General features: G+C 62.2%; 99 protein-coding genes, 1 tRNA gene and 1 pseudogene (2 of these 101 running past the window's edge). 52 read left to right on the top strand and 49 right to left on the bottom strand.

Annotated elements, in window-relative coordinates; translation table 11 throughout:
- From CS1GBM3_RS10670 to CS1GBM3_RS10630, 9 genes are all read right to left on the bottom strand, one after another.
- Positions 1-58 carry the start of a DUF4186 domain-containing protein gene (locus CS1GBM3_RS10670; RefSeq protein WP_072395249.1) on the bottom strand. Its footprint begins 329 nt before the window's first position, so only the first 58 of its 387 coding nucleotides appear in the window; its start codon is at positions 56-58; the stop codon falls past the left edge of the window.
- Positions 59-140: 82 nt separating this feature from the next.
- Positions 141-1517, bottom strand: a complete 1377-nt coding sequence (locus CS1GBM3_RS10665; RefSeq protein ID WP_072395248.1) for a sensor histidine kinase — start codon at positions 1515-1517, stop codon at positions 141-143.
- Complete coding sequence (locus CS1GBM3_RS10660; RefSeq protein WP_072395247.1) at positions 1504-2181, bottom strand: winged helix-turn-helix domain-containing protein; 678 nt, start codon at positions 2179-2181, stop codon at positions 1504-1506. Before CS1GBM3_RS10660 ends, CS1GBM3_RS10665 begins: the two co-directional genes overlap by 14 nt.
- 311 nt (positions 2182-2492) lie before the next feature.
- Positions 2493-3035, bottom strand: coding sequence for a hypothetical protein (locus CS1GBM3_RS10655; protein ID WP_072395244.1), 543 nt, complete (start codon positions 3033-3035; stop codon positions 2493-2495).
- A gap of 64 nt (positions 3036-3099) precedes the next feature.
- Positions 3100-3369, bottom strand: coding sequence for a glycine zipper domain-containing protein (locus CS1GBM3_RS10650; protein ID WP_072395242.1), 270 nt, complete (start codon positions 3367-3369; stop codon positions 3100-3102).
- Positions 3370-3472: 103 nt separating this feature from the next.
- Positions 3473-4597, bottom strand: coding sequence for an AI-2E family transporter (locus CS1GBM3_RS10645; RefSeq protein ID WP_072395240.1), 1125 nt, complete (start codon positions 4595-4597; stop codon positions 3473-3475).
- A gap of 35 nt (positions 4598-4632) precedes the next feature.
- Positions 4633-6231 (bottom strand): GTPase family protein, encoded by a 1599-nt coding sequence (locus CS1GBM3_RS10640; protein ID WP_083567428.1) that lies wholly within the window; start codon positions 6229-6231, stop codon positions 4633-4635.
- Positions 6228-7493 (bottom strand): YcjF family protein, encoded by a 1266-nt coding sequence (locus tag CS1GBM3_RS10635; protein ID WP_072395239.1) that lies wholly within the window; start codon positions 7491-7493, stop codon positions 6228-6230. The genes CS1GBM3_RS10640 and CS1GBM3_RS10635 overlap by 4 nt, the downstream gene beginning before the upstream one ends.
- A gap of 134 nt (positions 7494-7627) precedes the next feature.
- Positions 7628-8020: a c-type cytochrome gene (locus CS1GBM3_RS10630; RefSeq protein WP_072397419.1), complete on the bottom strand. Its 393-nt coding sequence runs from the start codon at positions 8018-8020 to the stop codon at positions 7628-7630.
- A gap of 203 nt (positions 8021-8223) precedes the next feature.
- Between CS1GBM3_RS10630 and CS1GBM3_RS10625 the strand changes: the two genes are divergently transcribed.
- Positions 8224-10065 (top strand): CHASE3 domain-containing protein, encoded by a 1842-nt coding sequence (locus CS1GBM3_RS10625; RefSeq protein WP_083567427.1) that lies wholly within the window; start codon positions 8224-8226, stop codon positions 10063-10065.
- Positions 10066-10077: 12 nt separating this feature from the next.
- On the opposite strand, the gene CS1GBM3_RS10620 is transcribed toward CS1GBM3_RS10625, so the two are convergent.
- A complete protein-coding gene (locus CS1GBM3_RS10620; protein ID WP_072395235.1) occupies positions 10078-10284 on the bottom strand; it encodes a hypothetical protein in 207 nt (68 codons plus the stop codon).
- Positions 10285-10353: 69 nt separating this feature from the next.
- A complete protein-coding gene (locus tag CS1GBM3_RS10615; protein WP_072395233.1) occupies positions 10354-11349 on the bottom strand; it encodes an SDR family oxidoreductase in 996 nt (331 codons plus the stop codon).
- A 135-nt stretch (positions 11350-11484) separates the two neighbouring features.
- Between CS1GBM3_RS10615 and CS1GBM3_RS10610 the strand changes: the two genes are divergently transcribed.
- Positions 11485-11832 (top strand): hypothetical protein, encoded by a 348-nt coding sequence (locus tag CS1GBM3_RS10610; protein ID WP_072395231.1) that lies wholly within the window; start codon positions 11485-11487, stop codon positions 11830-11832.
- A gap of 80 nt (positions 11833-11912) precedes the next feature.
- Here CS1GBM3_RS10610 and CS1GBM3_RS10605 read toward each other — a convergent pair whose 3' ends face one another.
- From CS1GBM3_RS10605 to CS1GBM3_RS10595, 3 genes are all read right to left on the bottom strand, one after another.
- Entirely contained in the window at positions 11913-12137 is a 225-nt protein-coding gene (locus CS1GBM3_RS10605) for a DUF2171 domain-containing protein (protein WP_072397418.1), read from the bottom strand.
- A 322-nt stretch (positions 12138-12459) separates the two neighbouring features.
- Positions 12460-14988, bottom strand: a complete 2529-nt coding sequence (gene secD / locus CS1GBM3_RS10600) for a protein translocase subunit SecD (protein ID WP_072397417.1) — start codon at positions 14986-14988, stop codon at positions 12460-12462.
- 98 nt (positions 14989-15086) lie between these two features.
- The gene (locus CS1GBM3_RS10595; protein WP_139247879.1) at positions 15087-15458 is read right to left on the bottom strand and encodes a hypothetical protein; all 372 of its coding nucleotides are present in this window, start codon (positions 15456-15458) and stop codon (positions 15087-15089) included.
- A 247-nt stretch (positions 15459-15705) separates the two neighbouring features.
- Between CS1GBM3_RS10595 and CS1GBM3_RS10590 the strand changes: the two genes are divergently transcribed.
- On the top strand, positions 15706-17016 hold the full coding sequence (locus tag CS1GBM3_RS10590) for an MFS transporter (protein WP_072395227.1): 1311 nt from the start codon (positions 15706-15708) through the stop codon (positions 17014-17016).
- A gap of 159 nt (positions 17017-17175) precedes the next feature.
- The gene (locus CS1GBM3_RS10585) at positions 17176-17655 is read left to right on the top strand and encodes a hypothetical protein (RefSeq protein WP_072395224.1); all 480 of its coding nucleotides are present in this window, start codon (positions 17176-17178) and stop codon (positions 17653-17655) included.
- Between the two features lie 17 nt (positions 17656-17672).
- Here CS1GBM3_RS10585 and CS1GBM3_RS10580 read toward each other — a convergent pair whose 3' ends face one another.
- Together CS1GBM3_RS10580 and CS1GBM3_RS10575 are read right to left on the bottom strand one after the other, a co-directional pair.
- Entirely contained in the window at positions 17673-20813 is a 3141-nt protein-coding gene (locus CS1GBM3_RS10580) for an efflux RND transporter permease subunit (RefSeq protein ID WP_072395222.1), read from the bottom strand.
- A 50-nt stretch (positions 20814-20863) separates the two neighbouring features.
- Entirely contained in the window at positions 20864-21931 is a 1068-nt protein-coding gene (locus tag CS1GBM3_RS10575; RefSeq protein ID WP_072395220.1) for an efflux RND transporter periplasmic adaptor subunit, read from the bottom strand.
- A 311-nt stretch (positions 21932-22242) separates the two neighbouring features.
- Here CS1GBM3_RS10575 and CS1GBM3_RS10570 point away from each other — a divergent pair, with 311 nt between their 5' ends.
- Genes CS1GBM3_RS10570 through CS1GBM3_RS10555 form a run of 4 tightly spaced genes read left to right on the top strand, consistent with a single transcriptional unit; the run spans position 22243 to position 26227 of the window.
- Positions 22243-23229, top strand: coding sequence for a metal ABC transporter solute-binding protein, Zn/Mn family (locus CS1GBM3_RS10570; protein WP_244534627.1), 987 nt, complete (start codon positions 22243-22245; stop codon positions 23227-23229).
- A 30-nt stretch (positions 23230-23259) separates the two neighbouring features.
- Positions 23260-24072 carry a metal ABC transporter ATP-binding protein gene (locus CS1GBM3_RS10565; RefSeq protein WP_280173303.1) on the top strand — a complete coding sequence of 271 codons (813 nt, stop codon included), beginning with the start codon at positions 23260-23262 and terminating at the stop codon, positions 24070-24072.
- Between the two features lie 32 nt (positions 24073-24104).
- Positions 24105-25313, top strand: a complete 1209-nt coding sequence (locus CS1GBM3_RS10560; protein WP_072395214.1) for a metal ABC transporter permease — start codon at positions 24105-24107, stop codon at positions 25311-25313.
- Complete coding sequence (locus CS1GBM3_RS10555) at positions 25310-26227, top strand: metal ABC transporter permease (protein WP_072395212.1); 918 nt, start codon at positions 25310-25312, stop codon at positions 26225-26227. The genes CS1GBM3_RS10560 and CS1GBM3_RS10555 overlap by 4 nt, the downstream gene beginning before the upstream one ends.
- 73 nt (positions 26228-26300) lie before the next feature.
- On the opposite strand, the gene CS1GBM3_RS10550 is transcribed toward CS1GBM3_RS10555, so the two are convergent.
- The 4 genes from CS1GBM3_RS10550 to CS1GBM3_RS10535 form a co-directional block, all read right to left on the bottom strand.
- Positions 26301-27335, bottom strand: coding sequence for an isopenicillin N synthase family dioxygenase (locus tag CS1GBM3_RS10550; protein WP_072395210.1), 1035 nt, complete (start codon positions 27333-27335; stop codon positions 26301-26303).
- Between the two features lie 38 nt (positions 27336-27373).
- Complete coding sequence (locus CS1GBM3_RS10545; protein WP_072395208.1) at positions 27374-28444, bottom strand: putative urea ABC transporter substrate-binding protein; 1071 nt, start codon at positions 28442-28444, stop codon at positions 27374-27376.
- The gene (locus CS1GBM3_RS10540; RefSeq protein ID WP_072395206.1) at positions 28441-29289 is read right to left on the bottom strand and encodes a hypothetical protein; all 849 of its coding nucleotides are present in this window, start codon (positions 29287-29289) and stop codon (positions 28441-28443) included. The genes CS1GBM3_RS10545 and CS1GBM3_RS10540 overlap by 4 nt, the downstream gene beginning before the upstream one ends.
- Positions 29290-29386: 97 nt before the next feature.
- Complete coding sequence (locus CS1GBM3_RS10535; protein ID WP_072395204.1) at positions 29387-30331, bottom strand: LysR family transcriptional regulator; 945 nt, start codon at positions 30329-30331, stop codon at positions 29387-29389.
- 338 nt (positions 30332-30669) lie between these two features.
- Here CS1GBM3_RS10535 and CS1GBM3_RS10530 point away from each other — a divergent pair, with 338 nt between their 5' ends.
- Together CS1GBM3_RS10530 and CS1GBM3_RS10525 are read left to right on the top strand one after the other, a co-directional pair.
- Positions 30670-31719 carry a tlde1 domain-containing protein gene (locus tag CS1GBM3_RS10530; RefSeq protein WP_244534626.1) on the top strand — a complete coding sequence of 350 codons (1050 nt, stop codon included), beginning with the start codon at positions 30670-30672 and terminating at the stop codon, positions 31717-31719.
- A gap of 84 nt (positions 31720-31803) precedes the next feature.
- Positions 31804-32373, top strand: a complete 570-nt coding sequence (locus CS1GBM3_RS10525) for a TetR/AcrR family transcriptional regulator (RefSeq protein ID WP_072395202.1) — start codon at positions 31804-31806, stop codon at positions 32371-32373.
- A gap of 327 nt (positions 32374-32700) precedes the next feature.
- On the opposite strand, the gene CS1GBM3_RS10520 is transcribed toward CS1GBM3_RS10525, so the two are convergent.
- The gene (locus tag CS1GBM3_RS10520) at positions 32701-33372 is read right to left on the bottom strand and encodes a cysteine hydrolase family protein (protein WP_072395201.1); all 672 of its coding nucleotides are present in this window, start codon (positions 33370-33372) and stop codon (positions 32701-32703) included.
- A 260-nt stretch (positions 33373-33632) separates the two neighbouring features.
- Between CS1GBM3_RS10520 and CS1GBM3_RS10515 the strand changes: the two genes are divergently transcribed.
- Genes CS1GBM3_RS10515 through CS1GBM3_RS10500 form a run of 4 tightly spaced genes read left to right on the top strand, consistent with a single transcriptional unit; the run spans position 33633 to position 39012 of the window.
- The gene (locus CS1GBM3_RS10515) at positions 33633-35684 is read left to right on the top strand and encodes a hydantoinase/oxoprolinase family protein (RefSeq protein WP_072395200.1); all 2052 of its coding nucleotides are present in this window, start codon (positions 33633-33635) and stop codon (positions 35682-35684) included.
- Between the two features lie 11 nt (positions 35685-35695).
- On the top strand, positions 35696-37588 hold the full coding sequence (locus CS1GBM3_RS10510) for a hydantoinase B/oxoprolinase family protein (RefSeq protein WP_072395199.1): 1893 nt from the start codon (positions 35696-35698) through the stop codon (positions 37586-37588).
- Between the two features lie 25 nt (positions 37589-37613).
- Complete coding sequence (locus CS1GBM3_RS10505; protein ID WP_072395198.1) at positions 37614-38192, top strand: SRPBCC family protein; 579 nt, start codon at positions 37614-37616, stop codon at positions 38190-38192.
- A gap of 52 nt (positions 38193-38244) precedes the next feature.
- The gene (locus CS1GBM3_RS10500) at positions 38245-39012 is read left to right on the top strand and encodes a creatininase family protein (RefSeq protein WP_072395197.1); all 768 of its coding nucleotides are present in this window, start codon (positions 38245-38247) and stop codon (positions 39010-39012) included.
- A gap of 63 nt (positions 39013-39075) precedes the next feature.
- On the opposite strand, the gene CS1GBM3_RS10495 is transcribed toward CS1GBM3_RS10500, so the two are convergent.
- Positions 39076-39924, bottom strand: coding sequence for an IclR family transcriptional regulator (locus CS1GBM3_RS10495; RefSeq protein WP_171946476.1), 849 nt, complete (start codon positions 39922-39924; stop codon positions 39076-39078).
- 170 nt (positions 39925-40094) lie between these two features.
- On the opposite strand from CS1GBM3_RS10495, the gene CS1GBM3_RS10490 reads away from it, so the two are divergent.
- The 10 genes from CS1GBM3_RS10490 (at position 40095) to CS1GBM3_RS19800 (ending at position 51502) form a co-directional block, all read left to right on the top strand.
- Complete coding sequence (locus tag CS1GBM3_RS10490) at positions 40095-41447, top strand: amidase (RefSeq protein ID WP_244534625.1); 1353 nt, start codon at positions 40095-40097, stop codon at positions 41445-41447.
- A 36-nt stretch (positions 41448-41483) separates the two neighbouring features.
- Entirely contained in the window at positions 41484-42362 is an 879-nt protein-coding gene (locus tag CS1GBM3_RS10485) for an EamA family transporter (RefSeq protein ID WP_171946475.1), read from the top strand.
- Positions 42363-42656: 294 nt separating this feature from the next.
- Positions 42657-43514, top strand: coding sequence for an FAD binding domain-containing protein (locus tag CS1GBM3_RS10480; protein WP_072395192.1), 858 nt, complete (start codon positions 42657-42659; stop codon positions 43512-43514).
- Between the two features lie 8 nt (positions 43515-43522).
- Entirely contained in the window at positions 43523-44053 is a 531-nt protein-coding gene (locus CS1GBM3_RS10475; RefSeq protein ID WP_072395191.1) for a (2Fe-2S)-binding protein, read from the top strand.
- Between the two features lie 12 nt (positions 44054-44065).
- A complete protein-coding gene (gene cutA, locus CS1GBM3_RS10470; RefSeq protein WP_072395190.1) occupies positions 44066-46453 on the top strand; it encodes an aerobic carbon-monoxide dehydrogenase large subunit in 2388 nt (795 codons plus the stop codon).
- A gap of 112 nt (positions 46454-46565) precedes the next feature.
- Positions 46566-47654 carry a BMP family ABC transporter substrate-binding protein gene (locus CS1GBM3_RS10465; protein WP_072395189.1) on the top strand — a complete coding sequence of 363 codons (1089 nt, stop codon included), beginning with the start codon at positions 46566-46568 and terminating at the stop codon, positions 47652-47654.
- 17 nt (positions 47655-47671) lie between these two features.
- A complete protein-coding gene (locus CS1GBM3_RS10460) occupies positions 47672-49174 on the top strand; it encodes an ABC transporter ATP-binding protein (RefSeq protein ID WP_072395188.1) in 1503 nt (500 codons plus the stop codon).
- Entirely contained in the window at positions 49167-50246 is a 1080-nt protein-coding gene (locus CS1GBM3_RS10455) for an ABC transporter permease (protein WP_072395187.1), read from the top strand. The genes CS1GBM3_RS10460 and CS1GBM3_RS10455 overlap by 8 nt, the downstream gene beginning before the upstream one ends.
- A gap of 9 nt (positions 50247-50255) precedes the next feature.
- Positions 50256-51188, top strand: a complete 933-nt coding sequence (locus tag CS1GBM3_RS10450) for an ABC transporter permease (protein WP_072395186.1) — start codon at positions 50256-50258, stop codon at positions 51186-51188.
- A 152-nt stretch (positions 51189-51340) separates the two neighbouring features.
- A complete protein-coding gene (locus CS1GBM3_RS19800) occupies positions 51341-51502 on the top strand; it encodes a hypothetical protein (RefSeq protein ID WP_171946474.1) in 162 nt (53 codons plus the stop codon).
- A gap of 41 nt (positions 51503-51543) precedes the next feature.
- Here CS1GBM3_RS19800 and CS1GBM3_RS10440 read toward each other — a convergent pair whose 3' ends face one another.
- The 5 genes from CS1GBM3_RS10440 to uraD form a co-directional block, all read right to left on the bottom strand.
- Positions 51544-54231 (bottom strand): molybdopterin-dependent oxidoreductase, encoded by a 2688-nt coding sequence (locus CS1GBM3_RS10440; protein WP_072395184.1) that lies wholly within the window; start codon positions 54229-54231, stop codon positions 51544-51546.
- Entirely contained in the window at positions 54228-55052 is an 825-nt protein-coding gene (locus CS1GBM3_RS10435; protein ID WP_072395183.1) for an FAD binding domain-containing protein, read from the bottom strand. Before CS1GBM3_RS10435 ends, CS1GBM3_RS10440 begins: the two co-directional genes overlap by 4 nt.
- Before the next feature lie 496 nt (positions 55053-55548).
- Positions 55549-56061: an ureidoglycolate lyase gene (locus CS1GBM3_RS10430; protein ID WP_072395182.1), complete on the bottom strand. Its 513-nt coding sequence runs from the start codon at positions 56059-56061 to the stop codon at positions 55549-55551.
- Between the two features lie 10 nt (positions 56062-56071).
- Positions 56072-57073 (bottom strand): allantoicase, encoded by a 1002-nt coding sequence (gene alc, locus CS1GBM3_RS10425; protein ID WP_072395181.1) that lies wholly within the window; start codon positions 57071-57073, stop codon positions 56072-56074.
- Complete coding sequence (uraD, locus tag CS1GBM3_RS10420) at positions 57070-57597, bottom strand: 2-oxo-4-hydroxy-4-carboxy-5-ureidoimidazoline decarboxylase (RefSeq protein ID WP_072395179.1); 528 nt, start codon at positions 57595-57597, stop codon at positions 57070-57072. Before uraD ends, alc begins: the two co-directional genes overlap by 4 nt.
- 312 nt (positions 57598-57909) lie before the next feature.
- On the opposite strand from uraD, the gene uraH reads away from it, so the two are divergent.
- From uraH to puuE, 8 genes are all read left to right on the top strand, one after another.
- The gene (gene uraH, locus CS1GBM3_RS10415) at positions 57910-58263 is read left to right on the top strand and encodes a hydroxyisourate hydrolase (RefSeq protein WP_072395177.1); all 354 of its coding nucleotides are present in this window, start codon (positions 57910-57912) and stop codon (positions 58261-58263) included.
- An 89-nt stretch (positions 58264-58352) separates the two neighbouring features.
- Positions 58353-59897, top strand: a complete 1545-nt coding sequence (locus CS1GBM3_RS10410; protein ID WP_072395175.1) for an ABC transporter ATP-binding protein — start codon at positions 58353-58355, stop codon at positions 59895-59897.
- Positions 59890-60999, top strand: coding sequence for an ABC transporter permease (locus tag CS1GBM3_RS10405; RefSeq protein WP_072395173.1), 1110 nt, complete (start codon positions 59890-59892; stop codon positions 60997-60999). Before CS1GBM3_RS10410 ends, CS1GBM3_RS10405 begins: the two co-directional genes overlap by 8 nt.
- A 12-nt stretch (positions 61000-61011) precedes the next feature.
- Complete coding sequence (locus CS1GBM3_RS10400) at positions 61012-61932, top strand: ABC transporter permease (RefSeq protein WP_072395171.1); 921 nt, start codon at positions 61012-61014, stop codon at positions 61930-61932.
- A gap of 78 nt (positions 61933-62010) precedes the next feature.
- On the top strand, positions 62011-63066 hold the full coding sequence (locus CS1GBM3_RS10395; RefSeq protein WP_210186233.1) for a BMP family ABC transporter substrate-binding protein: 1056 nt from the start codon (positions 62011-62013) through the stop codon (positions 63064-63066).
- Between the two features lie 83 nt (positions 63067-63149).
- Positions 63150-64475, top strand: a complete 1326-nt coding sequence (gene guaD, locus CS1GBM3_RS10390) for a guanine deaminase (protein ID WP_072395167.1) — start codon at positions 63150-63152, stop codon at positions 64473-64475.
- 36 nt (positions 64476-64511) lie between these two features.
- Positions 64512-65708 carry a urate hydroxylase PuuD gene (locus CS1GBM3_RS10385; RefSeq protein ID WP_072395165.1) on the top strand — a complete coding sequence of 399 codons (1197 nt, stop codon included), beginning with the start codon at positions 64512-64514 and terminating at the stop codon, positions 65706-65708.
- Between the two features lie 42 nt (positions 65709-65750).
- Positions 65751-66665: an allantoinase PuuE gene (gene puuE / locus CS1GBM3_RS10380; protein WP_139247877.1), complete on the top strand. Its 915-nt coding sequence runs from the start codon at positions 65751-65753 to the stop codon at positions 66663-66665.
- Here puuE and CS1GBM3_RS10375 read toward each other — a convergent pair.
- The 7 genes and pseudogenes from CS1GBM3_RS10375 to CS1GBM3_RS10345 all read right to left on the bottom strand — a co-directional run bounded on the left by CS1GBM3_RS10375 (position 66662) and on the right by CS1GBM3_RS10345 (position 73882).
- A complete protein-coding gene (locus CS1GBM3_RS10375) occupies positions 66662-67384 on the bottom strand; it encodes a TetR/AcrR family transcriptional regulator (RefSeq protein WP_072395163.1) in 723 nt (240 codons plus the stop codon). The genes puuE and CS1GBM3_RS10375 overlap by 4 nt on opposite strands.
- Positions 67385-67568: 184 nt before the next feature.
- The gene (locus tag CS1GBM3_RS10370) at positions 67569-68345 is read right to left on the bottom strand and encodes a hypothetical protein (RefSeq protein WP_210186212.1); all 777 of its coding nucleotides are present in this window, start codon (positions 68343-68345) and stop codon (positions 67569-67571) included.
- Between the two features lie 257 nt (positions 68346-68602).
- Positions 68603-69961, bottom strand: coding sequence for an 8-oxoguanine deaminase (locus tag CS1GBM3_RS10365; protein WP_072395161.1), 1359 nt, complete (start codon positions 69959-69961; stop codon positions 68603-68605).
- Positions 69962-69993: 32 nt separating this feature from the next.
- Entirely contained in the window at positions 69994-70635 is a 642-nt protein-coding gene (locus tag CS1GBM3_RS10360; RefSeq protein ID WP_072395159.1) for a glutathione S-transferase family protein, read from the bottom strand.
- Between the two features lie 11 nt (positions 70636-70646).
- The gene (locus CS1GBM3_RS10355) at positions 70647-72419 is read right to left on the bottom strand and encodes a Rieske 2Fe-2S domain-containing protein (protein ID WP_072395157.1); all 1773 of its coding nucleotides are present in this window, start codon (positions 72417-72419) and stop codon (positions 70647-70649) included.
- A gap of 22 nt (positions 72420-72441) precedes the next feature.
- Positions 72442-73302: an aromatic ring-hydroxylating oxygenase subunit alpha gene (locus tag CS1GBM3_RS10350; RefSeq protein ID WP_072395155.1), complete on the bottom strand. Its 861-nt coding sequence runs from the start codon at positions 73300-73302 to the stop codon at positions 72442-72444.
- Positions 73303-73332: 30 nt separating this feature from the next.
- Positions 73333-73882: pseudogene (locus tag CS1GBM3_RS10345) on the bottom strand (aromatic ring-hydroxylating dioxygenase subunit alpha).
- Between the two features lie 573 nt (positions 73883-74455).
- On the opposite strand from CS1GBM3_RS10345, the gene CS1GBM3_RS10340 reads away from it, so the two are divergent.
- Positions 74456-75568, top strand: coding sequence for a BMP family ABC transporter substrate-binding protein (locus CS1GBM3_RS10340; protein ID WP_072397413.1), 1113 nt, complete (start codon positions 74456-74458; stop codon positions 75566-75568).
- Positions 75569-75616: 48 nt separating this feature from the next.
- Here CS1GBM3_RS10340 and CS1GBM3_RS10335 read toward each other — a convergent pair whose 3' ends face one another.
- Positions 75617-77971: an acetamidase/formamidase family protein gene (locus CS1GBM3_RS10335; RefSeq protein ID WP_072395153.1), complete on the bottom strand. Its 2355-nt coding sequence runs from the start codon at positions 77969-77971 to the stop codon at positions 75617-75619.
- Between the two features lie 236 nt (positions 77972-78207).
- Here CS1GBM3_RS10335 and CS1GBM3_RS10330 point away from each other — a divergent pair, with 236 nt between their 5' ends.
- The gene (locus CS1GBM3_RS10330) at positions 78208-79653 is read left to right on the top strand and encodes an acetamidase/formamidase family protein (RefSeq protein WP_072395151.1); all 1446 of its coding nucleotides are present in this window, start codon (positions 78208-78210) and stop codon (positions 79651-79653) included.
- Between the two features lie 510 nt (positions 79654-80163).
- Here CS1GBM3_RS10330 and CS1GBM3_RS10320 read toward each other — a convergent pair.
- Entirely contained in the window at positions 80164-80649 is a 486-nt protein-coding gene (locus tag CS1GBM3_RS10320) for a DUF1772 domain-containing protein (RefSeq protein ID WP_072397404.1), read from the bottom strand.
- 230 nt (positions 80650-80879) lie between these two features.
- Positions 80880-81344 carry a cupin domain-containing protein gene (locus CS1GBM3_RS10315; protein WP_072395147.1) on the bottom strand — a complete coding sequence of 155 codons (465 nt, stop codon included), beginning with the start codon at positions 81342-81344 and terminating at the stop codon, positions 80880-80882.
- 510 nt (positions 81345-81854) lie between these two features.
- Here CS1GBM3_RS10315 and CS1GBM3_RS10305 point away from each other — a divergent pair.
- Positions 81855-83225, top strand: a complete 1371-nt coding sequence (locus tag CS1GBM3_RS10305) for a sensor histidine kinase (RefSeq protein ID WP_072395145.1) — start codon at positions 81855-81857, stop codon at positions 83223-83225.
- A 5-nt stretch (positions 83226-83230) separates the two neighbouring features.
- Positions 83231-83890: a response regulator gene (locus CS1GBM3_RS10300; protein WP_072395143.1), complete on the top strand. Its 660-nt coding sequence runs from the start codon at positions 83231-83233 to the stop codon at positions 83888-83890.
- A gap of 139 nt (positions 83891-84029) precedes the next feature.
- Here the strand turns inward: CS1GBM3_RS10300 and CS1GBM3_RS10295 are convergent, their stop codons facing one another.
- Positions 84030-84872: an OmpW/AlkL family protein gene (locus tag CS1GBM3_RS10295; protein ID WP_139247876.1), complete on the bottom strand. Its 843-nt coding sequence runs from the start codon at positions 84870-84872 to the stop codon at positions 84030-84032.
- 144 nt (positions 84873-85016) lie between these two features.
- Here CS1GBM3_RS10295 and CS1GBM3_RS10290 point away from each other — a divergent pair, with 144 nt between their 5' ends.
- The 4 genes from CS1GBM3_RS10290 to CS1GBM3_RS10275 all read left to right on the top strand — a co-directional run bounded on the left by CS1GBM3_RS10290 (position 85017) and on the right by CS1GBM3_RS10275 (position 91318).
- Positions 85017-85718, top strand: a complete 702-nt coding sequence (locus CS1GBM3_RS10290) for a response regulator (RefSeq protein ID WP_083567419.1) — start codon at positions 85017-85019, stop codon at positions 85716-85718.
- Between the two features lie 336 nt (positions 85719-86054).
- Positions 86055-87455 (top strand): class I SAM-dependent methyltransferase, encoded by a 1401-nt coding sequence (locus CS1GBM3_RS10285; protein ID WP_072395140.1) that lies wholly within the window; start codon positions 86055-86057, stop codon positions 87453-87455.
- Entirely contained in the window at positions 87406-90087 is a 2682-nt protein-coding gene (locus CS1GBM3_RS10280; RefSeq protein ID WP_244534624.1) for an ATP-binding protein, read from the top strand. Before CS1GBM3_RS10285 ends, CS1GBM3_RS10280 begins: the two co-directional genes overlap by 50 nt.
- Positions 90071-91318 (top strand): response regulator, encoded by a 1248-nt coding sequence (locus CS1GBM3_RS10275; RefSeq protein ID WP_072395138.1) that lies wholly within the window; start codon positions 90071-90073, stop codon positions 91316-91318. Before CS1GBM3_RS10280 ends, CS1GBM3_RS10275 begins: the two co-directional genes overlap by 17 nt.
- A gap of 473 nt (positions 91319-91791) precedes the next feature.
- Here the strand turns inward: CS1GBM3_RS10275 and CS1GBM3_RS10270 are convergent, their stop codons facing one another.
- The 3 genes from CS1GBM3_RS10270 to CS1GBM3_RS10260 all read right to left on the bottom strand — a co-directional run bounded on the left by CS1GBM3_RS10270 (position 91792) and on the right by CS1GBM3_RS10260 (position 95344).
- Positions 91792-92967 (bottom strand): helix-turn-helix transcriptional regulator, encoded by a 1176-nt coding sequence (locus tag CS1GBM3_RS10270; protein ID WP_072395137.1) that lies wholly within the window; start codon positions 92965-92967, stop codon positions 91792-91794.
- A gap of 820 nt (positions 92968-93787) precedes the next feature.
- Entirely contained in the window at positions 93788-94165 is a 378-nt protein-coding gene (locus CS1GBM3_RS10265) for a nuclear transport factor 2 family protein (RefSeq protein WP_072395136.1), read from the bottom strand.
- A 270-nt stretch (positions 94166-94435) separates the two neighbouring features.
- The gene (locus CS1GBM3_RS10260; RefSeq protein WP_072395135.1) at positions 94436-95344 is read right to left on the bottom strand and encodes a LysR family transcriptional regulator; all 909 of its coding nucleotides are present in this window, start codon (positions 95342-95344) and stop codon (positions 94436-94438) included.
- Between the two features lie 228 nt (positions 95345-95572).
- On the opposite strand from CS1GBM3_RS10260, the gene CS1GBM3_RS10255 reads away from it, so the two are divergent.
- The 3 genes from CS1GBM3_RS10255 (at position 95573) to CS1GBM3_RS10245 (ending at position 98057) form a co-directional block, all read left to right on the top strand.
- Positions 95573-96547, top strand: coding sequence for an alpha/beta fold hydrolase (locus CS1GBM3_RS10255; protein ID WP_072395134.1), 975 nt, complete (start codon positions 95573-95575; stop codon positions 96545-96547).
- A 53-nt stretch (positions 96548-96600) separates the two neighbouring features.
- Positions 96601-97221 carry a pyridoxamine 5'-phosphate oxidase family protein gene (locus CS1GBM3_RS10250; protein ID WP_072395133.1) on the top strand — a complete coding sequence of 207 codons (621 nt, stop codon included), beginning with the start codon at positions 96601-96603 and terminating at the stop codon, positions 97219-97221.
- Between the two features lie 602 nt (positions 97222-97823).
- Positions 97824-98057 (top strand): hypothetical protein, encoded by a 234-nt coding sequence (locus CS1GBM3_RS10245; RefSeq protein ID WP_072395132.1) that lies wholly within the window; start codon positions 97824-97826, stop codon positions 98055-98057.
- Positions 98058-98176: 119 nt separating this feature from the next.
- Here the strand turns inward: CS1GBM3_RS10245 and CS1GBM3_RS10240 are convergent.
- Positions 98177-98250 (bottom strand) — tRNA-Gln (locus CS1GBM3_RS10240).
- A 99-nt stretch (positions 98251-98349) separates the two neighbouring features.
- Entirely contained in the window at positions 98350-99204 is an 855-nt protein-coding gene (locus CS1GBM3_RS10235) for a M15 family metallopeptidase (protein WP_072397403.1), read from the bottom strand.
- A 263-nt stretch (positions 99205-99467) separates the two neighbouring features.
- Between CS1GBM3_RS10235 and CS1GBM3_RS10230 the strand changes: the two genes are divergently transcribed.
- Both CS1GBM3_RS10230 and CS1GBM3_RS10225 read left to right on the top strand, forming a co-directional pair.
- Complete coding sequence (locus tag CS1GBM3_RS10230; RefSeq protein WP_244534623.1) at positions 99468-100667, top strand: Ppx/GppA phosphatase family protein; 1200 nt, start codon at positions 99468-99470, stop codon at positions 100665-100667.
- A gap of 11 nt (positions 100668-100678) precedes the next feature.
- The gene (locus tag CS1GBM3_RS10225) at positions 100679-101416 is read left to right on the top strand and encodes an RlmE family RNA methyltransferase (RefSeq protein ID WP_072395131.1); all 738 of its coding nucleotides are present in this window, start codon (positions 100679-100681) and stop codon (positions 101414-101416) included.
- Positions 101417-101532: 116 nt separating this feature from the next.
- Here CS1GBM3_RS10225 and pqqA read toward each other — a convergent pair whose 3' ends face one another.
- On the bottom strand, positions 101533-101622 hold the full coding sequence (gene pqqA / locus CS1GBM3_RS10220) for a pyrroloquinoline quinone precursor peptide PqqA (RefSeq protein ID WP_072395130.1): 90 nt from the start codon (positions 101620-101622) through the stop codon (positions 101533-101535).
- A gap of 301 nt (positions 101623-101923) precedes the next feature.
- Here pqqA and guaB point away from each other — a divergent pair, with 301 nt between their 5' ends.
- The 4 genes from guaB (at position 101924) to CS1GBM3_RS10200 (ending at position 105776) form a co-directional block, all read left to right on the top strand.
- On the top strand, positions 101924-103420 hold the full coding sequence (gene guaB, locus CS1GBM3_RS10215) for an IMP dehydrogenase (protein WP_072395129.1): 1497 nt from the start codon (positions 101924-101926) through the stop codon (positions 103418-103420).
- Positions 103421-103450: 30 nt separating this feature from the next.
- Entirely contained in the window at positions 103451-103885 is a 435-nt protein-coding gene (locus tag CS1GBM3_RS10210; protein ID WP_072395128.1) for an MAPEG family protein, read from the top strand.
- Positions 103886-103916: 31 nt separating this feature from the next.
- Positions 103917-105215, top strand: coding sequence for an RsmB/NOP family class I SAM-dependent RNA methyltransferase (locus CS1GBM3_RS10205; protein WP_072395126.1), 1299 nt, complete (start codon positions 103917-103919; stop codon positions 105213-105215).
- A gap of 102 nt (positions 105216-105317) precedes the next feature.
- Positions 105318-105776 (top strand): TspO/MBR family protein, encoded by a 459-nt coding sequence (locus tag CS1GBM3_RS10200; protein ID WP_072395124.1) that lies wholly within the window; start codon positions 105318-105320, stop codon positions 105774-105776.
- A gap of 3 nt (positions 105777-105779) precedes the next feature.
- On the opposite strand, the gene CS1GBM3_RS10195 is transcribed toward CS1GBM3_RS10200, so the two are convergent.
- Positions 105780-106778, bottom strand: coding sequence for a leucyl/phenylalanyl-tRNA--protein transferase (locus CS1GBM3_RS10195; RefSeq protein WP_072395122.1), 999 nt, complete (start codon positions 106776-106778; stop codon positions 105780-105782).
- 251 nt (positions 106779-107029) lie between these two features.
- Between CS1GBM3_RS10195 and guaA the strand changes: the two genes are divergently transcribed.
- From guaA to CS1GBM3_RS10180, 3 genes are all read left to right on the top strand, one after another.
- The gene (gene guaA, locus CS1GBM3_RS10190; RefSeq protein WP_072395120.1) at positions 107030-108577 is read left to right on the top strand and encodes a glutamine-hydrolyzing GMP synthase; all 1548 of its coding nucleotides are present in this window, start codon (positions 107030-107032) and stop codon (positions 108575-108577) included.
- Between the two features lie 58 nt (positions 108578-108635).
- Entirely contained in the window at positions 108636-109316 is a 681-nt protein-coding gene (locus CS1GBM3_RS10185) for a YoaK family protein (RefSeq protein WP_072395118.1), read from the top strand.
- 63 nt (positions 109317-109379) lie between these two features.
- A complete protein-coding gene (locus CS1GBM3_RS10180; protein ID WP_072395113.1) occupies positions 109380-109742 on the top strand; it encodes an ArsC family reductase in 363 nt (120 codons plus the stop codon).
- 246 nt (positions 109743-109988) lie between these two features.
- Here CS1GBM3_RS10180 and CS1GBM3_RS10175 read toward each other — a convergent pair whose 3' ends face one another.
- From CS1GBM3_RS10175 to CS1GBM3_RS10155, 4 genes are all read right to left on the bottom strand, one after another.
- A complete protein-coding gene (locus CS1GBM3_RS10175) occupies positions 109989-111299 on the bottom strand; it encodes an NTP/NDP exchange transporter (protein WP_072395112.1) in 1311 nt (436 codons plus the stop codon).
- A 6-nt stretch (positions 111300-111305) separates the two neighbouring features.
- Positions 111306-112238, bottom strand: a complete 933-nt coding sequence (locus CS1GBM3_RS10170; RefSeq protein WP_072395111.1) for an aldo/keto reductase — start codon at positions 112236-112238, stop codon at positions 111306-111308.
- A gap of 320 nt (positions 112239-112558) precedes the next feature.
- Positions 112559-113690, bottom strand: a protein-coding gene (gene prfB, locus CS1GBM3_RS10160) for a peptide chain release factor 2 (RefSeq protein WP_139247874.1) whose coding sequence is annotated in 2 segments (ribosomal slippage) — positions 112559-113620 and positions 113622-113690 — 1131 coding nt in all. Because the reading frame shifts where the segments join, the coding sequence is not laid out codon by codon here.
- A 134-nt stretch (positions 113691-113824) separates the two neighbouring features.
- Positions 113825-115343, bottom strand: partial view of a penicillin-binding protein 1A gene (locus tag CS1GBM3_RS10155; protein WP_083567413.1) — the 3' portion only. 1049 nt of this gene lie beyond the right edge of the window; 1519 of the gene's 2568 nt are visible here — the last part of the coding sequence; its start codon lies beyond the right edge, outside the window; the stop codon is at positions 113825-113827.

Raw genomic sequence — 115343 nt, 5'->3', positions numbered from 1 at the left:
AGCGCCGTCGGAAAGGGGATTGCGACAGGCGCACCAGGATGTCGTCGATGTCTGCCATGCACCGTACCATCCGCCGAGGCTGGTTTCCTCGATCAGTGTAACGAATCGCATCTTGCGGGGTGAGGGCGCAACGTTGGTCGTCAGGAACGCGTCGGAAACGAAATTGCGACCTTGAGGCCCGGTTTGTTATCGGACAGCGTTACGACGGCGCCGTGCAGGTCGGCGATTGCACGCACGAGGCTGAGGCCTAGGCCGTGCCCGGGGGTCGAACGCTCGCGTTCGAGGCGATAGAAGCGGCGGAAGACGTTTTCGTGCTCGGCCGGCGGGATGCCAGGACCGTCGTCTGCGACGCATACGGCCGCGCTGCGTGCGGATCCCGAGAGCGCGATCGAGATCGTCGTTCCTTTGGGGCAATGCTGGAGCACGTTCTCGATCAGGTTGGCGAATAGCTGCAGTAGAAGCTCTTGATCGCCGCGGATCACGGGAACCGTGCCGCGCGCTCCAGCCCAGACGAGCTTGAAGCCGTCGTCCTCAATGACAGGCGCATAGGCTTCCACGGCATCGTTCAAAACCTGCTTGAGATCGATGTCGACAAAGCGTGCGCGGCGGTCTCCGGCCTCGAGCTGGCCGATGTTGAGCAGCGCCTCGAACGTGGCGACGATGCTGTCCACCTCTCCGATCGCGTCCTCGAGGATTTGCTTCATCTCCGGGCTGGCGCCGGCGACGTCACTTGCGCCTTCGAGCTGCTGGCGGAGGCGGGTCATCGGGCGCTTCAGATCGTGGGCGATGTCGGTCGACGATTGATTGGCGCTTTGAACGAGGCGCTCGAGCTGGGTCAGCATGGAGTTTATGCGCTCGCTGACCTCGTCGAGGTCGTGGCGCGGATGCCTTATCGGAATGCGACGGTGAAGTGCTCCGTCGGTGACTGCGGAGAGCGTGCTCGAGATGTCGTCGATCCTTCTCTGCGCGCCCCGCGCCAGATAAATGCCGGAGCCGACTCCCAGGATTACCGTGAACAGCAAGCCCCAACCGAGGCTGCGCGTTAGGATACGCCGCGCTTCGGAAACTTCGCGATCCGAACGGCCGACCAGCAGCGTACCCGTTGAAACCGGGGACCAAATAGCGAGGAAGCGATCGCGGATCGGAGCGCCATTTGCGATGTCCGGCAAGCGTGAGCGTTCCAGCTCGCGCCAACCCTCGAACGGCTGCTCTGTGCGGATGTTACCGGCGACGATGTCTCCCTTAGCGTCGATCAAGGCGAAGATGCTGTCGGCATCGCGCACGGATTCTGCTTCATCAACGACGACTTTGACCAGCTCGTCAAAGCCGTAGCGACGATCGATGGCCAGCAGCGCGTCGCGTGTGTTAAGTACGCGCGCGCGCACGCCGTCTTTAATGCCGTCCGTCAGGCGCGCGATCATCACAGCGAACAACGCTGTGACGGCAACAGTTATGATCAAAGTGAACGCGACGGCAGAGCGGACCTGCGTGCGCCTGAACAGATCACGCGCTGTCATTGATGGAATAGCCACTGCCACGGACGGTATGAAGGAGCTGTTTGTCGAATGGCTTGTCAATCTTGGCGCGCAAGCGCGAGATATGTGTTTCGACGACACTCGTGCGTGGGTCGAAGTGGAAGCCCCAGACGCGTTCGAGCAGCATGGTGCGGGTGACCACACGGCCCTTATTGCGCATCAGCGTTTCGAGAAGTACGAACTCCTTGGGCTGGAGCTCGATGCGCTCCTGTCCGCGCGTGACCTTGCGGCTCGCCACATCGAGCTCGAGATCGCCAGCACGCAGGATATCGCTATCCGAGCGCATCGGCGGGCGTCGGCCAAGGGCGTTGACGCGCGCCAAGAGTTCTGCGAAGGCAAACGGCTTTACGAGGTAGTCGTCGCCGCCGACGTCCAGGCCCTGGACGCGATCGTTCACGCCTCCGAGGGATGTGAGGAACAAGATCGATACCCGGCTACCAGCGGTCCTGATCATGCGGGCGAGCGACAGGCCGTCGAGGCCCGGCAGCATACGGTCGAGAATGATGAGGTCGTAGGTTTCGCGGATGGCCAGCGCCAGTCCGTCCTTGCCATCGTGCACGACGTCGATCGTATGGCCGGCCTGCACGAGGCCTTTCGAAATGTAGCGTGCGGTGTCTTTATCGTCCTCGACCAGAAGCAGCCGCATGTGGAGGGCTCCGTTGTGGCCAAAGCGGCCGTCAGTGCCGGTTTACCGCACCCTTTGCTGCATCTCAAATCCTGCGGATGCCCGGTAAAGCAAAGAGCCCGAACGCGCAAGGCGTTCGGGCTCTGATACCCTGCAAGGGTTGGGTATCTGAAGGGCAGCCTTCGAGGGGGACCATTGTTCAGGAGCTGGCTGTGAGTGTCACTAGGGACGCTCACTCTCAGAGGCTGCCCAGAAGGTACACTAGACACCCGATCTTACCCGCTTATGTCTCCGACCTTACATTTGCCGTAAGATCCGCAAGACCTTGTTGGTCAGGCTGCCGCGCGTCTCTCGGGTGGCACAGCGGCTTCGTCTCCGTTGTCGGGATTGGATACCGGGGCTGCCTCCTCGCCGGTTTCGCCAAAGCGCGAGATTACGAAGGCCGCCACCGCCAATATGAGTACGAGCGGCAGGTTGCGGCCCACGCTGCGTATGACACCGGGAAGCGCCATTGGCGCTAGGGAGGCGAGAACCGATCTCACCTCCGGCGTCAGGAAATCCGCGGCATCATCGATCAGGCCCTCCGCTGGAGAGGGCTGCTCGCTCTCTGCAGAAGATTGGTCTTCCGCGGCACCCGGTTCACTCGTGCCGACCCCCACGACAGCCATAGTCACCAAACCGATTACGGCAAAGATCGCGGCCATCACTCCGTAGGCGGTCACCGATCCATACAGCTCGACGAGCTTTACGGTGAGCGCCGCCGTCGCGAAGCCCGCCGCAACGAGGAGAGGGACGGCCACGAGGGCGCGCTCGAGGGCTCTAGCAATAACCTGATTGACCGAACGCTCTGCGCGTCTCAGGAGACCTTGAAACATCCGGAAAGTCCTCTCCTCGTCTGTGCCGAACCCGCACCCGGTCGGGCTTTACCGAAGACAGCGGCTATGATTTCCACAATGCTCCGATGACGAAGCCAATGCCGGCCGCTATGGCGAGCGTGGTCAATGGCTGATCCTTCACCGACTTGTCGACGGCGGTTTTGAAATTCTCGGCCACGACCTGGACGTGCTCGGTGGCTTGGCGTCCCTGGTCGGCGAAATTCTGAACGGTGCGCTCGATCTGCTCACCGGTTCGCTCTGCCAGGTTCGCTGCCTTGTCGGCCAGGTCATCGGCCGCATTGCGCGTGTTAGTGCTCGATGTGGTCTGTGCCATTGGGAAAACGCAGCTCCTTTTTTATGGTGGGACGGCGCTTTCCGCCGTCAGACAGCTAAACGCCTTGAATGCGGGCCGGGTTTCACGCTGGGCGGAAATGGCCTCAGTCTGGCAGCTCGGGCGTATCCCGTGGAAACAGATGGCGGAAGGTGACGATGGTCGTCATCAGGATCGGGACGGCGACGAACGCGCCGATCGGCCCCCACATCCAGGTCCAGAAGCCGATGGCCAGGAATACCGCAAAGGGGTTCATAGTCATGCGCCGCCCCATCAGCGCGGGGGTGATGAAGTGGCCTTCGACGGTGCTGATGCCAATGTAGACCAGCGGGGCGACGAGGGCCTCGGACGTTGCGGAGAAGGTGAAGAGTCCGACCAGGAATAGGATGGCAATCATCAGCGCGGCGCCGATGTAGGGGATGTAATTCAGAACGGCGGCGAGTACGCCCCACAGCATGGGATTGGGCAGACCTACGGCCCAGGCGAGCAAGGTCGTCACGACACCAAGGCCCAGGTTGACGATGGTGAAGGTGCCGAAATAGACGGTCGTGTTGTGTTCGATATCGGCGTAGATGCGGAGCGAGGTAAGTCGCGCGTCGCGCGTCGGAAGCACAAGCACGGACCGATTTTTGATCTTCTTTTGGTAAATCAAATAGAAGATTAAGGCGCCGAGAAACAGGACGCCTTGTGTGACGGCGGGCGTCAAAATGCTGATGATGCCGCTCACGATGTTGGTGTTCTCCTCGACGTGGAGGCCGGTGCCCGGAGAGCCCGTGATCTGGCCGATTGAGCGTGACAGCTCGTTCAAAAAATCGAACGGACCTGCCATCGATCGAAGTTTCTCGCGCAGGACCGCGCCGAGCTCCGTGGCCCGGCTAAGCCAATAGGTCAGTGGTAGCGAGAGAAGCATGACGATCGTCAACAGAATGATCATCAGGGCGAGGGTTACGACGCCGACTGAGGCCACGCGCGGCATTCCGTTTCGTTCCATCGCGTTCACGACGGGAAGCAGGATGTTGGCAACCACCCACGCCAGGATGATCGGCACCACAACCTCCTTCATGAGGTAGAGCGCGGCTAGCACCGCCAACGCAAACAAGCCTGTTACAGCGACATCTCCGACGATCTGCCAGGTCTCGGCGGCAGACTTCATTTCCTGCTCGCCGTTGCGCGCCTCCTCGTCGCCGTTGCGCGCTCTGGCTTGGGACGTCGCGTCTGCGGCTATGGTCATGGCTTGAACTCCACACGTTCAGCTCTTGTTATTCGTCAGGGTTCGCGTCCGCCTTTCGATGTCTTCTTGCCGAAGGCGCCGGCGATCGTGCGTCCGGCCCCTGCGGCTTGAGAGAAAACCGATCTCCAGTTCCAAGTTCCTTTGAGATCGTGAAGCAGGCGCAAAAGCTGAGCGCGTGTGGCTTCGGGCAGTGCGTCGGCGATGCGCTGCCAGAGCTGCTCGACGTTATAGGGGGCATGCGCTTCGGCGAGGCTCACCGGCACGACCTCGTCGGGTGAGAAGCCGAGATCGGCAGCCGCGGCCTTTATGGCGTCCCGGATGTTGCGCGCCTTTTCGCGATGATCGCTGACGAGGTCATAGGGTGGGGCCCATTCCCCGAACGGGCGCAGCCGGTCGACGTGCGTGGCGACCAGAACGAGCGGCGGACGGCGCCGGTTGAGGCGCGTGGCGAAGTGGGTGCGCACGGCTTCCAGAGCGTTACGATCGACCTCGCGGTCGGCGCGGTGGGCGGCTACGACCCAGAGCACGAGGTCGCTATCGGCCGCGCGCTCGACAAGCTCCGCCAACGCTTTCGCGTCCGCGTCGAGACCGGGGCTATCGATGACGAACGCGGCGGGAAGGCCTTCGCGCTGCAGCACGTAGGGCGTGAACTTCGAGGTGGCCGGCAGTGCGTCGGTCGCGGCGCGAGCCTCCTTCGCGAGTGCATTGACCAGAGACGACTTGCCGACGCCCGTCTGGCCAGCGACGAGGATGCGCAGCGGCTCGGCCCGGGACTGGCGCATAACTTCCTCGTCGGCGGCCGACTCCTCCGACACGTATCCGCTCAACGCCATGGACGAAACACGCAATCGCCCGCCGTAGAGATCGATGGCGGCGCGGCCGATCTCCAGCACGTACGCCTCGACGAGCTTGCGGGCGATGGCGTCGCGTCCCCACTGCATCATCGCCTTGGAGAGCTGCTCGCGTGCCTCGTTGGCGGCGGCGGTTGCCGGATTGGCAAGACGGATGACGCGCCAGACGTCGTAGGCCCGCTCGGCCCAGTCGATCGCGCCGCGCCAGCGGTAGAGTGTCAGCGCCTGAGCGACGGTCAGGCGGTCGCCGAACGGCACGTTGTCGAGAACGAAGAGGCGCAGGCGGCGGCTTACGCGCTCGATGATGGCGAGCGCTTCCGGCGTCGTGAATTGCCATAACGGATCCTTGCGCTCGGCGTGCAGACGCCGCGCCACGGTCTCAATGGTCTCGCGGCCGAGGGCGAGCAAGCCGTCCGTGCTTGAGATGCGCTCGGGCTCCGTCTTACGTGCGAGCGTTTCGACATCCGCCCAGGCCTGCTCCTCGATCGGCGACCAGCCGAGGCGCTGGGCCTCCTCGGTGGCCGTCGAGGGGGGCGGTGTGTCCTGTACGTCAGGTGGTGGCGCGGAGTCCGGCAGGAGCTGGCGCTGAGTAAAATAGACGACTGCGACTGCGGCCAGCGCGAAGCCCGTCCAGTACAGCAGATACCCATTCTGCCAGAGCCAAAGGCTGCCGAGCGGGATCAGCGACAATGCGGGGATCAGGAGGCCGAAAGCGAGCAGGATGAGGAAAGCTGCGCGCCGCGCGCCGGGCGGTTTCTTGTTGTCGCTCATCTTGTCGCTCATGGGCTCGCCTCCCGATGTTGCCCGGACTTACGCTCCCGGGCCATGCGAAAGGCTTCTCGTAGAGCCTCCTGGTAGGCGTTGGCGATGCCGCCACGGTCGGCGGTGCCGAGGCGGCGGCCGTGCAGGTAGTATACGGCCGCTTTGCCGAGGGCATAGGTAATGGCGAAGCTGGCCGCGGCTGACGCCGCGGCGCCCGCGGTCTGGCCGTAGACTGGCAGCATCTTGGCGAGCTGACGCAAGCCGATGCCGGCTGCCACCTTCGCGACCGTGCCTGCCCCGATGGCGGCGGTCAGCTCGGCATAGGCGCGCTTGTCCCATTCGATTCCATAAAGGCGGCCGAGGCGGCTCAGCATGCGCGCCTGGACGGTCGAGGCGGCGATGGCGCCGGCTACCGGAATCGGCACAAGGTCGCCGCCGGCCGCGGCCATGGCGTGGCCCATGACGATGGGATCGGCAGCGCGTGCCTTGGGATCGGCCTTGAAACCCGGTAGCGCGCCGAGCGCTGCCAGCATGCCCGCGGGTGCGACCGTCGCCAGCGCCTCGGTGAGCGCCTCAAGCCCGTACTCGGAGGGCGGCAGGCCATCGTCCGGTTTGGTCAGGTCAACGGGGGCGAAGAGGAGTGCGCCCTTGCCCGGCAGCTTGTCGAACAGTGCGCGCTGGTGGGCGAGCGCCCGCATCAGATCGGTCGGAATACGGGCGATGACCTCCGGCGGTGCATGCGGCTCGAACGGATAAGGGATGATATGGTCCTGTCCGGGTGGGTAGCCGTCGTGAAGGCTGGTCTGGGCGACGACGATGGGCCAATCGGGGTGGCGCTGGCGGACGGCGCGCAGGGCCTCGAAGACGGCGCGCTGGTCGGCATCCATGGCACGCACGACCGCGAGCACGAGGTGGGCTGCGCCCTCCGCGAAGGCGAGATCCTCCGCGGGATCGTAGTCCGCTTCTCCGAGGCCACGGGTATCGAGAAAACGCAGCACCGGCATCTCCGAGGGGAACGCGTAGATGCGCGACGTGCGCGTGCAGGGCCGGAAGCCGTCGCCGATCTCGGCGTCAGTGGCGCCGGTGACGGCGCGGATGATCGACGTCTTGCCGCTTTGGACCTTGCCGAGAAGCCAGACGACGGGAGCGTATGTGTGGATCTGCTCGTCGGAGAGGTCCGATGCGGTGTCGCGGCTTTGCCGGTCACCTTCGGCACGGGACGACTGATTGCTGCCCGGTCGGCCGGGCAGCACGCTCTTCAGCGCTGCAGCCCATTTCGCCATGGAGACCCTCTCGCTGGAATGCCGAGGTAGATGGATGCCTGAACATTAAGGCTTTCGGTCGCTCGGCAGGAACAAAAACGCCCGAGGAAGATGCGCGGTTCCCTCGGGCGTTTCTGTGCTGTTGTTCCGAGCGCTCAGGAATCTTTGCCCTGAGACTTCAAGTAGTCAATGATCAGCTTTCGTTGCTCGGCATCCGGAATTCCCGCGAACGGTGTCATGGTGGTGTTTGACGCGATCGCCTTCGGGTTTTCGATGAACTTGTCGAGGGTGGCCTCGTCCCAGATGATGTCCTCGGTCAGGCCTCCCGAGTAGTTGGCGAAGCCTTTGGCCTGTCCTGCGGGCTTGCCGACAATCCCATGCAAGGTCGGTCCAAGGCGATTGTCGTCCGGCTTAACCGAGTGACAATTGCGGCAGTGGGTGTTGAAGGCGACCTCACCTGCATCGTCCTCCGCCGTGGCGGAGATCGGGCCAAGCGAGACTATCGCGGCTGCGAGCCACGTGGTCAGGACGTTTCTTTTGCTAAGCATTGTGCAGGTCTCCATTGGGTTGGAGCTTCTTTTTCCTGAAACGTTTTTCCCGATTGGGCGGTTCCGGTCTTTCGCTATACGGAAGGGAGTTTTGCTGTGAGCTGTTCGTCCCTTGAGCCCCGTCCTTTTCGGCGAACTGGCACGGGTCGTGAGCTTGTGTATGATCCGGAACCGGAGTTGGCGGTCTGGATGTCAGGCTATCTATGCTGAACAGGGTGTCGAAGGCGGTTGGGAGCCGCGTCCCGGAGATGGGCGGCCTGGCTCTGCTTACTATTTTCGCTATGACGCTCTGGATAGGCACCCGCTACATCAACCAGGCGGATTGGGTGCGCCATACTCTCCAGGTCGACACGGCGATTTCGGATACGTGGTTGCTGTTGCAAGATGCCGAGATCGGTCAGCGCAGCTTCGTCTTGACAGGGGACGAGGCATTTCTTGAACCTTACGCCAACGCGCTTCAAAAGTTGCCAAAAGCCATCGAGACCCTGCAGCAGCTGACCGCCGATGACGCGGATCAAGCCAGGGCTGTCGAGAATGCAAGCTCCATCATTGCGCAGCGTCTTGCGTTCGCCGCCGAGACGATCTCGTTGCGCCGGACGCAGGGGTTCGATGCGGCGCGTGCGAAGGTTCAGCAGGGCGAAGGTCGACGATTGATGAGCGATCTTGCGGCACGGTTTGCCGACATGCGCAAGACGGAGCGGAACCTGCTCGTGGCGCGCGAAACTGCAGCGTTGCAGACGATCTCCGTTCTTGCGGTCGCTGTTTTCCTCGCGTTTTCTGCGACGCTCGCGGCCCTCGTGATGTGGATCATAAACGCGCGCCGTAGCACGCGGGAGCTTGCGAAGGCCCACCGATTGCTGACCGAGTCCATCGCGGAGCGCGAGGACGCCGAGAAGCAGATCCGTCAGATGCAAAAGGTCGAGGCGATCGGCCAGCTCACCGGAGGCATCGCGCACGACTTCAACAACATGCTGGCGGTGATCATGAGCGGCATCGGCCTGGCGCAGAAACGCATGGCGCGCGGGCAGGAGGGCGCAGAGGAAATGCTTGCGGGGGCTCTCGACGGCGCCAGCCGCGCGGCAACGCTGGTCAAAAGGCTGCTGGCGTTCTCGCGGCAGCAGCCGCTGGCGCCGAAACCCATCGATGCGAATAAGTTCGTTTCCGGAATATCGGACCTGATCTCGCGGGCCATAGGCGAGTCGATCAGCGTCGAGACCATACTTGGGGGAGGTCTCTGGCTCACTCATGCCGATCCGGTGCAGCTCGAAAGCTCACTGCTCAATTTGTGCGTCAACTCGCGGGATGCGATGGCGGAGGGCGGGCGTCTCACCATCGAGACTGCGAACTGCCATCTCGACGATCGCTATTCACGCCAGCATCCGGATGTTCCGGCCGGGCAATATGTGCTGATCGCTGTGACCGACACCGGCACCGGTATGACGCCCGAGGTGCTGGCCAAGGCGTTCGATCCGTTCTTTACGACAAAAGAGCAGAGCAAGGGCACCGGGCTTGGTCTGTCGCAGGTCTACGGGTTCGTCAAGCAGAGCGGTGGGCACGTGAAGGTCTATTCGGAGGTCGGGCAAGGCACGACTGTGAAGATCTACCTGCCTCGCCATTACGCTGCCGATGCCGTTCGTCCCGAGATCGATACCGAGGTGCACGAGAGCACGGGTACGGAGACCGTGCTTCTGGTCGAGGACGAAGAACGCGTGCTGGAGCTCACTGCTGCGGGATTGCGGGAACTCGGTTATACGGTGATCGAGGCGGCCAGCGCCAAGGAAGCCATCGAACGCCTCAAGAGCGACGTAGATATAGACCTCCTGCTCACGGATATCGTGATGCCGGAGATGAATGGGCGCAAGCTCGCAGATGCGGCGTCAGAACTTCGGCGCGATCTCAAGATCATGTTCATGACGGGTTTCACCAAGAATGCCGTCGTGCACAACGGGGTGCTCGATCCGGGCGTACATTTCCTCGCGAAGCCGTTTTCGCTCGAGGAACTTTCAATCAAGATCCGCGAAGTGCTGGACACGAAGCGCGGATGACAGAGGGCGCGGTTACGTCTTAGCGAATGTCTTCGCGGGTTGGCACGTGTAGCGCGCTACGTAGAAATTGGGATGCGCGTTCGTCCATTTGCTGCCTTCAATCTGCGAGGCGATCAGACATCCGGTCAGTCCGACATGCTGCTCGAGCTGGATCGGATGCTCCTCGTAGCACGAGGCCCCTGCAACCAATGAACAAACGGTGAAGATGAGCTCGTACACGAGGGCCTCCAGTGAAATATCTTTGTTCTCTGATCAATTCGTCGATCTGGAGTTGGTTCCTGCGTGCGGTCAATCGTAACCGCCGATGATGGGCAGCAACTCGCCAGTGATGTAGCTCGAGCATGAGGGCGCGGCGAGAAACACGTAAGCGGGAGCTATCTCTTCGGGTTGGGCGGCTCGCTTCATTGGCGTGCTGGAGCCGAATTTTCGCACTTCTTCTGCCGGGCGGTCGGCAGGATTGAGCGGGGTCCATACCGGACCGGGTGCAACGGCGTTTACGCGGATGCCTCGAGGCAAAAGGTTCGCGGACAACGAGCGCGCAAAGGCGTGGATGCCGCCCTTCGTCATCGAATAATCGAGAAGCTTCTTGCTGCCCCGGAAGCCAGTGACGGAGCCGGTCATGATGATGGAGCTACCGGACTTCATGTGCGGGACGGCTGCACGCGTAAGATAAAAGTAGCCGTAGAGGTTCGTTTTCAGCGTGCGGTCGAAGTGCTCGTCGGTGATATCGGTGATGTCGCCGGCGTGCTCCTGAAAGGCAGCGTTGTTGACGAGAATGTCGAGGCTTCCGAACGCATCGATGGTCTTGCGGACTGCGTCGTTGCAGTAGGTAGGGTCCGACACATCGCCAGGGAGGAGCAAACAGCGGCGACCTTCGGCTTCGATCGCGCTCTTCGTCTCGCGTGCGTCCTCGGATTCTTCAAGATAGGCGATCGCAACGTCGGCGCCTTCGCGTGCAAACAGCACGGCGACCGCGCGTCCGATGCCAGAATCGCCGCCGGTGATCAGAGCTACCATGTCCTTGAGCTTTTCGGAGCCTTTGTACTCCGGCGCATCGTACATAGGAGCCGTTTCGAGGTCCTTCTCAAGCCCCGGCTTTTCGAGGTGCGTGTCGTCGAGCGTCTCGGGGTATTTCCTTTGGCCAACCTGGACGGGCTTCTGCTTCTCTTTATCGTCCTTGGATGAGTCCCGTTTCCGCTTGTCGATCTCATCGATGTGGGACTGAATGCGTCGTCCCTGCTCGGCAATGCGCTTTGCACGCGGCATCGGGTTTTGTTGACTCATTTTTTTGCCTCCAACCTCCCGATGAGGACGAAACGCGATGGAGCGTTTGAGGTTTCAATAGATGCTTCGGTAGCGGAACGGAGGCGGCTGCGGGCCGTTTCTCTATAGAGAAACTTCGGAGAAGAGGTTTTCGTCATGCCCACCCGAGGCTGGTTAATCGTGCATGCAGCTCTGCTGTCGGCCTCGCTTGTTTCACCTGCCGCGGCGCAGTCGACGCCGAAGCCGTTGCCGCCTGCGCCGCCTGAGGTGATGGAGCCGCCGAACGAAAACCCGGTGCCGCCGGCGGACCCGGGGACGAATGCCGGTCGAGCGGAGAAGCCACCGCTCACGAAAGAGCTCAAGGAGAATGAGGGTGTGCTCGAGCCACCGCGCGGCGTCGATCCCGGGATCGAGAAAGCGCCGCCCGAGGACTTCAAAGGCAAGACGCCGGTTATTCCGCCGCCGGGCGAGCCGGGTGGCAATCAGGATCGTCAACCCCAATAGCTGATGGTCAGCCAACACGCGGAAAGAACCGCGGCCCTATTCGGTGCCGCGGTTTCAAGTGCGTTCCTATTGAGCGGGGGTTAACCCCACTGGGCCCGCGCTTCGCTACCCGGATGGGCCAAGTGGACCCGTTGGTCGACCGTGTTTACCCACGCGAGCGGAATGTAGTGATGCTTGCCGCCCGCAGCCGGGTCGTTTTTTGTCAGCTTGAGGTTGTCGCCCTCGCAGCGGTCCACGGTACCGACGTGGTCGCCGTCGGACCCGACGACCTCCATGTGCTCCTTAATCTCGGATGGATTGACCATCGGATTTCCTCCACGTTTCTTCTTGCTTTCTTGCCTTGCATTGCTGCCGGACGCCGCCTTGATCCGAGCCTGCAGTTCAGGAGGGATCGGAGGTCCGGGGAGGACCGATTTGACGCCATTCTCCGCGGTTACAGCGGCTTTCACCGCCTCGTCGTCGGCACGAGTCTTCTCGATGTCCGTGGCGCTTTCTGGAGTCTCGCCCGAGTGCTTTACATCGTTCCTTTTATTTTTGGCGCTGCTCATGGTTCGCTCCCAAGTTCTTCATCGCGCATGGGAAATAAACGCGCGCGGTTCCTGAGGGGTTCCGCGCGCGTCTTTGGCATCAGGCCTTCAACGGGTCCGCTGCAGGCGTTGCTGCGGCGGGTGCCGGCGTGCTGCGGCGCAGGTAGCGCTCGCCGATATTGAGAAGGATCGGCGCTGCGATGAAGACCGAAGAACTCGTCGCGAGCACGAGGCCGAACAGCAGGGTCAGCGCGAACTCGCGAAGAGCAGGGCCGCCGAACAGGGCCAGCGGCGCGATCGCCAGGAACAAGGCGACCGATGTGCCTATGGTGCGCGACAGTGTCTCGTTGATGCTGCGATCGATAACGTCGCGGAGCGGCGTCTTTTTGTATCGTATCAGGTTCTCTCGGACGCGATCATAGACCACGACCTTGTCGTTGATCGAGAAGCCCATGATGGTGAGGATTGCCGCGATCGAGGTGAGGTTGAACTCGAAGCCTGTAATGGCCAGGAAGCCAACCGTCTTCGTGAGATCGAGAAACATCGTCGCCACGGCGCCAACGGCGAACGGCCATTCGAAGCGGAACGTGATGTAGGCGAACATGGCGATGGCCGCGAGGCCGAGCGCCCATAGTCCGTCGCTCAAGAGTTCAGCGCCGACCGACGGTCCTACGACCTCGACGCGCCGGATCTCGGTGCCGGGCACCGCCTGCTCGACCGTCTCGCGCGCCTTGCGCAGCGCTGCCTGCTGCTCCTCGGCCGTGCCGTGCGGGTGCTCGAAGCGCAAGAGCACGTCGTCATCGGCGCCGAAGCGTTGCACCTGGACCGGACCGAGCCCCGCGTTCGCCAGTGCGCCCTGCAGAGTTGGCGCATCGGCCGTGGCCGGCGTCTTGGCTTCGATCACGACACCGCCCGCGAAGTCCACGCCCATCCGGAGGCCAGGATGAAAGGCGAGGCCCAGCGACGCCAGGCTGATCAGAGCGGAGACGATCAATCCCGAGTAGCGCGCCTTCATGAACTGGATCGACGTGTGCTCCGGGAAGAAGCGGAAGCGCGTGCCGATGGTCAGTGACTTTGGTCGCGCGCGCTTCAGCCAGACCGAAGTGAGCCAGCGAACGAGAACGATGGCGGTAAAGATCGACACCACGATGCCGAGGCTGATGGTAACGGCGAAGCCGCGGATGGCGCCGACGCCGACGAAGAACAGGATCAGCATCTTGATCAGCGTCGTGAGGTTAGCGTCCATGATCGTCGTGTAGGCTCGCCGGAAGCCGGTCTCGATGGATGAGATGACGCCGTTGCGCTTGCCGAGCTCCTCGCGTGTGCGCTCGTTGATAAGGATGTTGGCGTCGACCGCCATGCCGAGCGCCAGCAGGATGCCGGCCATGCCCGGAAGCGTCAGCGTGGCGCCGAGCATCGATAGGCCGGAGATCGTCAGTGCCAGATTGACGAGCAGTGCCGCGGCGGCGAACAGGCCGAAGCGGCCGTAGGTCGCGATCATGAAGCCGACGACCAGCGAGAAGCCGGCGATGATCGAGTACAATCCGGCGCGGATCGCGTCGGCGCCGAGGCTCGGTCCGATCGAGCGTTCCTCGACGATGGTCAGCGGAGCGGGCAATGCGCCGGCCCGCAGCAGCACGGCGAGGTCGTTGGCCTCCTCGATCGTGAAGTTGCCGCTGATCTGTCCCTGTCCGCCGATGATCGGCTCGCGGATGACGGGTGCGCTGATCACCTTGTTGTCGAGCACGATGGCAAACGGCTCGCCGACGTGGCGGGTGCTGACGTTGGCGAAGCGGCGGGTGCCAACGGAATCGAGCGCGAAGTTAACGACCCAGCCGCCCTGTTGATGATCCAGGGCCGCGGTCGCGCGCGTGAGGTTCATGCCGTCGACCTCGACGTGGTGGCGGACCGGGATCTTCTGCGCGCCTTCGGCTCGATCCGTCATCGGCAGGAGCTCGACGTCGGGACCGTATTGCGTGCCTTCCGGCGCCACGAGGCGGAACGTCATCTTGGCCGTTGAGCCGAGCAGGCGCTTGACGCGGTCCGGATCGGAGACGCCGGGAAGCTCGACCAGCACCCGGTTCTGGCCCTGGCGGGCGACGACGGGCTCGTTGACGCCGGTCTCGTCGATGCGGCGGCGGACAATCGAGATGGACTGCTCGACAGCCTTGGTCGCAAGTTCGGTCACCGCCTGGGGATTGAGCTTCAGGGTCAGCGTGTTGCCGTTGGCGGTCTCGGCGAACACCAGTGAGTTGCCGGGTCCATCGAGCCGCTCGGCAAGGATGTCGCGGAGCGCCTCGCGGGCTGTCGCGCGCTGCTGCGGGTCTGCTGCGGTCAGGGCGACGCTGTCCTTGTTGGCGACCACCGAGGTGAACGGGATCTTGGCCTTGCGGAGTGTCTCGGCTACGGCGACGCGGGCGCCGGCTATGCGCTCCTTGATGACGGAGTTCATGTCGACCTCGAGCAGCAGGTAGGAGCCGCCTTGGAGATCGAGGCCGAGGTTGACGCGTGGCTGCGGAACCCACGTGGGAAGCGTGCCGTGTGGGATAAGGTTCGAGATCGAGAGCAGGGTGCCGAGCAGGCAGACGCCTAGGACCAGCGCCGTCTTGAAGCGCGAGAAATGTAGCATGATCAAATCCCCATGGCGCTGTAGCCACCCTGGCCATGAGGCGGGGCGGCGCGACGCGAGATCAAAAGTGTGTGGTTGTGTGGTGAAGCGGGATTGAATCAGGCGGCAGGCGGCGCGCGGGTGCGGCCGTCGCGGACGCGCTCGACGCTGACGGGAAGCACGCGGACAGAGGGGGCAGGAAGCGAGCGGAGGGCACACGCCCAGGCGTCGGCTTCGTTGTCTCGCGGATCGACTGCGGGGTCGCCGTCGCTGGGGCCGCCGAGCCGCAGGGACGGATCGAAAAGGTCCTGCCGCAGGGAGGCTGCCTTGCTTGTGGCGCGCACGTCGGCGCCGCGCTCGGCAACGGACAATCCACCGGCGAAGGTCGGGCTAAAGCCGAGCGTAGAGACGCTCGCCAGCGCGCCGAGCACGGCAGCCAGCAGAGCAGACCAAGAACTCCGGCTTCGCTGCCGGTTGCGGGGACTGGCCACGGATCTTGTCCTACGTCGGTGTGCCTGAAACATAAGGTCCGCTGCGGAAATAGCTAGCCCACGATTATTGACCTGACTTTCAAAGATAATTTCTGTGGCTACGGGGCAAAGCAGATCCGTTTCGAGGGAACTGGCGTAGCGAGGAACGATCAGATATGGGGCGGCCGGTCGGCGTGCAGGTTGCTCGTGGCGCCGTGGCTCAACGAGGGTGCGCGCGCATGGCTGCTGTCTCACGGATCTCCCGCTCATGATGGCCGGGCGGGTTGCGCATGCGCTCAGGGCGCGTGACGTCCACTACGGATGGGTTGTGGTCGCTGTCACATTCCTCGTCATGCTGGTGACGGCGGGGGCGGTCGGTGCGCCTGGCGTTTTCATCGTTCCGCTCGAGAAGGAGTTCGGTTGGCAACGCGACGATATCTCGTCGGCGCTGGCCATCCGCTTCATGTTGTTCGGCCTCATGGGGCCGTTCGCGGCAATTTTCATGAACCGCTTCGGCGTACGGCGTGTGGTGCTCGTCGCCTTGTCCATCATCGGCGCGGCGCTCGCGGTGTCGCTCGTCATGGACCGCGTGTGGCAGCTTATTCTGCTATGGGGTGTCGTGGTTGGCATCGGCACCGGGCTCATGGCCATGGTTCTCGGCGCGACGGTTGCCATGCGCTGGTTCTCGGCGCGGCGCGGGCTCGTTCTCGGATTGCTGACTGCCAGCACGGCGTCCGGTCAGCTCGTTTTTCTGCCGGCGCTGGCGCAGCTCACGGAAGCCTATGGATGGCGGGTTGCGGTGGGGCTCGTGTGTGTGGCGCTCTTTGTGGCGGCGCTCGCCGTGTTGGCGCTTATGCGGGAGCGACCGTCAGAGGTCGGCTTGCCCGTCTATGGAGCGCGCGACATCGGGTCGGTGACGCCGGTGGTGCAAACCGGTGGCTTTGGAGCCGCGCTGCTGGCCCCGCTGGTCGTGCTCAAGGACGTTTCCCGGTCGGGGGCATTCTGGGTGCTGTTCGGTACATTCTTTATCTGTGGCCTCAGCACCAGCGGCCTCATCCAAACGCACTTCATCCCGCTTTGCGGCGACTACGGTGTGATGGCGGTCAGCGCCGCAGGAATTCTCGCGCTGATGGGCGTGTTCGATTTCGTCGGAACGCTCGGCTCGGGGTGGCTGTCGGACCGCTTCGACAGCCGTTGGCTTCTGTTCTGGTATTATGGGCTCCGCGGGCTATCGCTCATCTATCTGCCGTTCAGCGATTTCTCTTTGCTCGCGCTCACCATCTTCTCGGTTTTCTATGGGCTCGACTGGATCGCCACGGTTCCGCCGACGGTCAAGCTTACGGCCGAGCGTTTCGGTGACGGACGCGCCAATGTGGTGTTTGGTTGGATCTTTGCGGGCCACCAGCTCGGTGCCGCGGCTGCGGCTTATGGCGCGGGCCTGACGCGGACAGTCTACGACACTTATCTCCCGGCTTTCTTCCTGGCCGGAGTTCTTTGTGTTGCCGCGGCGTTGGCTTTCCTGGTGTTGCGGGGCATCGAAGGGCCGAAGCGCAGCGCACTTGCAGCCGCTGCCGCTTAGATGTGCAAAATCGAACAAGACCGCGATAGGCCGCTATCGGATGAATTTTGACGGTTGGCTCAACGTGCCGCTTGAGCGCTGACCCGCAATGAGTTTCCTTGTTGCGTGGATCCGCACGGCTGAGATTGGTTCGGCCTAGGTCCGCATCGGGAGTGGCACATGATCTTCGGGCTCGACGGTTTCACGCTCTTCCACATCGCGCTCAGTCTGGTTGGGATCGCGGCCGGGTTTGTCGTCGTCGGCGGTTTTCTGTCGAACGCGCGGCTCAATGGCGCGACGCATCTCTTTCTCGTGACAACGGCGGCCACGAGCCTCACAGGTTTCCTGTTCCCGTTTGTCGATCTTCTGCCCTCGCACATCACGGGGCTCATCTCGCTCGCGGTTTTGGCCGTCGCCATCTATGCGTACTACTTCACCGACCTTGTGGGTCGGTGGAGGTCGATCTTCGTCGTAAGCGCGACGACGGCGCTCTACCTCAACGTGTTCGTTCTGATCGTGCAGACCTTCATCAAGAATTCGGCTCTGCTGGCGCTGGCGCCGACGCAGTCGGAGCTGCCATTCGCGGTAACGCAGGGGATAACGTTGGTGGCTTTCCTGCTGCTCGGCTGGGCCGCAGTACGCCGCTTTCGCGTGGCGTAGCCCACCGCTCTCGCTGCTCACTCCTTCTGCTGCGCGGCGGCGAGTTCCTTGACCAGCAGGTCCGTCTCGTGCACGCGCGGTTTCGATAGCGGCGCGAGGAAGCGATAGGCGATCGGCGCCAGGAACAGCGTGAAGACCGTTGCGATCCCGAGGCCCCCTACGATAACCCAGCCGAGGGCCAGACGCGCCTCGGCGCCCGCTCCGGTCGCGATCACCAGCGGGATGGCGCCGAGCACGGACGCTGCCATCGTCATGATGACGGGGCGGAGGCGCGTTGTTGCCGCTTCGCGAATGGCCGTGTCGATGTCCGCGCCTTCGTCACGGCGCTGGTTGGCGAACTCGACGATCAGGATACCGTTCTTGGCCATGATGCCGACCAGCAGGACAAGCCCGATCTGGCTGTAAATGTTCATCGTGCCGCCGCTCAGGAAAATGGCAAGGACAGCGGCCGCAAGGGCGAATGGTACCGTTACGATAATGACAAGAGCGCTGACCGTGCTCTCGAACTGCGCCGCAAGCACCAGGAAGACGACAAGTAGCGCGATGCCGAAGACGAACGCAGTGTTCTGCGAGGTTTCCGACAACGTCCGCGCTTCGCCGAGCAGGATGATCGACATTTGCGGTTCGAGCACCTCGGCCGCAATGGAACGCATGGTTTCGACAGCGTCGCCCAGCACCATGCCTTCGTCGAGGTTCGCCGTGATCGCGACCGAGCGCTGACGGTCCTCGCGGCCGAGCGTAGGCGAAATCGCATTCTCCTTGATCGTGACCAGCGAGGACAGGCTGATGAAATTGCCGTTGTTGGTCTTCACGAACAGATTGCCGAGATCGCTTGGATCGTTGATCGGCCGGCCGCCCGCCTTGACCTGGACCTCTACGATCTCGTCGCCGATGAACAGATCCGCGGCCTTCTGGTAGTCGACCATGGTGTTGATCAGGCTGGTGATCGTGTCGATCGGTACGCCGAGCTTGGTTGCCGCTTCACGGTTGATGCGCACGGAGAGCTGCGGCTGCGTCGTATCGTAGTCCGTGCGTGTGTTGCGGAAGCCGGGCGTGGTCGCGAGCCGGCTCGTCAGCTTGGCGGCCACGTCGGCCAGGCGGTCGTAGTCCGGTCCGGCGATGGCGAAGCGAAGTCCCTGGCCGCCGCCGCGAATGCCGAGGCTGTTCGCGGATCGTAGCGAGACCTGCAGTCCCGGAATGCCGGAGAGCTTCTGCTGTAACTCGGCCTGGATCTGCTGCTGGGTACGCTTGCGCTGGCTCCAGTCGGCGAGCGCGGCGACGACGGAGGCGCTATTGGTGCCGCCGGCACCGACGGTTGCGAGCACGCCGGTTATCTCGCCGGTTTTCCTGAGGGGGGCGAGGGCCTCCTCGACCTTTTCGGTGAGCCCGGACATGTACTCCAGGTTGGCGCCCTGCTGGGTCCGCAACATGATCTGGATCACGCCCCGGTCTTCGGATGGTGTGATCTCCTGTGGAAGGATCTTGTAAGTGGTCCAGCCCAGGGCGGCGAAGCCGAGGCAGATCGCCACCACGAGGTAGCGCGCTTTGAGCGAGAGATCGAGCGCGCGCGCGTAAACAGAGGCGAGACCGTTCGACAGGCGTGTGAACCAGCCCTCCTTTCCGGAGGCCATGCCGTGCGGCGTGTCGGCCGCAAGGCGTGCAGCGAGCATGGGACAGACCGTCAGCGCTACAACGGAGGAAATCGCGACGGCGAATGCAAGGACGAAGCCGAACTCAGAGAACAGGCTGCCGACCATGCCCGGCATGAACGAGATCGGTACAAAGACGGCGACGAGCGTGGCAGTGGTGGCGAGAACGGCAAAGACGATCTCGCGCGTGCCGATCACGGCCGCGGCGCGCCGGCCTGCGCCAAGCGCACGGTGACGCGCGATGTTTTCGACCACGATGATGGCGTCGTCGACGACGAGGCCGGTGGCGATCACGAGCGCGAGCAACGTCAGCACGTTGAGCGAGAAACCGGCGAACCAGATGGCGGCCAGGGTGCCGATCAGCGAGACCGGGATCGAAAACGCCGGCGCCACGGTTTCGCGTGCGGAGCCGAGGAAGGAGAAGATGATGAGAATGACGATGATGGTCGCGAGCAGCAGCGAGATGACGACCTCGCGGACGGACTCGCGGATGAAGATTGCGTCGTCGGAGGTGACCGCAATGCTAACGCCTTCCGGCAGTGATTGCTGCAACTCGGTGACGGCAGCGCGTACGCCGTCCGAGATGGCGATGGTGTTGGCCTTGGCCTGACGGACGATCTCGACGCCGATAGCGGTTTGCCCGTCGAGGCGCGTGATGGCTGTCGCTTCCTGGAACGCCCAGCGGACGAACGCGACGTCTCCAACCGTTGTCTGCGCGTTGATCTCGAGCGCAGCGACCTCCTGCGGGGTATCGACCGGCGCTTCTGCGCGGACGATCAATTGCTGGGTCGCGTTCTCGAGGGCGCCTGATGGCGCCGTCACGGATGCCTTGCCGATGGTGTCGATGAGGTCGCTCAGGGCCAGTCCGCGAGCTGCGAGAGCGACCGGAGAAACGCGGACCTCGATGGTTCGCGCGCGCAGGCCGTAGGAGTTGGCTGCGGCGACGCCTTCGACTGCTGCAAGCCTATCCTCGATGACGTCGTTTACGAGATCCGTCAGCTCGCTCTCGGAGAGCGTTTCGGAAGCAACCGACAGGCGCATGATGGGCTGAGCGTCCGCATCGGCCTTCACGACGCGCGGTTCGTCGTCCATGTCATTCGGCAATTGATTGGTGACGCCGGCGACGGCGTCGCGCACGTCCATCGCCGCGACCTGCATATCGGTATCGGTCGAGAACTCGACGGCAACGCGGCTCGAGCCGTAGGACGAGTTCGAAGTGATGCTGGTCACGCCCTGTACGCGGGAGACCGCACTCTCGATGATCGCGGTGATCTGGGCGTCCATGCTTTCGGGGGACGCGCCCGGATAGCTCGTTCGTACGGTGACGACGGGTCGGTCGACGTCCGGAAGCTCGCGGATTTCGATGGACTGCACCGCGGCGACGCCGGCGATAATGACGAGCAGGTTGAGCACCATGGCCAGGATCGGCCGGCGAACGAAGATGCCGACCCAGCCGCCATCATCGCCGGACTGGCGGGGCGGGCTCGGGGTTTGCGCAGGGGTGCTCATGGAGCGGGCTCCGTCGTCGAATGGTTTTGATGATCAGGTTGGATGCCCGCTCAGGACCCCAGGATTTTCACTTTCTGGCCGACAGTCAGGAGGCCGCCGCCTTCATGGACGACGCGATCGCCAGGCGCGAGCTTGGCCTCGATGAAGACTCGGTCGCCATCGCGGGCGAGAATGGCCGCATCGACGCGTTCGACGGTGTCGTCGGCGGTGAGACGCCACACGTAGGCGCCGGAGCGGTCCCATTGGATGGCGAGGCCGGGCACGACCGGCGACTTATCGCCCGAGAGCTGGACGGTGACAGAGAATGTCGAGCCCGGGATGAGCTTCAGATCGGGGTTTGGGATCTCGCCGCGCACCGAGAGCGTGCGGGTGATGGGATCGATGCGCGTGCCAACCCCCGCGACCTTGCCGTTGTAGATCTCGCCGGGGCGGGCGGCGAGGCTGGCGCGAACCGGCATGCCGGTGGTGATCTGCGGCGCCACCGCTTCCGGAACCGTGAACTCGATGACGATGGTCGAGCGGTCATCGAGCGTCGCGATCGGGTTGCCCACGGCGAGGTAGTCGCCAGTCTGCAGGTTGGTCAGTCCGACGATGCCGGCGAAGGGCGCCTTGATCGTCATACGATCAAGCTCCTCGCGCGCCCGCCGCAAGGCGGCGTCGGCAACCTTGAGTGCCGTTTCGGCTTCGGCCCGCACCACGCGCGAAACCGAGGCTTCGTTGAGCTGCTTGTAGCGCTCAACCTGATCGAAGGCTTGGGCGCGCTGGGCCTCTGCCGTCTCGACAGCGATGGCCTCCGGCTCGGAGGCGAGCCGGACCAGGACCTGATCCTTCTCGACGCGATCTCCGCCCTTGAAGAGGACCTCCGAGATGACGCCCGCGACGCGTGTCGTGAGCGTCACCTGGGCGAGGGCCCGGCCCGAACCGACGGCGGCCACCCGCTCGCGTACCGGCTCCGTCTTCACCTCATAAACAGAGACGATTGGCTCGGTCGCCGGGCCGCGGCGGGTGCGCTGGGCTTCGGTGCTGGTCGAGGCGAGTGTCAGGCTCGCGGCTGCCGCCAGCGTCAGGGCTGAGCCGGCAAGTCCGCTCCGGCGGAAAGGGTGGAGCATCGAGTGCATTGATCCCTCAAAGAAAATTCGTACCGGCCAAAGCTGGGTTCAGCGAGCCCGCGATTGTGATTGGAACGTTCGATGGGGTTAATTTCCGTTGTCCCCCATTGTCCATCCTCGATGTTGTCGAGCTGAACAGTGGTTCCCAAAAGTCACTGATGGGACCAGAGCGTGACGTGGCGATGGCGGCCTTACTTGCAAATCATTCGCAATTGCATTAGCTTCAGTTTCGCGCCATCAGGCTGGATTGCTTCTCGTTTTCAGTTGCGATCAGGTGTCGGTGCCGCGCTTAAATGAGGGAATCTTATGAGGAGATGCGGATGATCGCCCGAATGCGCCTTCAGTGCCTGCCACTGATGGCGGCTCTATTTGCGATTGGCTTCGCGACCGGGGGTGCGAAGGCGGACGAGAAAATCAGCATCGTTGCGACCACCGGAATGATTGCCGACGCCGTTAAGCAAGTCGGTGGGGAGCGTGTGTCTGTGACCGCGCTCATGGGCCCGGGCGTGGACCCGCATACCTACCGACAGACCCGCTCGGACATCGCAGCCATGATCAAAGCCAAGGCGGTGTTCTGGCACGGGCTCTATCTCGAAGCGCAGCTCGAGGATTTCCTGCGCGACCTCGGAAAGAAGAAGACCGTTGTCGCGCTTGCCGAGAGCCTGCCCAAAGAGCAGCTCCTTTCGAACAAGGACTATCCCGGCCGCTACGATCCGCACGTGTGGATGGATCCGCGCCTTTGGAAGGGCGTCGTCGTGGCTGCGCGAGATGCGCTGATTGCGCTCGATCCCGATGGAGCTGACACGTTCAAGGCCAACGCCGATCGGCATCTTGCGGAAATCGACACGCTCGCTACGTATTCCGACAAGGCGTTCGCAACCGTTCCCGAAGGCTCGCGCGTGCTTGTGACGGCACACGATGCGTTCGGCTATTTCGGCAAGGCCTACGGCTATGAGGTGCTCGGCATTCAGGGCATCTCAACCGAGAGCGAAGCTGGTCTCAAGCAGATCGAAGCCCTCGTCGATATCATCGTGCAGAAGAAGATCAGTGCTATTTTCGTCGAGAGCTCGGTCTCGGACCGGAATGTGCGGGCGTTGATCGAAGGCGCCGGTGCGAAGGGCCACACGGTCGTGATCGGTGGAGAGCTCTATTCCGATGCGATGGGGGCGCCGGGCACGTATGAAGGCACCTACATCGGCATGATCGACCACAACGCCACTGTCATTACGCGTGCGCTCGGCGGTGAGGCGCCCGAACGGGGCCTCAACAACAAGCTCGCGGCTCTGCAGTCGCGCTCGAAACTTTAAGGAAGGTCGCTCGCCCCCATGGATCCTGCCGTGAAGCTTGTCAGTCGAGACGGAGCGACGCTGGCGGACGAACATCCCGACAGTCCGCTCGCGATCGCGGGGCTCACGGTTTCCTATGGCGAGAAACCGGTTCTATTCTCGATCGACTTCGTGACGCCGCCCGGAAGCATGGTGGCGATCGTCGGGCCGAACGGCGCGGGCAAGTCGACGCTGATCAAGGCTGCACTCGGCATCGTGCCGCGGATCAGCGGGGACGTGACGTCGTTCGGCAAGTCTTGCGCCGAGGTGCGTTCCCGCATCGCCTACGTCCCGCAGCGGGCGAATGTCGATTGGGATTTCCCGGCGACGGTGCGTGACGTGGTGATGATGGGCCTCTATCGCGAGATTGGGCTCTTTCGCTTCGCCGGCCGGCAGCACCGGCAGGCGGCGTTGGCGTGCCTGGAACGGGTCGGTATGGCGAGTTTTGCCGATCGCCAGATCGGCCAGCTCTCGGGCGGCCAGCGCCAGCGCGTGTTCCTGGCTCGCGCGCTGGCGCAGGATGCCGATCTCTATGTCATGGACGAGCCGTTTGCGGGCGTCGATGCGGCGACCGAGCGGGCGATCATTTCGGTCTTGAAGGAACTCAATGCCGCGGGCAAGACGATCATCTGCGTGCACCACGACCTCGCGACGGTTACCGACTATTTCGATCATGTGCTGCTTCTCAATGTGCGCAAGGTCGCGAGTGGTCCCGTTGCGACGACCTTCACGGCGGAGAATCTGCAGGCGACCTATGGCGGCAAGCTTGCTGCGGCTCAGCTCGAGTCGCTCGCGACCACGGGTAGGATCGCCGATGCCCGCTGACTTTCCGCAGCGCGGGCTTTGGAGCTGACGGAATGGAGGCTTTCTTCTCCGCGTTCTTCCTGCAGGCCGGCTACAACACGACGCTGGTGACGCTTGGCTCGGCAATCCTCGGGGCAAGTGCGGCGGCCATCGGCACCTTCGTGCTGTTGCGCAAGCGCTCCCTTGTCAGCGATGCGATCAGCCACGCGACCCTGCCGGGCCTTTGCTTGGCGTTCATCGGAATGACGGCGCTGACCGGCGACGGGCGTTGGATCGCGGGACTGATGATTGGAGCGGCCGGCAGCGCGGCGCTCGGCCTTCTGATCGTGGAGTGGATCAGCCGGCGCACGCGCCTCTCAGAGGATGCCGCGATCGGTGCCGTGCTTTCGGTCTTCTTCGGTTTCGGGATCGTACTCCTTACGGTGATTCAGACGCTCGACACGGGCGGGCAGGCCGGGATTTCCGGTTATCTGGTCGGATCGACAGCCAGCATGCTCCGGAGCGAGGCGGAGACCATCGCGCTCGGTGCCCTGATCTCGGGGGCTGCGATCTTTCTCCTGCGTCGGCCCTTCACGCTCATCTGCTTCGATCCGGAGTACGCCTCGGTACGAGGCGTCAACCTCAGGGCTACCGATCTCGCGATGATGGTGCTGCTCTTGGCCGTGACCGTCATCGGGCTCAAGGTCGCAGGGCTCGTTCTGATCGTGGCGCTGACCATTATTCCGCCTGTCGCGGCGCGGTTCTGGACGGATCGGGTGGAGCCGATGGTGCTGGTTGCCGCCGGTCTCGGTGTGCTCTCCGCCTATCTCGGCGCCGTGATCTCGTCGCTCGACAGAGGGCTCCCCACCGGGGCTCTGATCGTCCTCATGGCGTTCGGGCTGTTCGTTGTCTCCATGCTGGTCTCGCCACGGCGCGGTCTTCTGGCGCGCACTGTCGAGCGGCGACTTTTTCAGATCCAGGTGCACGAGCGGCAGGGGCTGTTGGCGATCGCGCGAGGTGAGCCGATCTATGATGCGCTGACGCTGCGCGTCCTGCGTCTCAAGGGCTTCATCCGCGGCGATGGTGTTGCAACCCTCGAGGGGCGCGGCGCGGCCGCCGAAGCGGTGCGCGACGAAGCCCGATGGACGCTTTTCCGCAAGCTCAATCCTGAGGAAGCCGCGGGTATGGCGCACCAGGGCGTGACGTCGATCTCCCGGGCGCTGCCGGCAGATGTGGTCGCCGATCTCGATCGTCGTCTCAGTCTTGCAGGAGGCAAGGCATGAGCGAGTTCGTTCAGCTCTCGCTTGCGCCGTTGCTCATCGGCACGTTGGCGTCGGTGTCGTGCGCCTTGCTCGGGAACTTTCTCGTGCTCAGGCGTCAGAGCCTGATCGGGGATGCGGTGGCGCACGTCGCGTTGCCGGGGATCGTGGCCGCGTTCCTGGTTACGGGCACGATCGCGGCTGGGCCGATGCTCCTCGGTGCAGGTGTAGCGGCGGTGGTCGCGGTTTTGCTGATCGAGCTTGTCCGAAAGCTCGGCAACGTCGAGCCGGGCGCGGCCATGGGTGTGGTCTTCACGGCGATGTTCGCGGCAGGCGTGCTGTTACTCGAACGCACGGATACGAGCCACGTGCATCTCGACGTCGAGCACGCGCTTTACGGCAATCTGGAAAGCCTGATTTGGTTCGCCGGAGACAGCTGGGCGTCGCTTTTCGATCCCGCGGCGCTGGCGGAGCTTCCGGTGCAGCTCCCACGCCTTGCGCTGGTGCTTCTTGCCGTTGCGCTGTTCATCGCGCTCCTTTGGAAAGAGTTGGTGATCGGTACGTTCGATCCCGAATTCGCGGCGAGCATCGGTGCGCGGCCGGCGGCGGTGAGCTTCGGTTTGGTGATCATGGTCGCAGTTGCTGCTGTAGCAGCCTTCGATGCGGTGGGCTCGATCATCGTCATTGCGATGTTCATCTGTCCGCCGGCTGCGGCGCGCCTAATGACCGACCGCATGGGATCTCAGATCGTGTGGAGCGTCGTCTTTGCCGCGGCGTCTGCGGTGCTCGGATACGTGCTCGCCGGCTACGGGCCGCTCTGGCTCGGCGGGCAGTCGAGCGTCAGTGCGGCGGGTATGATTGCGACCGTGTCAGGCATCATCCTGCTGTTGGCGTGCCTGTTCGGTCCGAAACGGCTCGGTCTCAAGGTGGCGGGATAGGTCTGAGAGACGAACCCCGGCCAGGACGGGTATGCCGTCTCGGCCGGGGATGAAGCTTACGCCGGTTAGTCGGTCAGTATTTCTGCTGTGCCTCTTGTCCGAACGATGACAAGGGGGCCGAGCCATCGGGAAGCACGATCTCGCCGCGGGCGCGGCGTTCCTTAAGATAGGTGAAGCTCTGCATGGTCTGCGCGAAGAGATGCTCGCCGGCTTTCAGGGCCTTGCGGGCCGGCTTTCCCTCCTCGGCAAAACGCGGCAGCGGTGCGACGACGGTATCGTAGTCGGCCGCGAAGAAGAGCGGGAACGAGTAGCGCTCTTCCGAGACCTTGCGCACGCGGTGCGAGGTGGCGATGAACTCGCCGTTGGTCCAGATCTCCATCATGTCGCCGATGTTGACCACGTAGGCGCCGGGAACCGGCGGTGCGTCGATCCATTCGCCTGCACCGTTCATGACCTCGAGACCCGGCGACGTCGAGCGCAGCAGCGTGAAGCATTCGTAGTCCGTGTGGGCGCCGATGCCGGGGCGATCCTCGGCGCTCGAATCGAGGGGGTAATGGATCAGCCGGAGCTGGCTCGGCGGCTTGGTGACGTAGCGATCGAAGAAGGTCGGCTCCTCGCCAATCGCCATGGCGAAGCCGCGCAGCAGTACGCGCCCAAGGCCAAACACGGCCGTATAATAGGTATCTACCTGCTCCTTGAAGCCCGGCAGGTCCGGCCACTGGTTCGGGCCGAGCAGCGGGTTGCCGCCAACGTAATCCGGATCGTTCGCCGGCAGGTCGATCGAAAGATCGTAGGCTTCTTTCTTATCCTTGGTGCCTGAGGCGAAAACCTCCTCGCCTTCGGGGACATAACCACGGTGGCAGCGCGAGTTGCCGATGTAGACCTTCATCTTGTCTTCCTCGGACTGGGCGAAGAAGCGCTTGGCGGCATCGAGAACGCCCTCGAACAGGGATTCGTCGATGCCGCCTCCGGTGACGTAGATGAAACCGACGCCGCGCGCGGCCTTGCCCAGCTCTTCCGCAACGGCTTTCTGCTCGGGCAGGCTTCCGGTGCGGAGCTTGGTGATGTCGACAATCGGAATGGATGAGAAATTTCCGGGGATGGTCATTGCAGTCCTCTCAGATCAGGGGCGCGCCTGTGCAGGATTTATAGTTTGCCGTCGGCGGCGAGCTGCATGAAGGTGTCGTCGAAGCGGAGCTTGACGTTCGACGTATCGCCAAGGGTCGTGCCGGGAAGCGCGATGCCGACCGCATCCTTTGACTTCGCGGAACCGCCCATCAGCTCATTTTCGAATGAGAAGGTGCGGACGTGATCCATGGCCGTCACCATTTCGGGCGACCGCGCAAAAGCTGCGCCCGCGGTTGGCTCATAGAATGAGGTGGTCGCGAGCTGGGCGTCGAAGCTTTCGACGCTCGTGCCCGATAGCTCGGCCATGTACTTGCGCGCGGCCTTACCCTTCTCATCGTTGGCGCTCATGGTGGCGAGCGTTTCGTACCAGGCGCCGACAAGCGCCTTGCCGAGCTCAGGGTGCTTTTTCAGCGTTTCGGTGTTGATGAGGAAGCCGTCGACCAGCTCGCCCGGCATCTCCTTCGAGTCGTAGACGACCGAAATGTCAGGGAGCTTCTTGAGCTCGATGTAGGCGGGGTTCCAAGCGACGACGGCGTCGATATCGTCGGACTGGAAAGCGGCGATGAAGTCTGCGTCCGAGATGTTCTGGAGTTTGACATCCTCGAGGCTTACACCGCGCTGCTGGAAGGCGCGCGCCAGCATGTAATGCGAGATCGAGTATTGGACGAGGTTGACCTTCTTGCCCTTTAGGTCGGCGATCGTTTTATCCTTGCCCTTGAGGACGATGCCATCGTTGCCGTTCGAATAATTGCAGATGATGAGGATGGTCGTGTCGATGCCGCCGGTCGCCGGCAGCGTCAGGGCGTCCATCGTCGTCGCCGTGACGCCGTCGAACTTGCCGCCGGTGTACTGATTGATGGCTTCAACGTAATCGTTGATCTGCGTCACCTCGATCTTGATGCCGTATTTGTCGGCCCACTTGTCGATGATGCCAGCGTGTTTCGCATAGGGCCACGGCATGTAACCGGTATAGACCGACCACGCGATCTTGAACGTCGGCTCGGCCTGCGCTGAGGCGATTGGCGCGACAGCTGTGCAGAGCAGAACGACGATGGCGGCGACGGTGCGCCGAACGAAGTGTGGTGTCATGAGGCTCTCCCGGTAGCTGGCTGGAATGATGAAAGCCCGTGGTCGTTTCCTTGTTCTTTGTCGGTCTCTCGTTGTGAAGCGGGGTCAAACTCGACGACGGTCCAGGCCCTGGTGAAAGGCTTGCCGTCACGGGTGATGTCTTGGGTAGTGAAGATCGGATGTGCGCTCGTGACGGTTGGCGCGAGGTCCGCTCCGACGCGATAGGGTAGGCTCGATCGCTCGATGCTCCAGACGTCTCCGGTCACGCGTCCGAGAGAGATCTCGCAATCGAGGAGCGTGCGTGCCACGTCCGGTGTTGTGTTCGCGACGAGGTCGGGGAGAGACGCGCCGTGCGGCAGCGGCTCAGCGCGTGGACGAACGAACATGAAGAGCTCGCCCACTCGCACCAGAAAGCCGGTGCAGGCATTCGCATCCTGCATGCGCAGCGCAAACAGCGGGGTGAGGTCGCGCGAGGTGTGATGCCAGTGCTCGATATAGGGGATATCGCGACCTTCCTCGACCAGCACGCCGTTATCGAATTCCAGATAGCCGGCGTCGCTGGCGGAGGTCGGGCACTGAAAGTCGATCATGCGTTGCCATTCGTAGGCGCCGCCGGCGCGTACGAACCGACCGGCGAAGCCCTCCTGTCGCGCAAGCCAGTCGAAGTGCTCGGGGCCAAGATGCTCGAGGCACGAGACGCCGGCGAACGACGGGGGATCGTCGGGTTGGCGGAGGTCGGCAAACAGGGTGGGTCCCTGCAGCCAGGCGGCGAATGTCGTCGTGTCTTGCCGGCCATCGGGCCAGGCGATCAGCGAGCGTTCCCAGAGGCCAAATGTTTCGCTGATTTCGGTAACAGGTCTTCTCATGGGCCGTACGATGGAGGCCTCTCCGGCACAGCAGAAGCCGTCGTCGCTCAATATGACTCATAGATTGGATCTATGGGCCCGTCCGCCAGGGTGTCGCTCAGCCTGCGACCTCTTCGGGCTGCAGGTGTGCCTCGATGACGTCGAGTAACGTGCGGGCGGGCGCGCTGAGGCCCGTATCGCGCGTGATCAGGTGGACGTGGTAGGTGGGCAGAAGATCGGGGCGCAGCACTGGCCAAAGCTCATCAGCCGCCACGGCATCTTGCGCGACAACGGTCGGCAGGAAGCCGATGCCGATCCCGATCTGGATGAGCCGTTTGACCTCGTGCAGGGTCTCCGCCGAGCCGCCGACGTACTCGCCAAGCCCGTATCGCTGGCGAAAGCTCGTCAGCTCCGCCGGCTCGTCCTCTCCGGTCAGAACAAAGACCTCCTTGGCGAGCGCTTCCGGATCGCAGCTGGTCTTGCCGAATGCGGCGTGAGCCTTGCCGCAATAAAGCTGCTGCTCCTCGCGCATCAGGGGGCGGTAGCGCAGCTCCGGGCTTGTGACGCTGTCGCAAGCAATGCCGAGGTCGGCGCTGCCGTCCTTGACCGACAGGACGACGTCGCGCCAGGGCGCGATGTCGAGGCGGATCTCGACCTCCGGGTGCAGCTGATGAAAGGCGACCATGGCGCTGTCGAACTCCGGCGACACGAGATCGGAGATCACGCGCACCGTCACAACGCCCTGTAAGCGTCCCGATGCGCGCGCCGCTTCGCCCGGCATGCCGGAGATCAGCACCTCGATCTCCTCCGCAGCGGCGAGGAAGGTACGTCCCGCGGGCGTCAGGGCGACGCCGCGCGCAGTGCGCACGAACAGGGCAGCGCCGACGTGCTCCTCGAGTCGTTTCAATCCGGCGCTGACGGTCGGTTGCTGCTTGTTCAAGGCCCTGGCTGCGGTGCTGATGCCACCCGAGCGAACGATGCTCAGGAACAGCTTGACCAGATTCCAGTCCAGGTTGCGCGCGAAGACCTGGCCATTCCTCGAGGTGCGGATCTGATCAGGCATCACCCATGCTGCCTTTCGGAAGAGACGGGATGAGCATAACACCCGCGCCGGCCTTGCATTCCCAGGGCTTCGTCGTGGGGCGATATGTCTCGATCCTAAGTTGAGGCCCGCCTTGTGCTTTTCGCAATGCCCGCTGGTGATTGTCGCCAGCTTTCTCTCACCAAGGCCTTACTCTTGGCCCGACTCCTCGCGTAGAAGGGGAGGTCAGACGACGCTTTTGACCATGCCGGGGGCCTTGCGTGTCTCGAAAAGCCGCCAAGACGAGGATCGGGACCGCTGCGCTTGCAGCGGCGACGGCTCTTGTCGTGTTTGCTCCCCGTGCCGGGTGGGGGCAGCCGGTGGCCGAAGACCCCGCGGGTGCCGCGTCCGCGGCGGCGGCTGAAATCGCCGAGATTTTCAGCAAAGTCGGCGATCAGATCTATGAAGAATGCATCTTCGAGCTTTCGGAGGAGCAGGTCCTCATCCAGGCGGCCCTAATCCAATCGTATGTGGAGCGCGGGGCCACCAGCGCCGTCGCACGGAGGCTTGCCGCAACGCAGATCCAGCCTCCCAAGCTTTCCGAAAAGTGCGAGCAGGTCCGGCGCGCGCCGGACGGGGGAGAACCGCCGGTCGGCTCGGATTGGGCGACCTCTACGCAGCCCTCACCGCCCAAGCCGGCGATCGCAGCTTTGCCCAAGGAAAAGGCGCCTGCGCAGCCGCCGCCGGCCATCGCACTCAAGGGCAAGAAGGGGCTGGCGCAATGGGATTGCGCGTCCGGCGTCGACTACGTCACCGTGAAGCTCAACGGCTACGAGCGGAAGCTGACCGGCGGGGAGATCTGCAGTCCGTTCCAGGACGTGGTGCGGGAGGTGCCGGCGTCCGTCGCGAGCTTCCAGCTTGGTTACACGATTAAGACTGGGCGCCTGTTCGTCATCTCGGACGATCCGAAGGCAAACGGGCAGACGGTTGCCTGGGGGCTTTCGGGCCGCGATATTTGCCGCAACAATCCGGATCCGGACTGCTTTGCTGCTCGGGCTATCGGCCCGTTGCCGCCCGGAAAATACGCTTTTGCTGCGCCGCCTCACCGGGTGAGTTGGGGGCCGAAGACCAAACGGCATGTGGCGGCCGTCTATCTGAAAGAGCTTTGGAACAAGGAGCGTTTCAACGCGGCGCAGACTGCCGCCATCCTGAAGCGCGGCAATATTGCGATCCATGTGCGCCTCAAGGGCGAGATGTCGGAAGCCTGCATCGGTCTCGAGCCCAAAGGCTGGAATTATGTCGCCTCGTTGATCAAGGACGGGCGCGCGACGAGCCTCAACGTTTATATCGACGAGCCTCATCCGCAGGTCGCCGAGGCGCCCCCCGTCGTGGTCGCGTCTTCGTTCTCGTTTACCTCGCTCTTTAAGTAGGTCGCGCATCGCGGGCGTCGTTCGCGGACGGTGCGCCTTCGCGGCGAATTGACAAGCCTACCGGTTGGTAGGTAGACCGAGGCCATGTCGACGGTCGATATGAAATCCGCGCTGCTCGCCGAGGCGGAGACGCTTGTGCGCACTGTGGGCTACACGGCCTTCAGCTACGCCGATCTTTCGGAGCGGGTGGGCATCCGCAAGGCGAGCATTCACCATCACTTTCCCACCAAGGAAGCGCTGGGCAACGCGCTTATCGATGCTTACCTCGTACGCTTTACGGTTGAGCTCGAGCGGCTGTCGGACCGGCGCCTCGACACGCGGGGCAAGCTCGCAGCCTACGGTGAATTCTTCGCCGGTGGGCTGCGTGACGGACTGATGCCGCTTTGCGGGGCTCTGGCCGCAGGTTCGGCCGACTTGCCCGTCTCGATGCAGAAGCGTGTGGAGCGCTTTTTCAAAACGCATCTCGCTTGGCTTGAGAAGGAATTGCGGGCGGGCCTCGCCCGGGGCGACGTGCGTCCCGATCTCAAGCCTGACCGCGCAGCCGTGCTCATGCTCAGCACGCTGCAGGGAGCAAGCCTTGTTGCGTGGGCTTTGAAGGACGCGGGCGCGATCAAAGCGCCCTTACGGGACATCGTCGAAAGTCTGACGGTATAGTTTGAGTATAGTTTCGGCAGCGACCCTGGCGGGATGGTGAAAGATCGCCTCTGCCATGGCGTCGTGGCATGGTCTTGCGGCTGCTCGGCGCGCTGCCTATCCGCGCGTGTAACTTGGTCCGCTTCGCTTAGACGACAGTATTTCGCGGCCGACGTCGGGATCACGGGCGCAAATTTCTTGTGGCCGAGACCGGCTCGAACATCATCGTCACGAACGACGTGGGGGGCGTCATTGTGCGTCCCGCCCACGGGCCGGAGAGCGTGCATCTCGTCCTTTTGCGATTCGCGAAATAGATGCCCGCGTGATTTTCGCCGAAAGAATTGACTTCTAGGACGACAGGTTACTCAGGGCCATCTCGGCATCGACGACAAGGCCGAGATGCAGAGCGACGATGCGCAGGGCTGCGTCTTCCATCTCCGCGGTTGTCCCGCGAACGAGATCGCGAACAACGGTAACGCGATAGCCGAGGTTTGATGCGTCGAACGCCGTGTTCAAGACGCAGCAATCCGTGAGGCATCCGTCCAGGATCAGCGCCTTCACGCCCATGTTGCGAAGCAGGAAGTCGAGATCGCTCGGATAAAATGCCGTCAGGCGCTTCTTGGTCTCGACGATGAGATCGCTGTCATCGACGCGGGTAACGAACTCGTTCCAGCGAGTTCCTGCGATTGCGTGCTCGTCGGCGTTCGGGATCGGCCCGACGTGGAGTGGAAAGACGAGGCGCCACGCGGCTTTCAGGCCGTTGATGTCATCGACGCCGCCTTTGCGCAGAATGCTGCGCACATGAATGATCGGAATGCCGAGGGCGCGAGCTTTGTCGTGAAAGGTATCAACTGCGGGAACGATCTCTCTCGCGCGCGGCGCGGGACAAGGGCAATCCGGGGAGTCCTCGAGATGCCCACGATGCAGGTCGATGGATACGATCGCGAGCTTCGACTTGTCGAAATAAGGGGCGAACTCCGGTCCCAGGTCACGCGGCTTTCCGTCAATGTAGGCTCGCATCACTTCTCATCCTCTCAGCATTGGTCACGAGTGATCGGGTCGCGCCCGAAATAGACGCAGTTCGTGCATGCGGACGGTGCACGATGATCGCTTTCCGAAGCGGATCGCGCCGTTTTCAGACGCTGTGCGATGTGTCGACCCGATCCCCATCCCCGCGGCTTTCCGTCCCGTCTCACGCCCTCGATCCTAGCTTGCCTTTGCCCTCCCGCATATACATAATATGAATATTGCATCCACTATATGGATATTCGGAGAACGGCATGGGGCTGCGGATCGCCATCGATACAGGCGGAACTTTCACGGACGTCGTCGCCATCGACGAGGGCACAGGGGCGATTACCGCCGTCAAAACGCCATCGACACCCGGTGACCCGAGCATCGGTCTCCTTGAAGGAGTGCGGAAGGCGCTGGCGGAAGTCGGCGGCGCGGACAGCGATGTGCGCATGCTGCTGCATGGATCGACGGTTGCTACCAATGCAGTGCTCGAGCACAAGTTCGCCGGGCTCGGCCTTCTTGTTACCCGCGGTTTTCGGCACATGATCGAGATCGCGCGCCAGTCCGTTCCGGATGGTTACGGCAACTCGTTTTTCTGGGTGAAGCCGCCGCGTCTCGTGCCCCTGCATCTGGTGCGCGAGGTGCCTGGCCGCATGGCGTTCGACGGCTCCGAGCTCGAGCCGCTCGATGAGGAGGCGGTCATCGAGGCCGCGCGGGAGCTTGTGGAAGATGGCGCTCGCTGCATCGGCGTGTGCCTGCTTCATTCGTACGCGAATGCCGCCCACGAGCAGCGGGTTGGTGAGCTGCTAAAGGCCAATTTTCCCGACGTTTTCGTCTCTCTGTCGTCGGTAGTGCTGCCGGAATATCGCGAGTATGAGCGCGCGATGACGACGCTGGTTGACGTCCTGGTGAAGCCTTACTGCAAGACCTATCTGCAGAGCGCCGCAGACCGCATTCGCGCGCAAGCCGGCAACATTCCGTTTCTGATCATGCAGTCGAACGGCGGGGTGGTGAAGCATTCAACAGCCGGCGACCGGCCAGTGACGATGCTGCTGTCAGGGCCGGCGGCAGGCATTCTGGGCTCGATCCACATGGCCGAGCTTGCTGGTTATCGGGACATCCTGACGATCGATGTCGGCGGGACATCGACCGACGTGGCGATTATCGAAGACTTGAAGCCGTCCTACACGTCGGCATCGATGGTCGAGAGCTATCCGGTCAAGACGCCGATGCTGGACATCGTCACCGTGGGGTCGGGCGGCGGCTCAATCGCGTGGGTCGACGCTTATGGTCAGCTCAAAGTCGGCCCGCAGAGTGCCGGCGCGGATCCCGGCCCGATCTGTTACGGTCGTGGCGGTACTCAACCCACAGTAACGGACGCTGCCATCACGCTCGGGCGCCTTCCGACTGCGTTGGTTGGCGGCAGCATCAAGCTTGACGCGGAAGCCGCGCGGGCGGCCTACGTCGCGTTCGGCCGCAACCTCGACATGACGGCCGAGGAAGTTGCGGCGGGTGTGCTCGAGATCGCCGCCGTCAACCAGGTGTTCGGCATTCGCCAGGTCACCACGACGCGCGGGCGGAATCCTTCGGCGTTTGCCATGGTGTCGTTCGGCGGCGCCGGCGGATTGTTCGCCACAGAGGTTGCGGATTTTCTCGATATCCGGACGATCATCTCACCGCCCAATCCCGGCAATCTCTGCGCGCTGGGACTGCATGTCTCGGATGTGCGGCGCGACTATATCCGCACGCTCGTGTGTCAGCAGTCGACGGCCGACACAGGTGAGATCCTCAAGGCATGGGATGAGCTGGCGGCATCCGGCGTTGCGGATATTTCGGCCGAGAATATTCCGGCGGAGCGGATCCAGATCCGCCGCATTGCGGACGTGCGTTATTTCGGCGAGGGCCATGAGGTGCAGGTCGATATCCCTGCAGACCTCTCGGGCGAGCAGGCGATTGCGCATATGTGGAAGGATTTCCACCGCGTGCACGATCAGACTTTCGGGTTCCACTACGAGGGCAAACAGGACGTCGAGCTCGTGAATCTGCGCGTGCAGGCGATCGGTGTCCAGCACCGTCCGTCGCTCAAGCCCAACGCTACGCGGCAGGAGGTGGCGCAACCGTTTGCAACACGCAAGGCCTATTGGCGCCAGAGCGGATGGGTTGATTGTCCGCTCTACAGAAGGAACGAACTCGCGACAGATCAGTCTGTCCAAGGGCCGGCCATCGTCGAAGAGTACGGCTCGACCGTCGTGGTGCCGGATCGCTGGCGCGTGCGCACGGATGCCTATGGCAATCTCATCCTGGAAAAGAACGTCTGAGGGAAGCGGCAATGTTGAAGCAAACACGCGCTGCACTGGGGCCAATCGAGCTCGAAGTCATCCATGGCACCATCCGCGCGGCGGAGCTTGAGATCGAAGCGGCCGTGGAGCGAACGGCCCGCTCGCCGATGATCCGCGACCAGCACGATTATCGCGTTGCACTGTTCGATGCGCGTGGACGCAAGCTCACGGGGCGCTCCTATTCGGCCATTGTAGAGCCGGTGTTCGAATACTTCGGTGCCGACAACATTCATCCGGGGGACGTATTCTTCTGGAACGATCCCTACAACTCTTGCGGCTCGATCGGCCATGTGCCGGATTTGTGCACGACGGTGCCGATCTTCCACGGCGAGCGGCTGATCGGATTCAGCCAGGTGTTCGGCCATCACGATGACGTCGGTGGTGCGGTGCCGGGCAGCCTGCCGGTGCACGCCACGGACAGCTGGATGGAAGGCGTGCTCATTCCGCCGATCAAGCTCTATGAGCGTGGCAAGCTCAATGAGGCCGCGTTCCGCATCATCGTCAGAAACTCGCGGCTTTCCGATCATCTTGCTGGCGATCTCGATGCCGAGATCGGAGCCGCCATGCTCGGCTCGCGCCGTATCGTTGCTCTGGCGGAGCGCTACGGCGTCGACACGCTCGAGGCGGCTTTCGATCAGATCCTCAAGAATACGACGGAGATTTTCCGCCGCGAGATTCTACCTCGCATCGAGGACGGCGAGTATCATTTCGAGGACTACATCGAGGCCGACGGCGTCGACGAGCCGCGGCTGCACGCCTTGCGCGTGAAGATGATCAAGACGCCGGAAAAGATCGTGCTCGATTTCACCGGCACCGATCCCGAAGCGAAGGGACCGATCAACTGGTCGCTCGACGAAGCCGATGGCCGCTACTTCCGCAAATGGTTGGCACCGACGCTCCGCTCGCTCGCGGACTCGCCGGAGCGGGCGGCGGAAATCGATTCCAACGAGGGCGTTCTCGACGTTCTCGAGGTGGTCTTTCCGCAAAAGGGAACGCTGATCACGCCGACCTTCGGAAAACCCACGGGCATGCGCTTTTTCCTCATGTTGCGTACGCTCGGCTGCTTTGCCGCTTGTCTCTCCAAGGCGACGGACGGGCGTATGCCGGCGGACCATGAGACCATCCGCATCTGGGGGCTCACGGGCGGACGCAGCTCGGAAGACTTTTATCTGTTCCGCGAGGTTCTCGGCGGCGGAAGCCCTGGCCGGCCGTGGGCGGACGGCTCGGATGTGGTGCACATCGTTCCGAACTCAAAGAACCTGCCGGCCGAGTTTTCCGAGACGCGCTATCCGATCCTTGTCGAGCAGCTCGCCCTCAAGGAGGGATCCGGCGGGCCCGGCTATCATCGGGGCGGTATGGGCTACGACAAGCGCATCAAGACGCTCGGCGAATGCCGCCTGATCTCGAACGCCGATCGGTCGCTGCTGGGCTGCTACGGCGTCAACGGCGGCAAGGCCGGTGCGAATTATCAGGTCTCCGTCATCCAAGCGGACGGGACGGAAACGGTTCATCCCGGCATGTGCGACACCGTCACGGTAGCGCCCGGCTCGTCTGTCCGCATCATAACGACAGGCGGGGGCGGCTGGGGCGATCCGCTGCAGCGGCCGGTCGAGAAAGTCGTCTACGACGTGCAGTGTGGGCTCATCTCGCCGCAATCCGCGCATGACAACTACGGCGTCGTATTGAAGGCGGAGGGACGCAAGTGGACGGCGGATCTCGCCGCAACCGAGGCGCGGCGCAAGTCGTTGATCGACGCGCGCGGCACGGCTCCCATGTTCGACCGTGGCCCTTATTACGAAAAGCTCAAGGCCGAGGGGAAAGTGTCCCGGCCCGAGGACTGGGCTGATCCCGAAGCGGGCTGGTCGGCGCGGCCCGTCCTCTAATCTCGATATAGCTCGGGGGTTCGACATGAAGATCACGAAGTCGTTTCAAGTCGCCCGTCCTTTGCCGGCCGTCTGGGCTCTGATGCAGGACATCCCAACGGTTGCGGCATGCATGCCGGGTGCCGAGCTGACGGAGGATAAGGGGGACGGCGCCTACGCGGGGCGCGTCGGTATCAAGCTCGGGCCCTTCAGTGCGTCGTTCGAAGGCGAGGCGAAAGTTACACAGAACGAAGCTGACCATAGCGGCCGTGTCGAAGGGCGTGGCCTCGACAAGCGTGGGGGAAGCCGCTCGAAGCTCGTGCTCGATTACAAGGTCTCGGAGGCCGGGGCGAGCACGACGCAGGTCGACATTGATGCCGACGTGCAGCTTTCCGGACCCATCACGCAATTCGGGCGTACCGGCATCATCACGGAGACGGCAGGCATCCTGGTCGAACAGTTTGCCCGCAACGTCGAGCAGAGATTGGAGGCTTTGCCGGACACGGCGCCGGCCGCGGAGTCGCAAGCGTCGACGGGCAAGTCGAACGACATCAGCATTCTTCGCCTTATTGGCCTGCTGATCGCCTCTCTCTTCCGCCGCCGCAAACCTTCCCTACAGGATTAGACCGCTTGTGAAACCGAGCGCAGCCATCGACGGAGCCGCCATGGAACATCGTATGTCGTTTATGACGCAGATGGAGATTGCCGCGGCGATCGCGGCGGAGCGTCCCGTCATCCTGCCGACCGGCGCCACCGAGGCGCATGGTCCGCACATGCCGACCGATACGGACACGCATCAGGCCGAGCACATCGCGTGGCTTCTGGCGCAACGTATCAATGCCTTGGTAGCTCCGCCCGTCGCCTATGGCGTTTCCAAAACGTTCGAGTTTTTTACCGGCACGATCTCGCTTTCTATCCCGACTTATCAGCTCATGCTGTTCGAGATAGGTGCGGCGCTGATCAAGCAGGGCTTCACGCACCTGATCATCCTCAACGGCAATCGTCCGAACGGCACGGCGAACGATGCGGTGGCGCGCCATCTCGTCGATGAACTCGATACGGAGCATACCTTCAAGGTGTCGGCACTCAGCTATTGGGAGCCTGCGGCCGACAAGATTCATGCTATGCGGAAGTCCGTTGCGGGCGGCATGGGGCATGGCTGCGAGTTCGAGACGGCATTCCAGCTCGCGACGCGGCCCGATCTCGTCAAAATGGATCGTCTTTCCGGTGCCAACTACGGCCCCGTGGGATGGGATCTCGTTGCACCGACGGAACCTGTTCGCACGTATGTGCGCCGTCCCCGTCCCGCAGCGGGCCATGCGGCGATCTTCGGTGATCCGACACCGGCAACGGCGGAGGCGGGTGAAGCCTTTATCAAGACGACCGTCGACGCACTTGAGGAGACGTTCCGGAACTTACGCGGGTCGTATGAGGAGCGTCGCTGAATGCTGGGCCATCCGCTCCATCGCCTCACGGCCGGCGCGGATGGGCAGCAACGCGCGTGGGTCTCAGCGTTGGCCCGGCCGCCAGCCGAGATCCAGCGAGATCGAATGCGCGGCCTGCATCAACCTCTCCTGCAGCTCGTCGCGCCGCTTCTCGTTCTTGAGCAACGTCTTGCGGAAGACGAAGCTCAGACAGGCGATCACGCGTCCGGAAGAATCGCGGATCGGTGCAGACATCGATCCGGTAAACATTTGCACGTCGGCAACCGTCAGCGAAAAGTCATCCTCGCGGACTTCTTCCAGGATATTACGAAGGACCTTGGGATCGGTGATGGTCTCGGGCGTCAGGCGTTCGAGGTCGCGCTTCAGATAGGTCTCGATGAATGCCGGGTCCTCGTTTGCCAACAGGACATGGCCCTTCGAGCTGCAGTGGAGCGGGAAGTGATAGCCGTAGTGTGCTTTGGTGATGTCCTCGTCGACCCGCTGATGAGAATAGATCGCTACCGATTGCCAGCCGATGCGCTCCACGACCTGCATGGCGATGCCCTCCACGGATTCGAGGCGCGAGAGGTAGGGCAGGGCAACCTTGAGCACGCGGTGATTGGAGAGATACGCCGAGCCGACGTACCAAAGGCGCGGGCCGATCTCGTAGCGGTTGGTCTCAGGATCGCGCCGCAGAAACTGCGCCTTTTCAAGCTGGATGATGGTGCGATGCACCGTCGCCCACGGGAGGTTGAGCGCTCGCGTTACCTCCACAACTCTGCTCGGCGAGGCAGCCAGGTATTCCAGCACGGCGAAGGAGCGCACCATTCCTCGAAGCGGACTGTCCTTCAGAGCCGAGGGGGTAGATTTTTTGGCCTTCTGGGTGGATTTCGCCGCACGGCCCGAACCGGCCGTGGATTTTTTGGTTGTCATATGCCGCGTTCCAAGTGGGAGGACCGCACTGTCATAGGCCAAGAGATCTATCCGCTCAACGGATGCGATACTAATAGTTCGAATAACCGGGTGAGGCACGTGCCATGACGGGTCCATTGTGGGCAATGTCAGCGCGGGCCGCTGTTCATGGGCTTGTTCGAGGGGACTTCTTGCCGCGGGAGTTGCTTGCCGTGGTGCGCAAGCGCGTCGAGGAGGTCAATCCCAAAGTCAATGCGCTTCCGACACTCTGCTTCGAGCGTGCGGAGCGGGCCGCGGCAGAGCTCGAATCCAGGCCGGTGCTGAAACGCGGCCGGTTTGCCGGTCTGCCGTGGCCGATCAAGGACTCCTACGATGTGGCGGGCGTCCGGACGACCTATGGCTCCTTGGCGTATGCCGATCACATCGCGGAAACGTCAGACTACGCGGTGGAGGCGATCGAGGCGGCAGGCGGCATCGTGTACGCCAAATCGAACACGCCCGAGTTCGAAGCCGGCGCCAACACCTTCAACGAGGTGTTCGGACGGACTTTGAACCCCTTCGACCCCACGCGTTCAGCAGGCGGCTCATCCGGAGGCGCGGCGGTGGCCGTCGCTACCGGCATGGCGTTTCTGGCGCAGGGATCGGATTTTGCCTGCTCGCTTCGCTATCCGGCGGCATTCTGCAACGTGGTGGGGCTTCGGCCCACGGCAGGGCTGGTCCCGCAAGGACCGAATGCGCTGCCGTTCCAGGTGCTTTCCGTCGTCGGTCCCATCGCACGTAGCGTCGCAGACGCCGCTTTTGCGCTTGATGGCATGGTGCGCTTCGATGCGCGCGATCCGCTGACCCGATCCCGTGACGGTGGGTCTTATCTCACTGCCGCGCTGGCGCCGCGCCGACCACGCCGCGCTGCTTTCAGCATCGATCTCGGTATTGCGAAGGTCGATCCGGAGGTGCGCGCGATTGTTACGCGGGCTGTTGAGCGTCTTGCGAGTGAGGGGCTCAGAGTCGAGGAGGCGCATCCGGATCTGAGCGGGGCCGATCGCGCGTTCCGTCCGCTGCGGGCTTTTCAGTTCGCCGCGCTGAGACGCGATGCACTGGCGCGTGTTCGCAGCAAACTCAAGCCCGAGGTGGTGTGGAATATCGAGGAGGGGCTCAAGCTCACCGCTGCGGATCTCGCGGCGGCGGAAGAGGAACGGGTGCGGTTGCGCCAGTCTATGCTCGCTTTTCTCGAAACGCGTTGTACGGTGATTACGCCCACTGCGCCTGTTGCGCCGTTTCCCGTTGAGCAGCGATACGTCGACGAGATAGATGGACACAAGCTCTCGACTTACCTCGATTGGCTTGTGCTTGGCTATGCTGCTACGGTCTGCGGCTGTCCCGCTATATCGATTCCTTGCGGGCGGACGGCATCCGGCTTGCCTATTGGATTGCAGATCGTGGGCAGGCCCTATGGCGAAACGGAGCTGTTGCAGACGGCGGCCTGGTGCGAGGCGGTGCTGGGCTCTGCGCTTTCCGCTCCCGTCGATCCGGTAACCCTGGCATAAGGCCCTCCGATCCTGCAACGCCTCGAACCCCTGCTATTGTTGTTTGCATCCGGCGCCTGCATCGGCCTGATTTTTCCGTTCGGTAAAATCGCGGTCGACCTGGGTTTGTCGCCGCTCGTCTACGCGGGAACCTCGGCTGCGGGTGCGAGCGCGGTTCTTGCGGTTGTTTGCAGGATCTTGGGTAAACCCATTGTTTTGGACGCCTCGACGCTTGTGTATGCGGCTATCGCCGGACCGCTTACGTTCGCGATACCGTTTGCAACGATGCTCCTGGTCATTCCCCATCTCGGCTCGGCTATTCCCGCCATCCTGCAATCCCTCACGCCCATTCTCACGCTTGGTCTCGTCGCCGCGTTGGGTGTCGAGCGGCCGAATCTGCTTCGCGTTGCCGGTTTGCTGATCGGTCTTGCGGGTACGATGGTCATTCTCATTGAGCGCAACAGCGACAGTGCGCAAAATCAGGCCCATCTCGGCTGGTATCTCCTGGCGCTCGTGACGCCGGCTACACTTGCAGTGGGCAATATTTTCCGCACGACGCATTGGCCCGCCGGTCATGGTCCGTTGCCGCTTGCGATGCTCACGTTGGCGGGCGCAGCCGTCGGCGTCGCGCTGCTCGCAAGTGTGCTGCCACTGCTGGGATTCGCGCCGTCTCTTGCATTGCCATCGACTGTCGGCTTCGCCCTCGTCGCGTTACAAAGTCTCGCCATTGGGATCGGCTATGCATTCTATTTCCGGCTTCAGCAGGTTGGTGGACCCGTTTATCTGAGCCAGATCAGCTATGTGAATACGAGCGTCGGCGTTGCTTTCGCCGTGCTGTTCTTCTCCGAGCGTCTGTCGCTCCATGTCTGGATCGCAGTTGGCCTCATTCTCGCAGGTGTGGCGTTGGTCAATCGCGGCGCTCCGGACGAGGAATGAGACAAGCGAATGATCGTATCCGTGCGTGTGCGTTTTTTTATGCGCAGAACCTGCGACAGAAGCGCAATCTCACTTTTAAATCAGCTTCGGAGATTGACATCAGGCACCGTGCCGGTATCGTAATAACGAATACGATATCCAATATATGGATACAAAAATCAGGCAGCCGCCGCTCAACTTTTGAGCAGTAGAAGCGCTTGAAACGGGAAGGGGAGAGGTCGGTGCAGGTGACTGCGTCGGTCTCGGTGCATCGAAGTCCGGCGTCCCGTGTGTCGCCGGCGCAGGGAAGGCCGTATGAAGCCGCCGCTGTTCGAGTACTCCGCTCCGCGGACCCTACCCGAAGCTATTTCTCTCCTGGCGAACGATCCGGGGGCCATGGTGCTCGCTGGAGGCCAAAGCCTCATCCCGGCGATGAACTTTCGCCTCTCGAGCCCGTCCCGGCTCGTCGACATCCAGCACGTCGACGGGTTGCGCGGCATTGACGTCTCCAATGGGCGGATCGTCGTCAAGGCCATGACGCGTCACCGCGAGCTCGAGCTCAGTGACGCGGCCTTTCAAGCCAACCCGCTCATTCGCGAGACGATTGCGAACGTCGCGCATGTGCCGATACGAAATCGTGGCACGGTGGTCGGCAGTCTGTGTCACGCCGACGCCGCAGCCGAATTGCCTCTGCTTCTGCTTTTGACCGGTGGCGCCGTTGTTGCCGAAGGCCCACAAGGCCGCCGCGAGATCGCAGCGCGCGATTTCTTCACCTTCCACATGACCACGTCGCGTCTGCCGGGCGAGATCATTGTCGAGGCACGCTTTCCCGCGCTGCCTCCGGGCGCGGGCTGGGCATTTCTAGAGTTCACACGCCGGCATGGGGATTACGCGATCGCGTCTGTCGGCGCTATCGTGCGCCGTTTCGGTGGGCGTGCCGAAGTCTCACTGGCAGCCGGCGGCATCTCTTCGCGCCCGATCATCCTCACGGCTGCGCAAGACGTGCTCAACGGCAGCGATCTTTCCGCGGGCAAGCTCGCGGAGGCGGGGAAGGCTGCCGCTCAAGCGGTCACCGCAGCGGACGACATCCATGCCACCGCCGATTATCGCCGTCGCCTTGTTGCGGCGCTGGTCGGGCGAACCGTTTCCAAAGCTCTTTCGCGGGTCAGCTAGGAATCAGAATGCAGCGCAGAAAAATAAAACCCAAGCTACCCACGACCTCGGAGGATCCGAAATCCGAGGTGACGCTCACCATCAACGGCGAAACGGTTACGCGCGAGGTGAGTGTGCGCATGCTGCTTTCGGATTTCCTGCGTCATGAGGTCGGTCTCACAGGTACGCACGTGGGATGCGAGCACGGCGTATGCGGCGCTTGCACGGTTATGATCAATGGTGCGGCTGCTCGCTCGTGTCTGACGCTGGCGGTGCAGGCCTCGGGCGCCACCGTCCGCACCATCGAGTCCGTTGCGGCGGAAGATGGGGCGCTCCATCCCTTGCAGGAAGCGTTTCGCGATTGTCATAGCCTGCAGTGCGGGTACTGCACGCCGGGCTTCATCATGAACATCCTCAGCCACTTCGAGTCCGGGCAGCCCGTGGATCTTTCCGAGGAGGGCATCCGCAATGTGCTGGCGGGCAATCTTTGCCGCTGCACCGGGTACCAGAACATCGTCGCTGCCTACCGGCAGGCGGCTGAGCGGCTCGCGATTCGCTGAGGGAGGGGGACGATGTCTACGCGCGCCTTCGGAAGCCGCATCAAGCGAAACATAGATCCCAAGCTCCTGCGCGGCGAGGGAGCTTTTGTCGACGATATTCCGCTGACCAATCCGCTGCACGCGGCGTTCGTGCGTAGCCCGTTCGCGCGCGCCAAGATCCTTTCGATCGACGTGACGGCTGCCCGGGCCCATCCCGGCGTCGCCGCGGTTTACACGGCCGACAATTCAGGTCCACTTGATTGCGAGTTGCCGCAGCTCATCCCGCATCCGTCGATGACCGACCCGCGCACGCAGCGTCCGCTGGCGCGCGGCGACGTCTACTACGTTGGCCAGCCGGTGGCGATGATCGTCGCCGTCGATCGCTATGCCGCAGAGGATGCGGCCGCGCTGATCGACATCGACTATGAGCCGCTGCCGGTCGAGCTCGATCTCGAGCGGGCGGTTCTCGATGACGCGCCGCTTGTTCACGCGACGCATCCGAAGAACATCGCGGCGGAGTTCCGGCAGATCTGCGGAGATCCTGACACGGCCATTGCGCAGGCGGAGCATGTTACGCGCATTCGCGTGCAGATCGATCGCTCGACCGCGGCCCCGATGGAATGCCGTGCCGTGGCAGCAGTCTTCGATACCACGACAGGCGAGTTGACGGTCTGGGACGGCACGCAAGCGCCGATCTCGGTCCGGGGTGCCCTGGCGTCCATCCTGGATATAGACGAGGACAAGGTGCGTGTCATCGCCCCCGATGTGGGCGGCGGTTTCGGCCAGAAGGTCTATCAGTTCTATCCCGACGAGCTTCTGGTGCCGATGGCGGCGCGGGATTTGGGACGTCCCGTCAAGTTCATCGAAGATCGGCGCGAGAACTTCATCGGCTCGTCGCAAGAGCGCACGCAGATCCACACCATCGAGCTGTTCGCAAAGAAGACCGGCGAAGTGCTGGCTTTGCGCGATACCTTTCTGCACGACACCGGTGCGTTCATTCCCTATGGCATCGCCATTCCGCAGGTGGCTTCGACGTCCATTGCGGGGCCGTACCGCATCAATCACATCGATGTGGAGTTCCGCTCCGTCTATACGCCGACGACGCCCGTGACGCCCTACCGCGGTTGCGGTCGTCCGCAGGCAAACTTCGCCATCGAGAGGGCGATGGATCAGCTTGCGTTGGAGCTCGGCCTCGACCGTTTTGAGGTGCGCCGGCGCAATCTCATCGCTGATCACGAGTTTCCGGTTCTACGTGCAGGCCTGCTCTTCGCCGATGGTCTACCGGTCAGTCTCGATAGCGGACAGTATCATCGTGCGCTCGAGATGGTTTCGGAGGCCATTAGCCCGTCGGGTTTCGCCAGAGAGCAGGAGAAGGCGCGAGCGGAGGGCCGATACATCGGACTTGGACTTGCCTTCTACATTGAGGGGACGGGACTCGGGCCGTACGAAGGCGGCCACGTTCGCGTTCATCCCATCACCGGCAAGGTGTACGTCAACACTGGTTTAACGACGCAAGGCCAAGGACACGACACGATCTTCGCGCAGATCGTTTCCGATCAGCTCGGCGTCGAGGTGGAGGACGTGATCGTCGTCGAAGGCGACACGAAGGCCTATGACTGGGGTGTGGCGACGTTTGCCAGCCGCGCGGCGGTTGTCTCGGGCAACGCCATCCATCAGTCGGCGGCGATCGTTCGCAAGAAGACCATAGAAGCCGCATCAAACATGCTGGAGGTGGATCCCGCAGACATCGAGCTTCGTGGCGGCGCGGCGTGGGTTCGCGGTACCAATCGCAGCGTTTCGCTAGCCGCGATCGCAACGGCGACGAACCCACTGCGCTACGCGTTCAACGAGGCAGCGAAGGCCGCGACCCAGTTCGCTCCGGCGAGCCGGCACGACGGACCATCGTTGCGGCCTGGCGAGCATCCGGGCCTCGAGGCAACCGATTACTACAGCCCGCCGAGCGCGACCTGGGCCTATGGCGTTCACGCCGGAATTGTCGAGGTCGATCCGGAGACATGCGCCGTCAAGGTGCTGCGCTACGTCTGCGTCCATGATTGCGGGAAGATGATCAATCCGACGATCGTCGAGGGGCAGATCATGGGCGGTATCGCGCAGGGTTTTGGAGGTGCGCTCTACGAGCACATCGATTTTGATGCCGAGGGCAATCCGATCAACGCCAGCTTCGTCGATTTCCTCGTGCCGTACGCGACCGAAGTGCCGCCGGTCGAGATCCTGCATCTCGAGACGCCGTCGCCGCTCAATCCGCTTGGGGTCAAGGGCGTGGGTGAAGCGGGCTGCATTCCAGTGGGTGCAGTCGTGGCGTCGGCGATCGAGGACGCGCTGCGTCCGCTGGGTGCGGCGCCATTCCGGCACGTGCCGATCACACCGAGCATGATTCACGTCGCACTCACTGCGGCTTGAGAGGGGAAAGGGCAACGCGACGAAGACTCCGCGTTGAACGGAGCCCAGCGGGACTAAGACGACGATCACTAGCCGCCGCAAGGCGGGCAGCATCAGACGAGGGAATACAATTATGTTCTCAGGGTTATCGAAATCACTGGCCACAGCACTGCTCGGCACACTTGTCCTGGCATCGCCCAGCGTGGCTGCTTTCAAGCTCAAGGGCGAGCCCAAGCCTGCCTTGATCATCTTCTCGCAGAAGAATGATGGCGGCTGGTCGCAATCGCTGGACGAAGCGCGTCAGCGGATGGAGAAGAGCATGGGGATCAAGATCCCCGTGGTCGAGAATGTGCCGGAGAATGCGACTGCAATCCGTCCGGCCGTCGAACTGTTCATTCAGCGCGGATTCAACGTCATCATCGGCTCGGCGTTCGGCTACTCCGACACCTTCAAGGAGCTGGCCGATAAGTATCCCGACGTCGCGTTCCTCAATCCGGCCGGCACCACGAATGGCCCCAACCTCCAGAGCTTCTACGGCCGTACATACGAGAGCCACTATCTGTGCGGCATGGCCGCCGGGGCGGCATCGAAGGACGGCAAGATCGGCTTCGTCGCGGCGAACCCCTTCGGTCTCGTCAACTGGACCGTGAATGCCTATGCGCTCGGGGCGCGCCAGATGAATCCAAAGGCCACGGTGACGGTTATTTTCACCGGCGCCTGGAACGATCCCGTCAAAGAGCGCGCTGCGGCGGAGGCTCTGATCGAGCAGGGCATCGATGTTATTGGTCAACACGTCGATACGCCCGCCACGCAGATCGTGGCGCAGGAGAAGGGTGTCTACGGCACGGGTCATCATCGTGATCTGACGGAATTCGCGCCCAAGGCCGTGCAGTGCTCGTCCGCCTGGGTGTGGGACCGTTACCTCGAGCCCGAGATCAAGCAGATCGCGTCGGGCTCCTGGGAGACGCAGCCGTACGGCGCGTTTCTCTCCATCAACGAGGGCGGCGCCGATATCGCGTGCTGCGGCTCGGCCGTGTCGGCGGAAGCCAAGGAGAAGATCATGGCGGCCCGTCAGGAGATCATCGACGGCAAGCTGAAGATCTATGCCGGTCCGCTCAAGGATCGCGACGGCACCGAGCGCGTGGCCGCTGGGCAGGTCCTCGGAGACGCCGATCTCTGGAAGATGGACTGGTTCGTCGACGGCGTGATCAGCCAGAAATAAGGTGTCGCGGCGTATCGATGACGTCTGCACTCAGACTGACTGATATCTCGAAGTCCTTCGATGGCTTCAAGGCTCTGTCGGGCGCGTCCTTCGTGGTCGCGCCCGGCGAGGTTCATGCTTTGCTCGGCGAGAACGGTGCCGGCAAGTCGACTCTGATGAATGTCGCCTGCGGGCTTTATCGCCCCGACGAAGGAAACATTCTCATTCACGGTCGAGAGGCTTTCATCAGCGGCCCTCTCGAGGCACGGCAGATGGGCATCGGAATGGTTCACCAGCACTACAAGCTGGTGAAGACGTTCAATGCCGTTGAGAATATTTTGTTGGCCTGCGGAGCCGCTCGGTATGGACAGGGGCTTGTCGATATCGAGACCGCGATCCGTCGCACTTGCGAGGCCGTGGGCTTCGACGTCGATCTTACGCGTCCCGTCGGAAGCCTGTCGGTTGCCGAGCAGCAGCGTGTCGAAATTCTCAAGGTGCTCGTCGACGGTGCGAAGATCCTGATTCTGGACGAGCCGACGGCCGTTCTGACCGACAAAGAGGGTGAGGCGTTGCTTCGGATGATCCGGCAGCTCGCCGACAATGGTGCGGCCGTGGTTCTCGTCACGCACAAGCTCGGTGAGGTGAAGGGGTATGCCGATCAGGTCACGGTTATGCGTGGCGGACGCACGGTGGCGACCGCCAAGCCCTCCGAGCTTTCGATTGTCGATCTGACTAGCATGGTGGTCGGTGCTACGATTCCTCAAAACCGCGTTCCGGCCGCGGCGCCGGGCGAGCCGGTGCTGACGGTTTCGAGTCTTTCCGGCTGTCGCGCGGATGGCCTCAAGGCGCTCGACAATGCCAGCCTTACAGTGCGGAGCGGAGAAATCTATTCGATCGCGGGCGTTGGCGGAAACGGACAGACGGAATTTGCGGAGATCCTGATGGGCGTCCGTGCGCCGCTATCCGGCCGCGTCGAGATTGCGGGCGTGGGGGGCGTTGTTGCCGATGGTCCCAAGCGCCGTCGCGATCTCGGGCTGGTGTCGATCCCTGCCGATCGTCACGCATACGGTCTCGCAGGTGATCTCTCGATCGCTGATAACTACGCGGTCACCGGCGTGCTTTCTGGCCGCTTCGGCGGTTGGCTCAGGGTAGAGAGCGGAAAGATCGACGTTGAAGCCGCGGATGCCGTGGGCGCATTCGATGTCCAGGGTGTGCGCAGCCTGCGCCAGAAGGCTGCTCTCCTGTCGGGTGGAAACGCGCAGAAGCTGGTTATCGCCCGCGAGTTTTCGCAGGCGCCCAAGATCGTGCTGGCGCACAGCCCGAGCCGCGGGCTCGATGTGCGCGCCGCCAGCGAGGTGCATCGGCGTTTGCGGGAAGCGCGTGACGCGGGTGCGGGCGTGCTGCTCATCAGCGAGGATCTCGACGAGATCATGCTGCTTTCCGATCGCATCGGAGTGATGAGCCGAGGCCGCATCGTGGGCGAGTTCACGGCGCCCGCAGATCGCCAGGCGATCGGAGCGGCGATGGTGCACCATGGCTGATTACCTGCGGCCGTTGCCGCCCAAGCGGATCAATATCGAGCTTCGCCAGAATGCATCTCCACTGCTTCAGGCGGCGATCATTGCTGGCGGTCTAGGCATAGGTCTCGCCATTGCGACGCTGATTCTTATGGCCTCAGGCGTCGGTCCCGGCGATCTCGTCAACGAGTTTGTCGTTGCGATTTTCTCGAGCCCGCAGAGCCTTTCGGCCGTGCTGGTTCAGGCCGCGCCGCTGCTCATTGTGGGATTGAGCGCAGCGGTGGCGTTTCGGGTGCGCTTCTGGAACATCGGCATCGAAGGACAGATGATTCTCGGCTCGATCGCTGCGACGGCGATCGCTATCAACGACATCGGCCCGCCATCCATCCGGCTGCTCCTTATGGGGCTCGCCGCAGCGGCGGCCGGAATGGCTTGGATCGTGGTGCCGACGTTGCTGCGCATCCGGCTTGGCATCAACGAGATCATTTCGACGCTGCTGCTCAACTACGTGGCTTTCAACTTTCTCTTGCACTTGCTCTATGGCGCGTGGCGCGATCCCAAGAGCAGCTTTCCAAACTCCGAGCAATTCGGTACGGCGGAGCGCCTCGGTCTCGTCGGCTGGGAGAACCTGACCTACGCGCTGCCGCTAGCGCTCGTTCTCGCGCTGCTGGCGTGGTGGCTGCTCAACCTCAGCCGTTTCGGGTTCTTCACGCGCGTCGTGCATGCCAATCCGCGCATGGCGGCGGCGGCAGGATTGCCGGTGACAGCGGTCATCCTGATTTCAGCGATGCTGTCGGGCGCGCTCTCGGGGCTTGCGGGCTTTGCCATCAGCGCGGGCGTCGAATACCGGCTCACTCAATCCTATTTCGTCGGCTACGGGTTCTCCGGCATCCTGATCGGCTTCCTGGCCCGCAACAATCCGATCGCGGCGATCATCGTCGCGTTGCTTGTCGCCGTGCTCTTTGTCGGTGGCCAGAGCCTGCAAGTCTTCTATCAGATCCCGGGGTCGATGGTGCAACTCGTGCAGGCGATCATCGTGATCTGCGTTGCGTCATCGGATTTCTTCGTGCGCCATCGCTTGCGGCTCTTGAGATAGGGGGAGGCGGTGGACTTCTTCATCAACTGGATGGCCAATGTGCCGCCGTTCGCGGTTCCGTTCGCTTTGGCCGCGCTTGGCCTCATCGTCACGGAGAAGTCGGGTGTGCTGTCGCTCGGCGCGGAAGGCTATTTGCTGGTCGGCGCCATGGCGGGTGTCGGCTGCACGTTGACGCTCGGCGGCTATCCGCTTCTCGCCATAGTCGTGGCCGCGCTCGCCACCGCCGTCTTTTCGATGATCTTTGCCGCGATGGTGGTGAGCCTGCGCGTCAACCAGGTCATTGCGGGCCTTGCCATGGTGTTCCTGGCGCAGGGGCTCACCGGCCTTATCGCGACGCAGCAGGGATGGACCAACCAGCCCGTTGCCGGGCTTGCGCCGGTTCCGCTCGGTCCGCTCTCCGATATTCCTGTCCTGGGGCCGCTTCTCTTCGATCACGATGCCGTCGTTTATCTCACCGGTCCGATTTTTGCGTTCGTCGCGTTCGTTCTCACGCGCTCGATGGTCGGTCTCAGGCTGCGTGCCGTGGGTGACGGACCCGATGCAGCAGACGCGGCGGGTATCAACGTTGCGCTTTACCGCTATCTCGCCATTGCGGCCGGTGCGGCGCTGGTTGGACTGGCCGGCGGCTACTTGTCGGTCGGTGTCGCGAGAATCTGGGTCGACGGCATGGCCGGCGGCCGCGGCTGGATTGCGATCGCACTCGTCATCTTTGCGCGCTGGCACCCATGGCGCGCGCTCGCAGGCGCTCTTCTCTTCGGCAGCATCGAAGCGCTAATTCCGCGCATTGCTGCGGTCGGACTGCAAGTGCCGCAATACTTCGTTCTGATGGCGCCCTATCTGGCAACGCTCGCCGTCATGATCTGGACCAGCCTGCGCCCGGGCGGCCGCTTGCACGAGCCACAGGCGCTTGGTCAGGCGCATTTGCGCGAAGAACGACGCTAGAGAGGCGAACGAGACGCGTCCATGCCGCTCGACAATCTGGAATGCTGTTGCGCTGGAAGCGCAGAATGCAATCCGCAACGGACGCAATCGGTCGGTTCGATATAGAAAAGGATCACCTCATTTCGATATCAAGCTGCCATGCGGGAGCGGCCTTGATTGAGTGGCGTAAGCAACTTGGGTTCGACGATGGGGACATCGCACGCATTCGCAGCCCGATCGGGCTTGTTCCTGGCGCCAAGTCGCGCCCGACGCTTGCGATCGGAATCCTGGCGGAGTTCGCTTCGGAGGCTAAGCAGGCTGGGCTCATCGATTGAGGCGAATGGTCGATTGCACCCGCCGATGGTCGTCTTAGGGCTCAGGTCTCCGTTCGCGCGTAGATCTTGTCGGCAGCCAATGGCGTTGCGAAGAAGCGCCTGCCTGTCGCGTCGCGAATGGCATTGGCGAGGGCTGCTGCCACGGGATTGAACGGGCTCTCGCTCATCGACTTGGCGCCGAGTGGTCCGAGCGCGTCGCTGGTGTCGGCAAACAATACTTCAGTTCGGGGAATGTCGGCGAATGCGGGGATGTGATAGCCGCGCAGCGTATTCGTCGTCACCCGGCCGCTCTCGTCGATATCGACGTGCTCGTACAGGGCGGCGCCGATGGCCTGAGCGACACCGCCTTCGATCTGGCCGCGGCATTGCATCGGGTTGATGACGGTGCCTGCGTCGGCGGCGTGCACGCTTTTGAGGATGCGAACAACGCCGGTCACACGGTGAACGGCGACCTTGAATGCCTGGACGTTGAATGTCACCGAGCGCGGGCTTCCCCCGTCTTGACCTCTCGCCGAAATGCCGCTCTCCCGTGCGATCTCCTCGAGCGATATGCGCGCGTTTCCCGATATGACGGCGTCTGCAACGAGCGTGCAGCTCTGCTCGGGTACTTTCATCAGAGCGGCTGCCCGCGCGATAACGCGTGCTTTCAGAAGAGTCGCGGCTGCGAACGTGGCCTTTCCGGCCACGACCGTGCCTGTCGATCCGAAGGCGCCCGTATCATAGCCTGATTTGTCCGTGTCCGATTGGACGACGCGGATCCGGCCGACATCTGTGTTCAGCGCGGTGGCCGCGAGCTGTGCGTGGACTGTCGTCGTGCCGTTTCCGAATTCGGCAGTTCCGGTTGCGATCTCGTAAGCTCCATCGGCCACCAAACGGGCTTCGACATTGGCGTGATGGCCGCGCGGTGGAATGGTGTCGAGCATGCCGATGGCCATGCCCTCACCCGTTTGCCATTTGCTGGGATCTACCGTGGGGCCAGGGTCGCGCGCGAGCGCGCGCTCGGCCAGGTCGAGGCATTGATCGAGGCCGTAGCTTCCGAATTCCACGTCATGGGGATGCTCGTTATACGCAAGCATCCGGTCTCCGGGCTGCACGACATTGCGCCGGCGCATCTCGAACGGATCGATTGCAAGCGTACGGGCGAGCTCGTCGATGGCGGATTCGATTGCGAAGTTGATCTGGCTCAGGCCGTAACCGCGGAAGGCGCCGGATGGCACCGCGTTCGTATAGACGGCGTAGCCGGTGATGCGCTTGTTTGGGCATTTGTAGAGGGCTACGGATTCATTGCAGCCGTGGAACAGGACGCCGGGGGCATGGTTGCCGTAGGCTCCGGTGTTGGAGACGACGTCCATTTCAATCGCCGTTAGTGCGCCGTCTTTCTTGGCTCCGAGCCGGATCCGGACCTGCATGGGGTGGCGCGTGGTGGCGCCGATGAACTGCTCCTCGCGTGTGAATTCGAGCTTGACCGGGCGTTTTAAACGCAACGCGGCAAGCGTCGTGATGTCCTCGGTCAGAAGCTCCTGCTTGCCGCCGAACCCACCGCCCACCCGGGCGCAGATCACCCTGATGCGGTTTGGATCGAGGCCGAACAGGGTCGCGAGGCGACGGCGTGCCAGGAAAGGGACCTGGGAGCTTGTGCGTACGTTGAGCCGCCCGTCGTCGTCGACCCAGGCGAGGGACGCGTGTGTCTCGAGGTGTGTGTGCTGGACGCGCTGGCTCTCGTAGACGCCCTCGTGAATGGAATCCGCGGCGGCGAAGCCGGCATCCGAATCTCCGATATCGCCGTGCAGCTCCGCTACGATGTTTCGATGCGGCTGCGTGGCCGTCTTCCGCGGATCGTTGTGTAACAGCGGCGCTCCCGGCTGCATGGCGGCGAGCGGGTCGAATATGGCGGGCAGGAGCTCGTAGGTCACATCCAGCTTGCGGCAGGCTTCTTCGGCAGCGGCTTCGGTGTCCGCAACGACGGCGGCGATGCGCTGGCCTATGAATCGCACGATGGAATCGAGGACGAGCGTGTCGGGCGGGTCGTCGGAATCGAGCTCGTGAAGGCCGCTCGAGAACAGAACGGGGGGCGCGTCCTCGTGCGTGAGGATGAGGTGCACCCCCGGCACAGCAAGTGCTGCGGATTTGTCGATCGCGACGATGCGTGCGTGGGCGTACGGAGAGCGTAGCAGCTTGAGGTGAAGGACACCCGTCATGTCGGTGTCGAGCGTGTAGGGCTCTCGCCCCGTCACGATGCGGCAGCTCGCGGGGGCCATGAGGTTGTGGCCGACAGCGTCCCCCGGCGCAGACGCTTCCGTATGCCGGATGCCGCAGATGGCATCCTCGATGGCGCGATAGCCTGTGCAACGGCAGAGATTGCCCTTCAGCGCGGCGGGCAGGTCATCCAGTTGTGACGCCGTCAGCTTGTCGACGGTCATGATCATGCCTGCGGTGCAAAAGCCGCATTGGAAGCCCTGCGCCTCGACGAACTTCTGCTGTACCGGAGAGAGCGTTTCGCCGTCTGCCAGGCCTTCGATCGTGGTGACGGACCGCCCGACTGCGCGGTGAGCCGGGTAGAGACAGCTGTGTACCGGCATGCCATCGACATGCACCGTGCAGGCGCCGCAATCACCGGCGTCACACCCTTTCTTGACGCCGAAAAAACCGTTCTCGCGCAGAAATGTCCTGAGGCATTGCTCGGCGCGCGGATGTTTCGAGACCGGCCGGCCGTTGACGTGGATGGTCATATCTCTGGGCTGTCTGCCAATTCCTGGCGAATCTCTTCGCCCAAGTGGACTGTCAGGTGTCGCCTCCAATGGGGCGCGCCGTGTATGTCGTCGTGATAGAGCGAGTCCGGGATTGCTGCGTCTATTCCCCGGCGAAGCGTGCTCGCATCGGGTATGCCTTCGAACTCGATCCGGATGGGACGTACGGTCGATGCCGTAACCGTCAGAACGAAATTGCCTGTGGGGGAGAGTGTTCCGATCAGGAGTGCGGCGGAGCGCCCGCGTGGGGTCAAAGAGACCTGGCGGAATGCCGCGCGCTGCTCGAGAGCTGCAACCGGAATGTCGATTGAGCGCAGCAGGTCCCCTTGCTTCAGCACGTTGTTGCTGTTGCCGGTCACGAATTCCGCGACGGGGACGTAGCGCGTGATCCCATCGGCCGTCCAAATGATGCATGTTGCGTCGAGCGCAGCCGCGAGAGATGTCATCGCGCCCGCAGGTAGCGATAGGCAAATGTTGCCGCCGACGGTGGCCATATTCCAGATCTTGAATGAGGCAAGCAGCGCATCACAGCACCGGTCGATCAGGTGGCCTGCCGCCCAATCGGCAGGGCGAGGCCACGCCTTTAAATCGCGAATCTTGCAAGTTGCCGCGATTTTGAAGCTCGATTCATCCAGCTCGATCGGGGGCCAATCGAAACCGTCGAGGTCTATCAGCCGACGAAGCGTCGGCTGAGGCTCAGAATAGAGCCAAGTTCCACCCCCCAGCCAAGCGTCACCGTCCCGCCAGCTTGTGCGGGCGGCGGCAGGATCAACCACGATTTCGGTGATGGCGTTCAAATCCAAGCGTCAAGCTCCGGCGCCGCGAAGGGACGCGGATGGGTTCCGACACGGTTCATGACATGGGGTGAGAGGGAAATGCTGCCGTCCGGTGCGGCCTCAATCCGAGTGCCTCTAGCGTGACGGCTGCGATAAGAGTCGATGTCAGCACAATCAGGCTCGGCAGCCACCACGACCATAGTTCCCTCAATCGTCGACGGGGCGGCATGCCTCGAACTTTCGATGCGCCGTCCCCTGAGAGAGACAGAGAACCGGCGCAAGCGCGGCCTCTCACTATGAGAAGAGGTGCAAGTGATGTGCCAGTGTTTGACCGATCATTAAAGTCGTGCAGGCTGAGCATTCCGCATTCATATTTCTCATGCAGATGCTGCATTTGTAGGACGCAATAGTGAGGCCGCAGCGTGCGATAGAGCTCGCTTCCTTGCTCAAAAACGCCGCAGATGAGAGGACGGTTGCCGAGCTTATAGGCTACCTGTGTGCTTCAGTGCACCTGAGCCAGCGCTCATTGGATGTCGTCCGGTCCGATATCGAGCTCCACTTCACTCCCAGCGGCGAAAGTGTGCTCTTCGAGGTTGTTTCCTTTCCCGTCGCGGTCGACGACGAGGAAATCCTGCCAGGGCGCAAGGATCAGGACTGGATAGTGCCAGATGCCTCGCGCGTAGTTCACGCCCTGATCGCCACGCGCGCGAAAGCAACGCAATGTTGCGAGATCCGGCGCGTCACCTCCTTCGGCCACAACGATGAGCCATTCGCTCGGGTTTAACGGAAAGAACGCCTGGCTGCCGAGCGGGTGACGCTCGAGCATCGTGATCTTGATCGGCATCGGCCGCTGGATGGCTCGAAACAGCGACACGATCGGTCTGCCGCGGCCGCGCGAGACATTCACGCGGGCCAGTGCATGAAATCGCGTCGCGAAACCCTCGTTGATCAGCCGCGTCTCGGCGCCCTCGATCTCGATCACCTCGCCGAACGGCTCGAAAGCGGATTTGCTTAGCGGCTCGATGGCAAGCGGCATGGGGCCGTCCTTAAGCGAGCTTGCCGAACAAGCGCAGGCGCGAGACGCCGCCATCGGGAAAGATGTTGAGGCGCAGGTGCGTTATGGGACCTAGATCGGCAACGAGCTTGCCGCCGAAAGTATGGACGCTGTCGGCTTTGAGCTTCTGGGGCGGCAGAAGCTCGTCCCAGAACATGGCCTGCGTTACGAGCGACTGGTGGGTTCCCTGCTCGATGTATGCCGCCTGGAGCGAGCATTTGTCGGGATAGTTGCCCTTGAAGTAGGCAGTGTCGACCTCGATGCGATGAATAGTGCCTGGTGCGCCAAGGGCGATGATGATCCAGTCGTTGCCCGGCTCGCGGCGCCGCCTTGTCTCCCAGCCGTCACCCATGTTGCGGCCGCGTCCTTCCGACAGCAGTGCGGATACGTTGCCATAGTGCGCGTCGTTGTAAGCGATGATGCGGCCGCCGTTCTTCAACGCGGAGAGCTCGATCTCGCTTTCTCGCTCCTCGGCACTCCACTCCCGCTTTGGGATCCCGTGCACGCGAAGCCGTGCTATGCCGCCGTCCGGATAGATCTGCAACTTGAGCCAGTTCACCACGTCGAGATCGGCCACGGAAATATAGTGGTGAACATCCCCTGCGAGTGCCGTCGTGCGGACGAGCGGCCGCCAGCGAGCTTCCGGCCCCGGCGTGCTTTCGCTGAAAAGCCCTTCGAGCGACGCAGCAGGGGGGAAATTGCCGGTGAAGTGGGACGTGTCGATGTCCACGCCTTTTACGATCCCGCTGACGCCCATCTTGATCAGACACCAATCGTTGCCGGTCGTGCGGCGCCGGCGCGTCTCCCATCCGTCCATCCACTTGCCGTGCGCATCGTACCGATCGGGAACGAATACGGCGGGTGCATCCTCGATCAATCGTTCCTTCGGCGCGAAGAACTCGTCCGATGCCTCGACGACCTCCGTCCCAAGATGTGGCGAGGCGAGATTGACATAGTCGTAGATGAAGTCCGGAACGTCGGGATGACGCTTCATTCTTGGGAAGCCTTGATTTTGTTGATGCGTATGCGTGCGATCTTATGCACCTCGTCGAGCGCGGTGCGGAACTCGATTTCCTCGGTGTTCCTGATGCGCGTCTCGAACGCTTCGAGAATATCCGACCGTGTGAGGCCTGTGACCGCGACAATGAAGGGAAATCCGAACCGAACGCGGTAGTTATCGTTGAGCTGTTGGAAGCGTGCGAACTCCTCTGGCGTGCATTGGTCGAGGCTGGCGGAGGTCTGCTCGGAGCGCGAACTTTCCGTCAGGTCGGATGCGATGCCGGTTCTGCTCGCAAGCTCCGGATGAAGCCGAAGCAACTCGAGCTGGCGGGTGCGGCCGCTCGCTTCCACGACGGCCGCCATGCGCTCGGCAATCGCATCCGCGGTTTCGCTTTTCAGTGGCAGTCCTTCGCGCAGCACTATCTCTGCGACCCAGGCGGAATGCTCGTAGACGGCTCCATAGATTTCGAGGTCTTTGGCTTGCGCGAGCGTTTGCTGTGAAGCGTCGTTGTCGTTCATGAGTGTTCTCGTCTGCATCGAAGATGCGCGCACCGGACACGCAAGATACTGCGGACGCGGGTTCGCATATTGCTGAAATCTGCGGCATCGCCCCAACCATTGTGCTGTTTTTTTGTACGCACAATCGCGTTGCGCGATCGGACTTTTGGTTCAATCATTAGGGCAAGAAAATATTCCATGCGTCACCACGTTATTCCGTCCGCCAGACACAGGACGAGTTTGCTCAGGACCGATGTTTAACGTTCGTTCAAATCCGAGCAACAGCAAATTCGAGGTCCAGGCCTACGCTCAGGTCCGGGGGAGGGTGGACCAGTGGGACGTCTAACAACGCACATCCTCGACACAGAGCGGGGGCGCCCAGCTTCAGGGGTGGAGATCGACCTCATTGCGTTGCGTGCGGAGGGGCCAACGGTTGTCGGGAGCGCGGTCACGAACGCTGACGGACGGACGGACGCACCGATTCTTGAAGGCGAGGCCTTCGTGCCGGGAGAGTATGAGCTCCATTTCAAAGTCGGGCTGTATCTCGAAGCCGGTGGCCGATCTTTGCCCCAGCCGAAATTCCTAGACACGATCGTCGTTCGGTTCGGTCTCTCGTCGGCGTCTGAGCACTATCACGTGCCTCTTCTGCTCAGCGCCAACGGCTATTCAACGTATCGCGGGAGTTGAGATGGTGAGAGCTCGGCAAAGCGGTGTGGGAGAGCGCCTCGACAGACGTGTCGCGGCGGGCGATGCCGAGCCAGCTCGGAGGGAGAGTATTGACTGACGAAACCGTTCTCACGCTCGAGGGGATTACGAAAGTATTTCCGGGGGTGATCGCCAACGACAACGTCTCGTTCTCGGTAGGTGCGGGAGAGATCCACGCTCTCCTGGGTGAGAATGGGGCGGGAAAATCGACGCTCGTGAAGATGATCTACGGCGTCATGCGGCCGGATGCCGGACACATGACGTTCCGCGGAGAGCCTTATACCCCGGCGAAGCCGTCAGATGCGCGTGCTCGGGGCATCGGAATGGTGTTCCAGCATTTCTGCCTGTTCGAAGCGCTGACGGTGCTGGAGAACATCGCCCTCGGATTGAGTGCGGCGGAAGCGGCGCAGGGCGATCTCAAACAGCGCATCATCGACATTTCGACGGCATATGGACTGCGGGTCGACCCAGAACGGCTCGTCGGTACGCTTTCGGTTGGCGAGAGGCAGCGCATCGAGATCGTGCGTTGCCTGCTTACGGAGCCCAAGCTCCTAATCATGGACGAACCAACGTCGGTTCTGACACCTCAGGAGGTGGCGGTTCTGTTCCAAACGCTGCGGCGTCTGGCTGAGGAAGGTTGCTCGATCCTCTATATCTCGCACAAGCTTGAGGAGATCCGCTCGCTTTGCAGCAGAGCCACTGTTCTGAGGGGCGGCCGACTGGTTGGAAGCTGCGATCCGCGTCAGGAAACGGCGCGTGGTCTTGCGGAGATGATGATCGGAACCACGCTGCAGACGCCGGCACGCGAGAAGGCGAACCCGCAGCAGATCCGGCTCAAGGTGCAGGATCTTACGCTCGAAAGCGAGGAGCAGTTCGGCGTCGCTCTCGAGAGCGTCACGCTCGCCGTGCACGCGGGTGAGATTCTTGGCATCGCAGGCGTGGCCGGAAACGGTCAGATTGAGCTGATGGAGGCCCTGATCGGCGAGCGCCTCGCTGTTCAAGCCAATCAAATTCTGCTCGACGGTGTTCCGATCGGGCACGAGGGGCCGAAAGCGCGGCGGGCCAAGGGGATGTGCTTCGTGCCCGAGGAGCGTCTTGGGCATGCGACCGTGCCGGGCATGTCGCTTTGGGAGAATACGCTGCTCAGCGCCAACGTGCGCAACGAGCTCGCGACGGGCGGCATCATCAGGCTCGAGAACGCCAACAAATTCGCGAGCGATGTCGTCAACGATCTCAAGGTCAAGGCGGCGAGCGTCCGCTCTCCGGCGCGCAGTCTGTCGGGCGGCAATCTGCAAAAGTTCATCATGGGGCGCGAGATCCTGCAGAAACCGGGAGTGTTCATCGCGTCGCAACCCACATGGGGCGTGGACGCAGGTGCGGCAGCCGCGATCCACCGGGTCCTTCTCGATCTAGCCAAGTCGGGAGCGGCGGTCGTCATCATCTCGCAGGACCTTGACGAGTTGTTCACGATCTCGACGCGGATTTCGGTCATCGCCGGCGGGTACCTGTTCCCGTCGCATCCAACGGAGGAGCTGACAGTTGAGTCGCTCGGTCTCGCAATGGGCGGACGCATGAAAGAGATCTCGGCCGCAAAGGAGGCTGCGGCGCATGCTTAAGCTCATTCCGCGGAAAGAACCGTCGAAGGCCATGCTCTATGCGACGCCGTTCGTCGCCGTGGTGCTGACGGTGATTGCCGGGTTCGTGCTTTTCACGATCCTCGGCAAGGATCCTGCACGAGCCATGTGGCTGTTCTTCGTCAAGCCGCTGACGAGCTTCAACAGTCTCGCTGAGCTGCTCGTAAAAGCAACGCCGCTCATTCTGATCGCTGTCGGGCTTGCTATCGGCTTTCGCGCGGGTGTGTGGAACATCGGTGCCGAGGGCCAGTTCACGGTCGGTGCCATCACCGGCGGTTGCGTTGCGCTGGCGGTCTATCCGGACGGCGGCCTGTGGCTGTTGCCGCTGATGAGCCTTGCCGGCGCGATCGGGGGCATGGCGTGGGCGGCGATCCCGGCGTTCCTGAGAACGAGGTTCAACGCCAATGAGATCCTCGTGAGCCTGATGCTCACGTACGTGGCCGTTCTGCTCTTGAGCTTACTTGTGCATGGCGCGCTTCGCGATCCTGACGGCATGAACTTCCCGGAAAGCCGACTGTTTCAGGATTCAGCTCTGCTGCCGCAGCTCATTTCCGGGACGCGCGCGCACGTCGGCTTCCTCGTGGCGTTGGTCGCGGTGATTGCGGCTTACGTCTATCTCGAGCGGCTGCTCGTCGGTTTCCAGGTCAAGGTGTTCGGAGAGGCGCCTCGCGCTGCTCGCTTTGCCGGGTATTCGGAGCGGCGGATCATCTGGTCGTGCTTCATGATCTCGGGAGGCTTGGCGGGACTTGCCGGCCTCTTCGAAGCTGCGGGTCCGGTCGGGCAGCTCGTTCCGTCGCTTCCCGTCGGCTATGGATTTACCGCCATCATCGTCGCGTTTCTCGGACGTTTGCATCCGCTCGGCATTCTGCTCGCAGGGCTTCTGATGGCACTGACTTACATCGGCGGCGAGACTGCGCAGATCGAGATGAGCCTGCCGAGCGCAACCACGAGCGTGTTCCAGGGCATGCTGCTCTTTTTCCTGCTCGCAACTGACGTGCTTGTGAACTTCCGCCTGGTGCGGGTTGAGAAACCTGCGCCTGTTGCTGCGCCCGCTGCATCGGCGGCGCTGCATGGAGCCGAGTAGGGAAAACGCGCCATGGATCTTTTTCTCAGTATTCTGCTCGGTATCGTGATTGCAGCGACGCCGCTCGTGTTCGCTTCCATTGGGGAGCTCGTCGCGGAACGATCAGGGGTCCTGAACCTTGGTGTCGAGGGCATGATGGTGATCGGGGCGATCGCCGCCTTTGCCGCGACCTACGCAACGGGGAGCTACTTTCTCGGCGGTATTGCCGGGGCATTGGCAGGGGCCGCGATGGGCGGGCTTTTCGGCGTTCTGACGCTGACGCTGATGTCGAACCAGGTGGCGACGGGGTTGGCGCTCACGATGTTCGGCCTCGGTCTTTCGGCACTGATCGGCCAATCCTATTCCGGCATCTCACTCGGTCAGTTTCCGAAAGTCGATATCCCGGTTCTGACCGATCTGCCGTTCATCGGCCCGCTCCTGTTCGGGCAAGATGCGTTCGTCTATCTCTCCATCGCGCTTGTTCTCGGTGTGGCATGGTTTCTCACGAAGTCCCGCGGGGGTCTCATCCTGCGGGCGATCGGCGAGAATCACGATGCAGCCCATGCCATCGGATATTCGGTGATTGGCATTCGTTATCTCGCCGTCATGTTCGGTGGCGCCTGCGCAGGGCTTGGCGGCGCTTATCTGTCTCTGGTGCAGACGCCGCTCTGGGTCGAGAAGATGACGGCCGGGCGCGGCTGGATTGCGCTCGCGCTCGTGGTCTTCGCGTCGTGGAGGCCGCTGCGCCTGTTGGCGGGCGCCTATCTCTTTGGCGGCATCACAATCCTGCAGCTTCACAGTCAGGGACTCGGCATCAAGATCGATGCGCAGATCCTTTCGATGCTGCCCTATCTCGCGACCATTCTGGTGCTCGTGATCATCTCGCGCGACCGAATGAAGATGAAGCTCAATGCGCCTGCCTGTCTTGGCAAGGGCTTTTACGCCACGGGCTGAGCGCGACGTCCTAATCCTATCCATCTCAGCAGGGAGCACGGCATGATCATCACCACTCCGTTACGGCTGCTCAAAGCAATGGCCATGGCGCTGGCCATGGTCTTCGTCGCGTCGTTTTCTGCGCGAGCGGACGAACCGCTCAAAGTCGCGTTCGTCTATGTCGGGCCCATCGGGGACCATGGCTGGTCCTATCAGCATCATCAGGGGCTGCTCGCCGTCCAGAAGGAGTTCGGCGACAAGGTCAAGACCACCTACGTCGAGAATGTATCCGAAGGTCCTGATGCAGAGCGCGTCATCGAGCAGCTGGCGACGGCGGGCAACAAGCTCATCTTCACCACGTCGTTCGGCTTCATGAACCCGACGATCAAGGTCGCGTCGCGGCATCCGGATGTGAAGTTCGAGCATGCGACGGGGTTCAAGCGGTCGCCGAACGTATCGACTTACAACGCGCGATTCTACGAGGGGCGCTACGTGGCCGGTATCGTTTCGGCCAAGATGAGCAAGACAGGCACGATTGGGTATATCGCCTCGTTTCCGATTCCGGAGGTCGTGATGGGCATCAATGCCGCTTATCTCGGCGCCAAGTCGGTCAACCCGGATGCGAAGATCAAGGTCATCTGGGTGTCGACCTGGTTTGATCCCGGTAAGGAAGCCGATGCTGCAAAGGCGCTTATCGACCAGGGCGTCGACGTCGTGATGCAGCATACCGATAGCCCCGCTGCGATGAAGCTCGCGGAGGAAAAGGGTGTCTACGCGATCGGTCAAGCCTCGGATATGGCGGCGTTCGGACCTAAGGCACAGCTCACGGCGATCATCGACGACTGGAACTACTACTACATCGCCCGAGTCAAAGCGGTCATGGATGGCACTTGGACGTCCGAAGACACATGGGACGGCATCAAGGAAAAGATGGTTGAGATGGCACCTTACGGGAAAGCGGTTCCCGAGGATGTCGTCAAGCTCGCGATCGAAACGGCGGACGCGATCGCTGCCGGCACGAAGCATCCCTTCGCCGGTCCTTTGAAGAAGCAGGACGGCACGGACTGGCTGAAGGAGGGCGAGACGGCGTCTGACAAGGACCTTTCGTCGATGAACTTCTATGTCGAGGGCGTGGAAGGCAACCTGCCCAAATAAATACGAAGTTGATCAGCGGGGTCCGGCCGCTTGCTGCTGCAGGGCCCCGCTCTCTGTTCTCTGTTGCGGGATTAAAGAGATCCATGCCGGCCGCGCCCGACAAGCTATTCGCCCTACGCGGTCAGACCTTGAGCTTTCGGTCCGATCCGTTTCGTACGCCTCCGGATGCTGCCGTTAGCCATAACCAGGACGGTCTCGTCGTCATTGGTGGTGGAAAGATCGTCGACGTGGGTCCCGCTCAGGAGGTGCTGCCGCGGTATCCGGGCATCGAGGTCGAGAGCCATTCCGACGCAATCATCATGGCCGGCTTTGTCGACTGCCACGTCCACTATCCGCAGCTCCCGGTCATTGCCTCGTACGGCGAGCAGCTGTTGGAGTGGCTCAACAAGTATACGTTTCCGGCCGAGAGCAAGTTCGGTGATTATGCCCACGCGCGGGCGACGGCCGAGACGTTTCTCGACGTCAGCATCGAAAACGGCATCACGACGTCGTCGGTCTATTGCACGACACATCCCGAGTCGGTCGATGCCTTTTTCGAGGCCGCTCATGCGCGCGGTATGTGCATGGCGGCGGGCAAAGTCATGATGGACCGCAACGGGCCGGAAAGTCTCTGCGACACCGCAGAAACGGGGTATCGGGATTCCAAAGCACTGATCGAGCGCTGGCATGGGCAGGGGCGCCTGACCTACACGGTCACGCCGCGCTTTGCGCCGACCTCGACGTCCGCCCAGCTCGAGGCTGCCGGTGCGCTTTGGCGCGAGTTTCCCACCACGCTGATGCAGACGCATATTTCCGAAAGCATCTACGAGATCGAGTGGGTCAAGGAGCTCTATCCGGAGGCACCGGACTACCTGGGAGTATATGAGACTTATGGCTTGATCGGGCGCGGGGCAAACTTCGGGCATGCCATCCATCTGACCGAGCGCGAGATTGCGCGGCTTACCGAGACCGGTTCCGGCATCTCTCATTGCCCGACCTCTAATACCTTCATCGGGTCTGGTCTCTTCGACATGCAGGCTTTGCGCGATTGCGACAACCCTATCCGCGTTGGGATGGCGACCGATGTGGGCGGTGGATCGTCCATGTCCATGTTCTCCACCATCAAGTCCTCGTACGAGATCTGCCAGCTGCAGGGTTACAGCCTGCATCCGGCGAAGGCCTTCTATCTTGCCACGCTCGGCAGCGCCGAGGTGCTCCGCATGGAGGATAGGATAGGCAATCTCGCTCCAGGGTACGACGCTGACATCATCGTGATCGATCTCAAGTCGAAGCCGCTGATCGACTATCGCATGCGCTTTGTCTACGATTTATGGGAGGCCCTTTTCATTCAGATGATCCTCGCAGACGAACGCGCGATCCGGGCGACGTTCGTTGGCGGAAAGAAGCTCCATCAGCGCGCCTCGGCATAACGAGAGACGGGCTGCGAACAGCAGAGGAGACAATTTGTGGACGTCATCTTGTGGGAGTGGCTAAGCTTTTTCGTCCGCTGGACCCACGTCATTGCGGGGATTGCCTGGATCGGCAGCTCTTTCTACTTCGTCCATCTCGACCAGAGCCTCAAGTCGCGCGATGGACTGCCGGAGAAGGCGCACGGCGAGGAGTGGCAAGTCCACGGCGGCGGGTTCTACCACATGGTCAAGTATCTCGAGGCTCCGCCGCAGCTGCCGGAGCACGTCACGTGGTTCAAGTGGGAGGCGTATGCGACTTGGCTCAGCGGCGCGGTGTTGTTGGCGATCATCTATTATTTCGGTGCTGATCTCTACCTGATCGATCGCAGCGTTCTCGATATCAGCCAGTGGCAGGCAATCGCGCTCAGCGTTGCCGGCATTGGGCTTGCCTGGATCGCGTACGACCGGCTCTGCAAGTCGCCCCTCGGAAAGAGCGATCTCCAGCTTGCCATCGCCGGCTTCGTGTTCCTGGTTGCGATGAGTTGGGCCTACACGCTTGTGTTCAGCGGTCGCGGCGCGTTCATGCAAATGGGCGCGGTGATGGGTACGCTCATGGTGGCGAACGTTTTTTTCATCATCATTCCGAACCAGCGGCGCGTGGTTGCGGATCTTGTGGCGGGGCGAACGCCGGACGGTGCGCTCGGAGCGGCCGGCAAGCAGCGCTCTCTGCACAACAACTATCTGACGCTCCCTGTCGTGTTCGTGATGATCGCCAACCATTATCCGCTGGCGTTTGCGACGCGCTATTCGTGGCTCATTCTCGCCCTTGTCATGCTCATGGGCGTTTCGATCAGGCACTTCTACAACACGCGTCACAGAGGACTGCCGTCGCCGTGGTGGACCTGGATTGTGACGGTCCTGTGCGGAGTTGCCGTGGTGGGTCTTTCGAGTGTCGGCCCCAGCGGGAGTTCGGCGCAGACCGCTGCCCCCGTCGAAGTGACAGAGCTGGCGTCGGCCGCGGAAGCCATCATTCAAGGTCGGTGCAGCATGTGCCACGCGGCCGAGCCTTTCTGGCCGGGAATCGGGACACCCCCGAAGGGGGTACGGCTCGATACGGCCCAAGATATTGCTTCTCACGCCGAGGCAATCCGTGTGACGGCGATCCTGACGCATTCCATGCCGCCGGGGAACGTGACGGAAATTACGGCTGAGGAGCGCGCGGCCGTTGCGGCCTGGATCGCGAATTTGAAGTAGGCTGACGACGGGCTCACACTTATCAATCACGCTATGGTGGACATGACCTCCTATCCCCGCGATCTGATCGGCTATGGGCCAACGCCGCCTGTGGTGACTTGGCCGGGCGGTGCGCGCGTCGCTTTACAGTTTGTGCTCAATTACGAGGAGGGAGGCGAGAACTGTATCCTGCATGGAGACGAGGCTTCCGAGGCGTTCCTATCCGAGATCGTCGGGGCGGTGCCGTTCGTCGGCGCCCGTCACATGAGCATGGAGTCTCTGTTCGAGTACGGGTCGCGGGTCGGCGTGTGGCGGATCCTTGATGCGTTTCGCGAGCGAGAGCTTCCGCTCACCGTATTTGCCGTTGCCATGGCACTCGAGCGCAACCCGCGTGTGGCCGAGATCGCGCTTGAGGACGGCCATGAGATCTGCTCTCACGGTCTGCGCTGGATCAACTATCACGGAATCCCTGAGGAGACTGAGCGCGAGCACATGACGCGTGCAATCGCCATTCAAACGGCCATTACGGGCGCGCGGCCGCTCGGTTGGTACACGGGGCGGACCAGCGAGAATACGCGCCGGCTCGTGGCGGAAGAGGGCGGGTTCCTCTACGACGCCGATGACTATAGCGATGAGCTACCGTTCTGGAGTACTCAGGTTTCCGTGCCTCATCTCGTCGTGCCCTATACGCTCGACGCCAACGACATGCGCTTTGCAACGGTGCAAGGCTTTAATACGGGCGACCATTTCTTTGCGTATCTCAAGGATACTTTCGACACGCTCTATGCCGAGGGCGAAACAACGCCACGCATGATGTCCATCGGGCTGCATTGCCGCATCGTTGGTCGGCCGGGGCGGATTGCAGGCCTCAAGCGTTTTCTGGACTACGTTCTCGCGCACGACCGTATATGGGTCGCGCGCCGCATCGATATTGCGCGGGTCTGGCGCGATCAGTTCCCATGGCCGGGACAGCGCTAGAGATCGGCTTTCATCTTCTTGCTTCGCCCGCGAACTGCTTTTGGTCGGGCGCTTTTCTTGGGGAGCACGCCGCCGATAACGACCGCGGTGATGGTATCGAGCGCCCCCTCAAAATCGGTCCGCTCCAGCTGCCGCTTGCCGAGCAGGATCTGCATCTGTGCGGCGAAATCGGCGTACGCTTGCGTCGAAGCCCACATCAGAAAGATCAGGAAGATCGGATCCACGCTAGGCGTGATCTTTCCTTCCTTGATCCAGCGTTCTATGACGGCAGCCTTTTCCTGCAAGAGCGGTCGGGTTGCGCGGCTGATCTGATCGCGGATGTAAGGGGCACCGCTGATAATCTCGGTCGCGAAGATCCGCGAGAGCTGGGGCTTGGAACGAGAGAACTCCATCTTCCGCGCCAGATAAAGCCTCAGGCAATCTTCGGCCGGCTTGTCGGCTTCGATAACTCGAAGGGAATCTGCCCAGATGGCCAGAATGCTGCGCAGCAGCTTTCTGTAAAGCGCCTCCTTGTTGCGGAAGTAGTAATAGATATTCGGTTTTGTGACACCGGCCTTGGCGGCGATCATAGCCGTCGTTGCACCGCGGAACCCATATTTGGCAAAGACGTGTTCGGCGGCTTCGAGAATTTTGCCTTCGGCGTTGGTCGTCGTCGTTACGGAGCGCTCATCTACTTCAACGTAATCTTTGTCGTATTTGTTCGGCTTATCGCGCTCCACGACCTGCCCTCACCCCAAGTTTGTTACCGAGCCGTCCCGGATCGACCCGGTAGCTCCTATACAGCACGCTCCCGTGCCGGGCGATAGACTTGACACGGAGCAAGCACGAGCGGCGGACAAAAAAAGGGCTGCGGGGATGCCGCAGCCCTGAAGGTATGGGAGAAGTCTAAGTGTCGGTGGATGCTTAGAAGCGCCAGACCGCAAGAGCCTGGAACGCGCTCTCGTCGACATCGGTGCCCAGCTTGTTGCGCCAGTACTGATACTCGGTGCCCAGGAAAAAGACGTCCTTCTTGCCGGTGAAGGCATAGCCGGCGTCCCAGCGGAGCTGCGGTTGAGCGAGAATCCAATCCTCATCCTGGGTCCCCGTGTACTCGGCGTGGCCTTCGAAGCTGAAGTATTGGCCGCCGATCTGGAATGGTAGTCCCCATGAGATGTCGAACTGCCAGCCGTCGCCCTGAGTAACATACGGGCCGCTGTCGTCTATGACAGCGGTAACCTGAGTGCGCAGGAAGGCGAAGCCCGGTGCCTTCCAGTCGATATAGGCGCCCGGCAGATAGCTCAGATAGTCTGCGTCGGCGCCATAGTTCAGGCCCAGAACGACGCCGACGTCCTTGATCGGTCCGCCGTACGTCGCGCCCAGGATTTTGGCCGAGCTGAAGTATGCGTAGAACTCGCCGTAGGCATCCTTGTCGTTGAAGCCGTCCGTCGTGTCGTCGTCGATGAAGTCGACGAAGAAGAAGACGTCGCCGAAGCTATAGCCGCTGGCATGCTGCAGCGTGATGATCGGAGTCCAGGCCGTACCGCCCGCGAATGGGCTGTCCAGCTTTCCGTACTGGAATTGAACTTCCGTGGTGCTCCAATCGGCAGCAGAAGCCGTTGCCGAGCCGAGTCCGAACGCGCAGGCCGCGGTCGAAATTCCCAACGCCAGGGCTTTTAGCGAACCGTGGCTTGCAGTCGTCATGTGTAGTCCCCCCGTCCCAGTAGGCTCGCGCAGCGAGCGAAGCAGATCCGTAACCCGGGCAATGCGCCGGCGATGGAGGGAACCTTTGCAGCGCTTGAACGATCGGTCAACGCGTTGAGCGAGCTTGAAAAGTGGTGTCAAAATCGATGTCACTCACTCGACACAACGGTCTTTAAATGAGGCTGTTTTGCCGGGGTGCTGCACATCTTATGAGCATCGCTGCCGTTCTTCTCGACACACACTTATCGTGGAGGGCGCTATCGTTCGGCATTAATAAGCCGGCGTGTGAGCAATTCGTGTTGGGACAGAACAGTCTGCCGAGGAATTGTCACGCATCGTCCGTCAGCGGATATAAGTCTGCCGCCCACAATGGTGGCTGTTGCTCTCACCGGTCCGCAAAGCACAAGCGCCGCCACGGGGTCCCATTGGGCGCCGGCAAATTCGATGGCTCGCATGTCGAAGGCTGCCAGATCCGCGGCCATGCCTAGCGCTAGATGGCCGATATCAGAGCGCCCCAGCACCCGAGCGCCGCCCCGTGTCGCTATCTCGAGGGCTTGACGGGCGGACAACGCTGCTCCGCCTTTGGCAACACGCTGCAGGAGCAGCGCCTGGCGTGCTTCGTTCAACATATGGCCCGAGTCATTCGAGGCAGATCCGTCGACCCCGAGCCCGACAGACACGCCTGCCTGAAGCATCTCGCGGATCGGGGCTATGCCGCTTCCAAGGCGCATGTTCGAGCACGGGCAGTGGGAAACTCCCGTTCGGCTACGGGCGAAAAGATCGATTTCGGAGCCATCAAGCTCGACACAATGAGCGTGCCAGACGTCCGGCCCGCACCATCCGAGTTCCTCGGCATAGCGACCGGGTCGAACGCCGAACATCTCGAGCGAGTAGGCGACATCCTCGGCGTTCTCGGCGAGGTGCGTATGGAGCCTTACGCCGTACTGGCGCGCAAGGATAGCTGCATCGCGCATCAGCTCCCGGCTTACTGAAAAGGGTGAGCAGGGCGCCACTCCGACGCGGATCATCGCAAACGGATTGCAATCGTGGAAGGTCTCGATGACCCGCTGGCAATCGGCGAGGATCGCATCTTCCGATTCAACGAGGCTGTCGGGCGGCAGGCCGCCCTTGGATTCGCCGATGCTCATCGCGCCGCGGGTGGCGTGAAACCTAATACCGACCTCGACCGCCGCCTCGATTTCGTCGTCCAGGCGTGCGCCATTGGGAAATAGATAGAGATGGTCGGAGCTTGTCGTGCAGCCCGTCTCGGCAAGCTCGGCAAGTCCGAGCATGGCGGATACGCGAATGTGCTCCGGGCCCATACGCGCCCAGATCGGATAGAGCGTCTTCAGCCAATCGAACAGAAGCGCGTCCTGTGCCGCTGGCACGGTTCGCGTTAGGTTTTGGTAGAGGTGATGGTGCGTATTCACGAAGCCGGGGACGACGACGTGTCCCGTCATATCGAGCACGACATCGGCCGTCTGCGGCAGGTCCGCCGTTAGGCCGATTTCTTCGATCACGCCGTCGCGCGCGAAGAGTGCGCCTCCCTTGAGTTCCCGTCGGCCGTCGTCCATCGTCACGAGAACGTCGGCGTTCTTCACCAGCAAGGTCGGCATGTTGATGTCCCGCGGTCGGTGGCGGCTTAACGTTAGTGTCCGTGTGCCGCCGGGAAAATGCCCGACATACCAATGAAGCCCGGTGTACGCTTGAAGCGGTCGCACCATCGCCGGATGGCCGGATAGTCGCGCCGGTCGACACCACCCTCTTCGGACAACATAACATGGGGAAAGAGTGCGAGGTCGGCCAGCGATGGATGCTTTCCGTCGACGAGCCAGCTTTCGCCTGTCTGCTCCTGGAACCACAGGTGCTCGTCAATCCGGCGCAACAGATCGTGCGCGAGGGCCCGGCACTTCTCGATATCGGCGTCGACGAACATCGAGTCGTGCAGGCGGGCGAGTCCTGCCGTTCCCTGTAAATCCTGGGCGATGCTCATCCACTGTGACACGCGTCCAAGGCGCGCAGCATCTTGCGTCGGATACCAGGAGCCGACTCGGTCGTGTGCCGCTGCGAGGTAGATGAGGATCCCGCGCCAATCCCACAGCGTCAGAGTGACGGTCTCCAGCACGGGCAAGCGCGCGAACGGGCTTTTAGTGCGAAACGGCGGGCGCTCGTGCTCGCGGCCCGGATAAGCATCGATGGGTTTGATCGTGTGCTCGACCCCGAGAATCGCGAGGTAGAGGCGCACAGCGTAACATTCGGCAGAAAGCTCGTAGTCGTATATCGTCAGCATGTTTTGGGATTTCACAGGTCCAGAACGAGGCGAGGGGATTTCGAGCGCGAGATGCAGGGCGTCATGCAGGTGTTGCTGGCCCGCTCCGCCTTCGACAGATAGACGTCCTGATGGTCCGGCTCGCCTTCGAGAACGGTCGTGAGGCAGGTGCCGCAAGCTCCCTGCTCGCAGGATGTCGGAATGCTGACGCCGTGCTCGCGCAGGACGTCGGTTATGGTTCTGCCAGCCGGGATGGCGACCGTAATTGCCGAGCGGGCAAGCGCGACATCGAAGGTCGAGCTGTCGTTCGTCGCCTGGTCGTTGGCAAAGTACTCGAAGTGGACGGCGTTATCGGGCCAGCCGGCAGCTTCGGCAATATCCCGCGCGGCTCTCAGCATTGGAGCAGGGCCGCAGATATAGACGTGCGCGTCTCCCGTACGGGTTCCGAGCAACTCCGTGATGCGGGCGGCTGTCGCTGCAGCGTCGAGGCCGATGTGCTGTTCAACGTTCTCCGCCAGGGCCGCGAGATCGCTCGCGAACGGAACGTGGGCATCGGTGCGTGCAAAGACGTGCAGCCGAAACCGGCGCCGTTGGGTGCTCAGAGCCTTCGCCATGGCCAACAGCGGCGTCATGCCTATGCCGCCGGCGATCAGGATGTGCTCGTCTGCGCGGCGCGCGGGCGGGAAGTTGTCGCGCGGGGGACTGACGGCGAGCACGTCGCCCTCGCGTACGACGTCGTGCACGGTGGAGGAGCCGCCTGCGGACTGGGGCTCGCGTTTGACGCCAATGATGTAAGCGTCGTGGTCCGATGGGGCGTTCACGAGCGAATACTGGCGCACGAGGCCGTTCGGCAGATGCACGTCGATATGGCTGCCGGGAAAGGCGGATGGCAAGGCGCCTTCAACGGGCACGAGGCGGAGTGCGACGACATCCTCTGCGACCTGCCATTTGCGGTCGAGACGGACGCGAATGACCTCGCCGTGCGCTGCCCGCTCGGCGCCAGGTATCGTCGTCACCTGCGGCGAGAGAGGAATTTCCGCTTCTGTTATCGCGCTGGCCGACAGGTCCGTTGTGGCGGCCTGCTGCTCTACGAGCTGTCGCAGTGCCTCCAAGGCGCAGTTGTGCCGCCGGAGAGTTTCGATCCTCGCGGCCGTATCGACTTGTTCGAGTAGCAAGCCGCGGATCGTCGACGTGGTCGCCGATGTGGGCTGAACGAAGAACAGCGCGGTGGTGGCATGGGGACCAGCCTCGCATGTGATCTTTATGGCCAAGTCTCCGGCACGGGATGCTTCTGCGGTGCTAGGAGTGTCGTCAGACGCGCCAGTCGGGAGAAAGGTGTATTTCTCGAGAGCCTCGATGACCAGGGGAGCCGGTGCGTTGATGGGCATGGCGCGCAGCGCCAATGTTTTGGTTTCATCGGCGTCCGGCAATGGCGGGGCGTCGGACTCGGGATCGAGGCTCGACCAGACCAGCCCGAAGCGTTCGGCCGCGGGATAGACTCGGTTCCGGATGGTTCTTGCTGGCGCATTGGCCGGGTGGGCGGGAATATAGAGGCAGCTCGCCGTGCCAGACGCATAACGCCAACCGTGATACTGGCACTTGAGCTCCGTGCCGAGGTTGAGGCCGATCGACAGGCGGACGCCGCGATGCAGGCATCGGTTCTCCCAGACATTGACGCTGCCGTCGTCGGCGCGCCAGACCGCGAACTCCTGTCCCAGGAGCTGACCCTGGTAGACGTGGTGGGCGGGTAGGTCGGAGCTTGCCGCAACGGGAAACCAGAGCGACTTCAAGTCCTGTGCCGTCATCGTATTTGCGATCCTCAAAGTCTCAGATTCTGGCCGGTATCGTGCCGTAGGTGATGCCCTTCGCCTGCAGCCAGCGGCGATAGGTGATTGCCGATTTGTCGGCGCGGATCGGTGTTTCGGCGCGTGGATCCAAGGGGAGGCATTTCGGGATCTGGTTCTCCAGGATCGGCTTGTCCTGGGCGAAGATCGTCTGCTGGAAATTTCTCAGCCTGGCATCGGAGCTTTCGTCGTCGATCAGCGACAGCAACATGTTGGCGCGGACGTGCTCCTCGTCGAGGGGCTGCAGGAAGAGGGCGATCACGTCCTTGCGCTCCGGTGCGCTGGGGCTCGATTTGTAGAGAACCGAGCAGAACGGATGGGGCACCCGGTAGATGTACTCGACGTCGAGCCCGCCCTCGGCGCTCGCTGCGGCCATGGGCTGGTAGAAGAGGCAGCCGGTTGCCAGCACCTCATCTCGTTCGAGCGACAAGTCGACGTCGTAGTCCTTGACCTCCGTGTGTGGCTCCTCGCCGAGGATGCCGGTGTGGACATAGGGAAAATGCGCCATATCCAGGAAGTTCTCGATCGCGCGCGGCGCGGAGACGTTCACTCCGATGGTGGCAGCATTCAGATTTCTCCGGTCCGACTCGGCATACTCGGGAAGCGGAAACAGATCCCGTTTCGGCTCGCCAAGGCTCGTCCAAACGTAGCCGTAGCGCAGAATGGCGGGTAGAGGCTCGCCGTCGGCGGTTTCGACCCGAACGCCGTCATGCTGTCTCGCGACTGAAATCGGCCGTCCAAAGAGACGCGTGCGGCTTGTTCCCCCGATCGGAAGCTCATCGAATGCTCCGACAACCTGCCATTCGTCACGTTCGGCGGGCGACAATGCTGGGAAATTGGTCATGGCTGTCCTCTTCTGTCGGACGGGCTGGTCTCAGCACGGAATGGCGCCGTAGGTGACGTCCTTGTCCGTGAGCCAGCGCCGGTAGGCGATGGATGACTTGTCTGCCTGGATCGGCGTCTCCGCGCGGGGATTCAGAGGAAGACGCTTCGGGATGTGGTTCTCCAGGATCGGTTTGTCCTGAGCGAAGATGAGCTGCATGAACCAACGCACGGTGCTCGCTTCAATTCCTTTCTTCAGATAGCAGAGCAGGGGATGCGCAATGCAGTGCTCCTCGTCGACCGGCTGGACGAACAGGGCGATAAAATCCATGCGCGCCGTTGGTCTTGTAGAGTGCGACCGTATAGGGCCGGAAAACGCGATAGACGTAGTCAGTCATGATGCCGCCCGACGCATTCGGAGAAGCGATAGGCTGGAAAAGTTTGACGTTCGTTGCGATCAGGCCGTCGTCCAGAAGGTCAACGTCGTAGGGCATGACCTCTGTGTGCGGCTCCTCACCAAGGATGCCGGTATGGACGAACGGCAGGTGACCGAGATCGAGAAAATTCTCAACCGCGCGCAGGCCTGAGACGTTGACGGCCATGGCCCCGCCGGTGATCACGTGGCGGTCTTCCTCGATTGCCTCCGGAATGTGCAGAATATCCGTGTTGGGTGTTCCGAGACAGGCCCAGATCAGGCCGTAGCGCTCTTTGGAATGAACCCTTGCGCCGCCATCTGTTCGGCTGATCTCGGCGGCGCCGGATGAATTTGACCGAACGGTCAAATCGACTCCAAAAAGTTTGGTGCGGTGTTGCTGCGCTTCTCTCAGCCAGGATCGATCGGCAACGACGTGCCAGTCGTCAAGCAACACCGGTTCGGGTGATCGGGGCATCGTCTTCGGGCCTCGCGATTGGTGATCGGCGAAATTGTATAGTGTCGTTTGTTGCTCGCAAGTCCCTATGCGCCTCTTCATGTGCGCGAATTCTGTGCTGTTTGCCCAAAACAAAGCGTTGCCTGACATTTTGCTCACTTTCATTATCCACCCTCCGCTGGGTCAGTGAATTGGAACGATCGGTCAAATCCGGCGCCGCGCGTTCGCATCGCTGGCCTCGCCATCGCGGGTGTCCGCCGTGTTGGCGAGTATGCTTGTTCCGCCGGTGTTGGAATGGGGATTGTCATGCACGAAGGGAAGTTGATCACCGCGGCGACGCGCCGGCAGGTTCTGAAAGGCGCGGCTGCCGCCGGTGCGGGACTCGTCGTCGCGCCCTGGGGTCGGGCGGCCTATGCCAATGACGTGCTCAAGATTGGCGTCGCTTACGTCTCTCCGATCGCCGACGTCGGATGGACAAGGCAGCATAATCTCGGCGTGGAGGCCATTAAGGCGAAGTTCGGCGACAAGGTCGCGGTCACGGTGATCGAGAACGTCTCTCAGCCGCAGGATGCCGAACGAACCTTCCGCGACATGGCTGCCAACGGATGCGGCCTGATTTTTGGCACAAGCTTCTCGCATGGGACGCCGCTCCAAAAGGCGGCCAAGCAGTTCCCCAATGTCAAGTTCGAGCATTGCTCGGGCATTGTGCACCTGTCGAACCTCGGAACCTTCGAGGCCAAGTATTATGAAGGAACGTATCTGGCGGGTGTTGCGGCCGGTAAGGTCTCCAAGACCGGCAAAATCGGGTTCGTGGGTGGATTTCCGATCCCTGACATCGTCGGGCCGGCAAATGCGCTGTTGCTTGGTGCGCAAAGCGTCAATCCGGCGGCGACCTGCAGCACGATCTTTCTCAACTCCTGGTTCGACCCCGGCAAGGAAAAGGATGCGGCCAGCGCGCTTATCGCGCAGGGATGCGATGTCGTGTGCGGCATGACCGATACGCCGTCGACCGTCGTGGCCGCTGAAGAGGCCGGCGCGTGGGGCATCGGGTACGCGAGCGACATGAGCAAGTATGCGCCGACGAAGCATTTGACGGCCTTCACGCTCGACTGGAGCAGCGAATATGTTGGCGCCACCGAGAAGGTTCTGGGGGAGGCGTGGACATCGGAGGTGCGTTGGGACGGGCTTGCTGAGGGCGTCGTCAAGATGTCGCCATACAACGCGGCGCTGCCCGACGACGTAAAGGCGTTGTTGGCGGAGAAGGAGGCCGCCATCAAAGCTGGAACGCTGCATCCGTTCGCGGGCGAACTCAAAGATCAAAAGGATGAGGTGAAGGTCGCAGCCGGCTCTGTGCTCGACGAGAAGGGCATCCGCAGCATCAACTGGTTCGTCAAGGGCATGGTCGGAAACTTGAGCTGACGGGGAACTGAAAAGTGGCGCGGCGGATTGACTTCCGCCGCGCTTCGTTCAACCGGCGGCAGGTCGTTTGCCTGCCGTGCGTCCTGCGAAGATCGACTTTTCGATGGTGGCGTGCACGCCGAGATTGCCGTCGGCGACCTGCGTGATGCCGAAATCGACGGCGAGAGACATCAGGCTCAACGCTTCGTCCTCGGAAAGCTCGTAGGCGTCCATGAGGAACCTTCGAGCTTGGCGGTAGGCGCTGCGTAGAGCGAGATCCACCGTCGAGCGCGCGTATACGTCCGACTGGGCGTTGAGCCCCAGCTCGCGCAGGTAGTTCGGGTAGCTGAAGCTCTGGATCACCCAGTGGCTCTCAGTCTCGATCAGCGGTGCGGCCAGCCCGCGGAGACAAGGAATCGTCGTAGAAGCGTGCCGTTTATGAAGCGTGAGACGGACGTCTCCCGTTAGTGAGCACTCGAGGCCAGTGCCGTTGATCTCGCCATCGGATTGCGCGAAGTGGCCGTCGCCGATGGACAGCAAGGCGCCCTCGACCGCGACGGGCAGGAAAAGCTTCGCTCCCGTGCCGAGCCTCCAGTTGTCGATGTTTCCGCCAAAGTTCCCCGGCGGTATCGAATCCACCATGTCGGATTCGCTTGGGGCGACGGCGATGAAGCCGAAATGGGGCCGGGCCGGGATCGAGATTCCAGTGAGAACGTGGTCCCTTTTTTCGACGGTGCGGTGATCCACGGGCACGCCCGGGTAATCTATCGTTCTGTGAACGACGCCGTAGGGATCGGTCTGAGGCGTCCAGACGTAGCTATAGACCGCGCGTGCGTGCGTCGGATCAGCGAGATCGATCTCGTAGATCGTGATCGTCTCTCGCTTCGTGCCGCCGTCGAGTAGGTCGCGATACTGATATCCCCACCAGGCCGATACGTTGCTGGCAAACGCTTTGCCGGCATAGAGCGGATTGCCGCACGGACGGGGGCGGATGTCGAGTATCTCGACTTCGAGTACGTCGCCGGGGGCGGCGCCATTGATAAAGATCGGTCCGGTGCAAATGTGCACGCCAAAGCCCTCGCCCGCGCCCCGACCGAAGACGGAGGCGTTCATCGGGCCGGCGCCGCGCCGGTCAACTGCCTTGTGGTCTTTGGTCCAGAGGTAGACGCTTTCGGCTCCCGGATCGCCCGAGACCATGCGCTCGTAATCGTCGCCGGCGTGCTGTGTCAGCGTTTCGATGGTGACGATGGTTCCCGAGTTGACGCGCAGCTGCGGCGGCAGCGCCCGGCTCAGAAAGCCCCAATGCACCGTATCCGCGTTGACCGGTAGATAGTGATCGGGTGACGGCTCTTTCTTTATAGGAGGTGTGCTTAGCTGAGCACTTCCCTGCGGGGTCGGCTCCAGCTCAGGACGCTCTGCGCGCGGGCGTGGCAGTGCCTTCGCCTTTCGCAGGGCTGGTTTGCCGCGCCGCGCATACTCCTCGATCTCGCCTCCAATGCTCCTTCGCATCTCACGCGGCGCCACGCCAAATTCGGCGCTGAATGCGCGGCTGAAATGGGCCTGGTCGCGAAAACCCCACCGCAAGGCGATCGTGGCGACGCTCTCGTGGGTGTGATTGGGGTCCGAAAGGTCTGCGCGGGTGCGCTGCAGACGTTGACGACGCACGTATTCCGAGAATGAATCGCTGCGCCGCTCGAACAGGCGCTGCACATAGCGCGCCGACATCCCTTCCTCGCGTGCCACATCGGCAAGGGCAAGGTCAGGCATGCCGAGCTGGCGGTCGATGGCGGCGGCGATGCGCCGGAAATGAGCGGCCTGCACGCCGGTCATGGTCCCGTCTGGTGCCTTCAGCTCAGAGAGCATTGCGCTTGCCACAAGCTCGGTGAGGGCGATTTCTCCGGCGCTCAGGTCGGCCTGCTCTATGGTCTCGATGTTCGCTGCAAGCGTTCGCAGCAGGGGACGCGCCGCTGCCGCGGCAACGGTGCTGCCCAGCGATAACGGTGCATCGAGCCGGCTCCGCCCGAGGCGGGACGCGAGCGGCGCGCGCGGGAGTTGGAACATGACGACGTCGAAGGCCGTGCGCCACTCCAAGCCGCATTCGTGCGACATGTCGAAAACACACAAATCCTGCTCAGCGAGCTGCTGAACGCGCTTCTGGCATTTGATGGAGCCCCATCCGCGCAGGCAATGCAGCAGGAGAAATGGCCGATCAGGTCCGATATCCGCGAATGCCAGAGACTGGGGTGATCCGGACAGGAGGCCGAGCCGGGCGCCCGACGAGGACGGCGTCACGGTGATGGTTCCGCTCGTCTGTGCCGGGGTGAGAAGACGAAGCGAGAGACGCGCAAGGTGCTCCTGCCACAGGGCTTCGCGCCGCTCCAGCGGCAAAACATCGGCGGTCAGACGAAGCGGCTCGGCAGTCACGGGGCGACCTTCATCATTCGCCGCGGATGGCGGCGCTTCTCAGGTGTGTCTCCCCATATTGATGTTTCTCTCTTTGTAGCACATCCGCGTCAGGGGCCAACGGCTTGCTCCCACGCGAACAATATTTTGACTTTTCGTTTGCACGACGGGCTTTCGGCAGTGTGGCGCATTGCGGGCGAAGCCGACGCTGTCCGAATACTCGACGCATCGTTCTTCTATTTGGAGGTGATGAGACGATGTGCAAAGGCGATGACGAAACCTGTCCGCTGTTCCATGAGCATGCCAAGACCTTTCGGCAAGAGCTCGACGCGGAGCGACGCAGCTTTCTGAAGAGCAGCGTCATGGCGGCGGGTGGTCTTGCCGCGCTGGGGACAGGCGGCATGTCGCTTGTAACTCCGGCCCTGGCGCAGAAGTCTGCAGCCAAGCAGCCCGCGAAACAGGGCTACCATTACCTTCCGGCCAATTCGGATACGGTGCATTGGGGCTACTTCAGCAAGAAGATCAAGCCGCAGGTCGAGGTCGACAGTGGCGACATCATCACCATCGAAGCGCTGACGCATCACGCGGGCGATGACCTGGATCGGATGGTCTCGGGCGATCCCGGAGCCGAAAGCGTTTTCCTCTGGACCAAAGAAAAGAAGGGTGTCGACCGTCGCGGCGCCGGTCCGACCGAGCCTGGAAAGTACAAGAAGGGCTCCGGAGAGGGGCAGGGTGTCCACATCATGACTGGCCCGGCCTATGTGCGCGGCGCGGAACCCGGCGACATTCTGGAGGTGCGCATCATCGATTGCGTTCCGAGGCCGAGCGCCAATCCGAAGTACAAGGGCAAGTCGTTCGGCTCCAACGCAGCGGCGTGGTGGGGCTTTCACTACAACGACATGCTGACGGAGAAGCGCGAGGTCGTCACCATCTACGAAGTCGACGCGCGCGGGGTAAAGAACTGGGCTGAAGCCGTTTACAACTTCAAATGGGTGCCGCAGACCGATCCATTCGGCGTTACGCACGAGACGATCGACTATCCGGGCGTTCCCGTCGACCACAGCCTGACCAAGCCGAACTACGACGTGCTCAAGGGTGTTCGCGTGCCGATCCGGCCGCACTTCGGCACGCTCGGATTGGCGCCTGCTGAAGCCGACTTTGTCGACACCATTCCTCCGAGTTACACGGGTGGCAACATCGACAACTGGCGTATCGGCAAAGGTGCCGTCATGTACTATCCGGTGTCGGTGGAGGGTGGCCTTCTGTCGGTCGGCGATCCTCATGCCTCGCAGGGAGACAGCGAGCTGTGCGGCACTGCCATCGAGTGCTCGCTGACGGGAACGTTCCAGCTCATCCTGCACAAGAAGGCCGATCTCGGTGGGACGCCGCTCGAAGCGCTCAACTATCCGATGCTCGAAACAGCGACGGAGTGGGTCGTGCACGGGTTCTCGTTCGCGAACTACCTCCAGGAGCTGGGCGCCGAGGCGCAGAGTGCCATCTACTCAAAATCCTCGGTCGATCTGGCGCTGCGAGACGCGTTCCGCAAGATGCGTCACTTCCTGATGACAACGAAGGGGTTGACCGAGGATGAAGCGGTCTCGCTGATGTCCATCGGCGTCGACTTCGGCGTGACGCAGGTGGTGGACGGAAACTGGGGCGTTCACGGAATTGTCAAGAAGGACATCTTTGCCGGTCGTGTCTGAGCCGGGTTGACGACCGCAAAGAAAAGGCGCGGCTCGGATGAGCCGCGCCTACTCGATTAAAATAATCTATTGAATTATTCCAGTGAGCTATCGCTTCTCGGCATTCCTGTGCAGCCGCCCGGCCATGCATAGCACCTGGGGCGCTCCGGCTTGTTGACCTTGCGCTGGGAAACCTTGCTGTGCGTATTCGCGTCGTCCTTGCTGACGGCCTTCGGCGCCCTTAGCGGAGCGTCATAATCGGGTGCAGCAAGGCTTTGTCCAGCCATCGATATGGAGCCGATGGCTACGGCGGCAAGAAGGGGGACGAGCTTCATGAATGATGCTCCTTGTTCTCGTTGATCATCGCGTCCCTATTTGTGTCTTCGTGCGCCAATTACGAGGGGCGCCGGTCGCGCTCTCACGGGATCTTGAGATTCCTTTGCGGACAGTAAGGTTACGCTGCGCCGCACAATTGGAATTACGTTAGCAGGAGCGGGCGTGCGTTCCGATCACGCCGCGCGGGCGCCCGCATCATAGGGCGACGGCCAACGTCAAACACAACAGCGCCGTCCCGGCCGCGATTGCGCGAAGAACGTGTGAGCGCTCCCACCTGTCACGCATCACGGTCCAGTTGTCGGCGCGCATTTCCCCTCGAGTTTCGAAGAAGCGTTCTGCGGCGCGCGACATGTGTACGTTCTGCAGCCAGTATTTATTAATCGGTTGGGTCATGATCCAGAAGATCGCTTGCACCGTTGACAAGGCTGCGAGCGCGGCGGCGATCAACCAGAACTGCGGTGTGTTAGCCGGCGACGCAATCCATAGCGCAAGGACCGCAACGATACTCGCGACCTCGGCGATTCCGCCCAGCGTGAAGCCCGGATAGTAGATTGTCTGCACGGTGAGATATTGCTCTCTGTCGAGACGCAGCTTGCCAGGAAGCTCAAGCGCATGGGCCAGCGCAAGGCTCATCGTCACAGCGGCGAGCATGACGGCGAGAACTTCGAGCGCGATGTACATAGCGAACGCCATGTATTCCGAACTCATACTGCTATGTAGCGTTCCCTCACTGTTCTTGGGTCGCTTCAAGTACCCGCCCTGGTTCGCGAACAGGACTTAAGGTCGCCAGCTCGAGGTGTAGCGATTGCATCAGCTCTCATGTGCTACGCTCTCTTTCGAAGTGGCCCGCCACCTACGGTGGCGGGCCTAGCCGGCAGAGCGTATGAAGGCGTGCTGCCATTGCTGGACAGCTATTTTTTCCGCGGATCATCCTCCGGATTGACGTAGATGAGATCGAACGGGCCGTTGGCTGCCACCTGGATGATCGTCTCTTCGTCGCCTGTCCATACATAGTGCGGGTGGTTTGCCGGCAGTAGGAGCAGAGATCCTGCCTCGAGGATTTTTCCCTTAGACTTGTCGACGGTCTCGCCCATGCCGCTCCCCATCGTTCCGGTCATGACCGTGACCGATTCGAAGACGGGGTGAGTGTGCGGTGGCACAACGTAATTTGGAGGGAACTTGGCGCGGAGAATGAACAATCCGGGCTTTGACGGATCGCCATACACAACGATGGTTTTGGCGCCTTTTGGGAACGCCGGGTTGTCCTCAAAAACCATGTCGCCTGGTGTCAGCTCCTTGGCATGTTCGCCCGCATCCTGGGCGAATACGGAACCGGCCAGAACGATCAGCGCGGCAGCGATAAGACCTATTCTCACAATTAACTCCCTTCTGCTTTTGGTTCGGGTTTCTGCTGATATTGAAGAGGCGGGATCTCATCAGAGGTGCTTTGGTGTCTGATCCAGGCATCGGCTCTCCAAGACGTCGGGCAGGCCGCGGGCCTCTCCCACGGTGCTCTGGTTCGTTGCGTTTGCCGTCTCAGGCTCTCCGGCCAGTGCTTGCAAACGAAGGCTGAGAAATGTCACACAGCCGGCCACGGTGATCGCCACGAACGCGAAAAGCAGGAGTTCCTTCCGTGGAGGCAGCCGGACGCTGGATTTTCGCAGCGACGAGAGTCGGAAGCGCCACTCTTCAAGCCGTTGCATCTGTCAGCCCGCTCGGTGTTCATCCTTATGGCCGAGCGTAGAAAGCCGCCGATAGCATTGACAGAGCGATTCACCTGCGGATCGTTGGGCAAATTTCCTGAGCATCGAGCCCGCCCCTTCACAGCCCGCGCTCAGGCCTCTAGCCTTGAGGACGACGACTTGGTGCGAAGCCGAGGTGGCGTTATGGACCTGAAGTGGCTTCTGGTGAGACGGATCACATTGGTGGCGCTCGCGTGCTTCCTCACAGGGGCAGCGGTTGCACTCTACGTGACCGCGCGCGAGGCCAAGCAGCAGAACTTGGAACTCGTGGAGCTGGCAGGCCGACAGCTGGATCTCCAGCTCTCGCGGATCGATAGATCGACGGATATCCCCAAGCGGTTTCCCGATTGGGATCTCGTCACGAGCTACTCGCTACGGCCCGGCCAGTGCGTCGCGTATCGAGGCACCGATGAAACACTCCAACGCTCGAGTTGCGCCGGTGTCGATGCAGCGGCGACCAGCGCGCCGTGGTGGTTCTTCGAGGTCTATCGGTCATTCATCAACGATCGTCTGACAGCGGTGAGGCCCCTTTCCTATCGCGGAGCAAATCAGGGAACCATCGTTGCAGCGCATGATCCCGTTGCGACCGCCGGGCAGGCGTGGGCGACCATTGCTCCCCTTCTCGGCCTATCAGCCGCTCTTGTCGCGGCCCTCTGCTTCGTCACATATTTTGTTGTCGACCGCGCGCTTTTGCCGGCAAAGGATATTCTTTCAGGTTTGAACCGCTTGGCAGGCGGCGACCTCGCGTGCCGACTGCCGGCCTTCCGGTTGGCGGAGTACAATCGTATCGGTGAGGTGTTTAATGCCCTCGCCAAGGATCTGAGCAAAGCGACATCCGAGCGTGTCGAGCTTGCGCGTCGGCTCGTGGACACCCAGGAGCAGGAGCGGCGCCACATTGCCAGAGAGCTGCACGATGAGATTGCCCAGAGGCTCGCTGCGCTCAACGCGCTTGCGGCTTCTATCCGCACCGGAGCGATGCGCAATGCGCCGGGGATCGCAGACGAGGCCAGGGAGCTCGAAAAGATGGCGTCCGATTTGATGATTTCCTTGCGCCGAACGCTCACCTATCTGCGGCCTCAGGAAATCGATGATCTGGGCTTAATCCAGAGCCTCAAGGCGCTTGTGGAGCAACACAACAAGGATGCACAGGGGCGCACAAACTATTCGATCAAAACCGCAGGAGATGTGGAGCATTTGCGAGCCGAGACCAGCGCTCACGTTTACCGCATTGTTCAGGAAGCGCTGACCAATGCGTCCAGGCACGCCAATGCGCGCAACGTTGCGGTTTTGCTGCGCAAGCAGGCCGGTATCGGCCAAGAGAGGATTCACCTCTCGGTTGTCGACGACGGGGCAGGCCCCTCCCCTGTTGACAAGCCTTCGATACTGTCCGGGGCGGGGCTGATCGGTATGCGCGAGCGTGTCGTTGCGCTCAGCGGGACGTTCACTGCCGGTCCGCTGCCTGCTGGTGGATTTGGGCTTCAGGTGGAATTTCCGACGTTGCAGGGAGGAGCCTGAAGGACATGGGCATACGGGTGCTGTTAGTCGACGATCATGCGGTCGTTCGAGAAGGTTATCGGAGGCTGATCGAGAAACATCCAGGCATCGACGTCGTTGCCGAAGCGGATGGCGCAGCGACGGGCTACGAAGCCTTTAAGAAATCCGGGCCTGATGTCGTTGTGGTGGATATCTCGATGCCGGGCCGCGGAGGCATCGACCTGGTGCGGCAGATACGCCAGCTGGACTCTTCCGCTCGCATTCTCATTTTCACAATGCATGCGAGCGCGACTTACGCGCAGCAGGCGTTCCGTGCCGGTGCGCGAGGTTATGTTACGAAAAGCAGCCCGCCTGAGGTTCTCGTGAGTGCGATCCGCGACGTGAACGCGGGGCGGCCTGCGCTTTGCGCCGAGATCAACGAAGCCATCGCTACAAGCAGGCTTTGCGATGAGGTGTCGCCCGTGGACGTACTCTCGCCCCGGGAATTCGAGATTCTCCGTATGATTCTGGATGCGAAATCGACAGACGAAATCGCGTCGGCTTTCAATCTCAGCCCCAAGACGGTGGCGAACTATCACTACGAGATTAAGTCCAAGCTCGGCGTTCGCTCCGACATTGAGCTTGTCTACCTCTGTATGCGGCAGGGGCTTGTGGCGTCACTCGCGGAACCTGGGGTGGCCCAGTAGCGGTGACCGCGCAACAGACCGATCTACTTGTGACGGTTGTCTTGCTAGAGCGCTGCCCTGCCAGGTCCATCCGGCAGCGTCCCGGTCATGATGAGGTCGACTGCTGCCTCGATGTACTTTTCGACGGTAAGTCAGTTCTTCAGAATTTGTAGCCGAGGCCGACGAAGAGTGTGACTGGGTCGAGATCGATATCCATCTTGCGGACGATGCCACCCGTCTTGATTGTCACTTCAGTCGACGAACTCAAATAGCTGATTGACGCTGAGGCGAGCCAAGGACCCCCGAGGTCTATATTGACACCTCCGGTCACTGCCACCGCAACAAAGGACGAAAGCGAGACATCCGTAGCGCCGCCGAGCCCCATTTCGAGCGAATCGGTCGGCTGCTCGTCGACGAAGTTGGTGTAATTGGCGCCAATACCGACGTATGGACGGATGGGAGCGGACGCATCGAGAAAATGATAATTGACGAATATTGACGGGTTCAAAGCGGTCGTCGAAGCAATTTTTCCCAAACCGGCTATAGAGCCGGAACCGTCGACCTCAAATTTCGGCGGATAACCTGCGGCCAACTGAACCGAAATGTTGTCGGTAAGGAAGCGCTCGTAGGAGAGCGCGAAGCTGTAGGTGTCAAGGACGTTAGCGCTGGCGCCTGGAGGCGTAAACGGACCTTCGATGTCGGAAGCGTCGTCGTTCACGATGAAGCGGTAAACGCCGAGCTTGATGACGTTCCGCGGTTGCCCTTCCATTTCTGACTGCGATGAGAACGTGCTGCCGCCTGCCACGGCCGAAGCTCCCAATACGGCAGCGCCCGCGATAAGAATTGCAACAGAAACGCCAAGCCGCCGGAGCGCATAGCAAAAGATATGACCACGATAGCTGAGAGTGATGCCAAGTGTCTCGCGTTGGGCGCGCGATTTACTCGGTTTTAGGTATCGCAACAAATGCGGGTTCTCCGGACGATTCGCTTCATACTTTTGCACTCACGATGTTTACTGAATCAGGTCGAAGTGGCCACCCCTACGCTGACGATGCACAAGATAATTCGTCGGGGGCTCTCATAGAGCGGACCTAGTCACTGGGGCGACTGGCCGGACAGCAAATTGGGGATACAGACAGTGGAAGCAATGGCATGGAGATCGTCGGCTCAGAAGGCTCCGATGGTCCTGTATGTTGACGATGAGCCGATCGCGCTAAAGTATTTCAAAGCTTCTATTGGGGGGATGGCGGAGATCGTCACTGCCCCGAACCCTCGCGAGGCCTACGATGTGCTCGACGCCCTTGGAAACGAAATCACCGTTGTCGTCAGCGACGAGCGTATGCCCGTCGAGCGCGGCGTAGACTTCTTGCGTAGCGTTAAGGATCGCTGGCCGTCGACGCGCCGCGTGCTCACGAGCGCCTTTGCCGATGTCGAGAATTTGCAGAGAGCAATCAACGAAGCCGCTATTTTCCGGTTCATTCCTAAGCCCTGGGACATGGATCAGTTGAACAGCGTCATGGCTCGCGCGCTCGATATCGACAGCGACGATGAACCCGCGAAGACGGCGCTGCCAGATCTCGCCAGCACCGACATCGCCGCTATGGCAACCTGGATGGAAAACCCGCTATCAAGAATCGAGCAGGATGCTACGCGCCTTGCGGCGATGATCGAGCGCCTGCCCGACGAGCAGCAGCAGGATGCCAAGGTCGAGCCCGGAAACTGGCCATCCTTGTTGCTTCCCTACAGCTGTGCCGCTCTTGCTGGCTTCATACTGCGTGACGTCCGCGAATGCCGCTCCCTCCTGAAGTCCTTTCTCCACCTGACGGTGCGACGGCATAACGTCCAATGAGCGGGGGGCCGAGCCCTCGCCTTGCCGCCCTGCAGCTCGTTAGCTCTCGCCGAGCCAAGTCGTTCGAACGAGGCGGGCTTCGCTCGACCTTGGGCTGGCCAGGTATGAGTGGCGAGAGCGCTTCACTCGATCCTGACCTTTCCGCGCCGCATATGCTGGTGCATCCCGTCGCAAGGCGGATGCTGCCGGGGAGAGAGGGCTAATTCAACGCGCCCATAGGGCGCTGGCCCTGACGCTTGTTTCGCTGATGCCGGGGGTGCCCTACGTTGCGCGCAAAAACTCGCTTGCTTACGTCCGCTGGACTGGGGAAGCACGGGCAAAACTGGAGAGTACTCGTTGAGCTTGGAAAGCAAACTTAATCGGATCGTCAGCTTCAAGATCGGTAAGGAGACGACGGTCCGGGGGACGATCCATAAGGTCTCCAGACGCACGATCGTCTTCGAAATTTATAACCCGTTTCTGCTGCTCCGCACGAGCGAGGTCCTGTCGGATTTTCAGATACGGCAGGGAAGGCACATCGCCTTCCAAGGCGACGCGGTCGTCACCGCGGTCGTCAATACCAGTATTCTACTTGTCGTCTCGGCAACGCTCTCCGGCGAATGGAGTGGCTTGGAGGTGGTGCCCGAAGAGATTCGGGACATCCATCTGCAAGCGCAGGAATTCGTCGCTGGCTGGAACGAAACCAAGCGGCTGGATCCGGACTACCGGTTGCGGGTGGCCGACCTCAGGCTGTTCCTGAGCGATCTGCGGTTCTGGCTCGACCAAATGGACCTGACGCGGGACGTGGACCCGAACGACGCGACCAAAAGAGCAAGCCTGAGCGATCCAGATTTCGAGCAGATCAAGACCGTCGTCATGCCACGCATGACAGATCTCTTTCTCGGGCTCGAAGAGACATGCCGGAAGCTCATTCCCGATGACGTTGAATTACACAAGCAGATCGCGCAGCAAGATCTTCTGCCGCTGATGATGCCGTCTCCATTCTTTAACCGCGTATTCACGAAGCCGCTCGGGTATGCTGGCGACTACGAAATGGTTAATATGATGTTTCGAAACCAGCGGAGCGGCGGGACGACATACGCGCAGGTCGTCGACGACTGGTTGCTCGCGGGCGGTCCGCCGGAAGCCCACCGCAATCGCATACACATGCTCAAGAAGATCCTGAGTGGTGCGCTTGAACGCGCGGCGAAGACCAACAAACCGGTCAGGATCATGAATATCGGCTGCGGTCCTGCACAGGAGCTTCAGCTTCTTCTCTCGGAGACGAATCTCTCTCATCGCGTCTCGATCGATCTCTTCGACTTCAATGCCGAAACTCTCGAATACGCGGAGGGGCGGATTTCGCCTCTGACCGCGCGACACCACGAGAGGCCCGAGATCACCTATACGTTAAAATCTGTTCAAGAGTTGCTGCGCCAGGCGGTCGAGCGGCCCGAGGCGGGACAGCGTTACGATTTCGTTTATTGCGCCGGTCTGTTCGACTATCTGACGGATCGGGTGTGCAGTAGCCTAGTTAAACTTTTTCATCATTGGTGCGAGCCTGGAGGTCGTGTTCTCGTCACCAATGTTCATGAATCCAACCCCGTCAAGGGTATCATGGAGCACGTCATGGAGTGGCACCTCGTGTTGCGGGACGAAGCCGGCATGATGCGTTTTGCACCGGACCGGTCTCGCGCCAAAGTTTATTGTGACCATACCGGCATTAACGTTTTTCTGGAGCTTCATAAGCCATCTTAGGTCATTCATGTACCCAGATGCAGAGCTTCAGCGCGCGTTCGAGGACGAAGAGCACGAACTTCGCCTCCGCCAGTCAAAAATTGCGTGTGTCCTCGGGCTGATCCTGATCCCGGCAGGCATCAGCATCGACGTATTTGCATATCCGGACCATCAGAAGATTCTGTTTGTCATACGCCTGCTCGCGACGGCGGCGATTGCCGTAATCTTTGCGTTGCATTTCTCAAGGAGAGCGACCGCGCACGTTTCGTTTCTGACGATGCTCGGCCTGCTGATAGCTGTTGCGTCCATCGCCGTCATGATCGCGATAACCGACGGCGCCGAGTCGAAGTACTATCTCGGCCTCTTTCTCATCCTATTCGCCGTCGGCGTCCTGACGCCACTCAACACCCAGGAAGCGGCGCTCATCAGCATTGCGACGCTCGCAATTTATGTTGCTGGCTGCGCCGCCGCGCCGCCTGGAACTCTGGGCGCGCTATGGCAGAACCTGTATTTTCTTATCCTGACCTGCATCATCACCACGACCGCTGCGCATTTCCAATACCTGCGCAGGTTCAACGAGTTCTCGTTGAAGTACCAGCTTGCGGTTCAGCATCAGAAATTGTCGGCGCTCGACCGTCTGAAATCGCAGTTCTTCGCCAACGTCAGCCACGAGCTGCGGACGCCGCTGACGCTCATTCTGGCCCCCATCGAAAAGATAAAAGCTGACCGGAGGCTCTTTGCGACGAGCGCCCATGAGTTGCTCGGGATCATTGAGAACAACGCGCTGCGGTTGCTGCGCTTGGTCAACGACATTCTGAGCCTCATACGGCTCGACGCCGGACGCGTCGAGCTGTCGCTGAAGCCGCTAGATATGGCGGATTTCCTGGCCCATATCACGGCGTCGCTGAAGCATCTGGCCGAGGTCAAGAATATCTCGCTCACTCTTGCGGACATCGATGGCGAGCTTATCGTTCGCGCCGATTCCGACGCTCTCGAGAAAATTGTCAGCAACATCATCGTCAATGCGATCAAGTTTACCCCCGAGGGTGGGCAGATCGAAGTGACGGCCACGCGCGAGGCCGGCAACGTCCTCGTCAAGGTTCGTGACACCGGCATAGGTGTTCCGCCCGATAAACTGCCGCACCTCTTCGACCGCTTCTATCAGGTTGACGGCTCGGAGACTCGTCGCCACCAGGGCCTCGGTTTGGGCCTCGCTCTGGTGCGCGAACTCATGGAACGCCACGGCGGCAAGGCTGAGGCAGCGAGCGCTGCCAATGGCGGCACGACGTTCACGCTGACATTCCCCTTGGCCGTTCCAGATAGCGAAACGTCGGACGTCCAGGCCTGCGTTGCCGGTAAGGCGGCCGAGCTTGATGCGCTTCAGGTCTTCGATCGCAAGGCCATATTTCACGTCGCTGCTGCCAATAGCGAGGAAGTCGATCTCCTCAAGACCGAAAGCGTGCACACACTGGACACGCCTCTCATCCTGGTGGTGGACGATGAACCGGACATGCGACGTTACCTGGTCTCCATGTTGCGCGACACGCATCGCGTCATCGAGGCGGCAGATGGTAGATCGGCCATTGAGATAGCGCAGAGGAGCCGGCCGGATCTGATTCTTCTGGACGTTATGTTGCCCGAGATCAGCGGCCTCGATGTCTGTCAGCAGCTTAAGGGAGATGAGAACACTCGCACGATTAAAGTGATGATTCTGACGGCCCGTGCCGATGAGGACGCGAAGATCATCGCCCTGAACCACGGCGCCGACGACTTCCTTATCAAGCCGTTCAGCGGGCTTGAGGTGCGCACGCGCATCAGCAACCTATTGAAGGCGGCGAAACTCGAGAAAGATCTGGAGCTGACGAACTGTGAGCTGAAGAAGAAGCTCGAGCAGTTGAGGGAAACAGAAGCCGTCTTGATCCAGAACGGCAGGTTGAGCGCGCTTGGAACGATGGCTGCGGGGCTGCTACACGAGATCGGCAATCCGCTGAATTTCATGGGCACTGCTTTGAAGTTCGCCATGCAGCATTCGTCGGTCAAGAATTGCCCCGACACGCTGGAGACGATGGCCGACATTCAAGCCGGATACGACCGTATCCGCCGGGTCGTTGGAGATCTTCGCGGCTTCACGACGCAGCAGGTTCGGCAAAACGCGCAGCCCTTCGACATTCAAGAGGCAGTCGAAAGCGCGCTTCGGTTTACGGCTCATGTCCTCGGGGACATATCCGTTAAGACCGATTTTAGGTCCGAGCGCGTGGTTCGCGGCTCGCCGTCCACAATCTCCCAGGTTGTGGTGAACCTCGTTCTTAACGCTGCGGCTGCGGTGCGTGATCTCGCACAATCTCGCGATCCCGAGATCATCATCGGCACGAGAACCGAAGGCAACGAGGTGATCGTTACGGTTCGGGATAACGGTACCGGTATCGATGCTGAGATCCAGGACCAAATCTTCGATCCGTTCTTCTCCACCAAGGAGGTGGGTGAAGGGATGGGGCTCGGACTAGCCGTTAGCCACAGGATCGTGGCCAACCACGATGGTTCACTGCTTGTTAGAAGTTGCCCCGGACAGTGGACGGAATTCAGCTTCAATCTGCCAATATCGCCTGAATCAGCTCTCGGAGTAAGCAAGGGTAATCATGCACTCGCATCTTGAAGAGTTCCCCATTGAGGTTCTTATCGTCGACGACGAACCGCAGGCTGTGAAGTACTTTCAGCGGGCGTTTGGCAATCGCTTCCCTATCGTGACGGCGACAAGTGCTGCTGAAGCCGAAGAGCTCCTGATGTCGGACGAGCACAATATTGGCGTCGTGGTGTCCGATCAGCGCATGCCGCATCGAAGCGGTGTCAGCTTGCTGGAGAGCATCCGCAGGAGGCGCCCCGACGTCGTCAGAATTCTGACCACAGCCTACGCCGATCTCGATGATGCCGTTCGCGCCGTCAATCAGGGCGGTGTTTTCCGCTACATCATGAAGCCCTGGGATTTGCAGGCGCTCGAAGCCGATCTCGAACAGGCGACGACATTCTATCTGATGCAGCGAGAGTGCAATCTGCTGATCAACGAAAAGCTCGGCGCGATGGAGCGGACTGTCTTGCGCAACCGTCTCTATTCGCTGGCGGCGATGTCCGTGGCCCTTTCCGGCTACAAGAACGCTCCGGTTGCCATGCGCAATTACCTGAAGGACGCGCTCGCCGAAACGGCGTGGCGGCCTGCAATTCGCAAACAGTGGAGCGAACTTCGCTCCGAATGCCACTGGCGCCTTCCTGTCGAGGAAGCGCAGCGCTTGGTCCAGCTCTCCAGGCAGCTCGTGGATGACTCTACGATGGCGCATCATCAGGACCATCAGGAGGCGGAGCTCGTATCCGTCGTCTCGAATTGCGCTTCGGCTTTGCGAGATGCCCACAACAAGATGTCCGTGAGCGTGCGAAGCGAAGTTGATGAACTGAAGGTGCCAACGAACGCAGCGCACTTGGCCGATATCATGAAGCGCTTGATGGCGCCGATGTCCGACTGGACTGCGCCTGGCAGCACGCTTCTGGTGCAGGTCCGAAACGGAAAGGACAACGGCGGCGGCGCCGTCATCGATTTCGAAATGCGGAACTTCGACCCCGCGAAAGCGCTGGAAGACTGCGTTCTTCACGCTGCGCCGTTCGAGGACGTGTCGCAGCGATCCGTGGAATACTTGCGCGCGATTCTCGCGGTCGGTCACATGGGCGGTTCTGTATCGTCGATGCCGTCAGGCAACGGTTTTAAGCGGATCGAGCTCGTACTTCCGACGGACGCCAACGACGCCAGGCAAAACGCAACGGTCGACGCGGATTGGCTCGAGGAAATCAACGAGGAATATGAGCGTTGGTCTCTGGGCATGCTCGACATCGCGAGCTGACGATGCTCCGCAAATGTTCTGATCTCGGTCTAGTCTTTATGACGTACGGCCGAGGCGAAGGATGCCGCAAAGCTGATTCGCTACGCTCCGCAGCCCCGAGCTTGGAGGCGACGAAGCTCACGCGGGATTAACATTGCACGCCGATGCGGAGTCAATGTTGGGTGACGATCGCGAGGTCCTTGGCGTGACGACGCCTCTGGCGACAGCTCAAGGTCGGTCCCAAGATAGGGCGTTGTCCATCGTCGGGGCATAGACAGACCTCTAATGCGAGCGCGATGGCCGCTCTCCACTTGAACGCAGATATTTGCAGCGTGCCAGGTGGCGGGCCAGATCTAGCACCCTCGATGACCGCTAATGGGATACTTCGGCTATGCCGCCACCGTTGCGATGCCGAGAAAGCGGCCATAGCCTAACTCACTGTGCGGTGTGCCAACAGGAATGCAGGATATGCATTCAGCAAAGTTGAACGCGTTCTAGAGAGTTGATTGCGCTCCAGGGTCCTTGAGCGCCAGCCTGGGAGCGAGCCCTGCCATCAGGCCGACCAGCTCCGCCTGGCGGTGCACGCCGAGCTTGGCCATCGCAGCAGTGAGCTGATTGCGGGCGGTGGAGCGGGAGACGGAAAGAGCGTCGGCTGCTTCTGCGAGGCTGAGGCCGGCTGCGATCTGCAGGACGACGGCTGCTTCCGCATGCGTGACCCGGTAGAGGGTGCGCAGCACATCCGCGGGCGCGCTGACGGCCTTGCCGGCTTCGCGAATGATCAACAGAGCCTGCGCGCCCGCGACAGCATATGCGGCGCCGCTGCTCGTGGCGCGCAGTGGCAGCACGACCACATTCGCTTTGCCTCCGTCTCGATCTTCAATGAGGAAGGCGCATGGGCCGTTGCTGCCGGCAGCACCCAGTGCAGCTGCCAGCGCGCGCTGAAATGCCGTCTCGTAAGCGGGCTTGCAGAAGGTCATCCGGTTTGTGGGTGTAATCTTGATCAACGTGGCCACGCGCGCGAGCGCCTCGGCCTGCCGGTTGACGGCGCACACGTGCCCGTTCCGTCCCAGGATCGCGGCCGCCCCGTCGATGCGATCGAGCAAGTTGTCGAGAACATGTTGAGTGGCGATGGCCGCCTCCAGCCGCTGGTTGAGCTCGAATGCCCGTGCCAGATGCGGCCCCAGCCGCGTCAGCAACTGCGCACACGGTTCTTCAAGGTGACCGAGGCGATCGGGAATATCGATGGCGATGCGCATCTGGCGGCGATGATCGCGGGCAATGACGATCCCCGCGCCGTGAGTGTAGTCGCCGGCCGGTTTTAGCCATTCGTGATAGAAGACCTGCCGCTCCAGCCAGTCGCGCGTGACCAGACTGGTCGCTTTGATGGCCTTGCCGACTGGCAACGCTTTGTGGAGCGTCTCATAGGGATTGATCTGTTGGTAGTGCTCCACAAGGGACTTAATACTGTCAGGATCGTAGCCCGCACTGGCGGGATGCTGCACGAAACCTTGACCTTCCACCAGCAACGAGCAACCGAGCGCGAACCCTACCCCTGGCATCTCTTTGTTTATTCGCTCGGCTAACCTCTCCCATCCGTTTGGATCGCTGCCTGCCGCATAAATGAGTTCGACGAGATCGAGAAGCGTTGCATCGGAAAAGCCGTTGCGCATTGAAAAAAGAACCCCACCAAAACAATGATCGTGAGAACTGTGTGTTCTTAGTCAGTCCACGTCTTTGCGACTGTCAACGTTGTTTTGGTGGGAGCATAACTCTTGTCTGTCTTAGCGGCAGCTTGGCTACTGACGGCCGGTTCGCGGTGGCTATCCCGGAGAGTGCCCTGGCCAAGCTTCGGTCATTGAGATTTTCATCCTGCGTCCGCGCATGATCTATTTGGATCATGCGCAGTTCCACGGGGCAAGTGAGGGTCAGGAGTGCGGATCCGGCAACCCGCAGCGGCTGAGGCATGAATTTCGAGCTAGGGTGCCGTGCGCCGGAGTTTGTCCGGAGCAGCTGTTGGCTGGGTCCGCACCTGCGCCATTGAGATTGATCCCCCGATGCTGGTCGGGCGTGGCTACCGACCGGGCCAGAAAACGGCTGATCGAACGTCTGGCGGTTCGTCCGGAGGCCGCGTAACGTGGACGGCGGCCTCGGTTCGGTCGCCTGATTTTTATTTCATTTTTTTGTCTTGCGGGGGTATCTCCAAAGAGGTCTGGTCACAGGGCGCCGTGTGGCGCGGGCGCTGTGGGCACGAACATGGGCAGGACTCCATGAAAATCGGTATGGGGGAAAGCTCCCAAGGCCCGCACGCTATTGTGTTCGCGAGACCTGCGTAGGACCTATGTTGATGTGCGCTTCAGATCACTAGCGACGGCGCGCCATTCTCGCGTAGATGTCCGCTCTTCAACGGCAAGCAGACTGATCCACTGTTTGCAGTAGGGTGATTCAGTGAATGCTCCGCGATGTCCACTTGTGGGACAAAGGAGCACAGCCTTAGAACATCGTGTTGCCGTTCGCCGCTTCGGGAGGCACCCGCTGGAGTACGTCCCAATGCTCGACGATCTTCCCAACTTCGAAGCGGAAGATGTCCATCCCGGCCCAGTCGCTATCTCCGGGCCATTCCTGCCGCGTGTGAAGGACGACGAAGTCCCCCTCAGCCAGCGCGCGAACGATATGAACCCGCTTGCCGGGATATGCTGTCGCCATCCGTTCGAAGTAGGCGATGAACCCATCTTTGCCGTCCGGGACGACCGGGTTGTGCTGGATGTACGTAGTGCCCGCGTAGCGCTCGATAGCCTCCCTCGGCCGGCACTGGTTGAACATCAGGTCATAGAAAGCCTGAGCAGTCTGCTTATTCGCCTCGCCAGTCATAGCGGCTCCCACTGATGGATCGAGATCGTCCTTTGCCTACATGGGCACGCGTCGCGCTAGCCGAAACCACGGCCGGGTCTCCGCAAAACACTGGATTTTGGCGGGTTGCAGAGGTCCCTGCCTCATCCTAACGCGGCCGACTTCCGCTTCTGGGACGGACCGCCGGATCACGCGCAGCGACGCTCGCCGGTCAATCTAGTCTGAAAGCATTTTGCGTTTTGTTACGTCTCTATTTGTCAAAGCACAATGGCGGGCGTCATATTGGCGTTCTCAATCCAGACCGAGAGCCGCGAGGCGCGACCGCAAGCGCGGCGTTGTCCAGTCGATGAAGGCCCGTACCTTCACCGGAAGCATTCCTTTGCCGGAGTACACCAGCTGCACAGGGATCGGCTCCGGAGCGTAGGTTTCGAGAAGCGGCACGAGTGTGCCGGCTCGAAGCTGATCGACGACCTGATAGGAGAGCATGCGCGCCACGCCGAGGCCCGCGACCGCCGCATCCACGGCCGCCTCGATCGAGTTCACGGCAATGCGTGTCCGCGGCTCCACGGATAGGGCTTCGTTATCGCCGCGAAAGCGCCAGCCGGGAGAGGTGGAGAAGCCCTGGAACGTAATGCCTTCGTGGTTGCGGAGATCCTCTGGTGCTGCGGGCGTGCCTACGCGTGCGATGTAGGCGGGGCTGGCGCAGATCACGCGGCGGACGCTTCCGACGCGCGCCGCCATGAGGGCGCTATCCTCGAGATGCCCCAGGCGCACGCCGATGTCGAGATGCTCATCGAGCAGGCTCACGTAGCGGTCGATCAAGTACATGCGCAGATCGATCTTCGGGTGTGCGGCGAGAAAGTCGGCGGCGACCGGCAGTACGTGCAGGCGTCCGAATACGACCGGGGCGGTGATGGAAAGCTGGCCTCTCGGCTCGCTGTGCTCGCCGGACGCGTTTCTCTCGGCCTCGTCCACTTGCTCCAGGATCCGTTTTGAGGCTTCGACATAGTCGCGCCCCGCGTCCGTCAGCATCACGCGGCGACTGGTGCGGATAAGCAGTTTTGCGCCGAGATGCTCCTCTAGGTCCGACACCTTCCGGCTGACCGTCGCGAGAGGCGTCCCCAGCTTCCGTGCCCCGGCCGACAAGCTCCCTTCCTCGACCACGGCGAGGAGGACGGACATGGCCTCGAACCTATCCATTGTAGCCTTCCATATTTTGGGAGGATTGGTTTCGAATTATCCATCTGCTGCTGATTTATGGAAGCGTCTACATACAGTTTCAGGCGACGGGGTCCGACGGTTTTCGCCGCCTCCAGGGCCACTATCGGCCTATAAACACAAGAATTTTTGGAACTTATAGCACGGGCGCAGTGACCGGCCGGTGGCGTGCGCCCTCGTGGCCACGTCGTAGCCTGAAGGAGATCGAGAATGATCCGTACAACCTTACTTGCCGCCTCCACGGCGCTGGCCCTCGTATCGGGGCCCGCGCTTGCGAATGATCCCGCCAGCTCCGCGTCTGAAGCGGTCCAGGATGCTTTGGCCGTGCACTACCGCACGGCCGTGGTCGATGGGACGGAGCTCTTCTATCGCGAGGCCGGCCCTTCGGATGCCCCGACGGTCCTGCTGCTGCACGGCTTCCCGACGTCGTCGCAGATGTTTCGCAACCTGATCCCGCGCCTCGCCGACAAATACCACGTGGTGGCACCAGACTATCCGGGCTTCGGACAGAGTGCATCGCCGGACCGGGCCAAGTTCGCCTACACCTTCGACCACTACGCGGAGCTGGTGAGCAAGCTCACGGAGCAGATCGGCGTGAGCCGTTACGCACTATACGTGATGGACTACGGCGCACCGGTCGGCTTCCGGCTGGCGACGTCGCATCCCGAACGCGTGAGTGCGCTCATCGTCCAAAACGGCAACGCCTACGACGAAGGCATCGCCGAGTTCTGGGACCCGATTAAAGCCTACTGGAAGACGGGAGCGACGCCGGAGCGCGAGGCCATCCGCTGGCTGACGTCAGCCAAGGCAACCAAGTGGCAGTACACCGACGGCGTCAAGGACATGTCGCTCGTTAGCCCGGATGCGTGGACGTTGGACCAGGCGCTGCTCGACCGGCCGGGCAATCAAGAAATCCAGCTCGACCTCTTCTACGACTACCGCACCAATCTGCCGCTTTATCCGAATTGGCAGGCCTACTTCCGCAGCGCCAAGCCGCCGACGCTGGTGGTGTGGGGCAAGAACGACAAGATCTTCGTTGCCGCCGGCGCCGCGCCCTACAAGCGGGACATTCCGGATGCCGAGATCCACATGATCGACACCGGACACTTCGCACTCGAGACGAACGGGGCCGAGATCGCCGGACTGATCCGTGAATTCCTCGGCCGGAAAGTTGCAGCAAACTAGCCCTCGTTGGCCGGCATCCAAAGACGCCGGCCAACTTTTCTGGAGCATGCATCATGAGGCACCGTTTTGCCGATCTAGTGTTCACCCCCAAGGTGAAGAAAATTCAGACAGAGCAGGGCTCGCGTCATGGCTATGCGCGCATGTCGGACGGGCTTCAGTCCGTTCCTGATGCGCTGACCTTTCATGAAGCCGAGTTCATCGCGGCACGAGACAGCTTCTATATGGCCACGGTCTCAGAGACGGGTTGGCCCTATATCCAGCATCGCGGCGGGCCTGCCGGATTTCTTAAGGTGATCGACGAGCACACGATTAGCCTTGCCGACTATCGCGGCAATCGCCAGTATGTGAGCGTCGGCAACCTCTCCAACGACGATCGCGTGGCGCTCTTCCTGATGGATTACCCCAATCGGCAGCGGCTGAAGTTGCTCGGGCATGCGAGAATCATAGATGCCGCGACCGAGCCGGAAATTGCCGCAAAGCTTCAGGATGACTACGCGGCCAAGGTCGAGCGCGGCATACTGATCAGCGTTGAGGGCTACGATTGGAACTGCCCGCAGCACATCACGCCTCGCTTTACGGCGGACGAGATCGAAGACATGCTTCGTCCGATGGGAGAAAAGATGAAGGCGCTCGAGCAAGAGAATGCAGAGTTGCGCGCGAAGCTCGCTGATTAGATGAGCTCCCGCAAAGGCACGGGCTAGCCTTCGCAGTTTCAGGCCCGCCGACACCGACGGCCGCTTCGGGGTAGCGGCTGCCCTAATCGTCGACTTTCCGGCGTCTGCTCTGCACCGACAAGTGGACTTGCTAGCGCGTCATCACCAGTGCACGCCTTCGACATTTCGGATGTCTGCAATTGGGATTAACGCTGCCGTCGCAAGGCCGAGAAAGCTGACCTCCCTAGTCGGGCCGGGCGACTACCTCCTACTCCGAAGAAGCATGTCTGCAGATAGTTCTGAAGCCGCCATTATCCTTCTCGCGCTTTGAGCCAGAGCCTTACTTCGTACGTCACTATTCGAGCTGCCGGCCCGACGCCACAGCGCAGCAAAGGCTCGATTCACAAGAGCCTGCCGCTGACACAGCCCGCCGCCGCTGACCAAGAACAGCGGGACGCCCAGAAGCATTGGGCGGAACCTCCGGTACCTGGGGGTTCGGAGAGAAACGCCTTGGCATTTTGCCAGCTCTCCGACAACACTTTGGGTTGTTAGGTGATCCTGGGGTTACCCCCAAGCGATCTACACGGCGGGAAAGCTCTCAACGCATCTCTAGGAACGGTAGAATGGCACAGCCCAAGAAAGTCGATGCGAATCCAACGAAGGCATTTTTCGTGCGAATGATAACACGCGACATCGCTCTCGAAGACTGTGTTCTCGATCTCATAGACAACAGCATAGACGGAGCGTGGAAGCTCGAGGGCGGAAAGCCCATGAGCCTCTCCGACGGCGTGGACCTGTACAGGTACACGTACGGATATCCCATTAGATACGGGTACGGTATAGGTACGGGTATCTAAATTTGCGGTGGAGACACAACTTGGCGCCTTCAGCTGGCCTGTCAGCGTGTACTAGAGATGTGACCTAGAGATGGGCAGTCGCCACAATTTTTGTTATTATTTCCAATTAGTTATGTAGTTGGCTGGGGGACTAGGATTCGAACCTAGACAGGCAGAGTCAGAGTCTGCAGTCCTACCATTAGACGATCCCCCAAAGCCGGGATCGCGGCGGGCCTCAGGCGCGCCGAGACGGGCCGTATAACAGCTCGACTGGCGCGACGCAAGAAGAGGGGCGCGGGTTGCTTGGACGCCGCTAGTTTTGGGCAGCGGGCGTTGGCGGTCGCCGGTCGAGCGGGGCGAGGGGTGGCAGCAACTCCGGTCGATACTCGAAGTGCATGGTGTCGTAGTGATACCAGCGTCCGCCCCAGATGAAACCGTGCCGCTCGAAGATGTGGACGATCTCGAGCGGGATGCGGTTGCGGTATCGAATTTCACCCGATGATGCGTTGGGCGCCCATCGCCAATAGTCGGAGCGGCTCACGGCGATGTCGATGGCGATGCCGTAGCCGTGGGCGGAAACGCGCTTCGTACCTGCGATGGTGCGGCAATTGTAAGTGCCGGCTGCGGGCGTCAGAAAAGCGTTGAACTTGTTGGGCAGCCGATCGAGCTCTTGCGAGATGGCTGCAAGGCGGTCTGAGACGCCATTCATGCTTGTCACCTCGAGCGGTTGCGGCGCCTTCGTCGGCAGCCACGTGATCGACTTCAGTCTGGGCTTGACCTCGCCCTTGCGGCAATCGCCGTACATCTTGTCGAAGAAGGCGGCGTTGCGGGCGCGGCCGGGATCGCTCTCGAAGGCCGGCTGCGAAGAACCGGCTCCAGCCGGGTAGGGGAGCTGCAGCATATCCTCGATGTCCGGCGCATCGAGCCATTCTGTGCATCGCTTAGTGCCCTTGCCATCGTCGAAGGCGGTTCGCGTGCCGTCGCGCCAGACCAACCAGTTGCCGTCAACGTCTGCGATGGCGTCGGGATAAGCGGCGATGAAACGCTCCGCGCCGGTGGTCGATGAGCTCGCAGCGGTTGTGCCCGCCTGGCCTGCGCTCGAGGTGAGCGGGTAGAGACTGGCCAGGGCGCCCGCGAGGCCGGCCCATAGGGAGAAAGAGACGCGCATGGTGGAGCCTTCCATGGGGCCATGCCCCGTGGGCGAAGGGCCGAGCCGCCGTCGGCGCCACGGCCCGGCCACCATGTCGCACGGCCGTCACGTCCCTGTCACGGCCTGCCTTTTTCCAGAAGCGTAAACCGAGCTTGGCGCTTTTTCTTTACCACGCCTCGTCACCTGCTACAGTGGTTTGAGATGCAGCCAGACAATGGCCTGACGAGAGGGTCGGCCGGCCTCGATGCCGCCTCCCCGGACCCAGGCTCTGGGGAAGACACGTGTCGGAACTGACGGACGACGAGCGCTCCGGCGCTCCTGCCCATGATCCGCAACCGGCCTCTCATGCCGTCGGCGCAGCGCACGCTTCGGCCGCACGAGCGTTTTCCCGAAAAGAGCAGGGCTCAGGGCCAAGACGCGAAGCGCAAGCCGGCGCAAAGCCCGGCCAAGTCTATGGCGCTCTCGATCTCGGCACCAACAACTGTCGGCTTTTGCTTGCGCGGCCGTCGCGGCGCGGGTTTCGCGTCGTCGATGCCTTCTCGCGAATCATCCGGCTCGGCGAGGGCGTTTCGCAGTCGGGTCAGCTTTCCGACGCCGCCATGCGGCGCACGATCGATGCGCTGCGCGTTTGCGCGACCAAGCTTGCAAGAAACGATGTCGTGCGCGCGCGCTGCGTGGCGACCGAAGCGTGCCGCATCGCGACCAACGGGCGCGACTTTCTGCGCCGCGTCGAAGGCGAGGTGGGGCTGAAGCTCGAAGTGCTCGATCGTGAGACGGAAGCGAGCCTCGCGGTCTCGGGCTGTGCATCGCTCATCGACTACCGGGCGGACTACGTACTCGTGTTCGATATCGGTGGCGGCTCGTCGGAGTTGATCTGGCTCGATCTCTCGCGCGAGGGGAAAGATAGCCTCGACGCGGCCGGTGAGCGGCGCTCTGGCGTGAAGCCCAAAGTCGGCGCCTGGACCTCGCTTCCGGTCGGCGTGGTGACTCTGGCCGAGCGGTTCGGCGGCCATGACGTCTCGGCCGAATGCTTCGAAGATATGGTCGCCTACGTTTCGAGCCTTGTCCGCCCGTTCGAAGCACTGCACGGGTTCCGCAATCGCGCCAACGGCGGCAACCTGCATCTGCTTGGCACGTCCGGCACGGTGACGACGGTGGCCGGCATCCATCTTGGCCTCAAGCGTTACGATCGCGCGCGCGTCGACGGCTGCTGGCTGTCGATCCAGGAGATCCAGAAGGTGACCTACGAGCTGCTTGCGTGCTCCTACCAGGAACGGGTGGCGGAGCCGTGCATCGGACAGGAGCGCGCGGATCTGGTGCTCGCCGGATGTGCGATCCTCGAAGCCATTCTGCGCATGTGGCCGGCTGAGCGGCTGCGTGTCGCCGATCGCGGGTTGCGTGAGGGGATTCTCGCCACGCTGATGAGCGAGGACGGCGTCTATCGCGTCGGGCGCAGGCGCCGGCGGCAACGGTCGAGCTAGATACAATGCGTATGAAAGGTAAATCGGGCCGCGGGTCCAAGGCCAAGGGACCGGGCAGCGCGCTGGACGCTGCCGGCGGTCAGCGCGATCTCAACGTGCGGCTCAAGACGGCTCGCAGTCGGACTGCGTCCTCTCAGCGATGGCTCGAGCGGCAGCTCAACGATCCGTACGTGACGGCAGCCAAGCGCGCGGGTTACAGGTCGCGCGCGGTCTTCAAGCTGATCGAAATCGACGACAAGCACCGCTTCCTGAAGCCGGGGGGGCGTGTGGTCGACCTCGGCGCGGCCCCGGGGGGCTGGAGCCAGATCGCGGCTGAGCGCGTGCAAGCGATCGGCGGGCGCGGGCAGGTGGTTGCGATCGACATCCTCGACATGGAGCCGTTAGCGGGCGTCGAATCGGCAACGCTCGACTTCATGGCTGAGGGCGCTGAGGACTGGCTCAAGGAGAAGCTCAGGGGCGGCGCGGCCGATGTGGTGCTGTCGGACATGGCGGCGCCGACGGTTGGCCACTCCAAGACGGATCACCTGCGCATCATGGGGCTGGCGGAGGCGGCGGCGCATTTCGCGGGCGACGTGCTGGCGCCGGGTGGTGCCTTCCTGTGCAAGGTCTTCCAGGGCGGCACGGAGCGTGAGCTTCTGGACTTTCTAAAGCAGCGCTTTCAGACCGTGCGCCATATCAAGCCGCCGGCGAGCCGCTCCGACAGCGCGGAGCTTTATGTTCTGGCCACGGGCTTCAAGGAGCAGCCGTAGCGGCGTCCGCTGCGAGGTGTGTTGATTCGATTGTTAGCTAAAACAGCAACGGCGGCCGCTTGCTCGACCGCCGTGCCTCAAGGCTCGTCAGTGCACGAGCCACTCTTCATCATCGCTTAGATGATGTCGATCTCCGCCGGGAGGTAGCTCGTCACCTCAAGGCCAACTTCCTGCTCGCGCACGGCGGGCTTCACCCAAATCTTCATTATCGTTTCCTCCTTGATGCCCTAGGGCACTTTTCGAACGCGCTTTCCTAGCGCGATAAGCTTTCCAGGTCTAATCGTATTTCTGAGTATCTCCCATCAGGTAGACTAATGTGCAGGTGCGAGAACCTGTCCCGACTCGGAGCGCGGCGAGCCCCGTTTTCGGCGACCAACCGGCGGGCCGCTCGGCCGCAGCCGGGGTCCCTTCCCCTCCACCGCGCCCGGTGCTATAGGGCTTCCGACATTCGAGCCGGGCCGCGCCTTTTCGCGGCCGCCTTTGTCACACCCGCCCAAGGAGAGAGCCATGGCTGACCGCCCAATCGATCGCGATTTGGGTCTAGCGCTGACATTTGATGACGTGCTCCTAGTGCCGGCCGCATCTGAGGTTCTGCCCAGCCAGGTCAACGTCGCGAGCAGGGTCACCCGGACCATCTCGCTCAATATCCCGATCCTCTCCTCGGCCATGGATACGGTGACGGAAAGCCGCCTCGCGATCGCGGTGGCGCAGGAGGGCGGCATCGGCGTGGTGCACCGCAACCTCACGCCGGAGGAGCAGGCCCGCCACGCGGCCTCCGTCAAGAAATATGAATCCGGCATCGTGCTTAATCCCGTCACGATCGAGCCGACGGCCACGCTCGAAGAGGCGCTGGGTCTCATGGCGTCGAACGCCATCTCCGGAATCCCAGTCGTCGAAGCGCCGAACGGTAAGGGCAAGGGGCGCCTGGTCGGCATTCTGACCAACCGCGATGTGCGATTCGCGACGAATCCCAAGACGCCGGTCGCAGAGTTGATGACGAAGGACCGGCTGATCACGGTTACGCGCAATGTCAGCCAGGACGAAGCAAAGCGCCTTCTGCACCAAAACCGGATCGAGAAACTGCTCGTTGTCGATGACGATTACCACTGCATCGGGCTCATCACCGTCAAAGATATCGAGAAGGCGCAGAAGCACCCCAACGCTTGCAAGGATCCCGAGGGGCGGCTGCGCGTCGCAGCTGCGACGACGGTCGGGACCGACGGCTGGGAGCGCACAGAGAAGTTGCTCGAAGCAGGCTGCGATCTGATCGTTGTCGACACGGCGCATGGGCATTCGAAGAGCGTGCTCGACGCCGTCACGCGCATCAAGAAGATCTCGAATTCGGTGCAGGTCGTGGCGGGCAACGTCGCCACTGCTGAGGCGACGCGGGCGCTGATCGAGGCGGGTGCCGATTCGGTGAAGGTCGGCATCGGGCCGGGCTCGATCTGCACGACGCGGATCGTGGCGGGTGTCGGCGTGCCTCAGCTTACTGCGGTCATGGATTGCGCCAACGAAGCGCACAAGCATGACGTACCGGTGATTGCTGACGGCGGTATCCGCTACTCGGGCGATATCGTGAAGGCATTGGCCGCTGGTGCTGACTGCGTGATGATCGGCTCGCTGCTTGCCGGCACGGACGAAGCGCCGGGCGAGACCTATCTCTACCAGGGACGCACCTACAAGGCGTATCGCGGCATGGGCTCGCTGGGCGCCATGGCGCGCGGATCGGCCGACCGCTACTTCCAGCAGGAGGTTAAGGACATGCTGAAGCTCGTGCCGGAGGGCATCGAGGGACAGGTGCCCTACAAGGGGCCGGTCGAAGGCGTTCTCAATCAGCTCATTGGCGGGCTTCGTGCGGGCATGGGTTATACCGGCGCCAAGACGCTTGCAGACCTGCGTGAGACCGCGAAGTTCGTGCGCATCTCGCCGGCCAGCATGCGCGAGAGCCATCCGCATGGTGTGCTGATCACGCGCGAGAGCCCTAACTACCCGGGTGTCGCCTAAGGTTCCGGCAAATCGAGAAAGGGCTGCCTCATGAATCAGACCGCAATTCTCTATCCGGTTTTCGTGCAGGTGGCCCTTACGTTCTTTCTGCAGGGTTGGATGCGCAAGGAGCGCGTGGGAGCCGTCAAGCGCGGAGAGGTGACGTTCGGCGATATCTCCTTGCGGCAGGCCAAGTGGCCGCCGCGTGCAACGCAGATCTCGAATGCGTTTCACAACCAGATCGAGGTACCGATCCTCTTCTACGCGGTTGTGGCGTTTCTGATGATCACCAGCCAGGTGAGCCTGGTGTTCGTGATGCTGGCGTGGCTGTTCGTCCTGGCGCGGCTCTATCACGCGTACATCCACACCACGATCAACCGGCAGCCCTATCGCTTCTACGGATATGCGGCGAGTTCCATTACCCTATTCGTAATGTGGGTGCTGTTCGCGGTGCGCATTCTGTTCTTCACCGCGACGGGCGCTTGAGCCGGCGCAATCAATCAAGGAATACACGGTCGTGAAACCGGGTGGGCGAATCCAAGCCGCAGCCGAGGTGCTCGAGGATATTCTCGTCCGGCATCAGCCGGCTTCCACCGCGCTTGCCGATTGGGGAAAGCGGCATCGCTTTGCGGGTTCGGGCGATCGGGCGGCGATCGGCACGCTCGTTTTCGATGCGCTGCGTCGTCGTCTGTCGCTCGCGGCGCAGATGGGCGGCGAGGCTCCGCGGCTGCTCGCGATCGCGGCGGCGCCGCGGGCGCTCGGACTTTCCGTCGACGATGTTCTGGCCGCGTGCGACGGCAGCGTGCACGCGCCGCAGCCGATCGATGAAACTGAACAGGCACGTCTCGCTGTAGGTGAGCCTGCTGCTGATGCGCCGGCTCATGTGGGTGCCGATGTGCCCGAATGGCTGATGGCCTCGTTTGTGCGCGCGTTCGGCGAGCGTGCGATCGCGGAGGGGCGCGCCATGGCCGAGCGCGCGCCGATCGATCTGCGCGCCAATACGCTGAAGGCGACGCGCGAGAAGGTGCTATCGGCGTTGTCGAATTTTGGAGCCCAACCGACGCAGTTGGCGCCATTCGGTGTTCGCATCGCGGCTCCCGAAGGCCCGCGCAAGAGCCCGCATGTGGAAGCCGAGGCCGCACACGGCAAGGGCTGGTTCGAGGTGCAGGACGAGGGTAGCCAGCTGGCGGCGGCGCTCTCGGGTGCGGGGCCGCGCCAGCAGGTACTCGATCTCTGCGCTGGCGCAGGCGGCAAGACGCTGGCCCTCGCGGCTGCCATGCAGAACAGCGGGCAGATCTACGCCTATGACGCCGACAAGGGGCAACTTCGGCCGATCTTCGAGCGGCTGCAGCGGGCCGGCGTGCGCAATGCACAGGTGCTCGAAGGCGGCAACCGCGCGGCACTCGAAGCGCTGGGGGCGCGGTTCGACACGGTGCTGGTCGATGCGCCGTGTTCGGGCTCCGGTACCTGGCGGCGCAAGCCCGACGCCAAGTGGCGGCTCAAGCCCGAGGCGCTGGCGACGCGTCAGAAGGAGCAGCGCGAGGTTCTCGAGCTGGCGTCCGGCCTTGTGAAGCCAGGCGGACGGCTCATCTACGTCACCTGCTCGGTGCTGCCAGAAGAGAACGTAGATCAGGTTGCGTGGTTTCTCGGCGCGCATCCGGGGTTCGCGCTGGTGCCGTTCGGCGAGGCCTGGCGTGCCGCGCTCGGGAGCGAGCCGCCTCATTCGGCCGACGGGTCGGCGGAGACGTTGCTGCTGACGCCGGCGTTGCACGGCACTGACGGGTTCTTCGTCGCCAGCTTCCGTCAGGCTGCTTAAGCGTTCCGAGCCAGCAATTGCCGCGCTTCGGCCTATCGATTAGGTTGCGGCCCGCGGTGACCTCAAGGTCCTCGCCAAAAAACATTACGGCAGGGGACGCTCATGAAATCTCTTCTCTCGCTATTGGTCTTTCTTGCGCTCGTGGCTGCGGCTGCGTTGACCGGCATGTCGTATCTGCCGGGGCCTTGGTACGAGGCGCTGGCGAAGCCCGCGTGGACGCCGCCGAACTGGGTGTTTCCGCCGACGTGGGCCGTGCTCTACGTGATGATCGCGGTTGCCGGCTGGCGCGTGTTCGAGCGGGAGGGGATCAGCCGGGCGTTGATCGTTTGGGCCGTCTCGTTGCAGCTTAACGCCGCCTGGTCGGTGATCATGTTCCGCGAGCACCAGATCGGGCTCGCGGCAGCGGACATCGCGGCCCTGTGGCTTACGATCGTGGCCTTCATCGCGCTCACCTGGAACACGACGCGGATCGCGAGCCTGCTGTTCGTGCCGTACCTCCTGTGGGTCAGCTACGCGGCGGCTTTGAACTTCGAGATCTGGCGCCTCAATCCGCAGGTCTGATGCTTAAGCGGCGGATTTGATCCGCGGTGGCCGGCGTGGTTGCGCCGGCTTCTGCGGCGGGGTTTCAGTCTTGGCGCTGCTTGCATCCCATTCGGCGATCTCCGAGAGCGGTGCGGAGACCGTCCACGCACGCGTGGGGGCGGACGCAGTTCCATGCTCCTCGAGCACGGCTTCGAATGCCCGGCGCGGCATCAAGCGGAAGCCAGCCTCCTCGAGCGTCGGGGTCGGATCCTTGCCATCGTTGGCGACGTAGCCCCAGCGGGCGAGGTGGTACATCAGTGTCGCAAAGCCCATCTTGGACGCGTTCGATTCGTGGCTGAACTGCGATTCGGTGAAGAACACGCGACCGACCGACAGCCCGTAGCCGCCGCCCACCAACACGCCGTCTGCGTTCCAGACTTCGAACGAATGTGCGTGGCCCTGGCGGTGCAGCTCAGAATAGAGGCGCATGATCGTCGGCGTGATCCAAGTCAGGCCGTAGAGGCGGTTCTTGCGCCGGCCGGCGCAGCAGCGGATGACGTCGTCAAAAGCCTGGTCGAACGTCACGCGGTGCGGTGCCTTGCGCATGATGCGGCGCAGGTTCTTGGTCATGCGGAAGTCTGCGGTCGCAAGAACCATTCGCTGCTCGCGTGTCCACCATTTGAGCGGGCCGAAGTGACACCAGGGGAAGAACCCCCGCTCGGCCGCCGCCAGCACCGTGGCCGGAGAGACATCGCGCGCGACGCCGCCGAAAGAGTCCGGGCACGCCTTGATGCAGGCCGGGTCGGGCACGCGCGTGCCACCACGCACGATGTCGACCGCAGAATGCCAGAGCAGATCGGGAAGGTCGGCGATGCGGACCGGGCGCAAGGAGTAGAGCGTGCCCAGGGTCCAGCGCTGGACGGTGAAGGCGGGGCTCTCGGCGAACTTTCCGTCGCGGCGTGCCCGGAGCAGAAGCAGCGCGGCCACCATGGAGCCGGCTGCCAGAACGACCGTGCCCGCTACCAGAATCGCTGTGCCCATCAGATCCCCCCACTCTACCCCGCTCGTCCGCTTTCCGCGGTGAGGCGTCGCCATGTGGGATAAGCTCTAGTCCTCAGCCGTTAATAGGGGCTAGCGAGGCGACACTCGTCAGAAATCGCGCTTAATCGTGGGTAAATGCCCTGCGGCTTTGCCGCGTGCGGCCGCGGCTTGACGCTCGCGCTGCGGGGTGGTCTACCCCCTTTTTGCCGACCGGGGGCTGGCCCCCGAGTCTTCGGGAGCGACCAGCCTTTATGTCCGCCACCGTTCTCATCATCGATTTCGGAAGCCAGGTCACGCAGCTCATCGCCAGGCGCGTGCGCGAGGCCGGCGTCTACTGCGAGATCCATCCTTTTCAGAGCGCCGAAGCCGCTTTTGCCAAGCTGAAGCCGGCCGCGGTCATCCTTTCTGGCGGGCCGTCGTCGGTGCCGGAGGAGGGGAGCCCGCGCGCGCCAGCCGCGGTGTTTACGTCCGGCATTCCGGTGCTCGGTATCTGCTACGGCCAGCAGACCATGGCGGACCAACTTGGCGGCAAGGTCGAGAGCGGACACCATCGCGAGTTCGGCCGCGCCGTGCTTTCGGTCGATGCGGAGAGCCCGCTGTTCGAGGGCGTGTGGAACACGGGCGAGCGGCATCAGGTCTGGATGAGCCACGGCGACCGGGTGACGAAGCTGCCGGACGGTTTCCGCATCATCGCGACGAGTGAGAATGCGCCCTTCGCGGCGGTCGCCGACGAGGCGCGGCGGTTCTATGCCGTGCAGTTCCACCCCGAGGTCGTGCACACGCCGGATGGCGACAGACTGATCTCGAACTTTGTGCACCGTATCGCAGGGCTGAAGCCCGACTGGACCATGGCCGCGTACCGGCGCGAGATGATCGAGCGGATCCGCAAGCAGGTCGGCAAGGGCCGCGTGATCTGCGGGCTTTCGGGCGGTGTCGACAGCGCGGTTGCGGCGGTTCTGATCCACGAGGCGATCGGCGACCAGCTCACGTGTGTGTTCGTCGATCACGGGCTGATGCGGCTCGGCGAAGCGGAGCAGGTGGTTGGGCTCTTCCGCGATCACTACAACATTCCGCTCGTGCACGTAGACGCCTCGAAGTTGTTCCTCGATGCGCTGACGGGCGTCACCGATCCCGAGGCAAAGCGCAAAGCCATCGGCAAGCACTTCATCGACGTGTTCGAGGCGGAGGCTGCCAAGATCGGCGGTGCTGAGTTCCTGGCGCAGGGCACGCTCTATCCGGACGTGATCGAGAGCGTTTCGTTCAGCGGCGGGCCGTCTGTCACCATCAAGTCGCACCACAACGTCGGCGGCCTGCCCGAGCGTATGAACATGAAGCTCGTCGAGCCGCTGCGCGAACTGTTCAAGGACGAGGTGCGTGCGCTGGGCCGCGAGCTTGGCCTGCCGGACGCGTTCGTGGGGCGGCATCCGTTCCCGGGTCCAGGTCTTGCCATTCGCATTCCCGGCGAGATCACGAGCGAGAAGCTCGACATCCTGCGCAAGGCGGATGCGATCTATCTCGACGAGATCCGCAAGGCCGGTCTTTACGATGCGATCTGGCAGGCGTTCGCCGTGTTGCTACCGGTGCGTACGGTCGGAGTCATGGGCGACGGGCGCACCTACGATCATGTGCTGGCCTTGCGCGCCGTAACGAGTGTTGACGGCATGACGGCGGATTTCTTTCCCTTCGACATGGGCTTCCTCGGCCGCGCCGCGACGCGGATCATCAACGAGGTGCGTGGCATCAACCGCGTCGTCTACGACGTGACCTCGAAGCCGCCCGGCACCATTGAGTGGGAATAGCACGCCTCCGGCATGACCGAGCGTAAGGAGAGTGCCTTCAGCGTCGAAAGGGGAGCTCGTGAAACTTTCCGCGCCGACGCTGCTGAGCTTCAACGGTGGGTACGTCGATACCGCTGGTTTTCTGGCGCTGCACGGGCTGTTCGCGACGCATGTGACCGGCAATTTCGTGACGTTTGGCGCGTCGCTCGCCTATGGCACGTCGGGGGCGCTTACGAAGCTTCTGGCGTTGCCGGTTTTCTGCATCGTGGTCATGCTGGTGCGGTTGCTCGGCGCGGAGCTGCCGAAACGCGGTCTCGACAGATTGCGGGAGCTCCTATTTCTCAAGGTCGTTCTTCTTGCTGTTACGGATCTGATGGCGTTTCGGTGGGGGCCGTTTGTTGACGGCGATGCCTGGCGCGCCATCTTCACCGGGTTGACACTGGTGGCGGCGATGGCGGTCCAGAATGCCGTGCATCGCGTCCACCTTCCGAAATCTCCGCCGTCCACGATCATGACCGGCAATGCGACGCAGATGATGATCGATATCCCCGACCTCGTGAGCGGGAACCTGCCGGCGGACAAGCGTCAGGTGACGCTGGATCGCGTCCGCGCGCTCGCATCGGGGATCGCGATGTTCGCGCTGGGTTGCGCAGCGGCGGCTATGATCTTCTTAGGGTTCGGAATGTGGGTCTTCGTGTTGCCGCCGGTGATCGGTCTCGCGTCCGCCCTGGTTGCCAAGAGCGCGCTTGATGCGACCTAGGCGCTCTTTTTTGGCGTTCGATAAACTCTAGGCTGTAAGTGAAAACATTGAGGGTGGGCTTCGATGGCCAGCACGTCCGTCACGATCTACGGCATTCCCAATTGCGACACGATGAAGAAGGCGCGGGCGTGGCTCGCGGAGCATGGAGTCGAAGCCGTGTTCCACGACTACAAGAAGGACGGCATCGACGAGGCGCGGCTCGCGCGCTGGAGCCGTGCGGTCGGCTGGGAGACGCTGCTCAATCGCGCGGGTACGACCTTTCGCAAGCTCCCTGATGCGGACAAGCAGGGGCTCAATGAGCAGAAGGCGATTGCGCTGATGCGTGCGCAGCCTTCGCTTATCAAACGTCCGGTACTGGAATATGGCGCGAAGAAGCCGCTGGTCGGTTTCAAGCCGGACACCTATGCGGATGCGCTCGCAGGGTGAGATGAATTTCCCCTGAAAACACAATAGACGGGACAGGTGTGCGGGGCCTGTCCCGTCCATTGACGTTCCCATCTGGCGATGAGACGTGACATGCGACTCGATTGCCAACGCGGGGACATGGGCCTTCGAACCACACTCAGGGGAAAACGGAATCGCCGCCGATTTATTCTGTCGGCCGCTGAGGAAAAATCGAATTTTTTTCGGCCGTTCCGATGGGTTATCGGAAATCCCTTTGAGTACAGACTGTTAGATTGCCGACGACGCGGCCAAGCTTTTTTCGCGCAGCCGCTCTTGCCGGCCGAGCCAGGCGCCTGTCGTTGCCCAGCCGAGCGCGACGGCCGTTCCGATCATCATGGCCAGCGCCGGGTGCTCGGCCATGATGTCGAGGCCGCGCTTGACCCAGCCGCCGATGGCATCGCCGCCCCGGTAGATGACCGTATCGATGAAGTTCTTAGCCTTGTACTTCTCCTCCGGCTCGGCAACCGTGTAGAGCATTTCGCGGCCGGGGCGCACCAGCGCGTACTCGCCCACGCGGCGGACGATCATGATCACCGCCAGCACGGCGAACACGGGCGCGAACGCGAGCCAGAGAAAGCCGGCGGCCATCACCAGGGGGACCGCGACGAGCAATATGCCAATGCCGAAGCGGTCGGCAATGCGTCCCGTAAGGAAAATTTGAATAAGGATCGTGCACGTCTGGACGAAGGTGTCGATCATGCCGAACACCTGCGTCTGGCGCGTACGGTCAGGGAAGGTCTCTGCCACGAGACGAGCTTGCTCGAAGTAGAGAAAGGTCGAGACGATCGCGAGCAGCACGACGAACAGCGCGATGCCGGCGAGATAGCCGGACCGCAGCACCGCCGTTGCGCCGCTCAAAGGATGGCCGCCGAGCGGCTCGGTGCGCGGGGCGGTTTCCTCCTGGGGCAACGGGTTATGGTCGCGCCAGCGGTGCAGCCAGAGCGCGGCGCCGGCGCTCGCGGTGAGCAGGACCGAGGCCAACAGCAGCAGGCCGGCGTGGCCGATCGGTGCAACAAGCAGCGTCCCAAGAACCGGCCCGGTCAATCCTCCTGCGCTGGCGCCGCCTGCTATAAGGGCGAAAAGCCGTTTGGCCTGAGATGCAGGCATAAGGTCCGCGAGGACGCTCCACGCCAGCGAGATGGCGAGCAGGTTGAATACCGATAGCCAGATGTAGAACGCGCGCGCGATCCAGACATTGTCGGGGTCTGCGACGAATGCTGCGGCGAAACCGGTGAGGTTCGCGGCGAAGAAGCCATACGTCCAAATCAGGATGTGGCGACGGCGAACCTTCGAGGCAATCCAACCGAACACCGGAAGCGCGACGAGTGTTGCGACGAAGGTGCCGGTGAACAGCCATTGCAGGTTGTCGACGCCGCCGGCGATGCCCATCGTCTCGCGCACCGGACGGAGCATGAAGTAGCCGGTGAACAACAGGAAGAACATCGCTGCGCCGGCGGCGACGACCGGGACTTCTGCGCGCTCGATTTTGAAGACGTCGGTGAATCGCGCGCGTGCGGACGACGGAGCGGAGCTATCCATGCCCGATCAAGCCAGCGCTGCGATAAGGGAAGCCCGCTGCTCCTCGGTCAGGTCAGGGCCGAGCCCAGCCTTGAGGTTGTCGGCCTGGCGGTGTGGCTTGCCGGTTGCCGGGATCACGACCGTCACGGCCGGGTTGCTCAACGCGAACTTCAGGAATGCTTGCGCCCAGGATGTAATGCCGGCTTCGGCCGTCCAGTCCGGCAGCGGCTTGTCCTTGACGCGGCCGAACAGCTTACCGTCCTCGAATGCGCGGTTGATGATCACCGCGACGCCAAGGTCGCGTGCGAGTGGGAACAGGCGCTTCTCGGCGCCGCGCGTGACGACCGAATAGTTGATCTGCAGGAAGTCCGGCTTCTCGGCCTCGACTACTTCGGCGAGGTCGTCGTGTGCATGCTCGAGGTAGTGCGTGACGCCGACGTAGCGCGTCTTGCCTTCAGCCTTCAACTCGCGGCAAAGGGCAAGCTGGGTTTTGAGGTCGCCAAGGTTGTGCACCTGCAGCAGTTCGACCTTGTCTGTCTTGAGGTTCTTTAGAGAGCCGTTGAACTGGGCGAGACCAGCATCGCGGCCGCTGACGCCAGAGAGCTTGGTCGCGAGCCACGTCTTAGGTCGCAGATTCTGCTCTGCAAGCAGTGGGCCGAGCACGTCCTCGGCTACGCTATAGGTCGGTGCCGTGTCGATCACCGTTCCGCCGCCTGCAAAAAAGACTTTCAACACCTCGCGTAAGGCGTCGTACTCGGGTGTACCTTCTCCGACTTCGAAGCTGCCGGAGGTGCCCATTCCGATCGCGGGCAGCTTCTCTCCTGTCGAGGGAACGGCGCGTGTCGCGAGCGTTGTGCTGGCCGGCTGATTGGCTGCGCTGGCGCTGCGGCCGAGTGGAGCGACGGCCAACATCGCGGCCAACGATGACGACGCGCTCAGGAAGTTGCGACGAGTGTGCATGGTGTTCTCCCCTCTGTCGTAACGCACCGGCGCGGTCGCGATTGCCATATAGGGTTGGAGGTGCCGGGCGCCAATAGAGCTATCCGACAGTGCATGGAAAGAATGGGGCCCCCCAGCGGGGGGAACTGGGGGGCCGACCGTGCTGAGAGCGCCGCGTGTGTGGTGGGGGACCGCGGGGCGCTCTTCTCGTCGGAGAGCGGGGGTAGCAACTCCGACGGTGGTGGGAACAGCGGGGAGTACGCTTTGGTTCCCACGGTTGCGACCATAATCATCTGGAGGCCGCCCGCTGTCCCGTAGGGAACAGGGGCGGACTTTCGCTGTCAGTCGAGGTCAGCCACCTCTGCCGGCGCACCGCCTTTCATGCGGTGGGCCAGGGTGGCCTCGATGAATGGATCGAGGTCGCCGTCGAGCACTTCGTCGGGGCTCGAGCTCTGCACGCCCGTGCGCAGGTCCTTCACGAGCTGGTAGGGCTGCAGGACGTATGAGCGGATCTGGTGGCCCCAGCCGATGTCGGTTTTCGAGGCCTGCTCGGCGGTCGCCTTCTCTTCGCGCCGTTTCAGCTCGAGCTCGTACAGGCGCGCCTTGAGCCGCTTGAACGCGATGTCCTTGTTCTGATGCTGCGAGCGCTGCTCCTGGGCGAAGATCACGATACCCGTCGGTTTGTGCACGAGACGGACTGCGGACTCGGTGCGGTTCACGTGCTGGCCGCCGGCGCCGCTCGAGCGCGCGAAGCTCACGTCGACGTCTGCCGGGTTGATGTCGATGTCGATCGAGTCGTCGATCACCGGGTAGACGGTCACGGAGGCGAAGCTCGTGTGCCGGCGCGCGTTGGAATCGAACGGCGAGATGCGCACGAGGCGATGCACGCCCGCTTCCGTCTTGAGCCAGCCGTAGGCGTTCTCGCCCTGGATCTCGAGCGTCGCCGACTTGATGCCGGCTTCCTCTCCCGGGCTCTCGTCGATCAGCTTGACCTGGAAGCCGCGCCGCTCGGCCCACCGCATGTACATGCGGGTCAGCATTTGCGCCCAATCCTGGCTCTCGGTGCCGCCGGCTCCGGCGTGAATTTCGACGTAGGTATCCATGGCGTCGGCTTCACCCGACAGCATGGCCTCGATGCTCTTGCGCTGCACCTCGGTGTCGAGCCGGCGCAAAGCGTCCTCGCCCTCGGAGACGGTGGCTTCGTCCTCCTCGGTTTCGCCGAGCTCTATCAGTGTGAGATTGTCCTCGAACTCGCGCTCGATGCGGCGGAAGTCGGTCAAGGAGCGTTCGAGCTGCTGGCGCTGACGCATCACCTTCTGCGCCTGCGCGGGGTCGCTCCAGAGCGCAGGGTCCTCCGCGCGCTGGTTGAGATGGGCTAGGCGTGCCTCTGCCTGCTCCGGGTCAAAGATACCTCCTCAAGAGGCCCAGAGCCTCTTCGATCGAGGTCGCAACTTTTTGCGCTTCAGCGCGCATGGCCGATTCTCCCTACGTCACGGCTATCGGGGTCGCGGCTTGATATAGTGAGACCCTATGCGACTGTAAACGCGGCGTCGCGATGCACCGCGCGGCCGTCCACGGACAAACTCCTCAGGATTCGGGAGAAAGTCTTACCAGAGGCCGCCAGGACCGCCGCCACCGCCGTAGCCGGGAGAGGCCGAGGGCGCGGGCTGCCAGGCATCCCCTCTGCTCGATGGGCCGGCGTTCGAGCTTTGTGCATAGGGATCGGTGAAGCCGATGACCGAGTAGGCGTCGTCCGGCTCCTCGTCGGTCTTGAAGGCTTCGGCAATGGCGCCGGGATCCTCAGGCGAAGTGCGCAGTCCCGTCTTCAGGTTGACGCGCACGAGCTTAGTCCCCGGCGGCATGCGGAACGGCATGGCGGGCTCGTTGGCCAGGGCTTCCTTCATGAAATCGGCGAAGATGGGTGCTGCGACGGCGCCACCGGTGTTGCCCTTGCCCATCGGACGCGGCGTGTCGAAGCCGACGTAAACGCCAACGACGAGGTCGGGCGAATAGCCGACGAACCAAGCATCCTTCTCTTCGTTGGTGGTGCCGGTCTTGCCCGCAAGCGGGCGGTTTAGCGCCTTGAGCGATGTTGCCGTACCGCGCTGGATGACGCCTTCCAGGATCGACGTCATCTGGTAGGCGGTCTGCGGATCGATGACCTGACGGCGATCGTCGGGGATGTCGGGTTCCGTCTGGTTGGCCCAGCCCTCGGCGTTGCAGTCCGTGCACTCGCGTGCGTCGTGGCGCCAGACGGACTTGCCCCAGCGATCCTGGATACGGTCGATCAGCGTCGGGCGCACTGTCTTGCCGCCGTTGGCCAGCATGCAATAGGCGGTGGTCACGCGCAGAAGCGTCGTCTCGCCGGCGCCGAGCGACATCGACAGCACAGGAAGCAGATCGTCGTAGACACCGAAGCGGCGTGCATACTCGGTGATGATCGGCATGCCCATGTCCTGGGCCAGCCGCACCGTCATCTGGTTACGTGACTTCTCGATGCCGACGCGCAGCGTCGTGGGGCCGTGCGACGTGTCCTTCTCGTAGTTCTGCGGCTTCCAGATATCCTGGCCAGGGCCTTGCTCGATCTCGATCGGCTCGTCGAGAATGATCGACGTCGGCTTGTAGCCGTTGTCGAGAGCCGCCGCATAAACCAGCGGCTTGAACGAGGAGCCGGGCTGGCGGCGCGCCTGCAGCGCGCGGTCGAACTGGCTCATGGCGAATGAGAAGCCGCCCGATACGGCGAGTACGCGGCCGGTGTGCGGGTCCATGGCGATCAAGCCGCCGCCGACCTCCGGGATCTGCATCAGGGACCAAGTGCCGCCGAGATTGGCCTCGTCCTTCGGTGCCACGTAGATGACGTCGCCTGCCTTGAGCAGATCGGAGATCTGCTTCGGCTCGGTCTTCTTCGGCGTTTTGGCCCACTTGATCTCGTTCAGCGTGATTTCTACGGCGTGGCGCTCCTCGGCGAGCTTGCCATCCTGCTTGCGTGCCGGCCGCAGACCGACGACGGCTTTTGTCTTCTCCATCGACAGCACGACGCCGAGGCGCCAGGGCGCGATGTCCGTTGCGCTTTCGATGGCGCCGAGCGGAACGCCCCAGTCGCCGGTGATGTCGATTTCGCTCACG

This window comes from Hyphomicrobium sp. CS1GBMeth3 (genome assembly GCF_900117455.1).
Classification (GTDB): Bacteria; Pseudomonadota; Alphaproteobacteria; order Rhizobiales; family Hyphomicrobiaceae; genus Hyphomicrobium_C.
This window is presented reverse-complemented; position numbering and strand designations above follow the sequence as displayed.

Bases quoted from the DNA above. Each gene is read 5' to 3' on its own strand.
- CS1GBM3_RS10585 (WP_072395224.1), top strand. From the start codon at position 17,176: ATGATCTTCGGGCTCGACGGTTTCACGCTCTTCCACATCGCGCTCAGT.
- CS1GBM3_RS10630 (WP_072397419.1), bottom strand. From the start codon at position 8,020: ATGCTTAGCAAAAGAAACGTCCTGACCACGTGGCTCGCAGCCGCGATA.
- cutA (WP_072395190.1), top strand. From the start codon at position 44,066: ATGTCTACGCGCGCCTTCGGAAGCCGCATCAAGCGAAACATAGATCCC.
- CS1GBM3_RS10250 (WP_072395133.1), top strand. From the start codon at position 96,601: ATGAGGCACCGTTTTGCCGATCTAGTGTTCACCCCCAAGGTGAAGAAA.
- CS1GBM3_RS10580 (WP_072395222.1), bottom strand. From the start codon at position 20,813: ATGAGCACCCCTGCGCAAACCCCGAGCCCGCCCCGCCAGTCCGGCGAT.
- guaB (WP_072395129.1), top strand. From the start codon at position 101,924: ATGGCTGACCGCCCAATCGATCGCGATTTGGGTCTAGCGCTGACATTT.
- uraD (WP_072395179.1), bottom strand. From the start codon at position 57,597: ATGAACGACAACGACGCTTCACAGCAAACGCTCGCGCAAGCCAAAGAC.
- CS1GBM3_RS10480 (WP_072395192.1), top strand. From the start codon at position 42,657: ATGAAGCCGCCGCTGTTCGAGTACTCCGCTCCGCGGACCCTACCCGAA.
- CS1GBM3_RS10170 (WP_072395111.1), bottom strand. From the start codon at position 112,238: ATGCACACTCGTCGCAACTTCCTGAGCGCGTCGTCATCGTTGGCCGCG.
- CS1GBM3_RS10235 (WP_072397403.1), bottom strand. From the start codon at position 99,204: ATGCGCGTCTCTTTCTCCCTATGGGCCGGCCTCGCGGGCGCCCTGGCC.
- CS1GBM3_RS10500 (WP_072395197.1), top strand. From the start codon at position 38,245: ATGTCGTTTATGACGCAGATGGAGATTGCCGCGGCGATCGCGGCGGAG.
- CS1GBM3_RS10525 (WP_072395202.1), top strand. From the start codon at position 31,804: ATGTCGACGGTCGATATGAAATCCGCGCTGCTCGCCGAGGCGGAGACG.
- CS1GBM3_RS10305 (WP_072395145.1), top strand. From the start codon at position 81,855: ATGGACCTGAAGTGGCTTCTGGTGAGACGGATCACATTGGTGGCGCTC.
- CS1GBM3_RS10440 (WP_072395184.1), bottom strand. From the start codon at position 54,231: ATGACCATCCACGTCAACGGCCGGCCGGTCTCGAAACATCCGCGCGCC.
- CS1GBM3_RS10210 (WP_072395128.1), top strand. From the start codon at position 103,451: ATGAATCAGACCGCAATTCTCTATCCGGTTTTCGTGCAGGTGGCCCTT.
- guaD (WP_072395167.1), top strand. From the start codon at position 63,150: ATGCCGGCCGCGCCCGACAAGCTATTCGCCCTACGCGGTCAGACCTTG.
- CS1GBM3_RS10590 (WP_072395227.1), top strand. From the start codon at position 15,706: ATGATGGCCGGGCGGGTTGCGCATGCGCTCAGGGCGCGTGACGTCCAC.
- CS1GBM3_RS10365 (WP_072395161.1), bottom strand. From the start codon at position 69,961: ATGCCGACCTTGCTGGTGAAGAACGCCGACGTTCTCGTGACGATGGAC.
- CS1GBM3_RS10270 (WP_072395137.1), bottom strand. From the start codon at position 92,967: ATGCGCAACGGCTTTTCCGATGCAACGCTTCTCGATCTCGTCGAACTC.
- CS1GBM3_RS10575 (WP_072395220.1), bottom strand. From the start codon at position 21,931: ATGCACTCGATGCTCCACCCTTTCCGCCGGAGCGGACTTGCCGGCTCA.
- CS1GBM3_RS10200 (WP_072395124.1), top strand. From the start codon at position 105,318: ATGAAATCTCTTCTCTCGCTATTGGTCTTTCTTGCGCTCGTGGCTGCG.
- CS1GBM3_RS10290 (WP_083567419.1), top strand. From the start codon at position 85,017: ATGGCATGGAGATCGTCGGCTCAGAAGGCTCCGATGGTCCTGTATGTT.
- CS1GBM3_RS10405 (WP_072395173.1), top strand. From the start codon at position 59,890: ATGCTTAAGCTCATTCCGCGGAAAGAACCGTCGAAGGCCATGCTCTAT.
- CS1GBM3_RS10340 (WP_072397413.1), top strand. From the start codon at position 74,456: ATGCACGAAGGGAAGTTGATCACCGCGGCGACGCGCCGGCAGGTTCTG.
- CS1GBM3_RS10255 (WP_072395134.1), top strand. From the start codon at position 95,573: ATGATCCGTACAACCTTACTTGCCGCCTCCACGGCGCTGGCCCTCGTA.
- CS1GBM3_RS10655 (WP_072395244.1), bottom strand. From the start codon at position 3,035: ATGTTTCAAGGTCTCCTGAGACGCGCAGAGCGTTCGGTCAATCAGGTT.
- puuE (WP_139247877.1), top strand. From the start codon at position 65,751: ATGACCTCCTATCCCCGCGATCTGATCGGCTATGGGCCAACGCCGCCT.
- guaA (WP_072395120.1), top strand. From the start codon at position 107,030: ATGTCCGCCACCGTTCTCATCATCGATTTCGGAAGCCAGGTCACGCAG.
- CS1GBM3_RS10360 (WP_072395159.1), bottom strand. From the start codon at position 70,635: ATGCTGACGATATACGACTACGAGCTTTCTGCCGAATGTTACGCTGTG.
- alc (WP_072395181.1), bottom strand. From the start codon at position 57,073: ATGAAGCGTCATCCCGACGTTCCGGACTTCATCTACGACTATGTCAAT.
- CS1GBM3_RS10550 (WP_072395210.1), bottom strand. From the start codon at position 27,335: ATGACCATCCCCGGAAATTTCTCATCCATTCCGATTGTCGACATCACC.
- CS1GBM3_RS10545 (WP_072395208.1), bottom strand. From the start codon at position 28,444: ATGACACCACACTTCGTTCGGCGCACCGTCGCCGCCATCGTCGTTCTG.
- CS1GBM3_RS10355 (WP_072395157.1), bottom strand. From the start codon at position 72,419: ATGACGGCACAGGACTTGAAGTCGCTCTGGTTTCCCGTTGCGGCAAGC.
- CS1GBM3_RS10560 (WP_072395214.1), top strand. From the start codon at position 24,105: ATGGAGGCTTTCTTCTCCGCGTTCTTCCTGCAGGCCGGCTACAACACG.
- CS1GBM3_RS10225 (WP_072395131.1), top strand. From the start codon at position 100,679: ATGAAAGGTAAATCGGGCCGCGGGTCCAAGGCCAAGGGACCGGGCAGC.
- CS1GBM3_RS10520 (WP_072395201.1), bottom strand. From the start codon at position 33,372: ATGCGAGCCTACATTGACGGAAAGCCGCGTGACCTGGGACCGGAGTTC.
- CS1GBM3_RS10260 (WP_072395135.1), bottom strand. From the start codon at position 95,344: ATGGATAGGTTCGAGGCCATGTCCGTCCTCCTCGCCGTGGTCGAGGAA.
- pqqA (WP_072395130.1), bottom strand. From the start codon at position 101,622: ATGAAGATTTGGGTGAAGCCCGCCGTGCGCGAGCAGGAAGTTGGCCTT.
- CS1GBM3_RS10535 (WP_072395204.1), bottom strand. From the start codon at position 30,331: ATGCCTGATCAGATCCGCACCTCGAGGAATGGCCAGGTCTTCGCGCGC.
- CS1GBM3_RS10510 (WP_072395199.1), top strand. From the start codon at position 35,696: ATGTTGAAGCAAACACGCGCTGCACTGGGGCCAATCGAGCTCGAAGTC.
- CS1GBM3_RS10650 (WP_072395242.1), bottom strand. From the start codon at position 3,369: ATGGCACAGACCACATCGAGCACTAACACGCGCAATGCGGCCGATGAC.
- CS1GBM3_RS10605 (WP_072397418.1), bottom strand. From the start codon at position 12,137: ATGGTCAATCCATCCGAGATTAAGGAGCACATGGAGGTCGTCGGGTCC.
- secD (WP_072397417.1), bottom strand. From the start codon at position 14,988: ATGCTACATTTCTCGCGCTTCAAGACGGCGCTGGTCCTAGGCGTCTGC.
- CS1GBM3_RS10195 (WP_072395122.1), bottom strand. From the start codon at position 106,778: ATGGGCACAGCGATTCTGGTAGCGGGCACGGTCGTTCTGGCAGCCGGC.
- CS1GBM3_RS10610 (WP_072395231.1), top strand. From the start codon at position 11,485: ATGCCCACCCGAGGCTGGTTAATCGTGCATGCAGCTCTGCTGTCGGCC.
- CS1GBM3_RS10300 (WP_072395143.1), top strand. From the start codon at position 83,231: ATGGGCATACGGGTGCTGTTAGTCGACGATCATGCGGTCGTTCGAGAA.
- CS1GBM3_RS10350 (WP_072395155.1), bottom strand. From the start codon at position 73,302: ATGACCAATTTCCCAGCATTGTCGCCCGCCGAACGTGACGAATGGCAG.
- CS1GBM3_RS10570 (WP_244534627.1), top strand. From the start codon at position 22,243: ATGATCGCCCGAATGCGCCTTCAGTGCCTGCCACTGATGGCGGCTCTA.
- CS1GBM3_RS10400 (WP_072395171.1), top strand. From the start codon at position 61,012: ATGGATCTTTTTCTCAGTATTCTGCTCGGTATCGTGATTGCAGCGACG.
- CS1GBM3_RS10245 (WP_072395132.1), top strand. From the start codon at position 97,824: ATGGCACAGCCCAAGAAAGTCGATGCGAATCCAACGAAGGCATTTTTC.
- CS1GBM3_RS10615 (WP_072395233.1), bottom strand. From the start codon at position 11,349: ATGAGTCAACAAAACCCGATGCCGCGTGCAAAGCGCATTGCCGAGCAG.
- CS1GBM3_RS10175 (WP_072395112.1), bottom strand. From the start codon at position 111,299: ATGGATAGCTCCGCTCCGTCGTCCGCACGCGCGCGATTCACCGACGTC.
- CS1GBM3_RS10180 (WP_072395113.1), top strand. From the start codon at position 109,380: ATGGCCAGCACGTCCGTCACGATCTACGGCATTCCCAATTGCGACACG.
- CS1GBM3_RS10455 (WP_072395187.1), top strand. From the start codon at position 49,167: ATGGCTGATTACCTGCGGCCGTTGCCGCCCAAGCGGATCAATATCGAG.
- CS1GBM3_RS10540 (WP_072395206.1), bottom strand. From the start codon at position 29,289: ATGAGAAGACCTGTTACCGAAATCAGCGAAACATTTGGCCTCTGGGAA.
- CS1GBM3_RS10625 (WP_083567427.1), top strand. From the start codon at position 8,224: ATGCTGAACAGGGTGTCGAAGGCGGTTGGGAGCCGCGTCCCGGAGATG.
- CS1GBM3_RS10265 (WP_072395136.1), bottom strand. From the start codon at position 94,165: ATGACTGGCGAGGCGAATAAGCAGACTGCTCAGGCTTTCTATGACCTG.
- CS1GBM3_RS10640 (WP_083567428.1), bottom strand. From the start codon at position 6,231: ATGAGCGACAAGATGAGCGACAACAAGAAACCGCCCGGCGCGCGGCGC.
- CS1GBM3_RS10660 (WP_072395247.1), bottom strand. From the start codon at position 2,181: ATGCGGCTGCTTCTGGTCGAGGACGATAAAGACACCGCACGCTACATT.
- CS1GBM3_RS10460 (WP_072395188.1), top strand. From the start codon at position 47,672: ATGACGTCTGCACTCAGACTGACTGATATCTCGAAGTCCTTCGATGGC.
- CS1GBM3_RS10475 (WP_072395191.1), top strand. From the start codon at position 43,523: ATGCAGCGCAGAAAAATAAAACCCAAGCTACCCACGACCTCGGAGGAT.
- CS1GBM3_RS10645 (WP_072395240.1), bottom strand. From the start codon at position 4,597: ATGACCATAGCCGCAGACGCGACGTCCCAAGCCAGAGCGCGCAACGGC.
- CS1GBM3_RS10635 (WP_072395239.1), bottom strand. From the start codon at position 7,493: ATGGCGAAATGGGCTGCAGCGCTGAAGAGCGTGCTGCCCGGCCGACCG.
- CS1GBM3_RS10495 (WP_171946476.1), bottom strand. From the start codon at position 39,924: ATGACAACCAAAAAATCCACGGCCGGTTCGGGCCGTGCGGCGAAATCC.
- CS1GBM3_RS10555 (WP_072395212.1), top strand. From the start codon at position 25,310: ATGAGCGAGTTCGTTCAGCTCTCGCTTGCGCCGTTGCTCATCGGCACG.
- CS1GBM3_RS10465 (WP_072395189.1), top strand. From the start codon at position 46,566: ATGTTCTCAGGGTTATCGAAATCACTGGCCACAGCACTGCTCGGCACA.
- CS1GBM3_RS10275 (WP_072395138.1), top strand. From the start codon at position 90,071: ATGCACTCGCATCTTGAAGAGTTCCCCATTGAGGTTCTTATCGTCGAC.
- CS1GBM3_RS10395 (WP_210186233.1), top strand. From the start codon at position 62,011: ATGGCCATGGCGCTGGCCATGGTCTTCGTCGCGTCGTTTTCTGCGCGA.
- CS1GBM3_RS10330 (WP_072395151.1), top strand. From the start codon at position 78,208: ATGTGCAAAGGCGATGACGAAACCTGTCCGCTGTTCCATGAGCATGCC.
- CS1GBM3_RS10320 (WP_072397404.1), bottom strand. From the start codon at position 80,649: ATGTACATCGCGCTCGAAGTTCTCGCCGTCATGCTCGCCGCTGTGACG.
- CS1GBM3_RS10505 (WP_072395198.1), top strand. From the start codon at position 37,614: ATGAAGATCACGAAGTCGTTTCAAGTCGCCCGTCCTTTGCCGGCCGTC.
- CS1GBM3_RS10665 (WP_072395248.1), bottom strand. From the start codon at position 1,517: ATGACAGCGCGTGATCTGTTCAGGCGCACGCAGGTCCGCTCTGCCGTC.
- CS1GBM3_RS10430 (WP_072395182.1), bottom strand. From the start codon at position 56,061: ATGCCGCTTGCCATCGAGCCGCTAAGCAAATCCGCTTTCGAGCCGTTC.
- CS1GBM3_RS10515 (WP_072395200.1), top strand. From the start codon at position 33,633: ATGGGGCTGCGGATCGCCATCGATACAGGCGGAACTTTCACGGACGTC.
- CS1GBM3_RS10370 (WP_210186212.1), bottom strand. From the start codon at position 68,345: ATGACGACTGCAAGCCACGGTTCGCTAAAAGCCCTGGCGTTGGGAATT.